The following is a 115,343-nucleotide window of genomic DNA, read 5'->3' on the forward strand; positions in this document are numbered from 1 at the left end:
GTCGGACGCGCTCAATGGCATTTCGGTGCGTGCAGGCCGACGCGGTTGCCTTCGGTGTCGATCAGGTAGCCGATGTAACCGTAGTTGTTCGGCAGCTCGACGACCGAACCCTGCACGACCCCGCCCGCGCGCTTGGCGCGCTCGAGCGCCGCGACGACCGAGTCGCCCGCATTCAGGTAGACGAGCACGCCGGTGGCGCTCGGCTTCATCTGCTGCGGATCGTAGACGATGCTGCCGCCGGTGCTTGCCTCCTCATGGCCGAACACCGCCATCGGCACGCCGCCGATCACCTCGCGCTGCAGCGTCGTCTGCAGCACGGTTTCGTAAAAGCGGATCGCCCGGTCGAAATCGAGGGACGGAATGTCGAACCATGCGATTGCGCGTTCCTGGGTTGCGGACGTCATGACGTGCTCCTTTTTTCATTCGATTCAGTGTGGAAACCAGCGTTGCATTGCGCCGGGATTGCAGTGTGAGCGGGGGCTGCTGACAGCGTGTTGTCAGTAGATTCGTCGGTGCTGACATCGCAACCGGGCCGTCGAGCGGCGGGGCGGTCGTAACGGAGCGCGTTCGGTGCGCTGGCGCGGCGCCGCGCGGGATGGGTCGTCGGGAAAGGGCGACAGAAGGCGCGCGGCCTTGCCGGTCGGGCGGGATGAGGCAGGCGGGAGGCTGGCCGTCGGTCATGACGGCCACGTGGGGATTCGATGGGGGAGCGCGCAATGCGCGCAGGCGGGCGGTGCCGGTGCGGCGCCGCCCGAAGCGGGGTGCGATCGCTTACGCGTCGCCGTCCGGCGCGGCCGGGCGCGCTTTCACGCTGCCCGCGATCAGGTCGAAGCGGAACAGCCGGCATTCGAGCGCGCCGTTGAAGAGCGGCGTCTTTGCGGATTCACGCAGCCGGAGCTGGCCGGGCAGCGCGCGGTCGGACGTCAGCAGGAACGCCTGCCAGCCCGTGAAGCGCTGCTTCAGCGCATCGCCGAGCGCATTGAAGAACTCGCTGTCCGGCGCGTCGGTGTGCGTGCGGCGGAACGCGTCGTCGTTGCCGCGGTTGCGGCCCGTTTCGCGCGCATCGCCGCGCGGGCCGCGGCCGCGCACTTCGATCCGCTCGCCATACGGCGGGTTCGCGACGATGATCCCCGGCGCGTCGCACGGCGGCGTCATCGCGCGCGCGTCGATCTGCTTGAGCCACACCGACGGCACACCCGCGCGTTCGAGGTTCGCGCGCGCCTTCTCGAGCATGTCGCCCGAAATGTCGCTGCCGTAGACCGCGAGATCGTCGCGCTTGCCGCGCGCCGCGCGCTTCGCGTCCAGCGCCGCGACCTTCAGGCCCTGCCACGCGGTGATGTCGTACTGCTTGAGCTTCTCGAAGCCGAAGCGGCGCTCGACGCCCGGCGCCACGCCGAGCGCGATCTGCGCGGCTTCCGCGAGGAACGTGCCGCTGCCGCACATCGGGTCGTACAGCGGCGTGCCGGGCGTCCAGCCGGTCAGGCGCAGGATGCCGGCCGCGAGGTTCTCGCGCAGCGGCGCCGCACCCTTGTCGAGGCGCCAGCCGCGCTTGAACAGCGGCTCGCCGGACGTGTCGAGGTACAGCGTGCAGTCGGACGCGGTCAGGAACGCGAACACGCGCACGTCGGGCGCGCCGGTGTCGATGCTCGGGCGCGCGCCGGTCTTGTCGCGCATCCGGTCGCAGATCGCATCCTTCACGCGCAGCGTCGCGAATTCGAGACTCTTCAGCGGCGACTTGATCGCGGTGATGTCGACGCGCAGCGTCTGCGTCGCCGCGAACCAGCGTTCCCACGGCTGCTCGAGCGCGAGCGCGTACACGTCCTGCTCGTTGCGGTACGGGCGGTGCGCGATCTTCAGCAGAATGCGGCTCGCGATCCGCGAATGCAGGTTCGCGGCCATGCCGGCGGCCCAGCCGCCCCGGAAATGGACGCCGCCCGGCACCTGCGCGCCCGCGGCGAACGGCGCGCCGTCCAGGTGGCGGCCGGCGATCTCGGCCAGCTCGGCGGCGAGCGCAGCCTCGAGGCCGCGCGGGCAGGGGGCGAAGAATTCGTACAGGGTGGGCGAGGACATAAGACGGGAGAGGGCGGACAAAAGTCCAGTATTGTACGCGGCGCGCGCGGTGGGGCCGGCGGCTTCGCGCGGACCCCGGGTGAGCGCAGCGTGTTTCGCGGCGCGCAGGCGGCCGGGGCGGCCTGCCGCGACCGCCCCTCGACGCGAGTCAGTGCGACCCGGACGGTCCCGCGCCGGCCGCGCGGTCGGCGGCCGGCCAGACGAGCACGAGCGGATTTGCGGCCACCGCGCGGCCGATCGCGGCGACGAGCGCGCGCACCTTGGTCGGCCGCAGGCTGCGCGAGCGCACGGCCATCGTGAACGCGAGCGCGAAGCTCACCAGCACGTTGAGGATCGCCATGCTGAGCACGCCCGCCGCGGCCCACCACAGCTCGGGCGCATGCAGCGTCTCCTTGCCGAGCACGCCGAGCGCGATGCCGATCGACCCTGCGGACAGCGTCACGTGCCGCACCTCGAACGAGAACAGGAACACGCTGACGATCGCAGGCACGAGGCCGAGCATCAGGCCGAGGCCGACGTTCGCGACCACGCCGGCGACGTTCGACCGGCAGAAGTGCGCGAGCTTCGCCGCGCCGGCCGCGCCGAGCGTGAGGCGGAGCCGCCGGTTGTACGTCAGCGCATCGCCGACGCGATGCAGCACGAACCAGTTGTCGGCCCAGCCGGCGATCAGGCTCGACGCCCACAGCAGCACGCCCGTCAGCGCTGCGTAGAACGGCGTCGGGCCGAGCAGCGAGAACGACTGCAGCGTCGCATGCGCCTTCTGCGGCGAGATCAGGTTCGCATGCAGCACGCCGCTTGCGAACAGCTGCACGAGCAGGCACACGGGCAGCACGACGAGCACGTTGCCGCAGATCGCCGCCGCCTGCGTGCGGATCAGCGCGATCACCGACGCGACGAACTGCTTCACGCCTTCGTCGTGCGTGGTGCCGTCGAGCTCGCGCGCGAGCGTCGGCGCGGTCATCGCGGGCTGCTTGGTCGCGAGCGTGAAGTGCAGGAAGTGCATCAGCATGAAGCTCGCCGCGTAGTTGATGCCGGCGAGCAGCCCTTCGAGCATCGACTGCAGGTGCGCGCCGGTGATCGCGAACTTCATGCACACCGTCACGACCGTGACGAGACCGCCGCCCGCGGCCATCCGCAGCATCTTCAGGTACTCGGCGCGGCCGCGCGAGATGTAGTGCTCGCCGGTGTCCGCGTTGGTCTCGACGAGCTTGCGCGCGAACAGCGAGAAGTTGCTGCGCACGAGGTGCGACACGCTCTGGCTGTTCTGGTTCGCGTCGACGAGCTCGCCGGTCAGGTGCGCGATCCCGCGCAGGTCGTCGCGCGTCATCCACGCGTTCAGCAGCGTTTCCGCGCGCTGGATGCGCATCCGCATCCGCTCGACCTGGAACACGATGTCGACCGACACGCCGTTGCGGTACAGGTGCGAGAACACGTCGTCGACCGAAATCCGGCATTCGTCGAGCAGCACGCGCAGGTAGTTGACCTCGTGCAGCAGCTTGCTCGGGTCGCCGCCGTCCTCGACGGCGGCATGCGCGGTCTCGACCGCGAGCATCGCGCGCGTCAGCCGGTAGAACGGCTGCGACTCGAGCGGCTGGCGCGCGTCGTCGTCGGACAGGCGGCTGCGCACCGTCTGCGACAGGCCGGTCGAGCTGATCTGGCAGGTCAGGTTGTGCAGCGCGGCCAGCAGGTCGCGCGAGAACGAGCCGGGCTCGTGGCGCTCCTCGTCGGTCACGTCGAACGAGAACAGCGCGGCGAGGCGTACGAGCAGGTCGTCGGGCAGCGCGTCGATCCATTTCGCGTCGTCCGGCGACGGGAACATCAGCGTGAACAGCGCGGACAGCTCGCGGCGGTTCGGCGCCGGCGGGATCAGCGACGAGTCGATCCGCTCGAACAGCGCGCCGAAGAAACCCGAGTGCACGGGCATGCCGGCGTCGCACAGCAGCGAGATGCCGTCGCATTCGCGCAGCGTGCTGCGCAGGATCCGCGCGGCGTGCGATTTCCACGCAGGATTGCGGTCGAGCACGTGGAACAGGTAGCGCAGCCGCGCGTGCGCGGGATACGCGCGGACGTCGTCGTCGCGGTCGGCCGCGGCGTCCTGCGCGGACTGCATCGCGCCGCTGCGGCGCAGCCAGTGCGCGAGCTCGATCAGCCATTCGCTGCGCTCGGCATACGACGCGTCGGCGTCCGCATGCGCGAGCAGCGCGTCGAGCTGGTGGCTGGCACTGCGCGATGCGCGCCACTTCTTGATCAGGGTCGTCAGGGAACGAAACATAAAGCGGAAATAGCGAAAGCCCTGGACGGGCGGGTTTCGGATGCGGCGACGGCGCCGGGAATGCCGGCGAGGCTGGCCGGGTCGCGCTGCCGTGCGCGGCGGCCCCGGTGTGGCCCGTTCGATGCGGCTCGCGCGGCGACACGGGCGCGGGCGGTTTGCGATGCGGCTGGCCGGCGGTACGGCACGGCGCGGGCGACGGGCGACGGGCGCGAGCAGCGGCCGGTGCAGGCCTGAACGTGCGTAGGATCGTCAATCGGCCGCAAAAACGCAAGCCGACCGGATTGCCTGTCGACGGTTCCGGCGGATTTTGACAAACAGTGCAAGATCGGTCGCCGGCGGTGTGCGCCGCGTGGGGCCGGCGCACGGCGAGGGGGCCGGCGCCGAATCCGCGTCACGCGTGCGCGTGGCAGCCAGGCGCGCTCGCGCAACGAACGCGAACCGCCGCAGCGCGTTACGTCCCCGCTTTGCCGGTTGCGCCGGCCGCCTCGCCGGCCGTCGCGTTCGCGGGGCACGGCACGAGCGGCAGCGCGTTCTTCCCGCCGGATGCCGCCGACGATGCAGCGGACGCCGCGCTGCGCCGCGCGGCCATCGCGCGCACGCCGGCGGCCGCTTGCGCCGCGATCGCGTCGAGTGCGCGGCGATGGCCGGCGACGAGCGCGTCGTAGCCGTCGCCGACGGGCTCGGCGACGCTCGTGCGGCAGGTCATCACCGCCTGCGTGCCGACCGCGCGCACGCTCCACACCGCATCGATCGCCGCGCGTTTGCCAGGCCACGACTCGAAGCGCTGCACATTGACGCTCACGCGATACACGGGCACGCCGGCCGGATACGCGGAGTTCGCGACGTCGATCGTGCCGAGCTGCGCGGCGAGATCGTCGGACAGCGCGCGGCGGATCTCGTCGGCGGGCGGCGACGCCCAGCGTTCCTGTTCGAGCACGTCGACCTGCGCGGCGTTCTTCTGCACGACGAGCTGGTTCTTTGCGACCTGCTCGGGCACGCCGACGGACGGCACCTCGATCAGGAACGGCGGGTTCGCGGGCGCGGCGCGCGTCGCGCGTGCTGCGTCGGCGGGGCTCAGCGTGTAGAACCGCGCGGGCGGCGAGCTGCACGCGGCGAGCGCCAGCGCGGCGGCCAGCGCCGCGCCGCAGGCGAGTGCGTTCACGCGTGTCGTCATGGTTGATCTCCTGGCTTGCCCTTGAGCAGCGATTCGGGGTGACGCTCGAGATAGTCGGCGAGCGCGTTCAGCGATTGCAGCGTGCGTGTGAGTTCCTTCAGCGCGCCGCGCACGTCGGACTGCAGCGGCGAATCCTGCTGCAGCGTCGCCTCGGCGGTCGAGAAGGTCTGCTTCGCGGCCGACAGCGTGTCGCGCGCCTCGGGCGCGACCTGCGTGTCGAGCTGCTTGAACAGCTTGTCGGCGTTCGACAGCGCACTGTTCAGGTTCGCGCCGATCTGGTCGAACGGCACCTTGTCGAGCTTCTTCGCGATGTCGGCGACCTGCAGCTGCAGCTCGTCGAGCGTGTTCGGCACCGTCGGCAGCTCGAGCGGCTCGCGCGCCGTGTCGAGCTTCGCGGTGGGCGCCTTCGGGAAGAAGTCGAGCGCGACGTACAGCTGGCTCGTCAGCAGGTTGCCGGTGCGCAGCTGCCCGCGCAGCCCGTGCTGGACGAGGCGCTCGACGATCTCGCGGCGGGCCGGTTCACCCTGGCTCGCGATCGATTCGCGGAAGCGGCGGCCGAGGCGTTCCGGATAGACGTTCATCGTGACCGGCATCGTGAAGTTCTTCGTCTTCGGATCGAAGTCGATGCCGATGCCCGTGACCTCGCCGAGCACGATCCCGCGGAAGTCGACCGGCGCACCGACCGACAGCCCGCGCAGCGACTGGTTGAAGTTCATCACGACCTGCAGCGGCTGGCCGTCCGGATCGCGCATCGCGTCGGCCTCGTCGGACCCGAGGCGGAACGTCGTGTTGTTCGGCGCGGTCGTGCCGCCGCCCTGGCCGGGCGGGGCCTGGAACGCGATGCCGCCGAGGATCACGGTCGCGAGCGACTGCGTGTTCAGCTTGAAGCCGCTCGAGTCGAGCCGCAGGTCGACGCCGCTTGCCTGCCACCAGCGCGAGTTGATGCCGACGTACTGGTCGTATGGTGCGTTGACGAACACGTTGAAGGTCACGCCCGTGCCGTCCTTGTCGAGCGAGAAGCCGACCACCTGGCCGACCTGCACGCGCCGGTAGTAGACCGGCGAGCCGATGTCGACGGAGCCGAGCGAATCGCCGCGCAGCACATACTGCGTGCCTTTCTGGTCGCCGGTCACGGCCGGCGGCGTCTCGAGGCCCGTGAAGTCCGTCTCGGATTCGGCCGAACGGCCGGCGTCGACGCCGATGTACGCGCCCGACAGCAGCGTGCCGAGCCCCGATATGCCGGTCGCGCCGACGCGCGGACGCACGATCCAGAAGCGCGAGCCCTTGACCGCGAAGTCTTCCGATTCCTTCTTGAGCTGCACGTCGACGAGCACGCGAGACAGGTCCTTCGACAGCGTGATCGTCTTGACCATGCCGATCTCGACGTCCTTGTACTTGACCTGGGTCTTGCCGGGCTCGAGGCCCTCGGCGCTGTGAAAGCTGATCGTGACTTCCGGGCCGCGCTCGCGCACGGACTTGATCACGAGGCCGATGCCGATCAGCGCGGCGATCAGCGGCACGAGCCAGACGAGCGACGGCAGCCAGCCGCTTTTCGACGAGATCACGGGATCCGGCGGGCGTGGCTGGTCTGGCTCCGGATGGCCGTCCCCCGCATTCGGGTCGTGCTGCGGGCCTTGCGGACTATTCATGGTGTTTCCCTGAGGTTTCGACGGGATCCCAGATCAGGCGAGGATCGAACTGCATCGACGCGAGCATCGTGAGAATCACGACCGAGCCGAACGCGAGCGCGCCGGGGCCGGCCGTGATGGTGGCGAGCGAACGGAAGTGGACGAGCGCGACGGTGAGCGTCACGACGAAGATGTCGAGCATCGACCAGCGGCCGATGCGCTCGACGATCCGGAACAGGCGCGTGCGCTGCATCGGCCGCCACGCGGAGCGGCGCTGCGCGCTGATCAGGAGGATCAGCAGCACGCCGAGCTTGAGCATCGGCACGAGGATGCTCGCGACGAACACGACGACGGCGAGCGGCCAGTCGCCCGATACCCAGAAATAGACGACGCCGCTCATGATCGTGTCTTCCTGCGCGCCGACGATCGACGCGGTGCGCATGATCGGCAGCAGGTTCGCCGGAATGTAGAGGATCGCGGCGGCGAGCAGCAGCGCCCAGGTGCGCATGATGCTGTCCGGCGTGCGGAAGTGCAGCGTCGCGCCGCAGCGCGCGCAATGCGCATGCGCGTGCCCGAGCGGCTGCACGAGGCCGCACGTGTGGCAGTTGGCGAGGCCCTCGCGGGCCGCAGTCGGCGCGGGCTTCGGCTCGGTCATCGGCTCAGTCATTGGCGGGGGCCTCCGGCAGCGGCGCGGCGGCCGGGCGGCGCTCGGGCGTGCGGCCGGCGCGCAGGTCGTCGGCGATGTCCCACAGCACGCGCGGATCGAACATCAGCACGACGGCGATCATCAGCGTCAGCGCGGCGAACGCGAACAGCGCGGCTTCCGGCACGACGCGCGCGAGACTGACCATCTTGACGATGGTCACGAGAATGCCGAGCATGAAGACCTCGATCATCCCCCACGGGCGCACGAGCTGGACCGCGCGCAGCACGAGGTTGAACCCGGGCGGCACGACGCCGCGCCGCATCGGGAACAGCAGGTACAGCAGCGCGGCCATCTCGACGAGCGGGAACAGCACGGTCGAGCAGAACACCATCACGGCGACGATCGCCATGTCCTGCTGCCACAGCGCCTCGATCGCGCCGATCAGCGACGTCTGCACGCGGATGCCGTTCACGTCCATCTCCAGGATCGGGAACGCCTGCGCGATCACGAACGTGATCAGCGCCGCGAGCGCGAGTGCGCAGATCCGGTCGAGCTGGGCCGAGCTGCTGCGGTAGAGCAACGCGTCGCAGCGCGGGCAGCGCGCGCTGTCGCGGCCGCCAAGGCGCGGTTTGTGCAACAGTGCGTCGCACTCGTGACAGGCAATCAGATCGTTTCGTTGCATGGAAAATGCGGTTGCGTGACTGCGGGAACGCGAGTCGACGGGGCCGGAACCCGCGCCAATCTTACCAAAACGCCTTTTCGGCGGTGTCAACATCCGGGTGCTGCGTGACCGGTCGGTAACGTGGCGCGAAGCTGGCGGCCGGCTGGCGCGCCCGTCCTGAGATTCCGCGCGCGTCAAAAGGTTGCGGTAGCATGGCGCCCTTGGCATGCGTCGGACGATTGAAAGGCCGCGCTGCGCATGATTGAACTGAGGACTCCATGGCATCGAATTCTCCGCCGGTCGGGCCGGCCGGCTATACGCGGACCGCGATCGCGCTGCACTGGCTGATCGCGCTGCTGATCGTCTGCGGCTTCGCGCTCGGCTGGGTGATGACCGACATCCCCGGCTTCACGCCGACGAAGCTCAAGTATTTCTCGTGGCACAAGTGGATCGGCGTGACGGCGTTCGCGCTCGCGGTGATCCGCGTGCTGTGGCGCGCGACCCACGTGCCGCCGCGGCTGCCGGACGGCATGCCGGCGTGGCAACGCGTCGGCTCGCACGGCGTGCACTGGCTGCTGTACGCGCTGATGCTCGTGATCCCGATTACCGGCTACCTGTACAGCTCGGCGTCGAACATCCCGGTCGTCTACCTCGGCATCGTGCCGCTGCCGCGCCTGATCGATCCCGATCCGGTGCTGAAGGAAACCTTCAAGACACTCCACGTGTCGCTGAATTACATTCTGCTTGCGCTTGTCGCGATGCACATGCTCGCGGTGGTCAAGCATCAGGTGCTGGACCGTGACGGGCTGCTGTCGCGGATGCTTCCCTTTGCCAAATGAAGGATCCCATGAAAGTGTCTTTCTCCCGCTCCATGCTGGCCGCGTTCGCCGCGGTATCGCTTGCCGCGTCGGGCGCGGCGCTTGCCGACGTCGATCTGGCGAAGAGCAAGGTGTCCGCCGTGTCGAAGCAGATGAACGTGCCGACCGAGGGCGTGTTCAAGAAGTTCGCCGCGCAGATCAAGTTCGATCCGGCGAAGGCCGCGCAGGGCACCGCGCAGGTGTCGATCGACATTGCGAGCTTTGACATCGGCGACAAGATGTACAACGACCAGGTCGCCGGCAAGGACTGGTTCGACGCGAAGGCCTATCCGCAGGCAACCTTCGTGTCGTCGGCGATCGCGCCCGCGGGCGGCAACAAGTACAACGTGACCGGCAAGCTGACGATCAAGGGCAAGGCCGAGACCGTCACGTTGCCGGTCACGATCACGCAGAACGGCGCGACGCAGACCTTCGACGGCGTGCTGCCGATCAAGCGCTCCGCGTTCAACGTCGGCACCGGCGAGTGGAAGGACACGTCGGTCGTCGCCGACGAAGTTCAGATCAAGTTTCACATCGTGTCCGCGAAGTAAGCGGGACGCTGTCGCACAACCCGGCGCCGCGCGTGCGTGTGGCGCATTCCAAGGAGATTGAATTGAACAAGCATCTGATGATTGCGGCGGGCGCGCTTGCCGCTTCGCTGTCGTTTTCCGCGTTCGCCAGCAGCGCGACGTACCAGTTCGACCCGAGCCACACGTACCCGAGCTTCGAGGCAGATCACTTCGGCGGCCTGTCGGTGTGGCGCGGCAAGTTCGACAAGTCGAGCGGCACGGTGACGCTCGATCGTGCGGCGAAGACGGGCACGGTCGACGTGACGACCGACATCGCGTCGATCAGCACGGGCAACGGGAAGCTCGACGAGCACCTGCAGTCGGCCGAATTCTTCGACGCCGCGAAGTATCCGCAGGCCAACTACAAGGGCACGATCAAGTTCGACGGCGACAAGCCGGTCGAGGTGGTCGGCAACCTGACGATGCACGGCGTCACGAAGCCGCTGACGCTGAAGATCGATTCGTTCAAGTGCATGCCGCACCCGATGCTCAAGCGTGAAGTGTGCGGCGTCGACGCGGCCGGCGAGTTCAACCGCGACGATTTCGGTCTCGACTACGGCAAGCAGTACGGCTTCAAGATGAAGACCACGCTGCAGATCTCGGCCGAAGCGGTCAAGCAGCAGTAAATCCGGTCGCACCGGGCGGGATGCAGGTCCTGCCCGCGCCAACCGCCGCGTTTCCCCTCCGGGCGCGGCGGTTTTTTATTGCCTGCCGGTTCGTGACGATCGAGCGCCTATAATCGCCCGAACGTCGACGGCGGCGCGTGCCGCGCGGCCGTGCGAACGCGAACGAACAACGACAAGGAGATCGCCGATGCATGCCGTCACGCCGTCCCGTTCCATCGTTTCGACGCCGCGCGTGTGGCGCGCGGTCGTGGCCGCATCGATCGGCAATGCGCTCGAGTGGTTCGACCTTGTCGTCTACGGCTTCTTCGCGGTGACGATCTCGAAGCTGTTCTTCCCGGCGGGCAACGACACCGTGTCGCTGCTGCTGACGCTCGGCACGTTCGGCGTGTCGTTCTTCATGCGGCCGCTCGGCGCAATCGTGCTCGGCGCGTATGCGGACCGGGCAGGGCGCAAGGCGGCGCTGACGCTGTCGATCCTGCTGATGATGGCGGGCACGCTGGTCATCGCGGTGCTGCCGACCTACGGTTCGATCGGCATCGCCGCGCCGCTGATCCTCGTCGCCGCGCGGCTGATGCAGGGCTTTTCGGCGGGCGGCGAGTTCGGCAGCGCGACCGCGTTCCTCGCCGAGCACGTGCCGGGCCGGCGCGGCTTCTTCGCGAGCTGGCAGGTCGCGAGCCAGGGGCTGACGACGCTGCTCGCCGCGATGTTCGGCACCGTGCTGAATGCGCAGCTCACGGCCGCGCAGATGGCCGCGTGGGGCTGGCGGATCCCGTTCTTCTTCGGCCTGCTGCTCGGGCCCGTCGCGTATTACATCCGCGCGAAGGTCGACGAGACGCCGGAGTTCCTCGCGGCCGAAGTCACCGCGAACCCGCTGCGCGATACGTTCGCGTCGCACAAGGCGCGCCTGCTCGCGGCGATGGGCGTGGTCGTGCTCGGCACCGTCGCGACCTATCTCGTGCTGTTCATGCCGACCTATGGGGTGAAGGAGCTCGGCCTCGCGCCGTCGACCGCGTTCGCGGCGATCCTCGTCGTCGGCGTGATCCAGATGGTGTTCGCACCGCTCGTCGGCCACTGGTCGGACCGTTACGGCCGCGTGCGCGTGATGGTCGCGCCGGCGCTCGCGATCCTCGTGCTGATCTATCCGGCGTTCGCGTACCTGGTCGCGCATCCGGACGTCGGCACGCTGATCGCGGTGCAGGTCGTGTTCGCGTTCCTGATGACCGGCTACTTCGCGGCGCTGCCGGGCCTGCTGTCCGAAGTGTTTCCGGTGCAGACGCGTACGACCGGGATGTCGCTCGCGTATAACGTCGCGGTGACGATTTTCGGCGGCTTCGGGCCGTTCATCATCGCGTGGCTGATCCGTGCGACCGGCACGAAGACCGCGCCGAGCTTCTACCTGATGTTCGCGGCGCTGTTGAGCCTCGCGGCGCTAGCGGCGTTGCGCAGGCGGTTCGGGTTCCGGTGAACGGGCGGCGCGGCACGGCGGTCGCGGCGAAACCGGCACGCGGCGCAAAAAAGAAAGGCCGGTTCTAGCGAACCGGCCTTTTCCGTTTGCCGAAGCAGTGGGGCGCTTACACCTGCGCGCCTGCGTTCGGATCGTCGGGATCGTGCGCGAGCTTCTTGTCCTTGATCAGGTCTTCGCGCTTGATGCCGAGCCACATCGCGAGCGAGCCGGCGACGAACACCGACGAGTAGATGCCGAACAGGATGCCGACCGTCAGCGCGAGCGCGAAGTAGTGCAGTGTCGGGCCGCCGAAGAAGAACATCGACAACACCATCATTTCGGTCGACGTGTGCGTGATGATCGTGCGCGACATCGTGGTCGTGATCGCGTGGTTGATCACTTCCTGCACGTTCATCTTGCGTTCGCGCCGGAATGTCTCGCGGATCCGGTCGAAGATCACGACCGACTCGTTGACCGAGTAGCCGAGCACCGCGAGGATCGCCGCGAGCACCGCCAGCGAGAACTCCCACTGGAAGAACGCGAAGAAGCCGAGAATGATCACGACGTCGTGCAGGTTCGCGATGATGCCGGCGACCGCGTACTTCCATTCGAAGCGGAACGACAGGTAGATCACGATGCCGATCACGACACACAGGAGCGCGAGCAGGCCGTCGGTCGCCAGCTCCCGGCCGACCTGCGGGCCGACGAACTCGACGCGCTGCAGCGACACGTCCGGGCTTTGCGCCTTCAGCGCGCTCATCACCTGGTCGCTCTGCTGCGCGGACGTGAGGCCTTCCTTGAGCTGCAGGCGAATCAGCACGTTGCGCGACGTGCCGAAGTTCTGCACCTGCGCGTCGGCATAGCCGAGCTTGCCGAGCGTCGCGCGCACGGGTTCGAGCTGCGCGGCCTGCTGGTACTGCACTTCGATCACCGTGCCGCCCGTGAACTCGACGGACAGGTGCAGCCCGCGATGGAACAGGAAGAACACGGCGGCGAGGAACGTTACCAGCGAGATCACGTTGAAGACCAACGCGTGCCGCATGAACGGGATGTCTTTACGGATGCGGAAAAATTCCATGGTCGTCTCCGGGGGCCTTATTGGGTCGAGCCCGGTTTCTTCGGCGCGACGCGCTGCTGCGCGCGGTTGCGCAGCTGCGGCTTGCCGGCGCGCGGCGCATTGTCCTTCGCGGGCGCAGCGAGCTTCGCGGCACGTGCGGTGTCGGTCGACTCGTCCGCGGCGGCGAACGATGCGGCAGCAGCCGCGCCTTCCGGCTTCCACACCTGGCCGATCGCGAGCGACTTCAGCTTCTTGCGGCCGCCGTACCAGAGGTTGACGAGCCCGCGCGAGAAGAACACGGCGGAGAACATCGACGTCAGGATGCCGATACAGTGCACGATCGCGAACGCGCGCACCGGGCCCGAGCCGAACGCGAGCAGCGCGAGGCCGGCGATCAGCGTCGTGACGTTCGAATCGAGAATCGTCGCCCATGCGTGCGCGTAGCCGGACTGGATCGCGAGCTGAGGCGGCTGGCCGGCACGCAGCTCTTCACGCACGCGCTCGTTGATCAGCACGTTCGAGTCGATCGCCATGCCGAGCGCGAGCGCGATAGCGGCGATACCCGGCAGCGTCAGCGTCGCCTGCATCAGCGACAGCACGGCGACGAGCAGCAGCAGGTTCACCGACAGGCCGATCACCGAGATCATGCCGAACAGCATGTAGTACGCGATCATGAACACGGCGATCGCGCAGAAGCCCCAGATCACCGAGTGGACGCCCATCTTGATGTTGTCGGCGCCGAGGCTCGGGCCGATCGTGCGTTCCTCGATGATGTCCATCGGCGCTGCGAGCGAACCGGCGCGCAGCAGCAGCGCGAGGTCGGCGGCGGCCTGCGGGGTCGGCTGGCCCGTGATCTGGAAGCGGTCGCCGAGTTCGGACTGGATCGTCGCGACCGTCAGCACTTCACCCTTGCCCTTCTCGAACAGCACCATCGCCATCGGCTTGCCGATGTTGTCGCGCGACACCGCGCGCACCGAGCGGCCGCCCGCCGAGTCGAGGCGGATGTTGACCGACGGACGCTGGTGTTCGTCGAAGCCCGCCGACGCATCGATGATGCGGTCGCCGGTGAAGATCACGTCCTTCTTCAGCAGCACAGGCGCCTGGTTGCCCTGCGTGAACAGTTCCTCGCCCGGCGGCACCGGATCGTTCGGGTTCGGGTGCGTGTTGAGCGGATCGGCGAGGCGCGCCTCGAGCGTCGCGGTACGGCCGATGATGTCCTTCGCCTTCGCGGTGTCCTGCACGCCCGGCAGTTCGACGACGATGCGGTCGCTGCCCTGCTGCTGCAGGATCGGCTCCGACACGCCGAGCTCGTTGACCCGGTTGTGGAGCGTCGTCAGGTTCTGCTTGAGCGCCGCGTCTTCGACGGCCTTCTGCACGGCCGGCGTGAACGTGCCGACGACCTGCACACCGCCGCCGCCGGGCTGGGTCGCCCATTGCAGCTCGGTGATCGACGATGCGAGCAGCTTGAGGGCGTCGTCGGCGGTTTGCGCATCGCTGAAGTTGACGACGACGGTCTGGTCGACGCGGCTCACGCCGCCGTCGCGGATGTTCTTGTCGCGCAGCAGCGTGCGCGCGTCGGATGCGTCGGAGTCGAGCTTCTTCGTCAGCGCGCCCGTCATGTCGACTTGCAGCAGGAAGTGGACGCCGCCGCGCAGGTCGAGGCCGAGATACATCGGCAGTGCGTGCAGCGCGGTCAGCCAGCGCGGCGATGCGCTTTGCAGGTTCAGCGCGACGACGTACTGCGGATCGTTCGGATCGGCGTTCAGCGTCTTCTGCAGCAGGTCCTTCACGCGCAACTGGGTGTCGGTGTCCTTCACGCGCACGCGGATGTTCGCGTTGGTCGCGGTGTTCTCGAACGTGACGTCGTCCGGCGTGATCTGGGCGGCGGCGAGCGCGGCGTCAACCTGGTTGAGCGTCGCCGAGTCGAGCTTGACCGTGGCCTTGCCGCTCGACACCTGCACCGCCGGCGCTTCGCCGAAGAAATTGGGCAATGTGTACAGAAAGCCGATGGCGAGCGCCACGACCATCACGACATATTTCCAGAGTGGGTAACGATTCATGAGGGGGCCGAACGGGGTAGTTGGCTTGAAAGCGTCGCGTCCGGCGCCGCGTGGGGGCCCGCTTCTCGGGCGGGCGCGGCGCGGGGAGCCGGACGCTCGGGGAAGGGCTTACAGCGACTTGATCGTGCCCTTCGGCAGAATGGTCGTGACGGCGGCCTTCTGCACGGTAATTTCGGTGCCTTCGGCGATCTCGATGCCGATGTAGGCTTCCGAGACCTTCGTCACCTTGCCGACGAGGCCACCGCTCGTGACGACTTCGTCGCCCTTGGCCATGGCGGACAGCATGTTGCGGTGCTCCTTCTGGCGCTTCATCTGCGGACGAATCATGATGAAGTAGAGCACGCCAAACATCAGGATGAGCGGCAGGAAGCTCATCAGGCTCGATTCGGCGCCACCCGCGGCACCTTGCGCGAAGGCATTGGAAATGAACGGCACGTTGGTCTCTCCGTAAGGGAAGATCGAAAATTAAGCCGGATATTCTACCACCGGCCCCACGCGCAAACGGAGCGGCAAATGCGCTTTGGGATCAAGCTCTTAAAGCGCGTACCGGCATCGCTGCGACTCGTTTGGAAAGTAAATTGTAATGTTTGGCGGTCCGGACCGACAGTTGAATCGGCTTATTTAGTACACGTCCGATGTGACGGGCCGCCGGTCCGTCAGTCGACGCCTCTCGCGCGATCCTCCGCGAAGCGCTGGCGGAACGCGTCGAACGTATGGGTCTCGATCGCGTCGCGGATCTCGCTCATCAGCTGCAGGTAGTAATGCAGGTTGTGGATCGTGTTCAGCTGCGCGCCGAGAATCTCGCCGACGCGGTGCAGGTGGTGCAGGTAGCCGCGCGAGAAGTTCTGGCACGTGTAGCACGAGCAGCTTTCGTCGAGCGGCTTCAGCGAGTTCTTGTGCGTCGCGTTGCGGATCTTCACGTCGCCGAAGCGGGTGAACAGCCACCCGTTGCGCGCGTTGCGGGTCGGCATCACGCAGTCGAACATGTCGATGCCGTTGGCGACGCCTTCGACGAGATCCTCCGGCGTGCCGACGCCCATCAGGTAGTGCGGCTTGTGCGCCGGCAGCTTCGGGCCGACGTGCTGCAGCACGCGCATCATGTCTTCCTTCGGCTCGCCGACCGACAGCCCGCCGATTGCGAGGCCGTGGAAGTCGAGCTCCGCGAGGCCCGCGAGCGATTCGTCGCGCAGGTCCTCGAACATCCCGCCCTGGACGATCCCGAACAGCGCGTTCGGGTTGCCGAGCCGGTTGAACTCGTCGAGCGAGCGCTTCGCCCAGCGCAGCGACATCCGCATCGAGTCGGCTGCTTCCTTGTGCGTCGTCGGCACGCCGTCGGTCGCATACGGCGTGCATTCGTCGAACTGCATCACGATGTCCGAGTTCAGCACCTTCTGGATCTGCATCGACACTTCCGGCGACAGGAACAGCTTGTCGCCGTTGATCGGCGACGCGAACGTGACGCCGTCCTCGGTGATCTTGCGCAGGTCGCCGAGCGAGAACACCTGGAAGCCGCCCGAATCGGTCAGGATCGGCTTGTTCCAGCCCATGAAGCCGTGCAGGCCGCCGTGCGCGTCGATCGTGTCGAGGCCCGGGCGCAGCCACAGGTGGAACGTGTTGCCGAGGATGATCTGGGCCTTGATCTCGTGCAGCTCGCGCGGCTGGATCGCCTTCACGGTGCCGTAGGTGCCGACCGGCATGAAGATCGGCGTCTCGACGACGCCGTGGTTGAGCGTCACGCGGCCGCGGCGCGCATGGCCGTCGGTCGTCAGCAAGTCGAATTTCAGGCCGTTGTGCGGGCGGACGTGATCGTGCCGATCGTGCGTATCGTGAGCGTGGGATGAACCTTCGGTCATCGCTTTATTCTCCTTGCCACCGGAAAACAGTCCGGCGCATGTTGAAAGCGCCGCCGGGATGCCGGCGGCGGTGAAAAATGTGGGTGTGCGACCGGCGCGAGCCGGCCGAAACAGCCGAACGTGCCGGAACGGCCGTGCGCCGCGCTTACGCGCCCGGCGTCCCCGCTGTCTCCGGCGGGTCGCGCCGCGTGAGCAGCATCGCGTCGCCGTAGCTGAAGAAGCGGTAGCGCGCGTCGATCGCGTGCCGGTACGCGGCGCGGATCGTCTCGACGCCCGCGAACGCGGACACCAGCATCAGCAGCGTCGACTTCGGCAGGTGGAAGTTCGTGACGAGCCGGTCGACCACCCGGAAACGGTAGCCGGGCGTGATGAAGATGTCGGTCTCGGCCTGCGTCGCCGCGAGCGGGCGGCCCGCGGCGTCGGCGTCGCGCGCCGCGGCCTCGAGCGCGCGCATCGACGTCGTGCCGACCGCGATCACGTTGCCGCCACGCGCGCGGGTCGCGGCGATCTTGTCGACGAGCGACTGCGGCAGTTCGTACCACTCGCTGTGCATCTTGTGCTCGGCGATGTTGTCGACCCGCACCGGCTGGAACGTGCCCGCGCCGACGTGCAGCGTCAGCGTCGCGCGCTCGACGCCCATCGCGTCGAGCTTCGCGAGCAGCGGCTCGTCGAAGTGAAGCCCGGCGGTCGGCGCCGCGACCGCGCCCGGGTTGCTCGCGTAGACGGTCTGGTAGCGGGTTTCGTCGGTCGCGTCCGGATCGTGCTCGATGTACGGCGGCAGCGGCAGGCGGCCGTACCGCTCGATCAGCGCCAGGCACGGCTCGGGGAAATGCAGCGTGAAGAACGGCTCGACGCGCTCGCCGACCGTCACGTCGAATGCGTCGGCGAGCGTCAGCGTCGTGCCGGGGCCCGGCGACTTGCTCGCGCGGATCTGCGCGAGCGCGGTGTGCGTGCCCGTCACGCGCTCGATCAGCACCTCGATCTTGCCGCCGCTCGCCTTGTGGCCGAAGAAGCGCGCCTTCAGCACCTTGGTGTCGTTGAACACGAGCAGGTCGCCGGCCGAAATGCACGAAGGCAGCTCGGTGAAATGGCGATCGGTGAGGCGCGGCGGCTCGACCGAATGGTCGACCTCGAGCAGGCGGCTCGCGGTGCGGTCGGGCAGCGCGGTTTGCGCGATCAGCTCGGGCGGCAGATTGAAATCGAAATCGGAAAGCGTGAACATGCGGGCTGGTTCGAAGCGGCCGGCGTGCGCCGCCGTTGGGCGGAATCGCGTAAATGGGGCGCGCGAGCCGCTATGATGGCGGGATGCGCGGCTGGGCCGGCGTCGCTTATTCGGACGACGTGAAAGCCGCTATTGTACTTGCGAAGCACCCTGACGATCCGATGCCAGTGTCACCACGCCGTTCTTCCGCCGCCATTGCCGATTCCGCCGACCCGTTCGACGCGGACGACGCCGCGCCACCCGCGCCCCGCGCAGGGCAGCGCCGCGCCGGGCCGCGCCGCGGCGCCGACGGGCGGCTCGCGCAGCCGGCGGCGGCCGCGTTCGATGCGGGTGCGTCCGGCGCCGAGCCGGGCGATCCGGCCGATTTGGCCGCGGCCGAAGCGGACGCGGCGAGCGCTGCCGCACCGAAACGCAAGAAGGCCGCGAGCAACAAGGCCGACAAGGCCGACAAGCCTGTCAGGACCGCCGACAAGCTCGCGAAGCTCGGCCTCACGCGCGCGATCGATCTCGTGCTGCATCTGCCGATGCGCTACGAGGACGAGACGACGCTCACGCCGATCGACGAACTGCTGCCGGGCGGCATCGCGCAGACGGAAGGCGTCGTGTTCGACAACGAGGTCGCCTACCGGCCGCGCCGCCAGCTCGTCGTGAAGATTCACGACGACGACGGGGCGCAGCTCGTGCTGCGCTTCCTGAACTTCTACGGATCGCAGGTCAAGCAGATGGCCGTCGGCCAGCGGCTGCGCGTGCGCGGCGACGTGCGCGGCGGTTTCTTCGGGATGGAGATGGTGCACCCGGCGGTGCGGGTCGTCGAAGCCGATGCGCCGCTGCCGCAAGTGCTCACGCCCGTCTACCCGAGCACGGCCGGCGTGTCGCAGGCCTATCTGCGCAAGGCGATCGAGAATGCGGTCGAGCGCACGCCGCTGCCGGAATTGCTGCCCCCGGAGATCGACCGCGCGTACCTGAGGCCGCTCGGCGTGCCGTCGCTCGCGGATGCCGTGCGGATCCTGCATCACCCGGGCGTCGATTCCGACGAGCCCGCGCTGATGGACGGCTCGCATCCCGCCTGGACGCGCATCAAGTTCGACGAGCTGCTCGCGCAGCAGCTGTCGCTGAAGCGCGCGCACGAGGAGCGCCGCACGCGCTCGGCGCCCGGGATGCCGCGCCGCGCGGCGAGCGACGCCGACGCACTGACGACGCGTCTCTACGCGGCGCTGCCGTTCACGCTGACAGGCGCACAGGCCCGCGTCGTCGACGAGATCGCGCACGACCTCACGTTGCCGCATCCGATGCAGCGCCTGCTGCAGGGCGATGTCGGCAGTGGCAAGACGGTGGTCGCGGCGCTCGCGGCCGCGCAGGCGATCGACGCCGGCTACCAGGCCGCGCTGATGGCGCCGACCGAAATCCTCGCCGAGCAGCATGCGCGCAAGTTGCGCGGCTGGCTCGAACCGCTCGGCGTGTCGGTTGCATGGCTCGCCGGCAGCCTGAAGGCGAAGGAGAAGCGCGCGGCGATCGAAGCGGCTGCGCTCGGCACCGCGCAGCTCGTGATCGGCACGCACGCGATCATCCAGGACGCGGTCGAGTTCGCGCGCCTCGGTCTCGTGATCGTCGACGAGCAGCACCGCTTCGGCGTCGAGCAGCGCCTCGCGCTGCGCGCGAAGGCGGCGAACGCCGCGGACGGCGCGCAGGGCTTCCAGCCGCACCAGCTGATGATGTCCGCGACGCCGATCCCGCGCACGCTCGCGATGACGTACTACGCGGATCTCGATGTGTCGACGATCGACGAGCTGCCGCCGGGGCGCACGCCGATCCTGACGCGCCTCGTCGGCGACGCACGGCGCGAAGAAGTGATCGCGCGCGTGCGCGAGGCCGCGCTGACGGGCCGCCAGGTGTACTGGGTCTGTCCGCTGATCGAGGAGAGCGAGACGCTGCAGCTGCAGACGGCCGTCGAGACCTACGAGACGCTCGTCGCCGCGCTGCCCGAGCTGAAGGTCGGACTCGTGCACGGGCGCCTGTCGACGGCCGACAAGGCGGCGGTGATGGACGCGTTCACGCGCAACGACGTGCAGCTGCTTGTCGCGACGACCGTGATCGAAGTCGGCGTCGACGTGCCGAACGCGTCGCTGATGGTGATCGAGCACGCGGAGCGCTTCGGCCTCGCGCAACTGCACCAGCTGCGCGGGCGGGTCGGGCGCGGCACCGCGGCGTCGGTGTGCGTGCTGCTGTACAGCGGGCCGCTGTCGCTGACCGGCCGCGCACGGCTGAAGACGATGCGCGAGACCACCGACGGCTTCGAGATCGCGCGGCGCGACCTCGAGATCCGCGGCCCCGGCGAATTCCTCGGCGCGCGCCAGTCGGGCGCGGCGATGCTGCGCTTCGCGAACCTCGAAACCGACGGCTGGCTGATCGAGCCGGCGCGCGAAGCCGCTGCGCGGCTGATCGCCGGCTACCCGGACGTCGTCACGCAGCATCTCGCGCGCTGGCTCGGCGCGCGCGAGCAGTACCTGAAAGCGTGATCGCAGATTGAGGGCCGGATTTAAAAGCGCAGAACCTCAGGTGATTTTGCGGAGAAACTTGGCGAACCGGCGTCACAGGGTGTATAAATTAAACCTATCGCCTGTATATATTTGATTGACCCACAATGACGCTGACTGAATTGAAATACATCGTCGCGGTCGCGCGCGAGCGGCATTTCGGCCGCGCGGCCGAAGCATGCTTCGTGAGCCAGCCGACGCTGTCGGTGGCGATCAAGAAGCTGGAAGACGAGCTCAACGTACAGATCTTCGAGCGCGGCGCGAGCGAAGTGAGCGTCACGCCGATCGGCGACCAGATCGTCACGCAGGCGCAGCGCGTGCTGGAGCAGACCTTCGCGATCAAGGAGATCGCGAAGCAGGGCAAGGATCCGCTCGTCGGCCCGTTCCGCCTCGGCGTGATCTACACGATCGGGCCGTACCTGCTGCCGACGCTCGTCAAGCAGATGATCCAGCGGGTGCCGCAGATGCCGCTGATGCTGCAGGAGAACTACACGCTGAAGCTGCTCGAACTGCTGAAACAGGGCGAGATCGACGCGGCGATCATGGCGCTGCCGTTCCCGGAGACGGGCCTGATGGTGCGGCCGCTGTACGACGAGCCATTCGTCGTCGCGCTGCCGGCCGGTCATCCGTGGGAGAAGCGCCACCAGATCGACGCCGAGGACCTGAAGCAGGAAACGATGCTGCTGCTCGGCAACGGCCACTGCTTCCGCGATCACGTGCTCGGCGTGTGCCCGGAACTGATGCGCTTCTCGCAGACTGCCGACGGGATCCAGAAGACGTTCGAGGGCTCGTCGCTCGAGACGATCCGCCACATGGTCGCGAGCGGTGTCGGCATCACCGTGCTGCCGCGGATGTCGGTCGCCGAGGTCGGGCCGCGCGCAAACGGCCCCGATGCCGAACTGTTGTCGTACGTGCCGTTCAACGACCCGGTGCCCGACCGCCGCGTCGTGCTCGTGTGGCGCAAGAGCTTCACGCGGATGCCCGCGATCGATGCGATCAGCGACGCGATCACCACGTGCGAATTGCCGGGCGTCGTGAAGCTCGACATGCCGGCGACGGTGAACTGACGCGGTGCGGCCCATGGCCGCAGCAGAGGGACGGGGTCTTGCGACCCCGTTTATTTTTGCCTATCGTATAGATGAAATTTATTAAATTCAAATAACCAATAGTTCTGTATAGACTCCTCTGCATGGATCGATGCACCGCCGGCACGGCGGTCTGCACGTTCAATGCAAGCGTCAAAGGAGGGTGTCATGATGCGTTCGGTATTGCAGCACGCGCAGCGGAACATCGCGCCGCACGGGAAGGTCGTAGATCGAGCCAGGGCAGCGATCCGCAGCCTGCGCCCGATCGCGTTCGCGTATCTGGCGGACCGTGCCTATGGCGGCTGAGCCGCCGGGTGCCGGCCGATCGTTGCCCGACACCACCTGATCCGACACGACGTAGCACGACGGGAGCCACGCTCCCGCTTTTACCCCGCAGTGACCATCCGCCGACGTGTCCGCGTTCCGGACCGGCCAAGTGGATGCCAACGAACTTAGGAGAAGACGCATGTCGACTGAAACGAAGTGCCCGTTCCATCACACCGCTGGCGGCGGCACGTCGAACCGGGACTGGTGGCCCAATCAGCTCAACCTGAACATCCTCCACCGGCATTCGTCCCTGTCCGATCCGATGGACAAGGAATTCAACTACGCGGAAGCATTCGAGAAGCTCGACCTGGCCGCGGTGAAAAACGACCTCCGCGCGCTGATGACCACTTCGCAGGATTGGTGGCCGGCCGACTTCGGCCATTACGGCGGCCTCTTCATCCGCATGGCGTGGCACAGCGCCGGCACGTACCGCACGGCTGACGGCCGCGGCGGCGCCGGCGGCGGCCAGCAGCGCTTCGCGCCGCTCAACAGCTGGCCCGACAACGGCAACCTCGACAAGGCGCGCCGCCTGATGTGGCCGATCAAGCAGAAGTACGGCCGCAACATCTCGTGGGCCGACCTGATGATCCTGGCCGGCAACGTCGCGCTCGAATCGATGGGCTTCAAGACGTTCGGCTTCGCCGGCGGCCGTCCGGACACCTGGGAACCGGACGACGTCTACTGGGGCGCGGAGAAGATCTGGCTGGAGCTGAGCGGTGGCGTGAACAGCCGCTACTCGGGCGACCGCAACCTGGAGAACCCGCTTGCCGCCGTGCAGATGGGCCTGATCTACGTGAACCCCGAAGGCCCGGACGGCAACCCCGACCCGGTCGCCGCCGCGCGCGACATCCGCGACACGTTCGGACGGATGGCGATGAACGACGAGGAAACCGTCGCGCTGATCGCGGGCGGCCACACGTTCGGCAAGACGCACGGCGCCGGTCCCGCATCGAACGTCGGTGCCGAGCCGGAAGCGGCGCCGCTCGAGGCTCAGGGCCTCGGCTGGAAGAGCACCTATGGCACGGGCAAGGGCGGCGATGCGATCACGAGCGGCCTCGAGGTCACGTGGACGACGACGCCGACGCAGTGGAGCAACAACTTCTTCGAGAACCTGTTCGGCTACGAGTGGGAACTGACGAAGAGCCCGGCCGGCGCGCACCAGTGGGTCGCGAAGGGCGCGCAGGCCGTGATTCCGGATGCGCACGATCCGTCGAAGAAGCATCTGCCGACGATGCTGACCACCGACCTGTCGCTGCGCTTCGATCCCGCGTACGAAAAGATCGCGCGCCGCTTCTACGAGAATCCGGACCAGTTCGCCGACGCGTTCGCGCGCGCATGGTTCAAGCTGACGCACCGCGACATGGGTCCGCGCGCACGCTATCTCGGCCCGGAAGTGCCGGCTGAGGAACTGCTGTGGCAGGACCCGGTTCCGGCCGTCGACCACGCGCTGATCGACGATGCGGATGCAGCCGCACTGAAGGCGAAGATCCTCGCGTCGGGCCTGTCGGTGTCGCAGCTCGTGTCGACCGCATGGGCGTCGGCGTCGACGTTCCGCGGCTCCGACAAGCGCGGCGGCGCGAACGGTGCGCGCATCCGGCTCGCGCCTCAGAAGGACTGGGACGTGAACCAGCCGGCGCAGCTCGCGAAGGTGCTGGAGACGCTCGAAGGCATCCGGAAGGCGTTCAATGACGCGCAGGCCGGCGGCAAGAAGGTGTCGCTCGCCGACCTGATCGTGCTGGCCGGTGCGGCAGGCGTCGAGCAGGCTGCAAAGAACGCGGGTCACCCGGTGACGGTGCCGTTTGCGCCGGGCCGCACGGACGCATCGCAGGAGCAGACCGATGTCGAAGCGATGGCCGTGCTCGAGCCGGTTGCGGACGGTTTCCGCAACTACCTGAAGGGCCAGTACACGGTGCCGGCCGAGGCGCTGCTGGTCGACAAGGCCCAGCTGCTGACGCTGACCGCGCCGGAGATGACGGCGCTCGTGGGCGGCCTGCGCGTGCTCGGCGCGAACGTCGGGCAGACGCAGCACGGCGTGTTCACCGACCGGCCGGAAGCGCTGACCAACGACTTCTTCGTGAACCTGCTCGACATGGGCACGGAGTGGAAGCCGGCGTCGGCCGCGAACGACGTGTTCGAAGGGCGCGATCGCGCGACGGGCAAGGTCAAGTGGACGGGCACGCGTGTCGATCTGGTGTTCGGCTCGCACGCGCAGCTGCGCGCGCTGGCCGAAGTCTACGGCAGCGAGGATGCGCAGGCGAAGTTCGTCCGCGACTTCGTCGCGGCCTGGAACAAGGTGATGAACCTCGACCGCTTCGACCTCGCGTGATGCCGGCAAGCTGCTGCTGAAGGTCCGGCAGCAGGAAACGCGGAAACGGCCGGTCGTGCGACCGGCCGTTTCCGTCTGGACGATCCGTATTGTTTGAAGGAGTGACGATCATGACGCAGATGATCCTGGGTATGCGCAGCACCCTCGCGGCGCCCGTGAAGCGCGCACCCGCCGCCGCGCTGCGGCGTTTCGTCGGCTTCGCGATCGCGGGCAGCGGCGCGGCCGTGCTGATCGCGCAGGCCGTGCACGGCCTGGCCGCTGCCGCCGGCGCTTGAGTAGAATCCGACCCCCGATTTTCTCGGCACATCGCGCCGCCGGTGCGCCGGGCGCAAGGCTGTCGACATGACGCGACCTGCCGCTGGGCTCTAAAATGCCGGGGTTATCTTCCCGGTGCTCCACCATGCTCGCCCGCTTTCCCCTGTATCTGCGGCTCGTCCGGATGGACAAGCCGATCGGCAGCCTGTTGCTGCTCTGGCCGACGCTCAACGCGCTGTGGATCGCATCGAACGGCCATCCGCGCTGGCAACTGCTCGTGATCTTCGCGCTCGGTACGCTGCTGATGCGCTCGGCGGGCTGCGCGATCAACGACTACGCGGACCGCGATTTCGACCGCCATGTGAAGCGCACGGCCGACCGTCCGCTGACGTCCGGCAAGATCCAGGCATGGGAAGCGGTCGCGATCGCGGTCGGGCTGTCGCTCGTCGCGTTCCTGCTGATCCTGCCGCTCAATGCGCTGACGAAAGAGCTGTCGGTCGTCGCGGTGATCGTCGCGGGCACCTATCCGTTCATGAAGCGCTTCTTCGCGATTCCGCAGGCGTATCTGGGTATCGCGTTCGGCTTCGGCATTCCGATGGCGTTCGCGGCCGTGCAGGACACGGTGCCGATGCTCGCGTGGATCATGCTGATCGCGAACGTGTTCTGGTCGGTCGCGTACGACACCGAATACGCGATGGTCGACCGCGACGACGACATCAAGATCGGCATCCGCACGTCGGCGCTGACGTTCGGCCGCTTCGACGTCGCGGCGGTGATGGCGTGCTACGCGGTCACGCTCGGCATCTACGTGTGGATCGGGCTGACGCTCGGCTTCGGCATCGTGTACTGGGCAGGGTGGGCGGCCGCGGCCGGCTGCGCGCTGTATCACTACACGCTGATCAAGGATCGCGAGCGGATGCCGTGCTTCGCTGCATTCCGGCACAACAACTGGCTCGGTGGCGTGCTGTTCGTCGGGATCGCCGCGCATTACGCGGTGGCCGGGCTCTGAGCGGGGTTCGTCGCGACTGACGTCGCGTGCCGGCGGAAGCGGGCGCGCGGTCAAGCGCCCGATCAGCGCAAGCCGATCAGGCTGACCCTCTCGTCAAGCGGCCCGCGGGTCGCTTTTTCATTGCGCCGGGCCGCCGCTCATCTGGCGCTCGTTTGTCAGGTGCTCACGCGCGGCCGAGCTCGTCGCCCATTTCCTTCGCGCGCGCCTCGGCCGCGAGCGTGCCGCGCACGATCGCTTCCTTCACGCCCTGCGCGTCGAACGACGCGAGCGCCGCCGCCGTCGTGCCGCCCTTCGACGTCACGCGTTCGCGCAGCACGCTGGCCGGCTCGCCGGACTGCGCGGCGAGCTGCGCGGCGCCCGTGAACGTCGCGACCGCGAGTGCGCGGCCCTGCTCGTCGTTCATCCCGAGGCGGCGCGCCGCTTCCTGCAGCGCTTCGATGAAATAGAACACGTACGCGGGGCCGCTGCCCGAGATCGCGGTGACTGCGTCGAGCTGCGACTCGTCGTCGAACCATACGATCTCGCCGACCGCGCCGAGCACGCCCGACGCGAGTTCGCGGCCCGCCGCATCGACGCCCGGCAGCGCGGCGAGGCCCGTCACGCCCATGCCGACGAGCGCCGGCGTGTTTGGCATCGTGCGCACGATGCGCGCGTAATCGCCGAGCCAGCGCGCGAGGTCCGTACCGCGGATGCCCGCCGCGATGCTGATCACGAGTTGCGACTTCAGGTGCGGCGCGAGCGCCTGCGCGACGTCCTTCAGCACTTGCGGCTTCACCGCGAGCACGATCGCGTCGTAGTCCGCGAGCGCGGCGTCGACGGCCGCGCCGGTGCGGATGCCGAACTGCTGCTCGGCGCGCTTGCGGACGTCTTCGTTGACGTCGATCGCGTACAGGCCGTCCGCGGCGACGCCGCGCTTGACGAGGCCGCCGATCAATGCCGCGGCCATGTTGCCGCCGCCGATGAATGCGATTTTCATGATGTCGTGTTCGGAAAGTGGATCAATGGGAATAGTCGCGCGCGCCGAAGATCGCGGTGCCGACCCGCACGATCGTCGCGCCTTCGAGCACGGCCGCCTCGAGGTCGGCGGACATGCCCATCGACAGCGTGTCGAGCGGCAGGCCTTCCGCGCGCAGCGCATCGAACAGCGCGCGCAGCGCACGGTGCGGCGCACGCTGCGCGTCGGGGTCGCCCGCGGGCTCCGGAATCGCCATCAGGCCGCGCAGCCGCAGCGACGGCAGCGCGGCGATCGCGCGCGCGATGTCGGCGACGTCGTCCGGCGCGACGCCGCTCTTCGATGCCTCGCCGCTGATGTTCACCTGCACGCATACGTTGAGCGGCGGCAGGTTCGCGGGCCGCTGCTCGGCGAGCCGCTGCGCGATCTTCAGCCGGTCGACCGAGTGCACCCAGTCGAAGCGCTCGGCGACGGGCCGCGTCTTGTTCGATTGCAGCGGGCCGATGAAATGCCATTCGAGGCCGGCGCGCAGATCGGCAAGCGCGTCGATCTTGTCGATCGACTCCTGCACGTAGTTTTCGCCGAACGCGCGCTGACCGGCCGCATGCGCGGCGCGCACGGCATCGGCGGGGAAAGTTTTCGATACGGCAAGCAGCGTGACGGTGGCGGGATCGCGGCCAGCCGCGCGTGCGGCGTCGGCGATGCGGTGATGAACGGATTCCAGCTGAACGGCAAGATCGGACATGACGGGCACGGATATGGGCACGAGCGTGGGCACGAGCGCAGGCGCGAATGCGGGCGCGCCGCTGACGCGCGGCGCATCGATTCGCATTATACGGACGCGCTCAGCCGTACAGCAGGTGCTCGACGAGCTGGATCCAGTGCGTGACGGGGATCTGCGTGCCGCTTTGCAGGTGCGCGATGCAGCCGATGTTCGCGGAGACGATCATTTGCGGCTCGAGCGCCTGCAGCTTCGCGAGCTTCTGCTTGCGCAGCTTGTACGACAGCGACGGCTGCGTCAGCGAATAGGTGCCGGCCGAGCCGCAGCACAGGTGGCTGTCGGCGGGCAGGCGCACGTCGATGCCGAGCGTTTCGAGCAGCCGTTCGACCTTGCCGCGCGATTGCTGGCCGTGCTGCAGCGTGCACGGCGGGTGATACGCGACGGTATGGATCGCGCGGCGCCGCGCGAGCGACGCGAGCTCGGCCTCGAACGCGAGCAGCACGTCCGAGATGTCGCGCGTCAGCGCGACGATGCGCTGCGCCTTCTCCGCATAGGCCGGGTCGTCGCGCAGCAGGTGCGCGTATTCGAGCACCGTCGCGCCGCAGCCGGACGCGTTCATCACGATCGCCTCGGCGCCTTGCTCGACGTACGGCCACCATGCGTCGATATTGCGGCGCGCGTCGTCGAGCGCTTCGTCGTGGTAGTTCAGGTGCAGCCGGATCGCGCCGCAGCAGCCGGCCTCCGGCGCGACGACGGTCTCGACGCCGAGCGCATCGAGCACGCGCGCGGTCGCGATGTTGATGTTCGGCAGCATCGACGGCTGCACGCAGCCGGCGAGCATCAGCATCTTGCGCGGATGGGTGCGGTGCGGCCATTCGAGCAGGCGCGTGCGCGGCGGCACCTTGTCGCGCAGCCGCTTCGGCAGCAGCGGCCGCACGTGCTGGCCGAGCCGCATCACCGGCGAAAACAGCGCGCTGTTCGGCACGAAGCTCGCGAGCGCGCGGCGCACGAGCCGCTGCGACAGCGGGCGCCGCACCTGTTCCTCGACATGCTTGCGGCCGATTTCGACGAGGCGGCCGTACTGGACGCCCGACGGGCAGGTCGTCTCGCAACTGCGGCACGTGAGGCAGCGATCGAGATGCTGCTGCGTGCTGCGCGTGACGGGCGCGCCTTCGACCATCTGCTTGATCAGGTAGATGCGGCCGCGCGGGCCGTCGAGTTCGTCGCCGAGCAGCTGGTAGGTCGGGCAGGTCGCGGTGCAGAACCCGCAATGCACGCACTTGCGCAGGATCGCGTCGGCTTCGTCGCCGTCGGGCGTATTGCGGATGAAATCGGCGAGGTTCGTTTGCATCGAGCCCTCAGAGATCGGGGTAGAGCCGGCCGCGGTTGAAGATGCGCGCCGGATCGAAGGCGGACTTCAACCCGCGGTGGATTTTCATCAGCGGCGCGGGCAGCGGCGTGAACACGCCGGCGCTGCGATCGTACGATTCGCCCGCGCGGAACAGCGTCGCGTGGCCGCCCGCCTGTTTCGCGCTCATGCGCACGGTCTGCGCGTCGGCGTCGGTGATCCACCAGCGCTGCGCGCCGCCCCATTCCATCAGCTGGGTGCCCGGCAGGTGCATCGGCTCGGTGATGCTCGGCAGCGACAGGCGCCACAGCGCGAAGCCCGGCGGAACGCCGTTGAAGAACGGATCAGTCTGCTCGCGCAGGCCGGCCCAGAAGCGCTCGGCCTCGACCGCGTCGACGACCTCGCCGCCGAGCTGCGTCTTTGCGGCCTTCACCGCGGCCTCGGCGCCGGACAGGCGCAGCACGAGGGTGCCGTTGCGCCAAGCGCTCGCGCTGACGGGCAGCGGGTGGCCGCCCCATTCGTTGAGCTTGCGCACCGCGTCGGTCGCGCTCATCTCGAACTTCAGCGTGACTTCGGCGACGGGCACCGGCAGCACCTTGATCGACAGCTCGAGCATCAGTCCGAGCGTGCCGAGCGAGCCGGCCATCAGCCGCGACACGTCATAGCCGGCGACGTTCTTCACGACCTGCCCGCCGAACCGCAGCACTTCGCCGCGGCCGTTCATCAGCGCGACGCCGAGCACGAAATCGCGCGGCGCGCCGCAGGTCGCGCGCCGCGGGCCCGCGAGCCCCGCCGCGATGCAGCCGCCGACGGTGGCCGGGCGGCCGAAATGCGGCGGCTCGAACGGCAGCATCTGGCCGCGCTCGCCGAGGACGGTTTCGAGCTGCACGAGCGGCGTGCCCGCGCGGACCGTCACGACGAGTTCGGCCGGGTCGTACGACACGATGCCGTGAAATGCGCGCGTGTCGAGTATCTCGCCCTCGAGCGACTGGCCGTACCAGTCCTTGGTGCCGCCGCCGCGGATCCGCAGCGGCCGGCCATCGGCACTGGCGGCACGGGTGCGCTCCGCCCATTCGGCGACGATGTCGTCCTCTTCCATGATCGGTTGCTGCCTCGTCTTGTTGTCCGGTCGATTGTACCGGGGTGACGCGAATGCACATCGCGACTATCCCTAAGCCCGGTTCACGGGTGGAACGCGGCGGCCGCGCGCGAACAGCCGGGCAGGCCGGGCGGCCCGTCGTCTGCCCCCGTCCGCCCGGCCGGCGACGCGCATCCGCGCGCCGGGCTGGTCTCAGAAGCGCGGCAGGTCGGGATGCGGCAGGAGCCCGCCGCGCACGTGCTGGCGGCCGTATTCGGCGCAGCGTGCACGCGTGGGAATGCCCTTGTCGGGATTGAGCAGGCTGGGCGGATCGAACGCGCGCTTGACCGCGAAGAACGCGTCGCGCTCCTGCGGCGAGAACTGTACGCACATCGAATTGAGCTTCTCGATGCCGACGCCGTGCTCGCCCGTCACCGTGCCGCCGAACTCGACGCAGCACTCGAGGATCTCCGAGCCGAACAGCTCGGCGCGATGCAGTTCGTCGGGATCGTTCGCGTTGTAGAGGATCAGCGGATGCATGTTGCCGTCGCCCGCATGGAACACGTTGATGCAGCGCAGCCCGTAGCGCGTCTCCATCTGCTCGATGCGTGCGAGCAGCGGCCCGACCGCGCGGCGCGGCACGGTGCCGTCCATGCAGTAATAGTCGGGGGAAATCCGTCCGGCGGCCGGAAACGCGTTCTTGCGGCCCGACCAGAAGCGCAGCCGCTCGCTCTCGTTGCGCGACACCTGGATGCGCGTCGCGCCGTGCTCGCGCAGCACCGCCGTCATCCGCACGATCTCCTCGGCGACTTCTTCCGGCGTGCCGTCCGATTCGCACAGCAGGATCGCCTTCGCGTCGACGTCGTAGCCCGCGTGCGTGAACGCTTCGACGGCCCGCGTCGCCGGCTTGTCCATCATCTCGAGCCCGGCGGGGATGATGCCGGACGCGATGATCGCCGCGACGGCCTCGCCGCCCTTGACGACGTCGTCGAAGCTCGCCATCACGAGCTGCGCGGTCTGCGGTTTCGGGATCAGCTTCACCGTGACTTCGGTGACGATCGCGAACATGCCTTCGCTGCCGATCGTCACCGCGAGCAGGTCGAGGCCCGGCGCGTCGAGCGCGAGCGAGCCGAATTCGACGATCTCGCCTTCGATCGTCACCGCGCGCACGCGCATCACGTTATGCACGGTCAGGCCGTACTTGAGGCAGTGCACGCCGCCGGAATTCTCCGCGACGTTGCCGCCGATCGTGCAGGCGATCTGCGACGACGGATCCGGCGCGTAGTACAGGCCGTACGGTGCAGCGGCCTCGGAGATCGCGAGGTTGCGCACGCCGGGCTGCACGGTCGCCGTGCGCGCGTACGGGTCGACCTCGACGATGCGCGTGAAGCGCGCGAGCGACAGCACGACGCCGAGCGAGATCGGCAGCGCGCCGCCCGACAGGCTCGTGCCCGCGCCGCGCGGCACGATCGGCACCTCCATGCGCCGGCAGATCTGCACGATGCGCTGCACCTGCGATTCCGTCTCGGGCAGCGCGACCGCGAGCGGCAGGCGCCGGTACGCGGACAGGCCGTCGCATTCGTACGGCGCGGTGTCTTCGTCGCGGTACAGCAGGCAATGCGTCGGCAGCACGGCCATCAGCGCCTGCACGACTTCGCGCTGGCGCTGCGCGCGCATCTCGGCCGACAGTTCGGGAGCGTTCATCGGGTCTCCTGCATGGGCGCGGGGTCTTGGCTCCGGGTCAGCACGTGAAAATCTTGCCGGGGTTCATCAGGTTGCGCGGATCGAGCGCGAGCTTGATCGCGCGCATCGTGTCGATCGCGTTGTCGCCGTGCTCCTTCGGCAGGAAGCGCATCTTGTGCAGGCCGACGCCGTGCTCGCCCGTGCAGGTGCCGCTCATCCGCAGCGCACGCTCGACGATCCGGTCGTTGATGCGTTCCGCTTCTTCGAGCTCCTCCGGCTTGTCGGGATCGATCAGGATCGCGACGTGGAAGTTGCCGTCGCCGACGTGGCCGACGATCGGGCAGGGCAGCGTCGACGCGCGCAGGTCGACCTCGGTTTCCTCGACGCAGGCGGCGAGCTGCGAGATCGGCACGCAGACGTCGGTCGTCACCGCGCGGCAGCCCGGCTTCAGCTGCAGCATCGCGAAATACGCGTTGTGGCGCGCGGCCCAGAGCCGGCTGCGGTCTTCCGGCCGGGTCGCCCATTCGAAGCCCTGGCCGTGGTTCTGGCCGGCGAGCGATTCGACCAGTTCCGCCTGCTCCTTCACGCCGGCCTCGGTGCCGTGGAATTCGAAGAACAGCGTCGGCGCTTCGGTGAGCGTCAGGTTCGAGTGGCGGTTGATCGAGCGGATCGCGAGCGAATCGACGAATTCGACACGCGCGATCGGTACGCCGATCTGGATCGTCTCGATCACGGTGCGTACCGCGTCGCCCATCGTCGGGAACGTGCAGATCGCAGCCGACACGGCTTCCGGCAGCGGATGCAGCCGCAGCGTGATCTCGGTGATCACGCCGAGCGTGCCCTCGGAGCCGACGAACAGGCGGGTGAGATCGTAGCCGGCCGACGACTTGCGGGCGCGCGAGCCCGTCTTCACGACGCGGCCGTCGGCGAGCACCGCGGTCAGGCCGAGCACGTTCTCGCGCATCGTTCCGTAGCGCACGGCGTTGGTGCCGGACGCGCGGGTCGCGGTCATGCCGCCGATGCTCGCGTCGGCGCCGGGATCGATCGGGAAGAACAGGCCCGTGTCGCGCAGCGCTTCGTTGAGCGCCTTGCGGGTGATGCCGGGCTCGACCGTCACGGTGAGGTCTTCCGCGTTGATCGACAGCACGCGGTTCATTTCGGACAGGTCGAGCGACACGCCGCCGCGCACCGCGAGCAGATGGCCTTCGAGCGACGAGCCCGCGCCGTACGGGATCAGCGGTACACCGTAGAGCGCGCACTGCGACACGACTTGCCGGACGTCGTCGGCGCTGCGGGCAAACACGACCGCGTCGGGCAGTTGCGGGTCGAACGGCGATTCGTCGCGGCCGTGATGCGCACGCACGGCGTCGGCCGTCGACACGCGCTCGCCGAAGGCGGCGCGCAGCGCATCGAGCAAGGCGGGGGGCAGGGGGCGACGCGATGCGACCGGTGGGGCCGGCGGGGCGGGGTGATTCACGCAAGTCTCCTGTCGATCGGCGTGGGCGCTGCGGCGTGGGTATCGACCTGCGCCGGCGCCATCACCCGGGCGCGGGTGGCCCGGCATCGCACGCGGATCTCGTGCATGGTTCGGCAACTCGTCTGGCAGATCCCGCCGCGTGGCGGTTTTGACCCATTCTACGCTGGAACACCTGCTGCGAGCCGCGCGGCGGGCTGCGATAATCGGTATTCAACGCAACCGGGGCCGCGCTGCGGCCGCGCAACCGAGGAATTCGCATGGGCAACCGTTTGAGCAAGATCGCGACCCGCACGGGCGACGACGGCACCACCGGTCTGGGCGACGGCAGGCGCATCGGCAAGGACGACGTGCGGATCGCCGCGATCGGCGACGTCGACGAACTGAACTCGAATCTCGGCGTGCTGCTCGCCGAGCCGCTGCCCGATGACGTGCGCGCGGCGCTCGTGACGATCCAGCACGACCTGTTCGACCTCGGCGGCGAGCTGTGCATCCCCGGCCATACGGTGCTCGACGACACGCATCTCGCGCGTCTCGACCGGTGGCTCGCCGACTACAACGCAACGCTGTCGCCGCTGAAGGAATTCATCCTGCCGGCCGGCTCGCGCGCGGCGGCGCTCGCGCACGTGTGCCGCACGGTGTGCCGGCGCGCCGAGCGCGCGATCGTCGCACTCGGCCGCAACGAGCCGCTGCACGAGACGCCGCGCCGTTACGTGAACCGGCTGTCGGATCTGCTGTTCGTGCTGGCGCGGGTGCTGAATCGCGCGGACGGCGGATCGGACGTGCTGTGGGAACGCGGTCGCGCGCGCTGATGCGCGGGCGGCCGGACGTCCCGACCCCGTTTCCCTCACTGCGACAATTTGCCCGGGGGGCGTCGAATTTTAAAGATGTATTGTATGTGCATGTTTAACGGAGAACGAGCATGACCCACATTACCGCCGACCAGATGGCCCGTGTGAAGGCCACCGCCCCCGTCCTCGCCGTTCACGGCGCGACGATCACGAAGCACTTCTATCAGCGCATGTTCGCGCGGCATCCGGAACTGAAGAACCTGTTCAACCAGACGCACCAGAAGACCGGCAGCCAGCCCGAGACGCTCGCGAAGGCCGTCTACGCGTATGCGGCGAACATCGACAACCTCGGTGCGCTGGGCGGCGCGGTGTCGCGGATCTCGCACAAGCATGCGAGCCTGAACATCCGTCCCGAGCACTACCCGATCGTCGGCGACAACCTGCTCGCGGCGATCGTCGAAGTGCTCGGCGACGCGGTCGATGCGGACACGCTCGAAGCGTGGCGCGTTGCGTACGGCCAGCTCGCGCAGATCCTGATCGGCGCCGAGGCGGACCTGTACGCAGGCGCGGCATGGAGCGGCTTCCGTCCGTTCAAGGTCGCACGCAAGGTGCGCGAGAGCGACGAGATCACGTCGTTCTACCTGACGCCGGCTGACGGCGGCGAAGCGCCGACGTTCGCGCCGGGCCAGTACGTGACGGTGAAGCGCTTCGTCGGCGACCTGGGTGTCGACCAGCCGCGCCAGTACAGCCTGTCGGACGCGCCGCACGGCAAGTGGCTGCGCATCTCGGTGAAGCGCGAGGCCGGCAAGGCGGAAGCGATTCCGGCCGGCAAGGTGTCGACGCTGATGCACGACGGCGTCGAGGAGGGCGCGATCGTCGAGGTGACCGCGCCGATGGGCGATTTCTCGCTGAAGCGCGATGCGGATACGCCGGTCGTGCTGATCTCGGGCGGCGTCGGCCTGACGCCAATGATGTCGATGGCGTCGACGCTGATCGCGGAAGGCAGCAAGCGCGACGTGCGTTTCATCCACGCGTGCCGTTCGGGTGCGGTGCATGCATTCCGCGACTGGCTGAACGATACGGTGCGCGAGCACGTGAACGTCAAGCGCACGGTGCTGTACGAGCAGGTCGGTCCGAACGACCGCGCAGGCGTCGATCATGACCTCGAAGGGCGCCTCACGCCGGAGCGCGTGAAGCACTATGCGCTGGTGCCGGACGCCGACTACTACATCTGCGGCCCGATCGCGTTCATGAAGGCGCAACGCGATGCGCTCGTCGCGCTGGGCGTCGCGCCGGAGCGTGTGAACACCGAGATCTTCGGTTCGGGCGCGCTCGAGTGACGCGCTGACGCTCGATCCGCGAGAAATGCAAAAGCCCGGCGCAAGCCGGGCTTTTTGTATCGCGGACGCGGGGCGGGCGGCGCGCGCCGCCCGCGTTGCATCCAATCAGTTGCCGCTGCCGCGCGCGACGCGACGCGCCTTCACCGATTCCGCGAGTCCCTCGAGCACCTTCACGCTGTCTTCCCAGTTGATGCACGCATCGGTGATGCTCTGGCCGTAGGTCAGCGGGCAGCCTTCCTTCAGGTCCTGGCGGCCTTCGACGAGGTGCGACTCGACCATCACGCCGACGATGCGCTCGTCGCCGGCCGCGAGCTGGCGGCCGATGTCCGCGCACACGGGGATCTGGTTCTCGTGCTTCTTCGAGCTGTTCGCGTGGCTCGCGTCGATCATCAGGCGCGCGGCGAGGCCGGCCTTGCCGATGTCCGTGCACGCGGCGTTCACGCTTTCGGCGTCGTAGTTCGGCGTCTTGCCGCCGCGCAGGATCACGTGGCAATCCTCGTTGCCGGCCGTCGACACGATCGCCGAGTGGCCGCCCTTCGTCACCGACAGGAAATGGTGCGGCTGCGACGCGGCCTTGATCGCGTCGACCGCGATCTTCACGTTGCCGTCGGTGCCGTTCTTGAAGCCGACCGGGCACGACAGCCCCGACGCGAGCTCGCGGTGCACCTGCGACTCGGTCGTGCGCGCGCCGATCGCGCCCCACGAGATCAGGTCCGCGATGTACTGCGGGCTGATCATGTCGAGGTACTCGGTCGCGGCCGGCAGGCCCATCTCGTTGATGTGCAGCAGCAGCTCGCGCGCGGTGCGCAGCCCTTCGTTGATCTTGAAGCTGTTGTCGAGGTGCGGATCGTTGATGAGCCCCTTCCAGCCGACCGTCGTGCGCGGCTTCTCGAAGTACACGCGCATCACGATTTCGAGTTCGCTCTTGAAGCGCTCGCGCTCCTTGACGAGCCGCCCCGCGTATTCGAGCGCCGCCTTCGTGTCATGAATCGAGCACGGCCCGATCACGACGATCAGCCGGTCGTCCATCCCGTGCAGGATCCGGTGCATCGACTCCCGTGCGTTGTAGATCAGCTCGGACGCGGCTTCGGAGCACGCGAATTCGCGGATCAGGTGGGCGGGCGGCGTCAGCTCCTTGAGCTCGCGAATGCGGACGTCATCGGTATTGTGCGGGGGCATGCTGTTTCTCCTAATTCGGGCTGCCGTCAGCTCAACGCGCGTGCGGCAAATTCATCAATTCAAGCGATTCAGTCGGTCCGGCCGGCGCTGCGGACCTGCTGCAGCGATGACCGGCTGGCGAAGGGCGAAAAAAAACCGCCGGGTTCGCCGGCGGTTTTTTCGGGAATTTCGGTTGCGCTTTGCGCGCCATCAACCCTCTCGATCCGCCAGCGGTCTGAGATACCAAAAAAAGTAAAAGTAAAACTTGGCGGACATGACGGAGATTCGGTTCGTCAAAAAGTTGATTCGGAATTTATACCCCGTCCCTGGTCGGCTGGCAACCGGGGGGCGTCAAAAATGCGGACAATCCGCGTGGTTTCTGCGAAATGCGCGGATTGTCTGCGTGGCGATGCGGTTATGCCGTACCGCCGACTGTCATCTTGTCGATCCGCAGGGTCGGCTGGCCGACGCCGACCGGCACGCTCTGGCCTTCCTTGCCGCACACGCCGACACCCGTGTCGAGCGACATGTCGTTGCCGATCATGCTCACGTACTTCAGCGATTCAGGGCCGCTGCCGATCAGCGTCGCGCCCTTGACCGGGTAGGTGACCTTGCCGTTCTCGATCATGTATGCCTCGGACGCCGAGAACACGAACTTGCCGTTCGTGATGTCGACCTGGCCGCCGCCGAAATTGACCGCGTACAGGCCGTTCTTCACCGACGCGATGATTTCCTGCGGGTCCTTGTCGCCGTTCAGCATGTACGTGTTGGTCATGCGCGGCATCGGCAGCGCCGCGTACGACTCGCGCCGCGCGTTGCCGGTGACGGGCATCTTCATCAGGCGCGCGTTCAGCGTGTCCTGGATGTAGCCTTTCAGGATGCCGTCCTCGATCAGCGTCGTGCACTGCGTCGGGTTGCCTTCGTCGTCGATGTTCAGCGACCCGCGGCGGTTCGGCAGCGTGCCGTCGTCGACCACCGTCACGCCCTTCGCCGCGACCTGTTCGCCGATGCGGCCCGCGAACGCCGACGAGCCCTTGCGGTTGAAGTCGCCCTCGAGACCGTGGCCGATCGCCTCGTGCAGCAGCACGCCCGGCCAGCCCGGCCCGAGCACGACCGTCATCGCGCCGGCCGGCGCCGGACGCGCGTCGAGGTTGACGAGCGCTGCGTGCACCGCATCGTCGACGTAGCGCGACAGCACGTCGTCGGTGAAGTAGCCGTAGTCGAAGCGGCCGCCGCCGCCGCCGGAGCCGATCTCGCGGCGGCCGTTCTGCTCGGCGATCACCGTGACCGACACGCGCACGAGCGGGCGGATGTCCGCCGCGAGCGCGCCGTCGCTGCGCGCGATCAGCACGACGTCGTATTCGCCGGCGAGGCCCGCCATCACCTGCGTGATGCGCGGATCGCGGCCGCGCGCCATCTGCTCGATGCGCTCGAGCAGCTTGACCTTGGCCGTCGCGTCGAGCGACGCGAGCGGATCGGACGGCAGGTAGAGGTCGCGGCCCGAGATACCCTTCAGCGACGTGGCCGCCTTCACCTTCTGGCGCCCGCCGCCTGCTGCGGCGATCGCCTTGGTGGCCGCGGCCGCCTGCGCGATCGCGTCGGGTGACAGGTCGTCGGAATACGCGAACGCGGTGCGGTCGCCCGCGACCGCGCGCACGCCGACGCCCTGGTCGATGCTGAAGCTGCCCGATTTGACGATGCCTTCCTCGAGGCTCCACGCTTCGCTGCGGGTCGCCTGGAAGTACAGGTCCGCGTAGTCGACGCGATGCGTGAAGATGTCGGCGATCGTGCGCGTCAGCAGGCTCTCGTCGAGGCCGTAAGGCGTGAGCAGGATGTCCTTCGCCAGCGCCAGGTTGCGGATGCCGGGTTCGATGATGTTCATGCGGGTTTCGGGGTTTCTCAAAAAGTTGTCGGGTGCAGTATCGGGTGCGTATGGGGCAGATGGTTCGCGCGGGCCGGGGTTTCAAGGGGGCAGGGTGGCCGGCCGTTCAGCCGAGCACGCGGTGCCGCCACGCGGGCAGGCTCTGGCGCACGTCGGCGATGCGTTGCGGGTCGAGCGAGCCGAGCACGACGCTCGCACCCTCGGCGCGCTCCGCGACGATCTCGCCCCACGGATCGACCAGCATGCTGTGGCCCCAGGTGCGCCGGCCGTTTTCGTGCTTGCCGCCCTGCGCGGCGGCGAGCACGTAGCACTGGTTCTCGACCGCCCGCGCACGCAGCAGCGTCTCCCAGTGCGCGCGGCCGGTCGTATACGTAAACGCGGACGGCACGACGACGAGCGTGCAGTCGCCCAGCTTGCGGTACAGCTCCGGAAAGCGCAGATCGTAGCAGACCGACAGTCCGACCCGGCCGAACGGCGCGTCGAACGCGACGACCGTGTCGCCCGGACAGATCGTGCGCGCCTCGTCGAACGACTCGTCGCCTTTCTCGAAGTTGAACAGGTGGATCTTGTCGTAGCGGGCTGCCTCGCGGCCGGAAGGATCGAACACGAGCGTCGTGTTCAGCACGCGGTTCGCTTCGGGCGCCTTCAGCGGCAGCGTGCCGCCGATCACCCAGATGCCGTGGCGGCGCGCCGTGTCGGCGAGGAACTGCTGGATCGGGCCGTCCTGATAGGACTCGGCGAGCGCGAGCTTGTCGGTGTCCTTGTGGCCCATGAAGCAGAAATACTCGGGCAGCAGCACGAGCTGCGCGCCTTCGCCGGCCGCTTCCGCGATCAGGCGGCGGGCCTCGGCGAGATTGCGCGCGACGTCCGGCGTGCTCACCATCTGCAGCGCGGCAACCCGGACGGGTTTCGCGGAAGGGGTGTGTTCGGTCATCGCCAAATCGGTAGCGTCATAAATGGGGTGCGGCCCGTGCGGCTCAGCGACTTGTCGCGCCGGCCGCGTCGTGGTTCATCTTACCCTGATCGCCCCGCACCCGCTCGATGTGCGGGTGCGCCCACGAGCCGTTGATCGTGTAGTCGATCGCGAATGCATGCGACAGCGTCTCCGACAGCGCGTAGTTCGCGGCCAGCACGCCGACGCCGAGCAGCGGGTTGATGATCGCGGCCGCGATCGCCGCCGTGCCGGCGCCGACCTTCGGCGCAACGTGCGCGTGCAGGTCCTGCGTTTCCGCGCCGAGGTCGACCGAGCCCTTCAGCGTGACCTTCGCGGGCGGCGTCGTCATCTCGAAATCGTCGGTGCGCGCGATGCCGTTGGTGATCCGGCCGGTGCCGGTGATCTTCTCGAACGGCAGCCCCTTGCCGACGACGTCGCGGAAATTGAGCGTCAGGAAGCGCGCGAGGCTCTGCAGGCTCAGCACGCCGAGCAGCTTCGCCGCACCCGGGTCGACCTTCAGGATCTGGCCGTGCTCGAGGTCGAGCGCAAGCTGGCCGTTGAGCGACGGATAGTCGAGCGCGGTCGGGCCGCCGCGCCAGCCGATCTTGCCGGTCAGCGTGCCGTGGCCGTCCGCGATCGTGCGCGGCAGGCCGACGCGGTCGAGCAGCGCGCCGGCGTTGTCGATGTCGAGCTTGAAGTCGAATACGCTGCGGCGCGGCGCATCGGCTTCGTCGACGCCGCGCGCGAGCGCGTGACGCGACGTGCGCCAGTTGCCGGTCGCCGTCAGCCTGGCGGCCGGGTTCGACAGCTCCAGCTTGTCGAGTTGCCAGACCGGCGTGCCGCCTTCTTCGATATTGCGCGCGTTGACGACGAGGCGGCCGATGTCGTGGCCGCGCGCGACGACCTCGTCGACGACCAGGTCGATCGAGGGCATCGGGCGGTCGGTCGGCGTCGGCAGGTTCATCGCGCGCCCGACGAGATCGTGCTCGGCGCTTTGCGGAATCACGAATTTCGCGAGCCGCGCGTTCAGCACGCCCGCGCCGTTGTGGCCGCCGCCCGGCTCCCACGACAGGTAGCCGGACACCTGGTTCGACGCGATGTTCGCCTGCCACAGCTCGTCGACGTGCGACGCGCCGACGATCACGTTTTCCCAGTTGCGCTTGAGCAGCTTCAGCGTGCCGAAATGGAACGCGAAGCGCTTCGGCACGAAGCTCGCGAGGTCGACGCGCTCGGCGCCCGGCTGCGGCTCCGGCGCGCGTTGCGCGGGGTGCAGCGTCCGCGCGAGCGCGATCCACGCGTCGGCGTCCAGCTCGTCGACGTCGACCGCCGCGCTCACGCCGTCCTGCGGCACGTCGGGCATCCGGTGGATGCCCATCGCGCCGCGCACCGCGCGCAGCGGCTGGCCGCGCGTCGCGTCGAGCAGGTAGGTCGCGGTGACGGGGCCGAGCGTCAGGTCCGCATGTTCGAGGCGCCGGCCGTCCGCCTGCGCCGCCGGCTGCAGCGTGAAGCTGAACGGCATCGGGGTGCCCGCGGGCTTCGCGAACGGCGCCGGGAAGTTCAGCGCGACGCCGGTCAGGTCGGAGCTGGCCGTGATGTTGGGCAGGCTGCCCGGCGCGCCGCGCACGGCGATCCGGTACGGCGCGTCGCCGACCACGTGCTCGAGCAGCGCCGCGGCCGGACCATGCAGCTTCAGCCCGCGCGCGGCGTCGAGCGCGAGCTTGCCGTCGACGTCGACCGCATACGGGCCGTGCGACTTGAGCTCGCCGCTCGCGCGCACGGGGCCGCCGAGGAATTGTCCGGACAGGCGGTCCAGCGACGCGCCGCCTTCCGTGAAGCGGACGCTGCCGCGCAGCGCGGACAGCGGCGGCACGCCGCCGGTCGACAGCGTGTTGCCGCCGAACGCGAGCGCGCCTTCGACGTGGGTATGCGGATGCGGCACGTGCTGCGGGATCGTCAGCTTGAGCGCGAGCGACGCCGGCCCCTGCGCGTCGATCTTCTGGCCGATGTGCCCGCTGAGGATGCCGAGCGAGCTGTTGTCCGCATAGTCGATCAGGTCGGCGAGCGGGCCCTGCGCGTGCCCTTCGATGACGAACGGCGATGCGGCCGGGTGGCCGAGATCGGCGATCCGGCCGCTTACCTTGGTCACCGCCACGCGCTTGTAGTGCGCACGGTCGATATCGAAGCGCAGCTTGTTCTGCTCGAGCTCGAACACACCGTCGATGCCCGCGAGCGCCGGCCACACGCTCGGCGTGCCGTTCGCGAGCTTGTGCGGCGGGAACGGGGTCGGCTCGAACTGCCCGCCCGTGAACGGCGCGACGATGTGGAACACGCCGGCGCTCGGGTCGTGCGAGTACGGGAAGCCTTCGAGCGGGCCGCGCGCGACGATCGACGCGCCTTTCGTGACCTGGCCGGCCTGCAGCGCATGGCCGAGATACTGGCGCAGGTGCTCGGACATGCCGGTCGGCAGGTAGCGCGGGATGCGGGCGACCGCGGCGCGCGCGAAGTCGGCGCGCAGGTCGAGCGAACCGCGGCCGTGGCCGGGATTCGAATAGCTGCCCGACACCGCGATCTCGGCGTCGGGATTCGCGACCAGGAGGTCGGGCAGCGTCACGTCGACGCGTGCGTGCCTGTCGCCCGGCTCGGGCGTGATCGCCCATTTCGCGTTCCCTTTCAGCCGGTCGAACGTGAGGCGCGGCACGTCGAACACGCCGGGCACCGTGACCGCGGCGTTGACCGTGTCGAAATGCGCGGTGCCGCCCGTCTCGTTCGCATCGACGTGGCCCCACAGGTTTTCGATGCCCGGCCAGCCGGCGCGCGGGTGACCGTGCGCCGAGAGTCCGGGCGGCGGTTCCTGCGCGGCGAAGCTGATGCCCTGCAGGTCGCCGAGGAACCGGTAGCGGACGATCGGCGCGGTGCCGGTGCGCTTTTCTTCGTCGGCGAGCTCGGCGCGCGCGGGTTTCGCGCGTTCGACCTCGATCTGGTAGTTCGCGACCATCCCGCGCGGATCGACCCGCACGAGCTCGTTGCGCAGGTGCGCGGGCAGCGGCAGACCGCGGATGAATTCGCTGAGGATGCCGAGATCGGCGCGGTCGCCGGCCACGCTGATCAGCTGGCCCTGGCTGGCGGTCGGCACGCGGTAGCGCGCGGTGAGCGTCGCGAGGCCGAGCGCGCGGCCGAGCGGCGTGCCGTCCGGCAGCGGAGGCTGGCCCAGTTCGGCGTGAAAGTGCGACAGGTGCAGCGTGTAGTCGTGGCCGGTATCCATCGTCATGTCCCAGCCGAAGCGCGCGATCGGCACGTCGAGCTTCGGCTGCGTCGGCCGCACGCGCAGCGCGACGTCCGCGCCCCGCAGGTCGCCGCCCGCGGCGCGCAGCCGGCCGTCCCGGAAGGTCGCCCAGATCGCGTTGTCGATCTGGCCCGCATGGATCGTGAACGGCATGTTCACGTAGCGGGCGAGCGTCGGCAGGTCGACGGGGCCGGTCGACAGGTACGCGTCGCCGGTCCAGTTCGCCGGCTTGCCGATCGGCGCGAGCGCCTTGTGCGTGAAGCGCGCGCGGAAATCGAGCGGGCCGCGCAGCAGCGTGCCGTTCGCGGGCGCCTGCAGCGCCGCCTTGTGGACGCGGCCGTCGTTGAGCACCGCAAGCCGGATCCCGGACAGCGCGAGTTCCGGCGCGTCGTGCTTCGCGTCGCGCCAGCGCAGCGTGCCGCCGCGCAGCACGATCGCCTCCTGCTTGAGGAGCCAGGTGCTGAATGTGTCGTTGCCGCCGTGGGTGGTCGGCACGCCGACGCCGGCGATGAACAGCGCGCCGTCCGCGCTGCGCTCGACGATCAGGTCCGGCTGGTCGACGATCAGGCTGGACAGCGCGGGCGACAGGCGCAGCAGCGACATCCACGACAGCGCGGCCGTCGCGTGCGGGACCGACAGCGCGACCTGGCCGTCGCGGCCGCGGATCGTCAGCTGGGTGACTTCGACGCCCGGCTGCATGCCGGACCAGTGCGGGGAAAGCTTGCCGATTGAAAGCTGCGCATGCAGCTTCGCGGACACGAACTGCTCGATCCTCGGCCGGAAGTCGTCGATGCGGGGCAAGAACACATAGCGCAGACCGAGGAACGCGCCCGACGCGACGAAGTAAGTGCCGAGGCCGACCGCCAGCGTCACCTTGAACACGCGGCGCAGCACCGGATGATCGTGCTTCGGAGGTCCCGCTTTGGGCAGTGCTACGGCGGATTCCTGACGGTCGGACATGCTGCGGAAGGGCGGCGATATGGTAGTTTTGCGAACTGACGTTGAAATGTATCACACGGGTTCGTGCCGGCGGCCGTTGCGGCGGTGCGGCACGGGCTTCCCGGCGCGCGGCGGCGCCGCGGTCGCGCATCGCCGCGGCCCGCGAAGCCGCGCCAGGTTTCTTGCGCAAGGCCCGCTTCTCGATGACCGACGCTTCAACCCTGATCAGCACGTCCTATTCCCGCTACGTCGCTCGCGCGGTCGCCGCGCGCCCCGCGCTCGCCGAACGGATCGCCGCGTGGGCGGCCGCGCCGCTCACCCGCGCGCAGCTCGACGCGCGGCTCACCGAGCTGCTCGCGCCGCCCGCGGGTGGCGCGGCGCCCACTGAAGACCAGCTCAAGAAGGCGCTGCGGCAACTGCGCGCCGAGGCGATCGGCGCGGTCGCCGAGCGCGACCTGCGCGGCATCGCCGACGTCGCCGAGGTCACGGGCGCGATGACCGATCTCGCCGAGGTCGCGGTGCAGCGCTCGCTCGCGCTGCTGTCGGCCGAGCTCGACGCGCTGTACGGCGAGCCGCGCGGGGTGGACGGCGAACGCGTCGTGCTCGGCGTGGTCGGGATGGGCAAGCTCGGCGGCCGCGAGCTGAACGTGTCGTCCGACATCGACCTGATCTTCGTCTACGAGGACGACGGCGAGACGGCGGGCGGCGCCCGCGCGGCGCTGTCGACGCAGGAATACTTCACGCGGCTCGGCCGGCGCCTGATCGGCGTGCTGTCCGAGGTGACGGCCGACGGCTACGTGTTTCGCGTCGACATGCGGCTGCGCCCGAACGGCGATTCCGGGCCGCTCGTCTGCAGCCTCGGGATGCTCGAGGAGTATTTCTACGTGCAGGGGCGCGAGTGGGAGCGCTACGCGTGGATCAAGGGCCGGCTCGTGTCCGAAGGGCACAGCGCCGCTGCGCAGCGGCTCGCGACGCAGCTCAACGCGATCGTCAAGCCGTTCGTCTACCGGCGGTATCTCGATTTCGGCGTGATCGGCGCGATCCGTTCGCTGCATCAGCAGATCCGCCAGGAGGCCGCGCGCCGCGCATCGATGCGGCCGGACAAGGCCGACGACATCAAGCTCGGGCGTGGCGGGATCCGCGAGATCGAGTTCAGCGCGCAGGTGTTCCAGCTGATCCGCGGCGGCCAGGACGCCGGCTTCCGCGTGCGGCCGACGCTCGCGGTGCTGCGCCATGCGCAGGCGCGCGGGCTGATCGGCGACGACGTGGAGGCGCGGCTGACCGACGCTTACAACTTCCTGCGCACGCTCGAGCACCGGCTGCAATACCGCAACGACGCACAGACGCACGCGATGCCCGTCGATGCCGACGAGCGCGCGGCGCTCGCGGCATCGCTCGGCTTTGCCGACTATGCGGCGCTGATGACGGTGCTCGACGGCCATCGCACGTTCGTCGAGGCGCAGTTCGACCAGATCTTCGCCGACAAGGTCAACGGCGGGCAGGGGTGCGGCGCGGCCGAAGACAGCGCGGCGGCATGGATCTGGAGCGGCGCACTCGGCGACGACGGCGCGGACGATGCGCTGACCGCGCGCCTCGAGAGCCTCGGCTTCGGCGATCCGCAGGCAGTGCTCGCGCGGCTGCGCGCGGTCTGGCAGTCGTCGCGCTACACAGGCCTGCCGGAAAAGAGCCGGCAGCGCTTCGACAGCGTCGCGCAGCGCGCGCTCGAGGCGGCGCCCCGGATCGACGCCGCGCACCGCGACGACACGATCGTGCGGCTCTTCGACCTGCTCGAGACGGTCAGCCGGCGCGGCGTCTACCTCGCGCTGCTGACCGAATATCCGGCGGCGCTCGACCGCGTGCTGTCGGTGCTCGGCGCGACGCGCTGGGGCGGCGGCTACCTGATCCGGCACCCGCAGCTGCTCGACGAACTGCTCGACGACGAGGCGATCGCGAGCCCGTTCGACTGGCAGGCGTTCAAGCACGCACTGCGTGCGCGCCTCGCCGCGGCCGACGGCCCGGAGCAGCAGATGGACCTGCTGCGCCACGCGCAGCACGCGGAGGTGTTCCGCATCCTGCTGATCGACCTCGCGGGGCAACTGTCGGTCGAGCATGTCAGCGACCGGCTGTCCGAACTCGCCGACGCGGTGCTCGACGTGACGATCGAGGTCGTTTGGTCGCAACTCGCGAAACGCCACCGCGACGTGCCGAAGTTCGCGGTGATCGCCTACGGCAAGCTGGGCGGCAAGGAGCTCGGCTACGCGTCGGATCTCGACCTGATCTTCCTGTACGACGACCCTGACGAGCGGGCGGCGGACGTCTACACGACCTTCACCCGCCGGCTGATCACGTGGCTGACGACGGCCACCGGCGCCGGCGCGCTGTTCGACATCGACCTGCGGCTGCGGCCGAACGGCGAGGCCGGGCTGCTCGTCACCGATCTCGACGCATTCCGCCGCTACCAGCTGCGCGAGGGCGACGCGGCCAATACCGCGTGGGTCTGGGAGCACCAGGCGCTGACGCGGGCGCGCTACAGCGCGGGCGACGCGCAGATCGGCGCGGCGTTCGAGGCGATCCGCCAGCAGGTGCTGACGATCCCGCGTGACGGGGCCGTGCTGGCGACCGAAATCGTCGGCATGCGCGACAAGGTGTTTGCCGGCCATCCGAACCATGGCGAACTGTTCGACCTGAAGCACGACCGAGGCGGGATGGTGGACATCGAGTTCATCGTCCAGTACTGGGTGCTGCTGCATGCATCGAGCGATCCGGAACTGATCCGCAATACGGGCAACATCGCGCTGCTGCGCGAGGTCGCGCGCTTCGGGCTGATGAGCGAGGCGGAAGCCGAGCGTGTCGGCGCCGCGTATCGCACGTACCGGAAGCTGCAGCACAAGCTGCGGCTCGACGGAATGGAGAAGGCGCGGGTCGATCCGGCGATCGTCGCCGACGAGCGGGCGGCGGTGACGGCGCTTTGGGAGCGGGTGTTCGGGGCGGTTGAAACAAGCGGTTGAAACGAGTGCTTGAATCGGGCGTTTGAAATCGGAACGGCCGAGGCCGGCTGCGGTCGTTGAAACGAGTGTTCGGGGCGACTGAAACGGACGACCGACACGGGTGGTTGAAACGGATGTTTGAATACGGTCGGGGGACGGTGGCCCTCGGCCCGAAGCCCCGACCGCCCCCGTCGCGGCGGCCCGTCAGGCCGCCAGCATTTCCTTCGCGTGCTTGCGCGTCGTCGCGGTGATTTCGAGTCCGCCGAGCATCCGCGCGACTTCCTCGATCCGGCTCGTCCTGTCGAGCGGGACGACCGTCGACACGGTGCCGCCGTTGTCGTCCGCGCCCTTTGCGACCTGGAAGTGCTGGTCGCCACGCGCCGCAACCTGCGGCAGGTGGGTCACGCACAGCACCTGCCGGTCGCGCCCGAGCTGGTGCAGCAGGCGGCCGACCACCTCGGCGACGCCGCCGCCGATGCCCGTATCGACTTCGTCGAAGATCAGCGTCGGCGTCGGGCTCGCGGCGCTCGCGATGACCGCGAGCGCAAGGCTGATCCGCGCGAGTTCGCCGCCGGACGCGACCTTCGCGAGCGGCCGCAGCGGCACGCCCGCGTGTCCGGCGACGCGAAATTCGACCTGCTCGAGCCCGTGCGGGCCGCCGTCGGCAAGCGGTACGAGCGTGACGTCGAAGCTGCCGCCTGCCATCGACAGTTCCTGCATGCCGGTGGTGACGGCCGTGCCGAGCGCCTTCGCGGCCTGCGCGCGCGCCTTCGACAGCCGCTTCGCATCCGCGAGGTAGGCCTCCCACGCCTTGGCCTGCGCGGCTTCCAGCGCGCCGAGGTCGGCGGCCGCGTCGAGCGCGGCGAGCTGCGCGCGCCGCGCCGCGTGCTCTTCGTGCAGCGTATCGGGCGGCAGGCGGAACTTGCGCGCGGTCGAATGCAGCGCGTCGACGCGCGTTTCGACCTGCGCGAGGCGATCCGGGTCGAGGTCGAGGCGCTGTGCGTAATGCGACAGCGAGTAGACGGCTTCCTGCAGCTGGATTTCGGCCGGCTCGAGCGACGCGAGCGCATCGCCGAGCGCCGGATCGTAGTCGGCGAGGCTGCGCAGCTTCGACACGATCGCGCCGAGCTGTGCGAGCATCGCATCGTCGGCCTCGGACAGCGCGTTGAGCGCGCCCTGCACGCCGTCGATCAGGTTCGCCGAATGCGACAGGCGCTTGTGTTCCGCGTTGATCTCTTCCCATTCGCCCGGCTGCGGCGCGAGCTTGTCGAGTTCGGCGAGCTGCCACGCGAGCTTTTCGCGTTCGAGCTGCAGCTCGCGCTCGTGCGCTTTCGCCGCATCGATCGCCTGGGTCGCATCGCGCCACACGCGCCACGCGCGCGCGACGTTCGCGGCGTCGGCGACGAGCCCCGCGTGCGTGTCGAACAGCTCGCGCTGCGCGTCGGGCCGCATCAGCAGCTGGTGCGCATGCTGGCCGTGGATGTCGACGAGCATCTCGCCGACCTCGCGCAGCTGCGCGAGTGTCGCGCTCGTGCCGTTGACGAACGCGCGCGAACGGCCGTTCGCGTCGATCACGCGGCGCAGCATCACGGTGTCCTCGGCGTCGAACGCGTGTTCGTCGAGCCAGCGGGCGACGCGGTCGTGCGGCGTGAATTCCGCGGTGATGTCGGCGCGGCTGCAGCCGGTGCGCACGACGCTCGCGTCGGCGCGCTCGCCGAGCGCGAGCGCAAGCGCGTCGATCAGGATCGATTTGCCGGCGCCGGTTTCGCCGGAGAAGACGGTAAAGCCGCTGTCGAATTCGAGATCGAGCGCGGCGACGATGACGAAGTCGCGGATCGAGAGGTGGCGGAGCATGGTGGTCGGGCGGTAGGGCGTCAGGACGCCGTGTCGTCGTCTTCGTTCGATGCGTGTTCGTTCCAGTGCAGCTTCTTGCGCAGCGTCGCGTAATAGCTGTAGCCGATCGGGTGCAGGAACGGCACCGTGTGCCGCGAGCGTCGCACCTCGATCGTGTCGTTCAGTTCGAGCGCCGTGAACGACTGCATGTCGAAATTCACGTTGACGTCGCGTCCGCCGACGATCTGGATCGCAATCTTCGAGTCGTCCGGCAGCACGATCGGCCGGTTCGACAGTGCGTGCGGCGCGATCGGCACGAGCACGATGCCCTGCAGCTGCGGGTGCAGGATCGGCCCCGCCGACGACAGCGCGTACGCGGTCGAGCCGGTCGGCGTGGCGACGATCAGGCCGTCCGACCGCTGGTTGTACATGAACCGGCCGTCGACCGACGCACGCAGCTCGACCATCCCGGAAAAGCCGCTGCGGTTCACGACGACGTCGTTGAACGCGAGCGCGTGGTAGATCGGCTCGCCGTCGCGCATGATCCGCGCCTCGAGCAGCGACCGTTCCTCGCGCTCGAACTTGCCGGACAGCATCACCGGGACGCGCGCCTGCATGTCGGCCGCCGCGATGTCCGTGACGAAGCCGAGCCGCCCGTGGTTGATCCCGATCAGCGGCGTCTTGTACGGCGCGAGCTGCCGGCCGATGCCGAGCATCGTGCCGTCGCCGCCGAGCACGACCGCCACGTCGGCACGCGCCCCGATTTCGGCCGGGGTGAGCGCCGGGTAGCCGGCGATGCCGAACTCGCGCGCCGTGTCGGCTTCGAAGACCACCTCGAAACCCTGCTTCGCGAGGCAGTCTGCCAGCGTGGCGAGCGGCTCGGCGATGCCGGGCGTGTTGCTCCGGCCGACGAGCGCGACAGTATGGAACTGATTACCGGTTTTCATGGCGGCATTACACCATAGCTCGTTGACGAAAAGAACCGTCCGCGGCGCCGGGCGCTGCGGAAGGCCCGTTCGGGCACTGTCCGCGGCCACTCGCCGCAGTCGCGCGGTTGCGCTAAAATTTTCCACCATGCTAGATCCTCGCGCACGAACCCTCCTGAAAACCCTGATCGAACGGTATATCGCCGACGGTCAGCCGGTCGGATCGCGCACGTTGTCCCGTTATTCCGGGCTCGAGCTGAGCCCGGCGACGATCCGCAACGTGATGTCCGACCTGGAGGAGCTCGGCCTCGTCTCGAGCCCGCACACGTCGGCCGGCCGCGTGCCGACCCCGCGCGGCTATCGGCTGTTCGTCGACACGATGCTGACGGTCGATGCGCCGATCGACGCCGATGCGGTCACCCGCCAGGTGCAGACCACGCTGCAGGCCGGCGAGCCGCAGCAGAAGGTGGTCGCGGCCGCGGCGAGCGTGCTGTCGAACCTGTCGCAGTTCGCCGGCGTCGTGCTGACGCCGCGCCGCAGCCACGTGTTCAAGCAGATCGAGTTCATGCGCCTGTCCGACAAGCGCATCCTGCTGATCATCGTCACCCCCGAGGGCGACGTGCAGAACCGGATGCTCGCGACCCCGCGCGACTACTCGCCGTCGCAGCTGACCGAGGCGTCCAACTACATCAACGCGCATTTCGCCGGCCTGTCGTTCGACGAGGTGCGGCGCCGCCTGCGCGACGAGATCGACCAGCTGCGCGGCGACATGACCGCGCTGATGCATGCGGCCGTGACCGCGAGCACCGAGGTGCCGGATACGGAAGACACGGTGCTCATTTCCGGCGAACGCAACCTGCTCGAGGTGGCGGACCTGTCGTCCGACATGGCGCGGCTGCGCAAGCTGTTCGACGTGTTCGACCACAAGACGGGCCTCCTGCAATTGCTCGACGTGTCGAGCCACGCCCAGGGCGTGCAGATCTTCATCGGCGGCGAATCGACGCTCGTGCCGATCGAGGAAATGAGCGTCGTCACCGCGCCTTACGAGGTCAACGGCAAGATCGTCGGCACGCTCGGCGTGATCGGACCGACCCGCATGGCGTACAACCGGGTGATCCCGATCGTCGACATCACCGCGCGGCTGCTGTCGCTGACGCTCAGCCAGCAATAACCGGTCCAGCCATCTTGACGCGGCGCGGTGCGCGCCGCAATCGGCCGAACGGCCAGCTACCCCGGCCGGGACGGCCCGCTATAATTGAAAGCCGTCCGGTTCCGTGCCCCGAGCACGTTCTCTTTATGCGCTTCGATCTTGAGCCGCCATCGAGCGTCGCCGCCGCCCATCGCATCGCGGTGCTGCTGATCAATCTCGGCACGCCCGACGCGCCGACGCCGCGCGCGGTCCGGCGCTACCTCGCCGAATTCCTGTCCGATCCCCGCGTCGTCGAAATCCCGCAGGCGGTCTGGCAGATCCTGCTGCGCACGGTCATCCTGCCGCTGCACGGCCGCGCGTCCGCGAAGAAGTACGCGGCCGTCTGGATGCCCGAAGGCTCGCCGCTGCGCGTGCACACCGAGCGCCAGGTCGAAGGCGTGCGGCACCTGCTCGCGTCGAACGGCTACCACGTGCTCGTCGATTACGCGATGCGCTACGGCAGCCCGAGCATTCCGCAGGTGCTCGCGCAACTGAAGCGCGCGGGCGTCGAGCGGGTGCTGCTGATGCCGATGTATCCGCAATACTCGGCGTCGACGACCGCGACGGCGTTCGACGCCGCGTTCGCCGCGCTCGCGCGCGTCCGCAACCAGCCGGAAGTCCGCACCGTGCGCCAATACGCCGACCATCCGGCGTATATCCACGCGCTCGCCGAGCAGGTGCGCCAGTACTGGGCGCAGCATGGCCGGCCCGATTTCGCGGCCGGCGACAAGCTCGTGCTGAGCTTCCACGGCGTGCCGAAGCGCACGCTCGACCTCGGCGATCCATATCACGACCAGTGCCAGCAGACGGCCGCGCTGCTGATGACGGCGCTCGGGCTGTCGACGATCGAATGCCGCGTGACGTTCCAGTCCCGTTTCGGCAAGGCCGAGTGGCTGCAGCCGTACACCGCGCCAACGCTGCGCGAACTCGGCGAGGCGGGCGTGCGGCGCACGGACGTGTTCTGTCCGGGCTTTACGGCCGACTGCCTGGAGACGATCGAGGAAATCGGGATGGAGGTGCGCGACGAATTCATCGCCGGCGGCGGCAAGGCGTTCCATCGGATTCCGTGCCTGAACGGCGCGCACGCATGGATCGGCGCGCTGGGCGAGATCGTCGCGGAAAATCTGCAGGGCTGGCCGGTCAAGGCGGCGCAGCCGGAAACGGTAGGCTGAAATGAAACGACCCCCACGCTTGCTCCGTTCGCTGTCCCCCGAGGGGGCGGTCAGCCCCCTCGGGGCGGCCCGGCGGAGGCTGACATGAACTACAAGATTTCCATGGAACCGGGTGCGAAGCTGCGCATCGACAAGTGGCTGTGGGCCGCACGGTTCTTCAAGACGCGCTCGCTCGCGGCCGACGCGGTCGACAAGGGCCGGGTGCGGATCGGCGGCGCGCCGGTCAAGCCGGCCAAGGAAGTGCGCGTCGGCGACATGGTCGAGATTGCGATCGACGGCATCGTCTGGCACATTGCCGTGCTGGGCGTGTGCGACGTGCGCGGGCCGGCGAGCGTTGCGCAGACCCTTTATGCGGAGACGGAATCCGGGCGGGCCACGCGGCTCGCCGAACAGGAGCGGCGTCGAGCGTACCGCGAGCCGGCGGCCGAACTGCACGGCCGGCCAACGAAACGCGACCGCCGCATCATCGACAGATTTTCTGGTGGGAGCTGAACATCTGGTCGAACGTCGCCTGTACGCTCCCGTACTCGGTCGTGCGGTCGGTGACCGCCCCGGAAAGGCAGATGGTGGTAGTGCCGGCAATGAGTACCAGCGCGACCACCGATATGGCAAAGGTCAGTTTCACGGTACTCCCCTCGAGAAGACGGGTGAAAACAGCGCCAGGTGGATGTCGGGCGGCGGTCAGGTCAGGGTAAACGAGCTTCTCCGACGCCTGTGTTGCAGTGTAGTTCAGCCCCCGGAGGCGAGCTAGTACTTGCCAGGTAAGCGTTGTTACAGGCCGTTTCGCCCGGCCGGCGGGGCGTGCGGGCGTTGCACCGGCAGGCGGCGCGGTTGTTTCGCGGCGCTGGCGAATGCGCGCGAATAACCCTCTTGAAATTGTAGTTTTCAACCTTATCTGCACCAGCAATGTGCGGTGCCGCCGGGCTTTCATCCGACGGTTGCCGATTTGGCTTCAACCTCTAATCGACTTTCAGCGACATGGAAAACACGCAAGAGAACCCGGCTACCCAATCGGCCGAAGACATCGGCAGCGAGACGCAGGCAGCGCAAGGCGCAGCGCCGGCCGCCGTTGCCGCCGAAGCGGCGCTCGCCGAGGCTCAAGCCAAGGTCGCCGAGCTGCAGGAAAGCTTCCTGCGGGCGAAGGCCGAAACCGAGAACGTGCGCCGCCGTGCGCAGGACGACGTCGCGAAGGCGCACAAGTTCGCGATCGAAAGCTTTGCCGAGCATCTGCTGCCGGTGCTGGACAGCCTCGAGGCGGCGGTCGGCGACACGTCCGGCGACCTCGCGAAGGTGCGCGAAGGCGTCGAGCTGACGCTGCGCCAGCTGACGAACGCGCTCGAGAAGGGCCGCGTCGTCGCGATCAACCCGGTCGGCGAGAAGTTCGACCCGCACCAGCACCAGGCGATCTCGATGGTGCCGGCCGAGCAGGAGCCGAACACCGTCGTCGCCGTGCTGCAAAAGGGCTACACGATTGCCGACCGCGTGCTGCGCCCGGCGCTCGTGACGGTCGCGCAACCGAAGTAAGGCCGCCGTCATGTCCGCCGCCGGCGTCGATCCGGCCGCATTCGACGTGTTCGGCATGCAGGCCTTGTCTGCCGACACGTTCGACGCCGGTCTCGCGGGCGCCGGCGACGCGCTCGCGGTCGTGTTCTTCTGGGGCGTCGACTGCTTCAACTGCGAGATCGCGAAGAAGGCGATGCTGGCTCAGCCGGGCGCGATCCGTGCGCTGGATCTCAAGTGGTTCCATAGCAACGTGTACGAACACCCGGCGCTCGGGCGCCGCTTCGGGCTGCACGGCGTGCCGACGTGGTTCTTCTTTCACCGCGGCAGGCGGCTCGGCCGCGCGACCGGCTGGCACGGGCTCGCGCAGTTCGAGGCGGCCGTGGCCGCCGCGCGGCGGAAGATCGGTGCGCCCGCCCATCCGGGGCCGGCGGCCGATTGAAAAAATTTAATAGCCGCATCGCTTGTCGGGTCTTGAAAACGGCGCGGTCGGACTTATTTCGGGAACAGAGTTGAATTCGGCGCGCGAAACGGCCGCAAAATGGCCGGTTTCGCGCAGCAATCAAGGATTTCTGGAGATTAGGAAAAAATGGGAAAGATCATCGGTATTGACCTCGGCACCACGAACTCGTGCGTCGCGATCATGGAAGGCAACCAGGTCAAGGTTATCGAGAACTCGGAAGGCGCACGCACCACGCCGTCGATCATCGCCTACATGGACGACAACGAAGTGCTCGTCGGCGCGCCGGCCAAGCGTCAATCGGTGACGAACCCGAGAAACACGCTCTTCGCGGTCAAGCGCCTGATCGGCCGCCGCTTCGAAGAGAAGGAAGTGCAGAAGGACATCGGCCTGATGCCGTACTCGATCGTCAAGGCGGACAACGGCGACGCGTGGGTCGAGGCGCATGGCGAGAAGCTCGCGCCGCCGCAAGTGTCGGCGGAAGTGCTGCGCAAGATGAAGAAGACGGCCGAAGACTACCTCGGCGAGCCGGTCACGGAAGCCGTGATCACGGTGCCGGCGTACTTCAACGACAGCCAGCGCCAGGCGACGAAGGACGCGGGCCGCATCGCGGGGCTCGAAGTCAAGCGGATCATCAACGAGCCGACCGCGGCCGCACTTGCGTTCGGCCTCGACAAGGTCGAGAAGGGCGACCGCAAGATCGCCGTCTATGACCTCGGCGGCGGCACGTTCGACATTTCGATCATCGAGATCGCGGACGTCGACGGCGAGATGCAGTTCGAAGTGCTGTCGACCAACGGCGACACGTTCCTCGGCGGCGAGGACTTCGACCAGCGCATCATCGACTACATCATCGGCGAGTTCAAGAAGGAGCAGGGCGTCGACCTGTCGAAGGACGTGCTCGCGCTGCAGCGCCTGAAGGAAGCCGCTGAAAAGGCGAAGATCGAGCTGTCGTCGAGCCAGCAGACCGAAATCAACCTGCCGTACATCACGGCCGACGCTTCGGGCCCGAAGCACTTGAACCTGAAGATCACCCGCGCAAAGCTGGAAGCGCTGGTCGAGGACCTGGTCGAGCGCACGATCGAGCCGTGCCGCATCGCGATCAAGGATGCGGGCGTCAAGGTGTCGGACATCGACGACGTGATCCTGGTCGGCGGCCAGACCCGCATGCCGAAGGTCATGGAGAAGGTGAAGGAATTCTTCGGCAAGGATCCGCGCCGTGACGTGAACCCGGACGAAGCCGTTGCCGTCGGCGCGGCGATCCAGGGCCAGGTGCTGTCGGGCGACCGCAAGGACGTGCTGCTGCTCGACGTGACCCCGCTGTCGCTCGGCATCGAGACGCTCGGTGGCGTGATGACGAAGATGATCAACAAGAACACGACGATCCCGACGAAGCACGCCCAGGTGTACTCGACGGCGGACGACAACCAGGGCGCCGTGACGATCAAGGTGTTCCAGGGCGAGCGCGAGATGGCAGCCGGCAACAAGCTGCTCGGCGAGTTCAACCTGGAAGGCATCCCGCCCGCACCGCGCGGCGTGCCGCAGATCGAAGTGACCTTCGACATCGACGCGAACGGCATCCTGCACGTCGCCGCGAAGGACAAGGCGACCGGCAAGGAAAACAAGATCACGATCAAGGCGAACTCGGGCCTGTCCGAAGCCGAGATCGACCAGATGATCAAGGACGCGGAAGCGAACGCGGCGGAAGATCACAAGCTGCGCGAGCTGGCCGATGCGCGCAACCAGGGCGACGCGCTCGTCCACAGCACGAAGAAGGCGCTGACCGAGTACGGCGACAAGCTGGACGCGGGCGAGAAGGAGAAGATCGAGGCTGCGCTGAAGGAACTCGAGGACGTGCTGAAGAGCACCTCGAGCGACAAGGCCACGATCGATGCGAAGGTCGAAGCCGTGGCGACGGCCTCGCAGAAGCTCGGTGAGAAGATGTACGCCGACATGCAGGCCCAGGCTGGTGCGGCCGGCGCGGCGGGCGCAGAGGAAGGCGCGGCCCACGCGGGCGGCGCACAGCAGGCTGCCGACGACGTCGTCGACGCCGAGTTCAAGGAAGTGAAGAAGGACTGAGCCGGGTTGCAACAGCACCGCACGCCGCGCGCGAATGCCGCGCGCGGCGCGGCTGACAAGCGGTCTGTCTTTCCTTCCGGATGGCCGGATCGACTCTACGCCTGGCGGGCTTCGCGGCCCTCCGGGCACATTTGTTTTTTGGCGGGCGCTGCGTGTGCCGTCCCTGGACGGGCGCCGCAACGCCAGACGAGTCGCGAGACTTTACTGCGAGCGAAAGGAGCCGCCGCGTGCATCAGGCGCGGACGGCAGTGAATCGATATGGCGAAACGGGATTACTACGAGGTTCTGGGCGTCGCGAAGAATGCGAGCGACGACGAAATCAAGAAGGCATATCGCAAGCTTGCGATGAAGTATCACCCTGACCGCAATCCGGACAACAAGGATGCGGAAGAGCATTTCAAGGAGGTGAAGGAAGCCTATGAAATGCTGTCGGATGGCCAGAAGCGGGCCGCGTACGACCAGTACGGCCACGCGGGTGTCGATCCGAACATGGGCGGTGCGGGCGCACAGGGCTTCGGCGGCTTTGCCGACGCGTTCGGCGACATCTTCGGCGACATCTTCGGCCAGGCGGCGGCGGGCGGCCGCGGCGGCCGGGGCGGCCCGCAGGTGTATCGCGGCGCGGACCTGCGCTACAGCATGGAAATCACGCTCGAGCAGGCCGCGCACGGCTACGACACGCAGATCCGCGTGCCGAGCTGGGTGTCGTGCGAGGTCTGTCACGGTTCGGGCGCGAAGCCGGGCACCAAGCCCGAGACCTGCCCGACCTGTCACGGCCAGGGCACGGTGCGCATGTCGCAGGGCTTCTTCAGCATCCAGCAGACCTGCCCGAAGTGTCATGGCAGCGGCACCTACATTCCGGATCCGTGCGCGCACTGCCACGGTTCGGGCAAGGTGAAGGAAACCAAGACGCTCGAAGTGAAGATCCCGGCCGGGATCGACGACGGCATGCGGATCCGCTCGGCCGGCAACGGCGAGCCGGGCATCAACGGCGGGCCGCCGGGCGACCTGTACGTCGAGATCCACATCAAGCCGCACTCGGTGTTCGAGCGCGACGGCGACGACCTGCATTGCCAGATGCCGATCCCGTTCACGACCGCCGCGCTCGGCGGCGAGATCGAGGTGCCGACGCTGGCCGGCCGCGCGACGTTCCCGGTGCCGGAAGGCACGCAGTCAGGCAAGACGTTCCGCCTGCGCGGCAAGGGCATCAAGGGGCTGCGTTCGAGCATCGCGGGCGATCTGTACGTGCACGTGCAGGTCGAGACGCCCGTGAAGCTGACCGACCATCAGCGCGACCTGCTCAAGCAGTTCGAGAAGTCGCTGGCCGAAGGCGGTGCGCGCCACAGCCCGCAGAGCAAGAGCTGGTTCGACCGCGTGAAGAGCTTCTTCGAGTGACGGCATGATTGAAGGCAGCGAGAGCGCGCCGTTCGCGCTCTTGGACGATTGCGACTCGACCGCGTCCGCGCGGTCGAGTCGCTTGTACACGGGCTTCGTGCATGAACGGGTGTGCACCGACCCCGCCCGGCTCGACGACGTCGACGCGGCACTGGCGCAGGATCTGCGGGACGGGCTGCACGCGGTCGTCGTCGGCGACTACGAATTCGGGCGCAATCTGCAATGGGCGCAGCCGGGCAAGGCCCCGCTGCGCTTTTTGCTGTTCGCGCGCTGCGAGCACCTGTCGCGCGACGAAGTCGACGCGTGGCTCGCGGAACGCGACGGCGGCGCGGCTGCGCCGTCGATCGCGGGCGTCGCGCATGTGACGAAGAGCGTGACGCGCGATGCATTCGATACGGCGATCTCGGCCGTGCACGATGCGTTGTGCGCGGGCGATTCGTATCAGGTCAATTACACGTACCGGCTCCATTTCGACGTGTTCGGCACGCCGCTCGCGCTGTACCGGCGCCTGCGCGCGCGCCAGCCGGTGCGTTATGGCGCGCTGATCGCGCTGCCGGACGGCGCGTGGGTCGTGTCGTGTTCGCCCGAGCTGTTCGTCGAAAAGCACGGCGACGTGCTGCGCGCGCGGCCGATGAAGGGCACCGCGCCGCGTTCGGACGACCCGCAGCGCGATGCCGAAGCGGCCGCGTTCCTCGCGAGCGACCCGAAGAATCGCGCCGAGAACGTGATGATCGTCGATCTGCTGCGCAACGACGTGTCGCGGATCGCGCGCACGGGCACGGTCAAGGTGCCCGCGCTGTTCTCGGTCGAGCCGTATGCGTCGGTGTGGCAGATGACGTCCACCGTCGAGGCCGGCTGGCGCGGCGGCACGACGTTCGCCGACATGCTGCGCGCGCTGTTTCCGTGCGGCTCGATCACCGGCGCGCCGAAGCACAAGACGATGCAGTTGATCGATGCGATCGAATCGACGCCGCGCGGGCTCTATACGGGAGCAATCGGCTGGCTCGACGCGCCGCGCGCGCCTGCGGCTGGCTGCGGCGATTTTTGCCTGTCGGTCGCGATCCGCACGTTGACGGTCGGGGCGGCCGGCTTAGGTGCGGCCGGCGATGAGGCGGCCAGCATAAGCGCAACCGCCGCGGGCGCACGGCATACCGGCACGATGGGCGTCGGTGCGGGTATCGTCCTCGACAGCGTCGCGGCCGACGAATATGCGGAGTGCGAATTGAAGGCGCAATTCCTGACCGATGCCGATCCCGGCTTCCAGTTGTTCGAAACGACCTGCGCGACGCGCGCGGACGGCATTCGCCATCTCGAGCGCCACCTCGCGCGGCTGCAACGCAGCGCGGATGCGTTCGGGTTCCGCTTCGATGCGGCGGCGCTGCGCCGCGAGATCGATACGCGCTGCGCGGCGCTCGACGGCGACGGCCCGTACCGGATGAAGCTCGCGCTGGCGAAGAACGGCACGGTCGAGATCACGGCCGCACCGCTCAAGCCGCTGCCCGCGGGCCCGGTGGGCGTGCTGCTTGCCGCCGACCACGGGTTCGCACCGACGCATGCCGACGACGCGCTGCTGCTGCACAAGACGACCCGCCGCGCCGACTTCGATCGCGCGTGGCAGGGCGCGGAGGCGCTCGGCTGCTTCGACATGCTGTTCGTCAACGCGCGCGGCGAAGTGACGGAAGGCGGACGCTCGAACCTGTTCGTGAAGCTCGACGGCCAATGGGTGACGCCACCATTGTCGTGCGGCGTGCTGCCGGGCGTGATGCGTGGCGTGCTGCTCGACGATCCGTCGTTCGGTGCGGTGGAGCGTGTCGTGACGCGCGCCGACCTGGCGCGCGCGCAAGCGCTGCTGCTGACCAACGCGCTGCGCGGCGCGCTCGACGCGGTGCTGAAGTGACCGGCCGGCGCGGGCATCGCGCCGCAACGACCGCATGAAAATAGCGCGGCGCCCCGCAAAGGGCGCCGCGCTTTTTCATGTCCGCGAGCCGGCGGCGAACCGCCGGTCTCCTGTCAGAACGAATGCTCCGGCCCGGGGAACGTGCCGTCCTTCACCGCGCGCACATAGGCTTCGACGGCCGCATGGATGTTCGGCTGGCCCTGCATGAAATCCTTCACGAACCGCGGCCGCTTGCCGGGGAAGATGCCGAGCATGTCGTGCAGCACGAGCACCTGCCCGGAGCAGTCGGCGCCCGCGCCGATGCCGATCGTCGGGATCTTCAGCATGTGTGTGACTTCCGACGCGACGAGCGTCGGCACGGCTTCGAGCACCACGAGCTGCGCACCCGCGTCCTCGATCGCGCGCGCGTCGCGCAGCAGCTGCGCGGCGCCGGCCTCGGTCTTGCCCTGCACCTTGAAGCCGCCGAACGCATGCACCGACTGCGGCGTGAGGCCGACGTGCGCACACACGGGCACCGAGCGCTCGACGAGGAAGCGCACGGTGTCGGCGAGCCATACGCCGCCTTCGAGCTTGACCATCTGCGCGCCCGCGCGCATCAGCTTGACCGAGCTCGCGAACGCGTCGGCCGGCGTGCCGTACGTGCCGAACGGCAGATCCGCGACGACGAGCGCGCGCGGCTGCGTGCGCGCGACGCATGCGGTGTGGTACGCGATGTCGTCGAGCGTGACGGGCAGCGTGGTCGTGTGGCCCTGCAGCACGTTGCCGAGCGAATCGCCGATCAGCAGCACGTCGGTGCCCGCACTGTCGAGCAGCGCGGCGAAGCTCGCGTCGTAGCAGGTCAGCATCGCGATCTTCTCGCCGGCGTCGCGCATTGCCTGCAGCTTGGGCACCGTCACGGCAGGCCGACTCGATTCCTGGAGATAGGTCATGGGAAATCCCGTTCGATGGGTGAAGAAGCGGCGGGACGCGTCAGCGCGTCGTCTCGCCCTTGACGAAGAATTCCTTGCGGCCGCGCATCGTTTCGATGCGCTCGATCAGCAACGCGAGGTCTTCGGGGGATTCCAGCGGGTTCAGATGTTCCGCGGCGACCGTCAGCACCGGCGTGCGGTCGTAGTGATAGAAGAATTCGTTGTATGCGTCGACGAGCGCGCGCAGGTACGCGTCGCTGATCTGCAGCTCCATCGGCAGCCCGCGCTTCTGGATCCGCGCGAACAGCACTTCGGGGCTCGCCTGCAGGTACACGACGAGATCGGGCGTGGGCGCCTGCGGCAATTCCACGTGCGCCGACAGCGCGCGGTACAGCTGCCACTCGTCGTCAGGCAGGTTCAGCCGCGCGAAGATCTCGTTCTTCTGCGGCATGAAGTCGGTCACGACCGGCCGGCCCGTTTCCAGTGCGCCGATCAGTTCGCGTGCCTGCTGCGCGCGCTGCAGCGCGAACGACAGTTGCGTCGGCAGCGCGTAGCGCGCGGTGTCGCGATAGAAGCGTTCGAGAAACGGGTTGTCCTGCGGGCGCTCGAGCAGTGTCTGCATCGACCAGCGCTCCGCGAGCAGGCCCGCGAGCGTCGTCTTGCCGACGCCGATCGGGCCTTCGATCACGAGATAGCGGTGCGGTGCGCGCAGATCGGGCGCGGTGACGGTCAGCGGTGTCGGGTTCATCGGCAGCGGCCCTTGTCGGCACCGGCGGCGCTGTCCGCGCTGGCGGCCAGCGCCTTCTGCAGCAGGCACTGGCAGGTCTGGACCTTCTCGATGCGCTGGCTCGCGACCGCGGCGAGGAACGCCTCGGCACGGCCGCGCGCCGGAATGTCGAGCGCCGGGTCGATCTCGACGAGCGGCACGAGCGCGAACGCGCGATCGGTCAGCCGCGGGTGCGGCACGATCAGGTCGGGTTCGTCGATCGAGTCGGTGCCGAACAGCAGGATGTCGACGTCGAGCGTGCGCGGCGCGTTGCGGTACGGGCGCTCGCGCCCGAAGTGATTCTCGATCTTCTGGCAGAGGGCGAGCAGCTCGCGCGCGGCGAGCGTGGTGTCGATCTTGACGACGCAGTTGTAGTAGTCGTCGCCGCCCGCGTCGATCGGGGCGGTGCGATACAGGCTCGACTTGTCGAGAATCATGATGGTGCGCTGCTGGGCGAGACACACCACCGCGTCCTTCAGCGTCTGGCGTGCATCGCCGAGATTCGCCCCCAGGCCGAGATATGCAACCGTCATGGCATCACTTCCTACGTCGTTCGCCGGCGAGCGCGTCAGTCTTCCGAACCGCCCGGGGCACCCGGCGCCTGCTCGACGCCTTCGTCCGGCTTGCGATTCCTCGCACCGCCGCGGCGGCGCCGCTTGCGGGGCGATTTTTCCTTGCTTCCGCCCTGCGTGAGCAATGCCTCGCGGGCGGCCGCGTCGCCTTCGATGAAATCCGTCCACCACTGCGCGACGACCGGGTCCAGCTCGCCGGATTCGCAGCGTAACAGGAGGAAATCATACCCCGCTCTAAATCTTTGGTGTTCCAGCAGGCGCAGCGCGCCGCGGCCCGAGCGTTTCTCGAGGCGCAGCTGCAGCCCCCAGATCTCGCGCATGTCGGCCGAGAAGCGCTTGTGGATCGCGAGCTTCTCGGTCTGCATGTCGAGCACGTCGTCCATCGCGCGATGCAGCGCGGGCACCGGGAATTCGCCTTCGGCCGTGTACTGCTCGAAGCGCTGGCGCATGTCGTGCCACAGCAGCGTCGCGAACAGGAAGCCCGGCGACACGGGCTTGCCGGCGCGCACGCGCGCGTCGGTGTTGTTCAGCGCGAGCGTGATGAACTTCTCGCCCTGCGGCTGCTCGAGCACGACGTCGAGCAGCGGCAGCAGCCCGTGATGCAGGCCTTCGTTGCGCAACTGCTTCAGGCACGCGAGCGCGTGGCCGGACAGCAGCAGCTTCAGCATCTCGTCGAACAGGCGTGCGGCGGGCACGTTGTTGATCAGGTCGGCGAGCGCCTTGATCGGCTCGCGCGTATGCGGCTCGATGTCGAAGCCGAGCTTCGCCGCGAAGCGCACCACGCGCAGCATCCGCACCGGATCCTCGCGGTAGCGCGTGGCCGGGTCGCCGATCATCCGCAGCAGGCGGGCGCGCATGTCGGCCATCCCGTCGTGGTAGTCGAGCACCGTCTGCGTCGACGGATCGTAGTACATCGCGTTGATCGTGAAGTCGCGGCGCGCGGCGTCTTCGTGCTGTTCGCCCCACACGTTGTCGCGCAGCACGCGGCCGCTCGCGTCGACCGCGTGCGTGCGGCGGTCGAGTTCGTCGCGCTTCAGGCGCTTCGGCGGTTCGGCGTGCGCTGCAGGTTCCTGCGGCGCATCGACGAGCGCGCGGAACGTCGACACTTCGATCAGCTCCTGGCCGAACTGCACGTGGACGATCTGGAAGCGGCGGCCGATCAGGCGCGCGCGGCGGAACAGGCGCTGCACCTCGGTCGGCGTCGCGTCGGTCGCGACGTCGAAGTCCTTCGGCGCGATGCCGAGCAGCAGGTCGCGGACCGCGCCGCCGACGATGAACGCGCGGAAGCCCGCCTGTTGCAGCGTGTCGGTCACGCGCACCGCGTTCTTCGAGATCAGCGCGGGATCGATGCCGTGCACGTTCGCGGGCACGATGGTCGGTTCGTGATTGCGCGGCTTCTTCGCGGCGGCGCGTGCGCCTTTCGCGGCACGCGGGGCGGCCGGTGCGTTCGGGACGGCCGCGGTGTCGGTTTCGGCTTCGGGCTGCGCGGCGTCGTCCTGGCCGAGCAGCTTGCGGATGAGTTTCTTGATCACGACGTTCAGAAGAGATCCAGGATGCGCCAGCCGCGGTCGCTTGCATGCGCGCGCAGCGTGTCGTCAGGGTTGGTCGCGATCGGGTCGCTGACTTTTTCGAGCAGCGGGATGTCGTTGTGCGAATCGCTGTAGAAGTAGCTGCGCTCGAAGTCGTCCCAGTGCTTGCCGAGCGACGCGAGCCACGCTTCGGTGCGGACGATCTTGCCCTCGCGGTAGCTCGGCGTGCCGGTCGGCCGGCCCGTGTACGGCGAATCGGGGTGACCGTCCGTCGTCTCGACCTCGCACGCGATCAGCGTGTCGACGCCGAACGCGGTCGCGATCGGCCGCGTGATGAATTCGTTGGTCGCGGTGACGATGCAGCACAGGTCGCCCGCATCGAGGTGCTCGCGCACGAGTTCGAGCGCGGCGGGCAGCATCGCGGGGCGGATCACCTCGTGCATGTACTGCTCGTGCCATTCGGCCAGCTGCGTGCGCGAATACTTCGCGAGCGGCGTGAGCATCGCGGTCAGGTACGCGTGGATGTCGAGCTTGCCCGCCTTGTAGTCGGCGAAGAACTGGTCGTTCTGACGCGAGAAGCTGTCTGCGTCGACGATGCCGAGCTTCACCATGAAGCGGCCCCATTCGTGGTCGCTATCGGTCGGGATCAGCGTGTGATCGAGGTCAAAGAGTGCCAGATTAGTCATGGAAGCGCATTTTACTCGAAGCGGTTCGGACCCGTGCCCGGCGGCGCGATGTCGTCACCGGGGCGGGCCAGCATCCGGCGCAACAGCGGCAGCGTGACGGCGCGCTTCTGCTCGAGCGAGAAACGGTCGAGCGCGTCGAGCAGCGCCATCAGGCTCGGCATGTCACGGCGGAAATGGGTGAGCAGGTAAGCCGCGATGTCGTCGGTGAGCGCGATCCCGCGCTCCTTCGCCGCGAGCTTCAGTACGGCGATCTTGCCGGCGTCGGACGGCGGCGACAGGTGGAACACGAGCCCCCAGCCGAGGCGCGTGCGCAGGTCCTCGCGGACGTCGAGCGCGAGCGGCGCCGCGGGGCCCGCCGCGACGAACGCGCTCGACGGATGCGCGCGGACCTCGTTGAACAGGTTGAACAGCGCGACCTGCTGCGTGTCGCTCATCCGGTCGCAGTCGTCGATCGCGTAGATGCCGATGCGCGGGTCGAACGTGAACGCGCCGAGCGGGCTCTGCGGCGTGAGATAGCGCGCGTAGCCGTACGATGCGTCGCTCACGAGCGCCTGCAGCAGGTGGCTGCGGCCGCTGCCGGGCTCGCCCCAGATGTAGAACGACCGGTCCGGCACGGGGCCTGCCGCGAGCGCGAGGTCGAGCTTCTGCAGCCGAGTGACGAGCTCGCCGTTCTCCTCGCCCGTGATGAAGTTGTCGAACGTGGCGGGTGGCGGCGTGCCGAGATCGAGCGTCAGTTGACGGGAAGCAGTCACGATGCGGAGCGGTTGGGGTCGAGCGTACCGAAGGCCGGGCTCGCGCCGGGGAAGGCTTGCGCGCCGTCCGCGCGCACGACGGCGCCGCGGCTGCGGTGCGGTTCGCGTGGCGAAGAAAACGGGGACGTGTTGGCCAAGATGCAATCCCTGACGATTCGATGCGGGGAATTCCGGCCGCGCGGCCGGCTTCGGGTAAAATCGCATTTTACCGACCTTCTTGCATTCCCCCATGAATCCTCCGAAATCCGCTCCTGACGCTCAAGGTCTGTCCTATCGCGACGCAGGCGTCGACATCGACGCGGGCGACGCGCTCGTCGACAAGATCAAGCCCTTTGCGAAGAAAACCCTGCGCGACGGCGTGCTCGGCGGCATCGGCGGGTTCGGCGCGCTGTTCGAAGTGCCGAAGAAGTATCGCGAGCCGGTGCTCGTGTCGGGCACCGACGGCGTCGGCACGAAGCTCAAGCTTGCCTTTCATCTGAACAAACACGATACGGTCGGCCAGGATCTCGTCGCGATGAGCGTGAACGACATCCTCGTGCAGGGTGCCGAGCCGCTGTTCTTTCTCGACTACTTCGCGTGCGGCAAGCTCGACGTCGACACGGCGGCAACCGTCGTCAAGGGCATCGCGCAGGGCTGCGAGCTGTCGGGCTGCGCGCTGATCGGCGGCGAGACCGCCGAGATGCCGGGCATGTACCCGGACGGCGAATACGACCTGGCCGGCTTTGCGGTCGGCGCGGTCGAGAAGAGCAAGATCATCGACGGCAGCACGATCGCCGAGGGCGACGTGGTGCTGGGCCTCGCATCGAGCGGCATTCACTCGAACGGCTTCTCGCTCGTGCGCAAGATCATCGAGCGCGCGAACCCGGACCTGTCGGCCGATTTCCACGGCCGCTCGCTCGCGGACACGCTGATGGCGCCGACCCGCATCTACGTGAAGCCGCTCCTCGCGCTGATGGAAAAGATCGCGGTGAAGGGCATGGCGCACATCACGGGCGGCGGCCTCGTCGAGAACATTCCGCGCGTGCTGCGCGAAGGCCTGACCGCCGAGCTCGACCAGAAGGCCTGGCCGCTGCCGCCGCTGTTCCAGTGGCTGCAGGAGCACGGCGGCGTCGCCGACGCGGAAATGCACCGCGTGTTCAACTGCGGGATCGGCATGGCCGTGATCGTGTCGGCGGCGGACGCCGACGAGGCAGTCCGCCAGCTGACGGCAGCCGGCGAGCAGGTGTGGAAGATCGGCACCGTGCGCGCGACCCGCGAAGGCGAGGCGCAGACGGTCGTGGTCTGACGCGCCGTTAGCAGGACGATGTCATCGAAAGCCGCCCGGAGTCGATCCGGGCGGTTTTTTTTCTGCCGCGCCGCGCGCGCGACACGGGCGAAGGAGGGACGACGATGAGCGGGGACGAACGCGCGATCCGCGACCTGGTGGAAACCTGGCTCGTCGCGAACCGGCGCGTGGATCAGTCCGTCATGTGGCCGTCGAGCACGCGTTCGAGCGCATCTACCGCCTGCGCCGTCGAGCCGGGCGCGACGCAGTCGACGACAATCCGCTCCGGCATCGCGCGCAGCCACGTGAGCTGGCGCTTGCACAGCTGGCGCGTCGCGAAGATGCCCTTGTCGCGCATCGTCCGATAGTCGGTCGCGCCGTCGAGGAACTCCCACGCCTGCCGGTAGCCGACGCAGCGCATCGACGGCAGGCCCAGATGGAGGTCGTCGCGGCGGCGCAGCCGCTCGACTTCGTCGATGAAGCCCGCATCGAGCATCGCGTCGAAGCGCTGCGCGATCCGCGCGTGCAGCACCGCGCGGTCGGACGGCTCGAGCGCGACCGGCACGAAGCGGTAGCGGGCCGCTTCGTCGTCCGCGCGCGGCGGCGCGGCGAGCAGTGCCGACATCGGCTGTCCGCTCAGCAGGAAGATTTCGAGCGCGCGCTGGATGCGCTGCGAATCGTTTGGCGCGAGGCGCGCGGCCGTTTGCGGGTCAACCTGTGCGAGCCGTGCATGGAGCGCCGGCCAGCCGTCGCGCGCGGCGTCCGCATCGAGTTCGGCGCGCACCGCTGCGTCGGCGCCCGGCAGGTCGTTCAGCCCCTGCGTCAACGCCTTGTAGTACATCATCGTGCCGCCCGCGAGCAGCGGTGTGTGGCCGCGCGCGGCGATCTCGCCGATCAGGCGCAGCGTGTCCGCACGGAATTCGGCCGCCGAGTAGGCGTCCGCCGGGTCGATGATGTCGATCAGGTGGTGCGGCACGCGCGCGCGTTCGTCGCGGGTCGGCTTCGCGGTGCCGATATCCATGTCGCGATAGACCAGCGCCGAATCGACGCTGACGATCTCGATCGGCCGGCGCGCAGCGAGCGCCAGCGCCGCGGCCGTCTTGCCGGACGCGGTGGGGCCGAGCAGGCACGCGATCGTCGTCGGGAGGGAAGGCTGCGACACGCTCATTGGCCACGCATGAACAGGCGGTCGAGATCGGCGAGCGTGAGCTGATACCACGTCGGCCGGCCGTGATTGCACTGGTCCGCGCGTTCGGTCGCCTCCATCTGGCGCAGCAGCGCGTTCATCTCGTCGAGCGTGAGGCGCCGGTTCGCGCGCACCGCGTGATGGCACGCGAGCGTGCCGAGCAGTTCGTGCTGCCGTTCGGTGAGCACGCGCGAGCCGCCGAACGCATGCAGGTCGGCGAGCACCGCGCGCGCGAGCGCCTGCAGGTCTGCATCCTTCAGGAGCGCCGGCACCGCGCGGATCGCGAGCGTCGTCGGCGACAGCACCGCGAGGTCGAAGCCGAGCGATTCGAGCGTCTCGCGCTCCTCTTCGACGGTGCCGATCTCGACCGGCGTCGCATTCATCGACACCGGCAGCAGCAGCGCCTGCACGGCGACCGAGCGGTCGGCGAGCGCGTTCTTGAACTGTTCGTACAGGATCCGCTCGTGCGCCGCATGCATGTCGACGATCACGAGCCCGTGCGCGTTCTGCGCGAGCACGTAGATGCCGTGGATCTGGCCGAGCGCGAAACCGAGCGGCTGGTCGTCGTGCGCCGTGTGCGCGAGCGTCGGCGCGGCGAAACCCGGCGGCGGCGCGACGGACGCGTCGGCTGCATCGTGCGCGACCGTCGTCGCGCCGGCCGGCGTGCCCGCGCCGCTGTCCTTGCGGCCGAACAGCGCGTCGTAGAGCGCGAGCGGCTGCGCGACGGGCAGCGTGCCTTGCGTCATGCGTGCCTGGCGCAGCCAGGTGTTGCCTTGCGCCGGCGATGACGACGCAGACGCCGCGTGCGGAAGACCGCCGCCGATGCTGCCGCCGGCCTGGCCGAGCGGCGTGCTCTGGAACGATGCGGGGCCCGGCGTGGCTTCGATGTGCGCGGCATGGCCGCCCGCGGTGGTTTCGGGCGACGCGCCCGCGTGGCGCGCGAGCGCACGCTGCACTGCATGGAATACGTACTGGTGGATCGAGCGCGAATCGCGGAACCGGACTTCGATCTTCGACGGGTGCACGTTCACGTCGACCGCCTCGGGCGGCAGGTCGAGGAACAGCACATAGGACGGGTAGCGGTCGCCGTGCAGCACGTCCTCGTAGGCGGCACGCACCGCGTGCGTCAGCAGCTTGTCGCGTACGAAGCGCCCGTTCACGAAGAAATACTGCTGATCGGCGCGGCCGCGACTCGCGGTCGGCAGGCCCGCGCAGCCGTAGACGGCCAGTGGTCCGGCGCGTTCGTCGAGCGGCAGGTGCGCGGTCGCGAAACCGTCGCCGAGAATCTTCGCGACGCGCTGCGCGGGCTCGGTCGCGTTCCAGTGCTCGACAGCCTTGCCGTTGTGCAGCACCGAGATCGCGACGTCGGGCCGGGCCAGCGCCGCGCGGCGGATCATTTCCAGGCAGTGGCCGAATTCCGTCTGCTCGCTCTTCAGGAACTTGCGGCGCGCGGGCGTGTTGAAGTACAGCTCGCGCACCTCGATCGTCGTGCCGACCGCGCCGGCAGCCGGCGCGAGCACGCCAGTCTGCGCGTCGATCCGCGTCGCGTGCGACGCGTCGGCGGTGCGGCTCGTGATGAACATCTCGGCGACCGACGCGATCGACGCGAGCGCTTCGCCGCGGAACCCGAGCGTCGCGACCGCTTCGAGCTCCGCGAGCGAGCGGATCTTGCTCGTCGCGTGGCGCATCAGCGCGAGCGGCAGCTCGCCGGGCGGGATCCCGCAGCCGTCGTCGGTGATCGAGATGCGCTTGACGCCGCCTTCGTCGAGCACGATTCGCAGCGTGTTCGCGCCGGCGTCGAGCGCGTTCTCGAGCAGTTCCTTGACGACCGACGCCGGGCGTTCGACGACCTCGCCCGCGGCGATCTGGCTGATCAGCTGGTCGGGCAGGGGCTGGATCGCGCGCAGCGGGCGCGGGGCAGGGGCGGGCGTGGCGCCCGCGGCCGTTTCGGTGAATTCGGACATGGCCGAATTATAGCGAGGCGGCCGACTTGCGCCGGGCTGTCGATCCGTTACGTTTTTTCACGGAGCCTTAAGGTAGTTTCGGTATGATGACTGCGTCTCACGCGCCACCCTGGCCGGGCGGGCGCGTCAGCCCTGTTTCCGCCCTTTTGGCCGTGACTGGCCTGCTTGCCCTGAAGGAACCGCATTTGGATACGCTGCTTCACTTCGTCAATCTCGTCCTGCATATCGACGCATTCCTGGGCGATTTCATCCGGCAGTACGGCGCCTGGGTGTATCTGGTGCTGTTCCTGATCGTGTTCTGCGAGACGGGTCTTGTCGTGTTTCCGTTCCTGCCGGGCGATTCGCTGCTGTTCATCGGCGGCGCGTTTGCAGCGACCGGTGAAATGAACGTCGGCGCGCTGATCGTGCTGCTCCTCGTCGCGGCGATCGGCGGCAACACGGTCAATTACCTGATCGGCCGGTGGATCGGCCCGAAGGTGTTCAACACGCATATCCCGGTGCTCGAGCGCTTCCTCGACCGCGCGGCGCTGCAGAAGACCCACTCGTTCTACGACAAGCACGGCGGCAAGACGATCGTGCTCGCGCGCTTCATCCCCGTCGTGCGGACTTTCGCGCCGTTCGTCGCGGGCGCGTCGTCGATGAGCGTTGCGCGCTTCCAGTTGTTCAACGTGCTCGGTGCGCTGTTCTGGGTGCTGCTGCTCGTGCTGCTCGGCTATTTCTTCGGCAACATCCCGTTCATCCGCCAGTACCTGAACGTGATCGTGCTGGCCGGGATCGGCGCGGCGATCGTGCCGGTTGCGTTCGGTGCGGTGTGGAAGATCGTGCGCGGCCGCCGGTCGAACGATGTGCAGAAGACGGGCGGGCGTTGATATCGGCCGGTCGTTGAAGCAAAAAAAGCGTGGCTGCGATGCCACGTTTTTTTTTCGCCTGTGGTGTGCGTCGCGCCGTCAGGCGGTGCGATGCGAGATCGGCGTTTCGGGCGTCGGGTATTGCGCGTCGCGGAACGTGTCGAGGATCGCGCGGTTGGTGTCGCAGTACACCTGCCAGTAGTTCGCCGGCTGCGTGGACGGGCGCACGAACAGGAGCGGGCCTTCCGGCGTGAACTGCAGCACGCCGACGTCCGGCGCCGGATTGGCCAGCACATTCGGGATCTTCTGCACCGATTCCTTCAGGCGGTTGATCGCGTCGACCGCGTCGACGCCGTTCGCGATTTTCGCGGTCAGGTCGACGCGGCGGTATGACGTCGCGCTGTAGTTCGCGATGTTGTCCGAGAAGATCTTGTTGTTGCCGACGATCGTCACGATGTTGTCCGGCGTGATGATCGTCGTGCCGAACAGGCCCAGTTCCTTCACCGTGCCGGTGACGCCGCCCGCATTGATCACGTCGCCGATCTTGAACGGGCGCAGCACCTGCATGAACACGCCGGCTGCGAAATGCGCGAGCAGGCCGCCCCAGGCCGTGCCGATCGCGAGGCCGAGGCCGGCAAGCAGCGCGGCGAACGACGTGGTCTGCACGCCGAAGATCTGCAGGATCGCGAGGATCAGCAGGATCGTCAGCAGCACGCTGACGACGGAGGTCAGGTAGTCGGCGAGCGTGGGGTCGACCTTGCCGCTGCGCTGCACGATCTTGCCGAGCAGGCGGGTGCCGATGCGGATCGCCCAGCGGCCGACGAACCACAGGGCGATGGCTGCGACGAGGTTGAGGCCGAAGTCGAGGCCGCGTGTCATCAGGAATTGCTGGGCGGTAGCGATATCGAACATACGTTCTCCGGAAGGAAGAAGTAAGAGAGTCGCGCGCGAGACGATGCGCCGCGTTTCTTATACCGCGACAAGTGAGGGTGGGGCAACCGGGAGACAGCGGTGACTTCGAGATGGAGATTCATGCTATCGACGTTCAGTGCCGGAACGGCCCGACGTATCTCGTGACATTCGATCGCATCGCGATGCTCGGCGGAGGAGATGCGTACGTTGCGCAAAGCGACATGCTCAAGCTGTTCGGTCGTACGGATTTGAAGCTTGAGAAGCGGAATGAAGCGGCCAAGCCTGATGCTGATGAGCGAGGCGGCCGCGGTGCGCTCGAAGTGGCCGTCATCGGAGGCGACGGGCGCACGGCGATGCTTCGATTCGGAAGGGGCGGGGCGCGCGAAGATTAGCTTAACGATTCCCAGTTAAGCACCGCTTCCTGGCGAGACGTCCACGTCCACGGCACCTCGTAGCCAAGGGTGTCAAAGAAACGACGATGCCGCTTATAGATAGCGCTCGCCTCTCTTGCTGGAATGAGATGGCGCCATAATCCTGGTCGCCCTTGCCATCCATGTCGATTCGGCAACGAACGGAAATACGTCAAGCTGAAGCGTTCCAGCGCTTCGTCGACCCTGGACCCAACCGCCTCACCGGAAAGAGCGTAAATCAGCTTGTCGAAATTTTTATTCGGCGAATCGACCAGATCTTCGTATTTGACTCGGATGGACTTCTCGTCGTGCCACCATTGATAAGTTACAGACAACAGATTCTCGGCACCCCAACTCAACGCGTAATCCATGAACGCGTCCGAAGTCGGCGACTGACCGGGCAACTCGGGCGGAATCTCTGCATTTCCCATTAGCCACTGACTGGGTGTGGGATCGTGGCGAATGAATTGCAGGGCCGACAGCAAGATGTCCAACGGGTGCCGAGCAATCACCAGCGTCTTGAATTGGTTCTCGATGAGATATCGCTGAAAATTGGGCTCCCGATACCAGTGAAGCTGAAATGCGCATCGTGGCGGCAGGTCCTGCGGTGCGTCTAGATAGTTGTGTACTGCAATCTCTAGCAGATCGAGGCTGCTTGCGAGAACTGACCTTACCCAACTATTTCCACTTCTGGGAGAACTTATAACACCAATGCGCATTTGCTCCTCAACTCTTTCTCACAGTGACAGCGTTGTCCTCGAGAACACCGCCACGCAGCCGCCGAAAGAAGGGCCGTCAACGTATGCCGTCGGCCCTTTCGCTCCCGGGTAGGGACTGCGGTACCGGTTATCTTGCCGCTGGGGCTCGACCGTACGTGTCCTCGAACCGTACGATATCATCCTCTCCGAGATATGCACCCGACTGCACCTCGATCAACTCGAGCGGAATCTTGCCGGGGTTGCTCAGGCGGTGCGTCGCGCCGAGCGGGATGTAGGTCGACTGATTTTCCGTCAGCAGGATTTCGTTGTCGCCGTTCGTGACAAGCGCCGTACCCTTCACGACGATCCAGTGCTCCGCTCGGTGGTGATGCATCTGCAGGCTGAGCTTTTCGCCTGGGCTCACGATGATGCGCTTCACTTGGAATCGATCGCCTTGGTCGATGCCCTCGTACGAGCCCCACGGACGAACGACGCGCCGGTGCGTGACCGACTCGTGACGGCCCGATGCGTTCAGCCACTCGACGACCTTCTTCACGTCCTGCGCCTTCTCGCGATGCGCGACGAGCACGGCGTCGGCCGTTTCGACGATCACCACGTTCTCTAGGCCGATCGCGGCGACCATCCTGTGCTCTGCACGGATGTAGGAACTGCCGACCGAATCCACGAACACATCGCCGATAAGCGCATTGCCGTGCGCGTCCGGGCTCGCAATATCGGCCAGCGCCGTCCATGAGCCGATGTCGTTCCAACCCAGGTCGGCCGCGGCGACGACGGCCGCGCGGTCCGTCTTCTCCATTACCGCGTAATCGATCGAGATGTTCGGGCAAGCGGAGAAGGAGTCGTTGTTCAGTCGGACGAAGTCGCTGTCGCGCGTCGCCCCCGACAGCGCAGCCTCGGCTTGGTGCGCGATGTCGGGTGCGTGATGCTGCAGCTCGTCAAGGTATGTGGACGCCTTGAGCATGAACACGCCGCTGTTCCAGTAGTAGTCGCCGTCCGCGAGAAACCGCTCAGCTGTCGGAGCGTCCGGCTTTTCGACAAATGCGTCGACCGAATAGACCTGCTTGCCGTCCGCGATCGGCGTGCCGCGCCGGATGTAGCCGTAGCCCGTGTGCGCTTCGGTCGGCGGGATTCCGAAAGTCACAAGACGTTGGTCGCCAGCGATCGCTGCCGCATCCAGCGCCGCTGCCACAAAGGCCTTTTCGTTCAGAATTACGTGATCGGACGGCAGGACAAGCAGCAGCGCTTCGGGCGACTCGCGCAGCGCGAGCAGCGCCGCGACCGCAATGGCAGGCGCCGTATTGCGGCCGACAGGTTCGAGCACAATCGACGACGGCTTGATGCCTACCTGTCGCAGTTGCTCGGCGACGAGGAAGCGTTGCTCGTTGTTCGTGACGACGATGGGTGCCGTGGCGCCGGGAATGTGCTGAAGGCGGACGGCCGTCTGCTGGACGAGCGTCTGATCGCCCGTTAGCTTCAGGTATTGCTTCGGATAGCCGCCGCGCGACATCGGCCAAAGGCGGGTGCCGCTACCGCCACACAGAACTACCGGATAAATGTTCATGGTTGTAATCCCCGGGTCAAGATATCAGTTTTGTGACAGGCTCACGACGCTTCGCGAGCCCCTTTCTTCATGGTTTGTTGCCAACGCCAAGACAGGTGATGCGTTGCATTGCGGCTCCAGCGCGCGACCTTCAAGAAGGACCGCGCACGGTCGGCGCTTACCCGCGCGAGCGGGCGCGCCGCGAGCGGTGCGAGCTGGTGAATCACCGATTCCGGCGTCGTGAAAAGCTGTAGGCGCCAGTCCCAGTAAATCGGGTAGCGCAGCAGCACTCCAGCCGTGAGCATGTCGAGCGACAGACTGCGCTTTCTCCACGGGATGGGCGCGACCGCGTCGTGCGTGAGGCCCCAGCCTGCGTAAAACGGCAATCCGTACGTGAATACCGTCTTGCCGCGCAGCAGCGCGTCGAAGCCGGCGAGCGACGACAGCGTGTGCACTTCATCTGCAGCGTCGATCAGCGAAATCAGATCCGAGTCGATGTCGACAACGTCGGCGAGCCGCTCGGCATCGACGAGACCGCTCCGGTTGCCGGAAAGGACGTCCGGGTGCGGCTTGTAGACGATGTAAGCGTCAGGGCGGCGTGCGCGCACTTCGCGCAGCAGCGCGTCGGCTGTGGAAATCGCACGCGTGCCGAGGCGAATGGAAGCGTCGTCGGCCACCTGGCCCGGAACCAGTGCGACTCGTTTTCCGGGCGGCGCTTGCCATGTCGGTTTGCGCCGGCCCAGGTTGTATTTGGTCAAGCCGAACCGGACGATCTGTGCGCGTAACGTGGCGGCGCGAGCCAGCTCTTCTTCGCTGAATGCCGTTTCATTCAACAGGACCGTCAGGTCGCTCGGACGGCTCGCGTCGAAATACAGGCCGCGCGTGTCAACCACCTGGCTGCGTGGAGCGATCATGTCCGAGCCGAGCCCGGTCGAGTGGAGAAAGCCGTCCTCTATCCTCACGTGACGTACGCCTTCGGGCAGACCGTCCGCGCTGCGTGCGCCCCAAAGTGCCGCGCATTCACCGGGGCGCAGTGAGCCGGGCTCGCGCGTCCAGCGCAGTGCACCGCCGCCGGCCGTGAGAAACGGCGTGGCGAACGGGCGCTTCCACCACTGAAAACGTACACCGGCCACCTCGCGTAGATCGGCGAACCGATCTGCGATTGCGCGCTGCAATTCGATGCTGTCGAGCGACGCATCAAGGTTGCCCGGCGCATACGTTGACGGGTCGAGATAACGCGCGAGGCGCAAGAAGACAATATCGAAAAGTGCGGCCAGAGTGGGGCGCATGGTGCGGCCACGCATCACACCATGGTCGCTCGTGAGTCCCCAACCCGCGTAATATGGCGCACCGAATGTATGGACCGGAACGCCCGCCAGCAATGCGTACATGCCTTCTAGCGCCGTTACCGTATAAACATGATCGACGCGGCGCAGCGCGGCGCACAGCGAATACTCCTCGCCGACGCACTGCGTGTCGGGCGGCAACGTATGCACCAGCGACGAGAGCCAGTGGCCGGTGCCGGACTCGCCAGTGCGTGCGATCCAGAACTGGGCGCCAGGATGCGCGGCGCGCGCGGTCTCGATCATCCTTTCGAACGACTTTCGTCGCTGGCGCACCGATGCGCCAGCGCGCACCGATCGCATGCGTTCGTCGATCAGCAGCACCCGCTCGGCGCGATGCGGTTCCAGCAGAGCCGGCAGGCAACGCGGCGTGCGGTGTCCCGGATCTAGCGCGTGGGTGTCGAGCACGCGCTTCATTAGCTTCGCGATGTGGGGCGATGTGCCTGCTGCGCGGTCGGCCTCAAGTGCCTTGTTGATTGCATCGGAAAGCGTCCATGGCCCGGCTTCAGCGCAAGGCACGACGAACCATGACGGCAGCGGCATACGTCGGCCGCGGCGCGCCAACAGCGGTCCCGGCGAAGCTGCATGGGCGCGCAACCCTGCAGCTCGCGCGAGGCGCAGCATGAGCCGCCCCGTGCACTTGTCGGTCCAGAGGTAATTCGACCGGCGCATCAGCCAGCTGAAAAGGCGCGATCCGCGCGTGATGCCGCGCAGATCGAATGCCGAGTCACGCAGACCCGGGTACTGGCGCGCCGGATCGCTCATTTAGTGCAGTGTTTCCAGGAAACGATCGACGTGGTCGAAGTGTTCGGCCCACGTGGGCTCGCGAAAGCCCTCGATGCGTGCGAGCTGTGCGTCGCGCTCATTGCAATCTGCCCGGCTGTAGGCCTCGATACGAGCGAGCCAGCCGGGGCCGTCGAGTGGATCGAGATAGTCGGGGAAATCCGTGGCGATTTCGTGAAATACGCCGAGGTCGCTGGCGAGCACCGGTACGCGCAAGGCGAGCGCTTCCACGAGCGGCATGCCGTAGCCTTCGACAAACGATGGGAAAAGCAGTGCGCGCGCATGCTGCAGCCAAACGTGGAGCCGATCGTCGGAGCAGTCCGCTTCCTCGATCACCACGCCGCGCAGGCTCGAGCAACGGTCGAGCATGTCGATCACGTTCTCGCATTCCCACCCGCGCCGCCCGATGACGACGAGCTTCGGTGCCGCCGCACCGTGCAGTTCGACGAGCCTGCGCCACACATGCAGCATGAACCAGTGATTCTTGCGTGGCTCGATGGTGCCGAGCATGACGAAGTAGGGATGATTGAGCGGGCTCGGCGCACTGCTGCGTGAGCCGATTCCCGGCGCCAGACGGGCGACGACCGTAGGTGGCAACGACAGGTCTGCGCGATGCGCTTCTTCGGTTAGCGCATCGAGTGTGTCCTGTGAGTTCATGATGAGGCCGTCGGCATGGCGTAGTGCGGTATGGATGCGCGCACGATGGGCTACGCCAACACCAGGGCGGCAGTATTCGGCATGGGTGATCGGTATCAAGTCATGGATCATGAAGACTGACCGAATGCCGCGACGTCTCATGGCTTGGTAGTAGCGCGGCCGTTCCATACCGTTGTGGCTAGTATGCAAGAGAACGGTTTTGTCGAAGGTGCCGCCCGCGGGTGTCAATAGGCCGCAAACCGATTGCGCGCGTATCCGTGCCTTGGAGGGCGCGGGTGATTCGAGCAGCAGGCTGAATATCCGGCGCGAGTTCCGCTCAGACAGAATCTTTGGAAATCCGAAATCGCTGAGTACCGCACGCGCGTCGGCGTGGTAGCGCTCCGCGTAGGCGAGCCCGACGCGATCCACGCCCGTTGGTAATTGTCCTTTGGCCAGACGAGACAGGAGCCGGGATACATCCAAGAATACGTTTAACACGGGTAAAATAATTTTTCGTGACAGGATGTGGCGTATGCGAGTGGCGATGGATGGATCGAGGAATTCTGTCAATCACGCGCAAATATATTCTACATCGTGCGACAATCCAAGCCGACTCTAGATGATGACCGGAACGCATCAAAAAATGGCAAGTTTCTATCGTGGTACCTATGTGGCTTGGGCTGTATGCTGCGCCGTCGGCTTGAGCGCGTGCTCAACCATTCCTACTTCCGGTCCCAGCCGGTCGCAAGTCAATAGCGTAGCTTCCGAAAACAATCCGGCGGGAATCCAAGTCGTTGATCTGACGGACGAAGTGGCGCGCAAGCTTTTCGCTGAGCGTAAACTTGCAGGTTTCGCCGATGTACTGGGAGACGGGGCACAATTCAGTCAGCAACTTGGGGTTGGCGATAGTCTTTCGGTGTTGATCTGGGAGGCGCCACCCGCGACGTTGTTTTCGGCCGGTGAAACGGAGGTCAAATCGGGCACGACGAGCGGGGCGCGCATGACGACGCTGCCGACCCAGACCATTGACGGCGAGGGGAATATTCGCATCCCGTTCATTGGCGCGGTAAAAGCGGCCGGGCGTACCCCGACGCAGCTTGAGCAATACATCACGATTCGGCTCAAGGGCATGGCCCATGATCCTCAGGTACTGGTGAAACTCGATCGCAATGAGACGTCGTATGTCACGATCGTGGGCGATGTCGCGAGCAGCAACCGGATGCAGCTCAGCGCGCGTGGCGAGCGCGTACTCGACGCACTGGCCTCTGCAGGGGGGGTCAAGCAACCGATCGACAAGATCACGATCCAGGTGACGCGTGGCAACGCGGTGGCGTCGCTTCCGCTCGCAACCGTGATTCGCGACCCGCGTCAAAACGTACCGCTGCGCGCGGGAGATGTGGTTACCGCATTGTTCCAGCCTTACAGCTTTACTTCGTTGGGAGCCACGGGCAAGAATCAGGAAATTAATTTCGAAGCGCAGGGCATCACTTTGGCACAGGCGCTTGCGCGATCCGGCGGACTGGAAGATTCGCGTGCGGATGCTCGAGGCGTGTTCATCTTCCGTTTCGAGGATGCCAGTGCACTCGATTGGCAGTCCAAGCCGGTGCGCACCACGGCGGATAATAAGGTCCCGGTGATTTATAGAGTGAACTTGCGTGACCCCAATTCATTCTTCGTTGCACAGAATTTTATGATGGATAACAAGGACCTTGTTTACGTGTCAAATGCACCTGTGACGGAACTTCAAAAAATGCTGAATCTGGTATTTACCGTTGCATATCCGGTGGTCACTGGGGTACAGTCGTTCAAATAATTGAAGAGTGAGTGGATTATTTCGGTCGCTCGCTGCGAGTCATAATAATTTTATCATCCATTGGCAGATGGTAAATATGTGGTGTCGTAATCGCGGAATGTATTTTTGATTCACGGCGGTCGGAATTATTTTTTAAAAAATAGAGATAAATATGAAGACGGCAATCATTACTGGTATCACTGGGCAGGACGGGGCATATCTGGCACAATTGCTGCTGGAAAAAAATTATTTGGTTTATGGCACCTATCGCCGGACGAGCTCGGTGAATTTCTGGCGGATCGAAGAACTCGGTATCGACTCACACCCCAATCTGAAGCTGGTCGAATATGATCTGACGGATTTGGGTGCGAGTATCAACCTGCTAAAGACGACGGGCGCAACGGAGGTTTACAACCTCGCTGCGCAAAGCTTCGTCGGAGTGTCCTTCGATCAACCGTCCACTACGGCCGCGATTACCGGGCTCGGTCCGTTGAACCTGCTCGAAGCGATCCGCATTGTCAACACCGATATTCGTTTCTACCAGGCCAGCACCTCTGAGATGTTCGGCAAAGTGCAGGCGATTCCGCAGGTTGAGTCGACGCCGTTCTATCCGCGCAGTCCGTACGGTGTCGCAAAGCTTTACGCGCATTGGATTACGGTGAATTATCGCGAGAGCTACGACATCTTCGGATGTAGCGGGATCCTCTTCAATCACGAATCTCCGCTCCGGGGACGTGAGTTCGTAACGCGCAAGATTACCGACAGCATTGCGAAGATCCATCTCGGCAAGCTTGATGTGCTCGAACTCGGCAACCTCGATGCGAAACGCGACTGGGGGTATGCGAAGGAATACGTTGAGGGCATGTGGCGCATGCTTCAGGCGGACAATCCTGACACCTATGTTCTGGCCACGAACCGGACGGAAACCGTGCGCGATTTCGTGACGATGGCCGCCAAGGCAACTGACATCAATATCGTGTGGAGTGGTAGCGGCCCCGACGAAATCGGTAAGTGCGCGAAGACCGGCCATGTGATTGTCAAGATCAATCCGAAGTTCTATCGCCCCGCCGAGGTCGATCTGTTGATCGGCAACCCCGAGAAGGCGCAAGTCGAACTCGGATGGAAGCCGCAAACTTCGCTCGAAGCGCTCTGCCAGATGATGGTTGAAGCCGATATTCGTCGCAACAAAGCCGGCTTCTCATTCTGAGTATCATGGCGAAAGTCCTGATCACCGGAGTAGGCGGCTTTACCGGCTGCTACCTGTCAGATTATCTCGTCGCGGCAGGCCATGAGGTATGTGGCTTAAGTCATCGACAGGAAACTGAATCGCGTGTGTCGACTCGTGCCGTCGATCTGCTGAATCGCTCCGAACTCGTGCAAGTCCTTGCGGAAATGAGGCCCGATGTCGTGGTGCATCTGGCCGCCATCGCGTTCGTGGCACATGGGGATGTGCGTGCGATTTACGACACTAACGTGGTCGGCACTCGTAATCTGCTGGACGCCATGTGTGCGTCCGGATGCAATCCACGATCGGTGTTGTTGGCGAGCAGCGCGAACGTTTACGGCAACTCGAATCGAGAGATCTTGAACGAAGAGACGCCCGTCAGTCCCGCCAACGATTATGCCGTCAGCAAAATCGCGATGGAGTATATGGCCCGACTATGGATGGACAAATTGCCCATTACCATCGTTCGGCCGTTCAACTACACGGGTGTTGGGCAGTCGACCAAGTTTCTGTTGCCGAAAATCGTCGAGCACTTCCTCGAGAGGCGGCCGGTAATCGAACTCGGCAATGTCGATGTGATCCGAGATTTTTCCGATGTCCGGTCGGTGGTGGCAGCGTATGCGAAGTTGATTGACGGTGGTTTTGCAGGGCAAACGTTCAATGTCTGTTCCGGACGCGGCTACGCGCTGCGCGAGGTATTGACCACGGCGGAGCAGATTACAGGGCACCATCTCGAGGTTCATGTCAATCCTCAGTTTGTTCGCGCCAACGAGGTGCGCAAGTTGATTGGCTCGAACGAGAAATTGCGCGTGGCCACGGATTGGGAGCCGGATGCCAACCTGGGTGAAACGCTCGAATGGATGCTCGCAGGAACGCATGTCAAGCAATGAGCCGAGGGTTGTCCACCCTACCTCGCAAACCATCGGCGCGTCCGATGGCTTGCGAGTGGGGTTGGGCGACCGTAGCGGTTTTTATCTCTGTATCCGATACGTGCCGGCATGGTTTTTCAATGAGCGCGACAAGGTAGAGATAGGTTATACGGAATGAAACACGATACACCACTAAGGCGATCCATCGAAATTCAGATCAGGGTGATCGGCGCGCTCCTGATGCGGGAAATCATCACACGCTATGGAAGGCACAACGTCGGATTCGTTTGGCTGTTTGGCGAGCCCATGATGTTTACGTTAGGTGTCATCGGTTTGTGGACGGCCACCAAAGCGGTACATGGCTCCGGTCTTCCGATCGCCGCTTTCGCGTTGTCGGGCTATTCATCAGTGTTATTGTGGCGAAATTGCGTCAATCGCTGCTGTCTCGCCATTCTCCCGAATCACAGCCTGCTGTTTCACCGCAACGTGCGAGTGATCGATTTGTTCATCTCTCGGGCGATACTGGAGATTGCTGGTGCGACAATTTCGATATTCACGTTGACGATATTATTCGTGTCACTGGGCATCATGTCGATGCCCAGTGACATCACTCTGATTCTAATGGGCTGGTTCCTGCTGGCATTTTTCGCAATCGGGTTGGGGTTCACAGTTGGGGCACTGAGCGAGCGGAGCGAAATGTCGGAACGGATCTGGCATACGGTTTCCTATCTGCTGTTCGCGTTATCAGGCGCACTCTTCATGGTTGACTGGTTGCCGAAGAAAATGCAGCAGTACGTATTGCTTTTACCCATGGTGCATGGTGTGGAAATGATGCGGGCGGGTTATTTTGGAGATCTCGTCAAACCGCATTACAGCGTGTCGTACGTCGTGATATTCGATGCTATTCTGATGCTCGTCGGTCTGTTCTTGGTGGCCGAAACGAGCAAGCGAGTTGAACCTGAATGATTGCACTGGAAAACATCACCAAGGTCTATCAAACCCGCCAGGGTTCACGCGCTGTTCTCGACCGAATCAGCCTGAAGGTTGAGCGCGGAGAGAAAATCGGTATCCTCGGGCGCAATGGCGCCGGCAAGTCGACGATGATTCGTCTGGTTAGTGGCGCGGAGTTACCGACCAGCGGGATCGTACGACGTGGCATGAGCGTATCGTGGCCGCTGGCATTCTCAGGCGCATTTCAGGGCAGCTTGACCGGACTCGATAATCTGCGTTTCATTTGTCGGGTTTATGGCGCGGATTCGAAGGCCGCCGAGCCCTTCGTTCAGGAATTTTCTGAGCTCGGTTATTACCTGCGAGAACCCGTCAAGACATACTCGGCGGGTATGCGCGCCCGCTTGGCGTTCGCGCTGTCAATGGCTATCGAGTTCGACTGTTTTCTGATTGATGAAATTATTGCTGTCGGTGATAGCAGATTTCACGCGAAATGCCACAATGAGCTTTTTGAAAAGAGGCGTGATCGGGCATTGATCATCGTAAGTCATGATGCAGGGTATATCCGGGAGCATTGCGATCACGCGGCGGTGCTCGTCCAGGGAAAATTGCATCAATTCGATCATGTCGACGAAGCCTACGAGTTTTACCAGAATGGTGCCAATTAGTAGCGTATTAAACTTTTGAAGTTGGCCATTTCGTGAAACCAAAAACAATGGGGGCGCATCTTCTCCAGCTGCTTGCAGTGCACGGTCACGAGGCCTGGGTGAAATATGCCCGTCGAGGTGTTGCGTCGTTGCGCGGCACCCGGGATTCCGGACATGCACGGCAGCACGTGGCAAGATGGCTGCTCGTGGATGTCTCGATTTTGGCCACGCACGACGCTGGGACGGGTATTCAGCGCGTTGTCCGATCCATCGTAATCCAATTGTTGCGAGCACCGCCTGACAACTTCGAAGTCAAGCTGGTCAGGGCCACGCGCAGATCCGGCTATCGTCATGTCGAGCTTCAGTGTCCGGCCGGGGACGATGGCCGCCTGCAACTACGGACTCTCGACCTTCCGGTGTACGCCCAATGTGGCGATATATTCCTGGGTCTGGATTTCAGTAGTCGAATCATACCGGCGAGGTTGCGTGATTTTTTATCCTGGCGGCAGACCGGAGTGAAATGCGTATTTATCGTCTACGATCTGATCCCGGCCGTGCATCCGCAGTGGTTCACAAAAAAAGGAAAAAGGCATTACCAAAGGTGGTTGAGGGCAATCTCGATTCATGCCGACATGCTTTGCTGCATTTCGAATGCGGTAGCCGTCGAGGCTCGCCAGTGGATTTCATCGAGATTCGGCATTACCAGTGATGACGTTCAGTTTCGATGGTTTCATCTTGGTGCGACGTTTGACGATGCGGCCATCGAGCCAGTACCGTCTCTGGCTGTGCGCGCCGACAGAGACGGATTGGTGCTTGAGCAGACACTGTTGATGGTCGGAACGGTTGAGCCGAGGAAGGGACACGACCAAGTGCTGCGCGCCGTGGAAGAGCTATGGCGGCGAGGGTGCGATGTCGCATTGGTTGTGGCGGGAGGGCAGGGCTGGAATGTCGAATCGTTTGCCACACGTTTACGCACGCATCCGGAGAACGGCAAGCGGATCGTCTGGCTGGAAAATGTTAGCGACCCTCAATTGGGATGGCTTTACAAGAATCTCGGCGGGCTCGTGATGGCGTCCATGGCCGAGGGTTTCGGTCTGCCCCTCGTCGAAGCAATGCATTACGGAATGCCCGTTTTGGCGCGAGATTTGCCCGTTTTCAGGGAAATTGCAGACGAGTCCGCATCGTATTTTTGCGACGATAACCCGATCCAACTCGCGGATCGGATATTCGAATGGCTGAACGATAAAAAATCCGAAAAGACGATCGTGAATGGCCACGCGAATCCGCTTGATTGGTCGGGGAGCGCAAGCTGGCTGATCAGCCAGCTGAAAGAGTTGAGCTAACGGACGCTACTTGAGGCTAGATTACGAACCGAATCGGTTGCTGTGGTTAACCGGGACAGTCTGAGACCGGGACGTTGAACCAGGTAGCGTGTTACGTCTCCCGTGTTCGTAAGCCGGCGGGTATGTCCGATCGTCGTTCCGACGACGCGTTACGAGGTTCCCGGTGGACAAACCACGTCGAAAGCAGGCGGTCCGAGTCTAGGCGATTGCGATGACGAACGGCAGCAGGGGCGGTGCGGGATTGGTTGGGCAGTGCGAAGGTGCCGGAGTCTCGGGCGCCACGTCACGGCACGGCAATCGCTGCGACTTCAACAATCTTTCGCCGAAATTTCACGATTTTGGTCGCATTGGCGCTCAGACACAAAGGTCGCGAGATTTTGCTGATATTCTTCGTCTATCGAGACGCAAAACCATTGATGTTGCTTGATTCGCTCGTCCCAGCGTGGGCGTGTGTTTAGTGAGTTGATGGCTTGGGAACTGCTCCATCATGGCTTCCTCGCGAGCCAGCCCAGCAGGAAAACGTTCGTCTTCTCCCGGAGTTGTCCGTAGTGGACGAGCCTTTCGTTCGACTTGCGGCGATGTCGTTGCCGTCCGAGCATGTCAAGTGGTTCGTTTCTCGTGCCACGCCAGGAGTTTTCGGTGCCGCGCCGGTCACCGTGGGCAACGGCAATCGGCCGGATCATCGGTATATTGCATGCGTAGCGCTTCGGTGCACCGAGATCCAGGCGTCAGCGGTTCACTTCGAGGGTGAGCCTGACGGAGTCAGAGATTTGCAGTATCAGCCAAAACATGTGAAGGGGAAACATGAAGAATCCTTATTCCGATAAACCGGACCACGCTTTCTGGAAAAGATCGGTGTCAAGTCTGGACATGAGCGAAGTGGATCCGGTGGTGTCGGCACCGTTCCCGATCAATCTCGGAGACAAGATCGCGACGGCGGGAAGCTGTTTTGCCCAGCACATATCGCGGACGCTGACTACGGAAGGCTACGACTATTTGGTTACGGAGAGTGCACCGCGCTGCGCAGCCGCAGTCGACGACGGATATGGCGTCTTCCCGGCTCGCTTCGGCAATATCTATACCGTGCGCCAGCTTCTGCAGTTGTTCCTCCGAGCCTACGGGCTGTTCCATCCAGTCGATACCGTATGGTGGAGGACGGATGGCCGCGCGGTCGATCCGTTCCGTCCGCGGGTGCAGGAGTCGGGGTTCGCCAACCGTGAAGAAGTCGAGTCGGATCGTGTTGAACATTTCAAGGCCGTGCGCGAAATGTTCGAGCGCGCAAATGTCTTTGTATTTACGTTGGGGCTGACGGAGGGCTGGGTTTCCGATATCGACGGTGCGGTCTTTCCGATCGCTCCTGGCGTGGTCGCCAATCCGCATATCGGGGATTCGATTTCATTTCAGAATTTTACTGTCCGGGAAATGGAACAGGATCTGGCTAGATTTATCTCGCTGCTGCGAGACGTCAATCCAACCATCAAGATCATTCTGACTGTCTCGCCGGTTGCCCTAGTCGCAACCTATGAACCTCGCCACGTACTGGTTTCGACGTGCTACAGCAAGTCGGCGTTGCGTGTCGTTGCCGAGGATGCATCGCGGGACCATTCGAACGTGGCCTATTTCCCTTCATACGAGATCATTACTGGAGCGTATGCACGTTCCTTATATTTCGAGGACGATCTGCGGGAAGTGCGACCCGAGGGTGTGGCACATGTGATGCGACTGTTCAAGCGGCACTATCTTGCCGGCAACGGCGCAACTGGTTCCGGCACCGCGACGTCTTCCGCGAAGCCGGCAGTTCCTCGTCCGGGCCATGCGGCAAGGAAAGTGGAAGGACTGATGTCGACGGCGGAACACATGAAGCAACTCCAGAAAATTATTTGCGACGAAGAAGTTCTGGATCAGGACTTCGGCAGCTAATTCCCGAAAAGACAGGCGAATCATGAAAATCTCTCTCGTAGGCATCTGCCAAGTCGTGGGAATGGCCGCGTATTTGCGAAAGCAGTTTCCCGACGCGGAAGTATTCAGTTATCACATGCAGCCGACGTCGGATAGAGGCGAGGTCATCAACCATTTGGCAGGCTCGGACCTCATTATCTCGCAAATTCTTCCAGATCACGGAATGGAAGAATTCTCGAAAGAGGCGCTGCACGGAATAGCGAAACATGTCGTGATCATTCCGCCGTTGGTATTCAGCGGCTTTCATCCCGATATGATCATCATCCCGCATCGCGGAGCGCCGCTGAACTCCCCGATCGAGGTGTACCACTCGAGAATCATCGCGGCTGCCTATACTCTTGGCCTGCCTGATACACAAGCGGCGAACATTGCCAATTCGTTGGTATTTGATCGCCTCGGTTATTTCCACCACTTCAATGCGGCCAAGGATGTATTTTTTGAGCTGCTGCGCCCCTACCAGCTCGAGGAATTCGCACGCTCGCGCTGGGACGATTGGGTTGCGCGAGGCGTATTCATGCATACGCCGAACCATCCGAACATTTCCATTCTCGGCGAGTTTGCGCTCCACGCCGTTAAAACGGTAGGCGTCGAGCCTGACGCGTCGATCGAAGGAAAGGTCGACGATATCTTCGATGATCAGCATGGTTGCCCGGTATATCCGGAAATTGCGCGTCATCTGGGCGTGAAGGGCGAACTCAATTTCCGAACCTACAAGCGAGCGAGCAATAGCGAGGCGGAGAGATACATGGATATCCATCGCTTTGCAAAGAATGCTTACCAGATCTACCATTCTTTGGAGCGCGACGAATTTCTCGTCGATCCATCGATTCGTTTTGCGCGGAGTGTCATACGCGACTTGATCTCCGATTCCCGCTCCTCATCCTTGCCGGCTGCGTCGCATTGGCGATCGCGTGATCAGTCGAAGCGGATGACGGATCACGCGAACACCATAGCGCCAGCAGTCTAAGGTCGTGGCCTGATCCGAGGGATATCCTTTCGGCAAGTCGGACGTGAAGAATCGCGCGATCGCCTCGCACGGCGGTGATCTGTCGATGCGGTCGTGCCTGGTCTTCACCTGCTAACCGATCCCGGATGCCGACGGGAAGCAGGTAGGCGACCGGATTCCGATTGGTTGCGACCGCTTCCGCGGACAAACAATCCGGCGAACGATGCACTCCACCGTTGGTCTATGGTTGTGTTCGGTGAACACAATGTGGCGGCCGCATGGGGCACGTGGCCGGGCCCATAACTGCGCGTTGCCGACACTTGCTGGATTCCTCGGAGATGCCGGCCGGACTACCTATGAAACATGCTGAATCTGTTGTCGTTGTGATGATTGTTCTTTGTGCTTTTCTGACAAAGAATGCCGCGGGGCAGATAGCTGACGCATTCAGTCTCGCAGCGACCGTGGCGACAAGTACGGATCGAATGCGTGACCAGCACGAAAATGTCGTCTGTGATCCGACCGGAAAAAGGGATTCAACTGCATGCCTCGAAGCGAAGATGCGCGGCCTCGACGGTGGAGGTAGCGTCAAGATAGCGGGGAAATATTTGATCGAGCGAAAGCTCGTTGTCCCGCCCGGCGTTTCGCTCGAGGGGGATTGCGCTACTCCCGGAACGAACGGCAGCAATTCGAGTGCTGAATACGGAAACTCGAGTTGCGGGGTCCTGAATGTAAATCCCGCCGCGACTATCGTCTTGTCCTCGGGGGCGAGTATCCGGGCGATGCAACTCTTCCGGGCGGGAATGACGTTCCCCGCGCCTGACAGTAAGTCGTACGCAGGGACAGCAATCACGATCGGCGGGGATGATGCCGCGGTGGATCGCGTCATGATTCTCGGATTCGATCGGGCCGTATACGACGCCGGCTATCAACGGCCGCTGATCAATGCCTTGTATGGCGACAATAACAATGGCATCGAGCTTACTCGTGTTTACGATGTCGCCCGGATTACCAATTGCCATATGTGGCCCTTCGCAACGATCGCATCGTTGGGCGGCCCGTCGCGGAATCAGAGAACGGGCATCGCCTATAACTTGCATGACACGGTAGATGGGCCTGTTCTTACCAATAATTTTGCGTACGGTTACAAAACGTCGTTTCGCTTTGCGAATGTTAGCACGGTGGGGGCGATCAACAACGTTGCAGATAATACTGGACAGTATGTCGATTCGGAGGGGTGGCGATTCGACGGAAATCTCAATGGGTTTTCAGGAGTAGGCAACGCTGCTTGGAGTCAGGCCGTCGGAGTGTTGGTTGATTTGAACCCCAGCCAGATTGTCGACTTGTCCGAAATGCACTTCAATCACAATTCGACTCATGTTCGTGTCGAAAGCGGCAATGTGAAGGCATATGGCTCAGAATTTTTCAACGCAAAGAATCTGTTGTTGATACGACGTAAAGAATCGATTGTGTCATTCGACAGAAATACGCTGGCGAATAACGAAGTTGGTATTTCTTCAGTTGTTTTGACATCCAATGTCTACATTGGAGCAAATAATCTCAATCTGACGGAAAAGCAGGGAGAATCGTTGTTCTCCGGCGAGCTTAAGCTTCCGGAGTTGTTATCGTACCAATTTATGGCCTTGCCTTCAAACGGTGAGGTATTTTCGGTGAAGGGCAACGCTGGGTTGCGGTTTCTCCGCGGTGGATGGGCGGGAAGGAAGGTCACGTTGATTTTTCACGATGCCTTGACGGTCTATTCGGGCATCGGTCGCGATTCGCTGTTTGTTAATGGTGGAGGCAATTTTCAGGCGGATCGCGACGTTGTTCTCGTACTCGTTTACGACGGGGCACGGTGGATTCAGGTGGCTGGAACTGACAGGCGACCCGCGGCGTTGCCGCCGGCAACCTTCGCGACGCTGCCCGTGTGCAGCAAGCCATCGGTTGGATCAACTTACATGGTGACTGACGCGAGTTCCCCGCAATACGCCAAGCCGTTGGTCGGCGGCGGAACGACGACGGTGCCGGCGGTATGTGACGGGTCGAAGTGGATCGCGCATTGATGTAACGCCGTTACGGCAACCTGGCTGGATATCACGCCATCTTCGCCGTGCAGGCGACGACAGATCTAGGCCCGGGGAGCCTGTCGGTAGAGTTCGATAGTCCGTTCCGCACAACGCTTCCAAGTGAATTGGCTGGCGACGGCCAAACCTGAGGACATTGCGCCACGCCGCCAGTCGTCGTCGAGGACGATCTTCAAGATGCCTTGCCGTAGTGCTTCCGTATCGTCGGGGTCCACAAGCCAAGCGGCGCCACCGGACACCTCGGGAAGCGAGGAGCGGTTTGATGTCAAGGTCGGGATGCCGCTGGCGAGTGCTTCGAGGACAGGGAGTCCGAATCCTTCATAAATCGACGGATACAGGAAAGCGCGCGCGCCAGAGTAAAGGAGCGGGAGCGCTAGTTCGGGAACAAATCCGAGGTAATGAAGCCATCCGTCGCGCTGATAAGCTTCGATGCGGGAAAGCAGCGTACCGCTCAGCCAGCCCTTGCTGCCCGCCAACACCAGTGGGTAGCTCCGCCTGACGTCGTCGGGGAGACTGGAATACGCGTCGAGCAAGCGATCGATCCGTTTGCGTGGCTCCAGCGTGGATACGCACAGCGAGTATGATCCGGATTCCAGTCCGATCGAGCCCAGATAGGGCTGCAAATCGTCCCGGGCGCGGGGTCGGAAATCGGCCGCCACGCCGAGCGGGATCGACGTGACACGATGTTCCGGCCAGCCGAAGTATTCAATGACTTCCTGCCGAGTGGCTTCGGAGTCGGTAATCAGATGACGTGCCCTGGCGAGCGTCGACTCAAACCTGCTTTCGAAATCGATGAGCCGCTCGCGCGGATGCGTCTCCGGATACTTGAATACCGACAAATCGTGAATGGTCGAGATTCCGGAGTCGACCAGATCCGGGAGGAAGTAATTGGGTGAGTGGAACTGGAACTGTCTGGCCTGATGGTGCAGTTGCCAGCGCCGGAATATGCGGGGCGCGCGAAGATACAGGGCCTTTCGGCGTTTAGCTGCGGCGGGACTACTCGATGGTGCCGCGGGATTGCTCAACAATGCGTTGGGATTTTCGATCCAGCGATTTTGGAGAAAGAATTTCAACTCCGCGAAATCCGATGCATTGGCCAGGTAATGATTGGCAAGTTCGTACGCGTAACGACCGATGCCCGTTAGGGGAGGGGTGATGGCATCGATACAAAGGGCAATTTTCATGAATTCGCAATACTGAGAGGTACGATCTTTCACGGAGCGCACCCTGTCCATCGGTCGCGTCGAGCCCTACAACAGATGACTGGGAAGCCAATTCCCGAGCGTATTCACTCAACAGGGGCGCACGCGATGTTCAGCCGACCGATTCGGTATTCGAGGCATGTCGATTAGCGTGATCTCGCGAAAATTCGATAATGCATGCCAGTGCCTCCGCTGCATCCTCGTAAGCAAACCAGACTGGCAGGCCGTGTTCAGCGGGCAGGTTCCTGAGTTTTGCCTTCGGCAGGATTACTGGTACTTCGGCGTCGAAATTCTGGCGCATGAGGCCGCTCAGATCACCGTTGTCCTCGGTGATCCAGATCAGGGAGAACTCCCGGAATTGCGCCGGGGTGATCCATTCTTGGTGTGTAAAAGTGGGGCGAATTTCCTCAGAAAGACATTCGCGTGTGACCTCGACGATCGTGGCAAACGACTGGTCGAATCTGTCTCCGATACACAGGATTCTCGCCGCTGGGCCGATTTCCCGGGCATGATCAATCGAAAGTCTGTAAATGTGGACGAGGCGCGAAACTTGCATCTCGAAGGCATTGAGACGCATGGCTTCCCGAGCATTGACGCCGAGCCGGGTGCGCAGTTCCGGAGATCGCGCCATTTTTTCCATACAATGCGCGAGGTCGGTGGCGTTGCCGGGTTCAAAGGTCAATCCCGTGACACCGTGCTTGACTAGTTCCGGCATCCCGCCGATTTGCGAGGCGATGACCGGTATTTCTGAGCACATAGCTTCCGTGATCGAGACCGGCTGATTTTCGGGCCAGATCGACGGCAGGATCAGTACATCGGTATTTTCATAGACGGACGACATCTGCTCGTTCGGGATCTTGCCCCAGAACGTGACGAAATCCTTGCAGCCATTGCTTGCAATAATGCGCTCGTATTCCGCATGCTGGTCGCCTTCGCCAACCAAATTGACGTGAACGTTGACATGGTTCTTGACGATCGCGAGCGCGTCCAGCAAGGTTGCGGCGCCTTTGTGCTTTCCGAAGTAACCAACAAAGGTAAAGCGCACGGCAGGCGCTGCGCGCCTGTCGATATTGGAAAAGCGTTGGAAATCGACACCATTCCAAATGACGTGCATCTTTTCCGCCGGAAAACCAGCCTTCACGTAGGATTTCGCCAAATGTACCGACGGTGATACAAACGCATCGACGCTGTCGAACAGAATCCGGAAATGATCTTGGCGAAGTCGGATCGGTATGTTTCTGCCACGTCCGTCGTCCAACGGGCCGTGGCACCGTGTGCAGGCCGTGAAATCATCGCAGAGTTGCCCGCCCTCAAGCATCGCCGTATTCTTGAGACAGTATCCCCAATGGTCGTGGAGTGTGACGACACAGAACGCGCCGGCATCTTTGGCGATCTGAAGAATTCGCGTCGACAGCCCGATCAGATTGTGCCCGTGTACAACATCCGGCTTGAACTGTTCGATGATCGCGCGAAAATTGTCGTCGATTTGAGGATGGTTAAAACTAAGCAGGCCGAGCTGGAAATCTTCGCCGGTCAACCGGTTTCTGTGGATTGTGAGCCCGTCCTGTTCGTCTGTCCGCAAGCTATGTCGAGGATAGCCTTCACGAATGTCACCGCAGAACACCTCGACCTCGTGTCCAGCGCGTTTCAACATGATCGCCTGCTGATGCGCGATCAGTTCGGCACCGCCGATAAATTTCGGCGGATAGACGTTTGAGCAAATAAGTATCTTCATCGCAGTTCAGTAAGCGGCGTGCAGGGTATCGACGATCGAGAAAACGACGCGTTTTCTCGAATCGCTGTCGCCGAATGTCTCGACATTGACATTCGGCTCCGACTTCCGAAGGTCGCTGGTGGCGACGGATACGCGATCGTCTCGCAGGAGGCTGTGCAGCTGCAACTTGTCCACATCTGGGAGGCTCGTCTCGAGATAAACGGCGAGCGGCTGTTTCGGCGAGTACGTCTGAGCGATGTCGAGAGCTTGTGTGACAAGCTGCTCGTCGTCGGACAGGACCAGCAACGAATCCGGATACGGTCCCCGGACATCGAGTTCTTCGAGCACGAGCGGAAGTGAAACATCGATTGGCCCGCTGATACGGATGACGTTATCGTCGCCATAGCGGATATCATGCGATTCGTCGTCGGGGCTGAACGCGAACACCGCGCGACCAGCGGGTACCTCGATCAGCGTGCCGACCTGGTTGTCCGCGACGATGAGCGTGCTGCCAAGCGCGACTCGTTTGAACAGGGCATTCAGGAAGATGCGCGACGCTGTGCTAATGCCGTAGTTGCGGATGAGCGACAGTGATTCATCGACGGCCGCGTGCACGTCATTGCCCGTGATGCTATTGGGGGCTTCGTGCTCGGTGCACATCGATTCATCGAGTATCTCGAGAAAATCGGACGTGTATTCTTGCCAGGTTTTGATAGTGCGCTTGCCCGCCTGTTCGGTCAATCGCCGCAGCAGCGCCGGGTCATTACCCAACTTGAAAATGGCATCCGCGATACAGTCGGGCATCGTCATATCCGCCGTCAGGCAGCCGCCCTCGTCGGCGAGTTCACGCATTACGCCGTCCGCGTGGCAGACGCAGGGTTTGCCGTGCCACAGGCTTTCCATGATCGGCATGCCGAAGCCTTCGATTTCCGATGCGTATATCGTGAACGTCGAATCGGAATAGGCCTTGCGCAGTGTGTCGTCATCGACGATACCGAGCCATTTCGCGCGGGGCTCGGATTTGCAAAATGCCGTCATCTCGTCGGCAATGTCTTGGGCTCCCGCGTATCGATTGCCGATGAAAGTAACCTCCCAGTCGAAATCCGAATGGTTTTTCGCCAACGTTCGCAATGCCGCGAGTATCTTCCGATGCCCCTTTCTAGGTTCCAGCGTCGATACGCAGAGAATGCGTGTCGGACCGTCGATCGTCGAGTCGACGGAGTCGGTAACCCGGGGTGTACCACCGAACTCGCCGGGCAGGATGTTGACCCGAACCGGCGGCCCGGCGAGACTGTTCGCCTTCCAGAATGTGTCGAGGCAGTCGCCCGAGAATCGGGAAATCGGAATGACCGCGTCACAATGCGAGATACCCCGCATGTAATCGGCGTGGTTCTCCCGAATCGCAGAGTCCTTGACGTAATCGGGGCGAAGCACGGGGATGGCATCGTAGAAAATTGCAGCCGTCCGAATGCCCGCCTCTTTGCAGAATTTTCGAATATTGACGCCGTTCTTCTCGAATATGGTTTCGGTCAGAAGGAGCCAGGCGTTATGGCTGCGATACAGATCCGGATGATCGCTCAGCAACTCGCGTCGTCCCGCGGGAGAGCGCGGCAAAGCTCCTCCGGCGATTGGGCCATTATATTGCGATAGTTGCTTGTATTCATGCTCGGTCGGGAACACGTACTGTTTGACGCTCGGATCCCACATGACGAAGATGGGATCTACGAAGCGCTGCAGTTCGCGACAGAGCCGTCGCGTGACGCGAATCACACCGGAATTGGCCGGATCGATAGCTGCGTTGCTAACGTCGATCAAGATATTCTTGTGAGATTGACCGATATCGCGGATGAGATCTACGTATTGCCCGATGACGCGCTGCCAGCGGAAATCTCGATGAAACCGCGTTCGTTCGGGCCAGTGATTGGCGGCAACGATGTCGGCGGAGTGGCACAGATATTCGAGTTTTTCCACCATCTCTGCGATGTTCGTACACAGGTACCAAGGGTGAACAACGACCTCGGGATGTGCTGCGACATTGAAAACCAGCGTGGGTTTGTTCAGCCATTGCATTTCGGCGAGCGGCAGATTGAATCCTTCCCAGGTCGAGACGGAAATGCCGACGTCGCAGGCGCGCATCAGATCCTGCAATTGAAGATCGCTCGGGAAGCCGACCGGATGTACATGATCTCGTGCCGACGTGGGGCATTCGAACTGCTTCGGATCGGCCAGCACGAAGATGTTGTGGTCGATGTTCCGGCGCGAGAGCGCGGCCGAGATGTCGAACACGCATTCGGAATTCTTGTAGCAGCCCGGTTCCCAGCGGCCCAGGTTGATGATGTTCAGTTTCTTTCCTGACGACGCGTCGAGGAACGGCGACGCGAGCGATCCGGAATCTTCGGCCGCATCGTCCCAAATCGCATCCGCCATATGGTCTGCGCCGAGCAGGATTGTTTCGGATGACACTGAGGGCGCATCGATCGCGGATTGCGACGTCGCGATGAATTGACTGATCGGCGAAATCTTGCTCAAGCTGGGCAAGTGTTTCTTGCGCAATTCCTTCAGGTAAAGCTGGATTTCGCGCGCGTGGCCCTCGAATCCATCGAGCGGAACGGAGCCGCAGTCGATGAACAATGTACGGCAGTTGTGCTTTTCGAGAATCGGAATCGTGGAAAAAAATGGCCAGCCACCGATAATCGCGACGTCGGGTTTCGATTTCCAGAACAACTCATCCCACGCCCTGTCGATCCACTTCGATGTAAAGGTGTCGAGTTGGATGTAGGCTTCGGCACCGTCGGGAATTCGATAAATCTGATCGGCGGCGTTTTTCACAACTGATTCATTGAAATTGTTCGCAATCACGGTGACGTGATGCCCCTGCTTGCGAAAATTCTCTGCGAGAATCAAGAGTAGTCGATCGACGCCGAAGCGAAACAGCAGCCGTTCGTTGCAAATCAAAATGTTCATGATCGTTTCTGCCTGTTATTTGGCTTTCTTTCCGATGACTGCATAGTCCTGCGGGCCTGCGAGCAGATTCGCAAGTTGATTCGAAACGGGAGACAACTGCGCGTGCAACTCCGTATCGGGGTGGAGCTTGATGCTCTGGACATCGACGAAACCGCTTTCCTCAACCAGGAATTGAAGCAATTGTGGCGGAATGGGGCGTTTATGCGTCGGATCGAGATAAAAATTACAGGCGCCGACGATCATGTTTTCCGGGTTTGGTGTTTCCAGAATCAGCATGCCGCCTGGCTCGAGGACGCGCATTGCCGCCTTGAGCAATTCAAGTTGCGACGCGAGCGAAATGTGCTCGATCATGTGAAACGAAGTGATCACCGAATAAGACGCACTCGCACAATTGTTCAGGTAGGCGATCGCATCGGACTGGACGATTTTCAGCTCAGGGATGTTCGAATTGGGTGATACATCGACACCGACGGCATCATGATTTTCGGCGCGCAACAGAGAGAGCCACTCGCCGCGACCACAGCCGAGGTCGAGGATGCGTTTAGTTTGCGTGTCGGCGATGGATGTCTCGATCCATGGGAGATACAGCTTTTGTCGCGAACTGATCAGCGAGCGCGATCCCCGGAACTTCGTCTCGAAATCGTGGTACAGCGATTCGAAATAGCCATTCCCGATGGAGTTGAGGCGAGCCAGCTGGTCGCTGTCGAGACTTCCTGACAGGGAAGTCCTTGCTTCGTCGAACAGGATCGTCATTTGATTCCGCGTCTGACGAAGCTCATCGTTCAGCTCGGCAGCCATCTGGTGTTCGGTTGTCAGATCTCGCTGGATCGTTGAGAGGTTTTCTTGAAATATTGAGTTTCTATTTTCGGCAAATTGGCGAAAATCCTGCAGTGAAGACAGTGATTTTTCGATTTTTTCGCGCACATCGTTTGACGTATCGCGAGGGGGCTTGCGAGTCGCTCCCTCGCCCGGGCGGCCGCTTGGTGTTTTCGTCGGGCCCGATACACTTCCCGAGTCGACCGTCGAGGCAATTTTCGTCAGCGCGTCGTCTAGCGACCGCTTGAACGAATCCAGTTGCCTCGTGATGTCGAGCAATTGGTCGGACGCGGTGGATCCGTTCGATCCATTGGCGTTGTTCGTTCGGCGTATGCGCTGCTCGATGCGTTTGATCTGTTCGTCGAGCGCGCGGAGGCGCTCGTCGTACACGATCCATTGAGGCTGTTCCGCAGAGCGCTTGCGTTCCTTGACGATGTGGTCGACGTTCGATCGAAGCATGTCGACGGACTGTCGCAGCATCTGGATCTCGGAATCCCGAACCCCGTTGTTCTCCGAGATGAAATTCAACAAGGCCGCAAGTGTCCCGTCCGGCATCGCGGAGGCACTACAGCTGTTGACGCCAGGCAGGTTGTGCTTGTCCGGGCGCGCGAATTCTCCGAGCGACTTTGTGCCGGACGTGTGGTATGCGGTTGGCGTTGATTCATTGGGCTCCACAGGAACGAATTGGGCGATGTCGAACAAATCCTGGCGAAGACGTTCGATTTCGCCTTTCAGTTCGAGAGCGAACGCCTGGTTCGTCTTTCTGTCGTCCTCGATAGCGACGAAGACAACGCGATGGATGTCGTCGGAGCGGGTTGCAACGTCCTCCAGTTTGGCGAGCAACGCGTGATGATCGGTATCGGGGCGTGTTTTCCCCTCGAGCTTGCGGATACGTTCATCGTACGCGATCCACGGCGAACGCTTGGCCGATTCGGCGATCATCCTGGAGGTGCTGTCAATATTTTCCTGCAGGGCAATGATCGCATCTCGTGTAGAACAAGCTTGGAGATTGGCGGCTCGATCGCGTTCCCCGATAGCGAGCAGGGTCCGCTGAAAGGCGGAGTCGGCTGCGGCGGCGCGCGCATTGGCGTTGGCGATGAGCGTGCCATTGGCCAGTTTGGTCAATTTCCCGATGTGATGTGTACGATAATGAACGATAAACGGGAGCGCGATCCACCGGATCAGAGGGATGGCTTCGAGCTTTTCTATGAGATTCGGGTAGGCGATATCGTGGAGGACTGTCGCGGCTTCCCGTCCTTCACGACTGACGCGCAGGTCCTGAATGACCTTGACCTTTGAGCCACCGGACCGGAGCTGGTTCAGATAGTATCGAAGACCATGTGTGTCCGGCTCACGCTTCAAAATAACGCGATAGACGGAGCGGACGAACCCCTCGTCTTCATATTGCTGGAGCGTCGTCGCGGAAAAATGGATCTGCTTATTGCCTGAGATCGATTGCTTGAGCTTGCTCTTGATCCGGGGGCCGATTACCGGGAGATTTGAGAGAAACAGGAGCCGCTTGGCACGTCGTATTCCCGCGAGCTGCGTGCCGAGTTGCTTCCGTTCGCTCGATGCCCATATGTGAAGAAGGATCTCGAGTTGGGAGGCGCCCGATTGGAGTTGTTCGAGCAGGTGGTCGCGGCCGGCATCATCGAGTTCCCGATGCATAAGATGGGCGAACAGCTTGCGAAGAAAATGCTCGTCGTTTTCGTTGAAGAAGTCGACGAAGCTCGGGTAGGTCGGTAGTGCTGGGTAGGCCAGATCGAACCGGGCAGGAATCGATACGCTGGGCAGCGGTGACAACGGGTGTTGTTCGAGCGTGGCATGATGGCGCGTGCCATTCGATGCATGAACGGCGCCGCGCAGCTCGATGGCGATCTGTTTGATGCGTTCGAAATCGGGCGTGATCGAAGCCGGGCCACGGGCGTGAGCACGTGCTGGGTCAAACGCCGTCTCGAGTTTGGACTGCAGGATTCGGTCGGCTTGACGTGCAACTACCTCGCGGAGTCGGTTCTTGAAGTGAGCGATTTCAGTGGGCTGCATGTTTTTGAACCTTCTTGAAGGTAATTGCCGAAATTAAAATCGTGAACTTCCTGCCTGCCGCTGCTCGCTCACCATAATGGCGAGGCGGCGCCCGGAGCGAAACAGACGGCTCGCTCCGGCGTCGTTGGATTTCGGAGTGAAATATTGTGTGACGCTTGGATGTCGCTCCCGACACGCTTTGTCGACAGTAGGAATCAAGCCGCAAGGAAACTCGCCGCCCGACGAGGGAGCGATTTCAAATAAGAGATGCGGAAAGATTGACCGTCAGAAAGACGCGATCAACCATTCTACAAGTAGAATTTTCGCATCGCAACTTACGTAAGCAAAAGAATTGCCTCTCTGTTGGTTTTTCGGGGGGGGGCAAGCTTGTAGATTGTCCGTGGTATCACGCTAAAAAACTCGCTGGGTTAGCGTTCTCCCGGGCTCTAATGTTGCGACGGATTAGTCATGGTGTTCGCGTATGCCTGCAAGCAACAGGCTCAAAATTCCCCACGCAACTATCCCGAGTGCGAATACCTCGAATACCGATTTGAGACGCTTGGGCTCGGTTGCGACGTCGGGGGTATTCGCCTGAATCAAGCGATCTAGGTAAAGCTGCTTGCGTTCTGCCTCGCCGCGGGCGATTTCCAGCGCGGCAATGGTCGATGCAAGCTGCTTATTGGCGATTTCCGAGTCCAGCTGCAGCTTCGTATAGGCGACATTTTTTGCCGACAGCGAGCTCCTGTTGCCGCTGACGTCGCCAGTGGAGTCGTGAATCTGCTTCTGCAGCGTTGCGATATTCTGCGTCAGGACCGGAATCTGCGGATTCTTCGGCGCGATAGACTGCAGCTGCACGAGCTGGGTCTGTGCGTTGAGCAGCTCCGTTTGTAGCTTAGTGATTTGCTGGAGTTGCAGAGTGGACTGTTTTTCAGGGTCGAAAACCGCGTTGCCGTTTCGGTAGGCGGCCAGATTGGCCGCCGCCGTCTTGGCTTTTTCCGTAGCCTCGTCGACCTGGCGTTGAGCAAATCGCACAGTATCATCCGCGGCACGCTTGTTCATCTGGTTGATCAGGCGCTCGCTCATCTCCAGCAGCTTCTCGTTGATACCGGCGGCCTCATTCGCGGTATAGGCGCGTACCACCAGGGTTGTGATTCCGGACGCGGAATCCAGGCTCGCCGTTACAATATGCTTGCCATAGTATCTCCACAGTGACTCGAAGCTGCCGTCCAGACTTGCGTGAAATCTGCTGAAGATGTCGCCCTGCGTGGAGTAGGCGGACGCAATGCTGTCGTTGGCATTGAGTTCGCGAAGGGCGTCTCGCGACTGAATATAGTCGATAACGGAGTAGGCGTCGTCCGGCGTACGAGAAAAGGCGGCACTTTGCAACAGTGCGCCCATAACGCCACTAGAGCTTTGGTGGGATGCGCTTCTGACGACAAAGCGCGACTCCGAAACATACACATCGGAGGCGATTAGCCCGTAGTAGCCGATCGCAATGATGGTCGGGGCGATGACGGTGATTGCAAACAGCCGATTCACGCGCTTAAATCTATCGATCAGGCTGCGTCTGGTTTGTGTCGGCTGATTGTTCGTTGCAATTTTGTTAGAGATCTGTTCCAACTCTTTTCCGCGTGAATGTGCCCTTGCTTCATTGCCAGTATCGCCTTGTCTGGCGGAGGGGCGAATCAGAAAGCCGGGATGCCGTTCAGGCTGAACGCAGGTGACCTGGTTTGCATCTCGGGACGTGCAATCTCGTGCCGCTCTTGGCTCCTCGTGCTGCAGGCTGGTGACGAGTTGCAACCTTGCCTGGTGCCGCGCTGGATTCGGGGGGGGGGGCAGCCGCGCGCGAAATTATAGCTGTGGCAAGTGCACGATATCACCCGTAGCTGACATTTTTATGATTCATTGTGTGCCGGCCGAGTGAGATTGCGGCCCTCTCGGTGGAGATTCGCGTGGTTCGCCTGCATCTCGACCCGGCAGCGGTGGGAGTCGGGCGGGAGATTCGTCGCTGTTTGCATTGGGACTCGATTGGCAATTGACGCCGCGCGTAACGTCCTGATCAATTGTCAGATGTCAGATCTGACAAAATACACGGCAAATAAGAGCACATTGAACAAGGTTCGCCGTGGATGGCCTCGCGCTATCGTCTGGACTGGGGCGCCTGTGTGTGGGATATCCCGGTACGGAACGGGCATCGGGAAGGATGTCTGGCGCGGAGTCGTTCGTGGAGGGCGCGTGCGCGACGTTGTGCGGCATGGTAGACGGCGGCGCGGTCTGGTATGTCACGACACACCACAAATTTCGGATGCTGCCTTGTGGACGCTCAGTTTGGAATGTTATATTCGGCGACCTTGCGAATCGCGAGCAATCCCGGCGCGATGAATTCTAATTCTAGTGACCACTTCGATGGGTGAGGGCTATCCCATCCGGGATGTCTTGCCGGTTGATACTTTCCATGCCTCGCTCCTTTCTTGTGCTGCAAGGCACGGCTTCGCTGTTTTTCAGTCGGTTGTGCGAGGCTCTCTCAGGCCGTGGTCACGCGGTATGTCGTGTCAATTTCTGCGGCGGTGATTGGTTGTACGGTCGGGGGGGAGATGTCATCGATTTTTGTGGCAAATCTTCCGACCTCCCGCGCTGGTACGCGGATCTGGTGCGTCAAAAGGGCATTACGGATGTCCTGATGTTCGGCGACTGCCGCGAGATCCACCGGCACGTGCACCCGATATCGGAGCAGCATGGCGTTCGCGTGCACGTCTTCGAAGAGGGTTATATCCGTCCGCATTGGATCACGCTTGAGCGGCATGGTGTCAACGGGCGATCGCTGATGCCGACCAATCCGGCGGATATCCTTCAGGTACACGGACGAATTCCGCCGGCGCAGCCCGGGGTGGCGACAGGATACAACCTTTTTGAACGCGTCTTTCACGACGTCGCGTACCGTATCGCGAACGCGCTGCTGGCGTGGCGCTTCCCTCGCTATCGCAGTCATCGTCCGCGCAACGGGCTGTTCGAATACGCGGGGTTGGCGGTACGCGCGTTGTTGCAGGGGCGGCATCACCGCCAGGCCGAGGCGGTTACGCGGGAACTGCTCGACCGCGGTCAGCCGTACTATTTGTTCCCGCTGCAACTGAATTCTGATGCGCAGATCGTTGTGCATTCGCCGTTCGAAGGGATACGCGATGCAATCGACTACGTGATCCGGTCTTTCTCGCGGCACGCGCCGCAGGACGCGACACTGCTGATCAAGAACCACCCGCTGGATACGGGAATGATCGAATATCGGCACTTCGCGCTGTCGCGCGCGAAGGAGGCGGGGATTGGCGTGCGCGTGCGTTTCATCGATTCGGGTCACCTGCCGACTCTGCTCGAACATGCGTGCGGCGTGGTCGTGGTGAATAGCACGGTTGGCCTGTCGGCGCTTCATCATGAGCGCCCGCTAGTGGCGCTCGGCACCGCAATTTATAATATGCCCGGCTTAACTTGGCAGGGAAAACTCGACGATTTTTGGCGCAATGGCAAGCGGCCCGACATGCACCTCTACCATGCCTTCCTGGACTACGTGATGCATCACACGCAAATCAACGGCGATTTCTACACCCGAACCGGCATCGAGATGGCGGTCGCGGGTGCGGTCGAACGCCTGGATCGCGCGGATGCCTGATCGACTGCCGCGGTGCATCGTCATCACCGGTGCAAGTGCCGGCCTCGGCCGCGCGCTAGCGCTCGCTTATGCGCGACCGGGTGTGATTCTCGGCATTGTCGGCCGCAACGCGGCTAAGGTTGATGTGACCGCAACGGCCTGCGGCGCGCTCGGCGCTACCGTCGAGACGTGCGCGATCGACGTGCGCGATGCCGCGTCGATCGCCGCGTGGCTGGCCGATTTCGACACCCGCCACCCGATCGACCTGCTGATCGCGAACGCCGGCGTGGCTAGCACGATCGCAAACGCGAACGACTGGGAAGGCCTCGAACGCACGGCTCGCGTCATCGACACGAATCTATACGGTGCATTGCATACGGTCTTACCGATCGTCGACCGGATGCGCGAACGCAGGCGCGGCCGTATCGCGATGGTCAGTTCGATCGCCGCGCTACGTGGCATGGCGATCTCGCCCGCCTATTGCGCGAGCAAGGCCGCGATCAAGGCCTATGGCGATTCCGTGCGCCCGCTGCTGGCGCGTTATGGTGTGGGCGTCACGGTCATCCTGCCAGGCTTCGTGAAGACCGCGATGAGCGACGTGTTCCCGGGCGACAAGCTGTTCCTCTGGAGCGCCGAGCGCGCGGCCGCGTACATCCGGCGGCGGCTCGACGCGGGCCGCAGCGAGATCGCGTTCCCGGGCTTGCTCGCGTTCGGTATGCGCCTCCTGACGCTCTTGCCCACCGCGCTAGCCGACGCGATCCTCGACCGTTTGTCCTATTTGCCGTCGAAGGACCGGGCCAATTGAGCGCGTGTCTTGCCTTGACGCCGGCGGCCACCGTTGCGCTGTCGTTCGCGTTCGATGCGATCGCCATCCCGCGCGCGCCGCTGCGGCGGCCACTGCTGTCGTCAGCGCTTCACATTCTTTCTGTACTCTTTCTCTTCGACCTGATGATCACCGTCACGTCGCGACCGGCATTCTCGGTATTCGCGGCGCTTGCGCTCATCGGTCTCGTCGCGGCTGTCAGCAATGCGAAATACGAGTCGTTGCGCGAGCCGTTCGTTTTCACGGACCTCAGCTTGTTCAGTCAGTTGTTTGCTCACCCGCGGCTGTATCTGCCGTTCCTGAGCGTCGGCAAGGTCGTCGCAATCTGTGCGGGCATCGTGCTTGTGATCGCGGGCTTCGTCGCCGAGCAACCCGTGCCTCCAAGTTCCTCTGGGTTGGGCTGGCTTTCGATGGTGCTGCCGTTCGCGCTCGCCGTGCACGTCGCCACTCGCCTTCCGCTCACGCTCGATCCGTACGTCGACCAGCGCCGCCACGGCTTTTTCGCAGTGTTCGTCGCCTATCTGCTCAACGGCCTGCGCCCCGCGACGTTCCGGCGGTTCCGCGAGGTCGTGGCGGCCGGGCCGTTCGCGACTGGCGAGCCGACGCGGCGCCCCGACGTGATCGTGATCCAGAGCGAATCGTTCTTCGACGCGCGCCGGCTCGGCGAGGCGGTCGCGTCGGGCCTCTTCGCGCGCTTCGACGAGGCGCGCCGCGAGGCCGTCTGGCATGGCGAGATGAGCGTGCCCGCTTGGGGAGCGAACACCATGCGCACCGAATTCGCGGTGCTAACCGGCACGGAATCGTTTTCGCTCGGGTATGCGCGTTTCTATCCTTACGCTTTCGTCAGGCGGCAGGTCGCCTCGCTCGCGTCCTGGTTCGGCCGTGGCGGCTACGAGACAGTCGCGATTCATCCCTATTACGCGGATTTTTTCGGGCGAAGCCGGGTGTTTCCATTGCTCGGCTTCGCGCGTTTCCACGATATCGGCCACTTTGTCTCGGCATCGCGAGCCGGTCCTTACGTGGCGGATGCCGCCGTCGCCGAAGCAATCATCGCAGAACTCGAGGCGACGGGCCACGATCGCCCGCGCTTCGTGTTCGCGATGACGATGGAGAACCACGGCCCACTGCATCTGGAGCAGGTTTTGCCCGGAGAATCGACTTCAAGGCATACTCTCGGCGAAGACGCCTCCTGGCGCGACCTGACGGCGTACCTGCGACATATTGAAAATGCTGATGCAATGATCGGGCGCTTGCTCGATCATTTGCGCGCCAGCAATCGTGAAACTGTGGTGTGTTTCTACGGTGACCATGTTCCAGCCATACCTCATGTTTTCGATAAGCTGGACGTTAATCCGCAACACAGCGACTATTTCATCTGGCGGAATTTCAACGCGGTTGCTGCTGAGCGTCAGGACTTGCAGGCCGAGAAGTTGGGTGCGTTGCTGTTGCGCGTGACACAAGAGGGCGGAACTCGCGCGAAAGAGTCGTACACATCCGAGAAAGCGACATAAAAATGAACGGAAAGATTGCAATTATTGGGATAGCGTGTCGCTTCCCCGGGGAAGTGGCGAGTCCGGACGAGTTCTGGCAACTGCTGCGCGACGAACGCGACGCCGTCACCCAAATCCCCGCCGACCGCTTCGGCACCGACTTCTACCAGCACCCGTCCAAACGCGAGCCGGGCAAGAGCTACACGTTCTCGGCGGGCGTCCTCGACGACGTCGCCGCGTTCGACGCCGCCTTCTTCGGCATTTCTCCCCGCGAAGCCGCCCAGATGGACCCTCAGCAGCGCCTGCTGCTCGAACTCGCATGGGAAGCCTTCGAGGACGCCGGCGTGCGTCCCGCCGACATGCGCGGCAGCAACTGCGGCGTCTTTGTCGGTGCCGCGAGCATGGACTACGGCAACCGCAACATGGACGATCTGAACGTGATCGATCCGTATTCGGCCACCGGCAACACGCTCAGCATCGCGTCGAACCGCGTGTCCTACCTGTTCGACCTGCGCGGCCCGAGCATGTCGGTCGACACCGCGTGCTCGTCGTCGCTCGTCGCGCTCCACCAGGCCGTCAAGGCGCTGCAGTCGGGCGAGACCGAGATGGCGCTTGCGGGCGGCGTGAACCTGCTGCTGCATCCGTTCGGCTTCGTCAGTTTCTCGAAGGCGTCGATGCTGTCGCCGCGCGGCCGCTGCCGTGCGTTCGATGCAACGGGCGACGGCTACGTGCGCTCGGAAGGTGGCGCATTCGTGCTGCTCAAGCCGCTCGAGCGCGCGCTCGCTGACGGCGACACGATCCACGCGGTGATCGCCGGCTCCGGCGTGAACTCCGTCGGCCATTCGCCGGGCGGCATCAGCGTGCCGGGCGCGGCCGCGCAAACGGCGCTGCTGCGCAGCGTGTATGCGCGCGCGGGCATCGATCCGCAGTCGCTCGCGTATCTCGAAGCGCATGGCACCGGCACGGCGGTCGGCGATCCGATCGAAGCGCGCGCGCTGATCGACGCGGTCGCGGGCGGCCGGCCCGCGGACGATCCGTTGCTGATCGGCTCGGTCAAGACCAATATCGGGCACCTCGAAACCGCATCGGGGATGGCCGGCCTTTTGAAGGCCGTGCTGTGCATCCGGCACCGTGCGGTGCCGAAGTCGCTGCATTTCGACACGCCGAATCCCGGCATCGACTTCGACGGCGGCCGGCTGCGCGTGGTCGATCGCTACACGACGCTCGACACGCACGGCGCGCCGCTGACGGTCGGCGTCAATTCGTTCGGTTTCGGCGGCACCAATGCGCACGTCGTGCTGACGGAAGCGCCGTCCACGCCGGCTGCACAACCCATGTCCGCCGACGTACTTGACGCGCCTGCCGCACCGTCTCCGCTCGTGCTGACGGCGCGTAGCGCAAAGGCGCTCGCCGCGCTCGCCGGCCGCTATCTGTCGACCCTCGACGACGGCGGCGACTGGCAGGCGCTGGCCGCGGCGGCCGTGCGTCGTCGTCAATGGCTCGAGCATCGCGCGATCGTCGCGCCGGCCGATATCGCGGAAGGGCGCGCAGCCCTGGCCGCGCTGGCGGAGCCGTCGCCGGCCGCGTTGCCCGCCTGCGTGGCGATCGGCGATGCGCCAGCCGATGCCGCACGCACCGCGCTCGTGTTCTCCGGCAACGGTTGCCAGTGGCCCGGGATGGGCAAGCAGCTGTATGAAGAGGATCCCGTGTTCCGCGCGGCGCTCGACGAAGTCGACGCGCTGTGGTGCATGGACGGCAGCCCGTCGCTCGTCGACGCGATGCGCGACGGCGCGAGCGCCGAGTGGCTCGCGTCGACCGAGAACGCGCAGCCGCTGCTGTTCGCGATCCAGGTCGGCATGACGCGCGTGATCGATGCATGCGGGATGCGCTACGACGCCGCAATCGGACACAGCGTCGGCGAGATTGCCGCGGCGTGGGTGACGGGCGCGCTGTCACTCGCCGACGCGGTGCGCGTGATCAAGGTTCGCAGCCGTGCACAGGCGATGACGCGCGGCAGTGGCAGGATGGCGGCCGCGGGCCTCGGCGAGGCGGCGGCGCGCGAACTGATCGCGAGTCACGGGCTTGCGCAGCTCGTCGAGGTCGCGGGCATGAACAGCCCGGATTCGGTGACGCTCGCAGGCTCGCTGCAAGGGCTGCATGCGCTCGAAGCGTCGCTGCGCGGCAGCGGGACGTTCTTCCAGATGCTGGACCTCGACTACGCGTTCCACAGCAGCCACATGAATGGGATCGAGCCTGTCGTGCTCGCCGAGCTGGCAGGCATCCGGCCGGGGCCGGGAAATGGCGGCTTCGTGTCCACCGTGACCGGCGGCGCGTTGTCCGGCAGTGAGCTGGACGCCCGTTACTGGTGGCGCAACATCCGGGAGCCGGTACGTTTCGGTGCCGGCATCGCGCATCTGATCGCGGATGGCGTGCGCATGTTCGTCGAGGTGTCGCCGCATTCGATCCTGCGGACCTACGTGAGGCAGACGCTCGCGTCGACCAGAACGGACGGCGTGTCGCTGCCGACGCTCAAGCGTGACCACGGCAGCGCGGCGATGCTGCAGCACGCGATTCTCGCGGCGATCGCCCATGGCGCCGCCGTCGATCCCGATCGCTTCGCGCCGGGTGCGTCTCGTGCCGCGTTGCCGAGCTATCCGTGGCAGCGCGAGCGCTACTGGCTGACGCCGACCGTGGACGGCTACGGTCTCGTGAACCGCCGCCGTGAACATCCGCTCCTCGGCTACCGCCTGCACGAGCACGCGTTTGCGTGGGAGAACCAGCTCGATCCGGCGAAGCTGCCGCTGCTGGCCGACCACGTCGTCGACGGCGGTGTCGCGTTCCCGGGCGCGGGCTACGTGGAAATGGCGCTGGCTGCCGCCCACGTGTATTTCGATACGCCAGACGTCGCGCTCGAGAACCTCGAGATCCGCGCGCCGGTCGTGTTCCAGGCCCAGCAGTCGAAGCAGTTCCGGCTCGTGATCGAGTCTCGCACCGCGACCTTCGCGATCGAGACGCGCGACCGGATGTCCGACGGCGCGTGGACGCTCAACGTGACGGGCCGGTTGCTGGCGAGCGGCAACACGCTGGACGCGGCCAGCACGGTGCCGCCGGCGACGCTCGACGCGTTGCTCGCGCTGCCCGCGATGAGTGGCGACGTGCTTTACGCGAGCACGGCGTCGATCGGGCTCAGTTACGGGCCGGCGTTCCGCTGGGTCAGCGCGGTGCGGGTTGCCGACGATGCGGCACTGGCCGAGATCGTCGCACCGGCCGCGTGCGGCGACGCGCAGGCGCTGGCCGCCTACCTGCTGCATCCGGCGCTGATGGACAGCGGCTTCCATCCGCTGTTCGCATTGCTCGCCGCGCACGCGCGCGACAACGAGCATCCGGCCTACGTGCCGGTGCAGATCGGCCGCGTCGACTATCTGCGCGGCGACACGGTCGCCCGCGTGCTGGCTCGGATCGACCGGCGCAGCCCGCACTCGATCGTTGCGACCTTCGACTTCCTCGATGCGCATGGCGCGATCGTCGCGCGGCTCGGCGCCTGCCGGTTCCGGCGCGTGGATCTCGTCGGCCGCCGCCAGAATCCGCCGGCGCGCTTCGTCTATACGCTCGAGGAAACCCCGCTGTCGGGCGATATCGATGCGGCGAGCCTGCCGGCGCCCGGCGCGCTGCTGGAGCAGGCGACGGCCCGGCTCGCCACGGTCGAGAACGGCAGCCTGCGCGCGCGGCATCTCACGGAAATCGTGCCGCTCGTCGACGTGCTGGCGAGCCTCCATGCGCTGCGCGCATTCGATACGCTCGGCGCGTTCGGCGGCATCTGGCAGCCTGCACCCGCGCATGTGGCGCTCGTCGAGCGCCTCGCGAACATGCTGGTCGAAGATGGTCTCGCGCACCGCGACGGCGGCCGTCTCGTGCGCGACGATGAAGCATGCGCGGCGCTGCCGCCGCTCGACGAGCTGTGGCGCGGCCTGCTTGCCGAGTCGCCCGGGCATGTCGCGGAGCTGACGCTGCTCGCGCATTGCGGCGCGATGCTGCCCGGCGTGCTGAACGGGACGAAGAATCCCGCGCACGTGCTATCGCCGACGGGGCACAGTCTCGTCGAACATTTCTTTGCCGCATCGCCGACCTGGGATCACGCGCATGCGCTGCTGAAGGCGAGCGTCGAGCAGGCGCTCGACGCGTGGCGTCCCACGCGCCGGCTGCGCGTGCTCGAGCTGAGCGCGACTGACGGCGACGTGCTGCAGACGCTCGACATCCATCTGCCGGCCGCGCGCTGCGATTACGCGATCGCCGCGACGGCCGGTCAGCTCGCGGGGTTCGAGGCCGATGCGGACGCCGGCGTGCGCACCGTGACGCTGCAGCCGGGCGAGCGCCTTGCACTGGCGAGCGACGATGCGGGGCCGTACGACGTGATCGTCGTCAATCGCGGGTTGAGCGCTCGCAAGGATCCGCTCGATGCGCTGGGTGCGATCCGGTCGTGGCTTGCGCCGGGCGGGCTGCTGCTGCTCGCCGAGTCGCGCCGCGGCCGCTTTGCCGACATCGTGTTCGGCCTGCAGGCGACGGCCGATGCCGCTGCGCCGGCGCCGCTGATGCCCGCCGATCTCGGGGCGGCGCTGGCCGGCGCCGGATACGCCGATGTCGTGCGGCACACGGAGCAATCGCTCGATCTGGAGGGCGCACCGACCTTCGTGATCGCGCGCAAGCCGGTGAAGTCTGCCGCCGACGCCGTCGTGGATCACGCGGACAGCCTCGACGGGCTCGCGCGCGCCGAACAATGGCTCGTGCTGCATGCGCCGGAATCCGGCGCGTTTGGCGCGCAGCTCGCAGGCGCGCTGGTGCGCGCGGGCTACCCGGCCGAGGCGCTCGAAATGGCGCGCGCGGCCGATGTAATCGCCACGCTGCCGGGGGCGCAGCCGTATCACGTCGTGTTCTGCGCGCCGGAGACGGCGCTCGGCGCCGCCGCGACAGGAGAGCAGCTGCTGGCGGCGCAACAGTCCGGAGCGATCGCCCTTGCGGCGCTCGTACGCGCATTCGACGCACAGGCGAGTGCTGCCGCGCGGCTGACCGTCGTCACGCGCGGCGGCGCGCCGTTCGCCGGTACGGCGAACGCGCATCCGGAACACGCGACGCTGTGGGGCCTCGGCCGCGTGCTCGCGAACGAACATCCGGAACTGGCCTGCCGACTGATCGACGTCGACCTGCACGACGGTGTGGCGCTCGATGCGCTGGTGCGCGAATTGACGGGCACGGCGCTCGAGGAGGAAGTCGTGCTGTCCGCGCGCGGCCGGCTGGTGCCGCGCATGCTGACGGCCGCAAGTGCCGCAGTGCGCGAAGCGCGCTTGGCCACGCAGCCGGGGGTGCTCGCATTCGACGCGCCGGGGTCGCTGCGCAACCTCGAGTGGTTCGCGCTGCCGGAGCGCGCGCTTGCGGCCGACGAGATCGAAATCGAACCCGCGGCGACCGGCCTGAACTTCCGCGACATCATGTACGCGATGGGCCTGCTGTCCGACGAGGCCGTCGAAACCGGCTTCGCGGGTGCGACGATCGGCATGGAGCTGTCCGGCCGTGTCGTGCGCGTCGGCGCCGACGTGACTGGCTTCGCGCCTGGCGACGCCGTGCTCGGGTTCGCGCCGGCATCGTTCGCGACGCGCGTGACGACCCGCGCGGCGGCGATTGCGCACAAGCCGGAACGGCTGTCATTCGAGGAAGCCGCGACGGTGCCGACCACGTTCTTCACCGTCTACTACGCGCTCGTCGAGCTTGCACGGCTTCGCCGCGGCGAGCGGGTGCTCGTGCACGGCGGCGCGGGCGGCGTCGGGATCGCGGCGATCCAGCTCGCGCGCCATCTCGGCGCCGAGGTGTTCGCGACGGCCGGCAGCGACGAGAAGCGCGAGTTCGTGCGCCTGCTCGGCGCCGAACATGTGCTGGATTCGCGCAGCCTGGCGTTCGCGGACGAGATCCGCGTGATGACGGGCGGCGCGGGCATCGACGTCGTGCTCAATTCGCTCGCGGGCGAGGCGATGGTGCGCAGCATCGACACGCTGCGGCCGTTCGGCCGCTTCCTCGAACTCGGCAAGCGCGATTTCTACGAGAACAGCCCGATCGGTCTGCGGCCGTTCCGCAACAACATCAGCTATTTCGGCATCGATGCCGACCAGCTGATGGGTGCGCTGCCGGAGCTGACCGCACGCCTGTTCGGCGAGGTGATGGAGCTGTTCGCGACCGGCGTGCTGCATCCGCTGCCGTACCGCGCGTTCCCGGCCGAGCGGGCGGAGGACGCGTTCCGCTACATGCAGCAGGCGCGCCAGATCGGCAAGGTGCTCGTCACCTATCCGTCCGGCACGCCGGCGCCGAAGCGCGGCGTCGCCGCGCCGGGACCGCTGGCGCTCGATCCGCGCGGCACCTATCTGGTGGTCGGCGGCACAGGCGGGCTCGGTTTCGCGAGCGCGCGCCGGATGGTCGAGCGCGGCGCGCGTCACCTGACGCTCGCGAGCCGTTCCGGCACGCTTGCTGCAGCGGCCCTCGACGAGGTCACACGCTGGCGCGACACGCTCGGCGTGACGGTCAACGTGGTTGCATGCGACGTGACGGATGCGGCCGCGGTCGACGCGATGATCGCGGCGATCGCCGCGCGTGGCATGCCGGTGAAGGGCGTGCTGCACTCGGCGATGTCGATCGACGACGGTCTCGTGCGCAATCTCGACGATGCCCGCTTCGCGGCGGTGCTCGCGCCGAAGGTGGCCGGCGCGTGGAACCTGCATCGCGCGACGCGCACGCTGCCACTCGACTGGTTCGTCGTCTATTCGTCGGCGACGACCTATCTCGGCAACCCGGGCCAGTCGAACTACGTCGCGGCCAACAGTTTCCTCGAGGCGCTCGTCGAACACCGGCGCGCGGCGGGCCTGCCCGGCACGTTCATGGCATGGGGGCCGCTCGAGGACGTCGGTTTCCTCGCGCGCAACGCGGAGACGCGCGAAGCGTTGCAGGCGCGCATCGGCGGCGCATCGATCACGTCCGACGAGGCGATGGATGCACTCGAGCGCGCGCTAGTGTCAGGTGCGGCGGGCGAAGCGGTGGTGCGCCTCGAGTGGCATGCGGTCGCGCGCGGGATGCCCGCCGCGAAGGCGCGGCGCTATGCGCTGCTGCAATCGCATGCAGGCGGCGGCGACACGCGCGACGGCGGCGGCCAGCTTCGCGAGGAAGTGCTCGCACTCGCGCGCGTCGACGCGGTCGCGCTCGTCGCGGAGACGCTGCAAGGACAGATCGCCCGCATCCTGCACATGACGCCGGATCGCATCGCGCTCGACAAGTCGGTGCTCGACATGGGAATGGATTCGCTGATGGGGATGGAGCTCGGCCTCGCGGTCGAGGAGGCGTTCGACGTGAAGCTGTCGGTGATGGCGATTGCCGAAGGGGCGACCGTCACGACGCTGGCCGGCCGGATCGTCGATTCGATCTCGGCGTCGGTCGATGGCGGCGAGCCGTCGGAGAACGCGGCGGCCGAAGCAGCCGAAGTGGTCAAGGCGCTCGCCGGCAAGCATGCGCTCGACGGCGACGCGCACGCGTTGCTCGACGTTGCGCACATGTCGGCACCGGCATTGGCATCGGCACCGGCACCGGCATTGGCATCGGCAGCGGGCTTGGCATCGGCACCAGCATCGGCAGCGGCAGCGGCACCGTCGGCGGCCGGCGCAACGCCGACCGCGCCGGAGACCGTCCAGTGACCGCACCGGCCGGCTGGACCGGCAGCCAGGGCACGCTCGCACGTGAGCTGACGATCGCCGGGCACGGGCTGCACACCGGCCGACGGGTCGGCGTGCGGATCCTGCCGGCGCGTCCCGAGGATGGCGTGACGGGGGTCGTCTTCCGCCGCGTCGCGAACGGCCACACGCTCGCGACGCTCGCCGTCGATCCCGCTTTGCGCCGCGCGCAGCCGCTCTGCACGATGCTGCGCAATGCCGACGGCGTCGGCGTGCGGACCGTCGAGCACCTGCTTGCATCGCTGCTCGCGTGCGAGATCGATCACGCGATCGTCGAGCTCGACGCGGAAGAGGTGCCGATTCTCGACGGCAGCGCCGCGCCATGGGTCGATGCGATCCGCGCGTGCGGGCGCGTCGCACTGGCCGCGCCGAAGCGCTTCATCCGCGTGCTGCGGCCTGTCGTCGTCGCGGACGGCGCCGGCGGCGAACGGCGCGAGATGCGGATCGAGCCCGCGCCGCGCTACGAGCTGAGCGTGCGCAACGACCTGCGCGGCTTCGGCGACATGCATTGGGACGGCGCGCTGACGCCGGCTGCATTCGCGGCCGAAATCGCACCGTCGCGTTCATACGGGCGCGTGAAGTGGGCGGTGCCCGCGATCGTCGCCGGTTACTTGCGCGGCGTGCCGATCCTGCGCGGCGCGCGACCGTCGTGTACCGCGTCGATCGTCGGCAGCCGCGTGCTGGGCGGGATGCGGCTGCCCGACGAGTTCGTCCGGCACCGCGTCCTCGATCTCGTCGGCGACCTCGCGCTCGCCGGCGCGCCGCTGCTCGCGCGGGTCACCGCATGGCGGCCGAGCCACGAGATGAACTTCCGGCTGATCGACGCACTGCTGGCCGACACCGGTGCCTGGGAGTGGGCCGAGTTCCCGACGTCGTAGTCTGACGGCGGGGAGCAGGCCGGATTCGCGGCATAACATGGCTGATATTTGAGATAGGGGCGTAACAAGCGATGGGATTGGGAGAGCATCTTCGGCAGCAACTGGCCGCGAAGGCCCTGAAGCGGCAGCTGGACCGCGTGGTCGACGGCGCCGCTGCGGCACCGGCCGTCGCGCCGGAACGGATGTCCGCGCGCAGCCGGTTCGAGGCGATGCCGCTCTATCAGCAGGTCAGGATCATGCGCGAGATGGGCGAGAAACTGCGCGTGGATTCGCCGTTCTTTCGCGTGCATGACGGCATTGCCGGCGCGACGACCCGCATCGCCGGACGCGAATACGTGAACTTCGCGAACTACAACTATCTCGGCCTCGCCGGCGATCCGGTCGTGTCGGCGCGCGCGAAGGACGCGATCGACCGCTACGGCACGTCCGCATCGGCGAGCCGGATGGTCGCCGGCGAGCGGCCCGTGCAGCGCGCGCTCGAGCGCGCGCTCGCGTCGTTCTACGAGACCGATGACTGCGTCGCGTTCGTGAGCGGCCATGCGACCAACGTGACTGTGATCGGCGCGCTGTTCGGGCAGGGCGACGTGATCATCCACGACGCGCTCGCGCACAACAGCATCGTGCAGGGTGCACAGCTGAGCGGAGCGAAGCGCCTGAGCTTCGCGCACAACGACTGGCAGGCGCTCGACGACCTGCTGACGCGGGTGCGCCGCGACTACCGGAACGTGCTGATCGCGATCGAAGGCCTGTACAGCATGGACGGCGATTTTCCGGACCTGCAGCGCTTCGTCGACGTGAAGGAGCGTCACGGCGCGTTCCTGATGGTCGACGAAGCGCACTCGGTCGGTGTGCTCGGCGCGACCGGCAAGGGCATTCGCGAACACGCGGGCGTCGCGTCCGGCGACGTCGACCTGTGGATGGGCACGATGAGCAAGACGCTCGCCGGATGCGGCGGGTTCATCGCCGGTTGCCAGCCGCTCGTCGACATGCTGCGCCACCTGGCACCCGGCTTCCTGTACAGCGTCGGACTCGCGCCGACGCTCGCCGAGGCGTCGCTCGCGGCGCTCGAGTGCCTGCTCGCCGAGCCCGAGCGGGTCGCGCAGTTGCAGGCGCGGGGCCGGCAGTTCCTGACGGAAGCGCGCGCGGCCGGGTTGAATACGGGCACGAGCGCGGGCTATGCAGTGGTGCCGGTCATCACCGGCAGTTCGCTGAAGGCGGCGCAGTGGGCGAACGCGCTGTTCGACGAGGGTATCAACGTGCAGCCGATTTTCTATCCGGCCGTCGAGGAAAAGGCGGCGCGCCTGCGCTTCTTCATCTGCTCGACGCATGAACCCGAACAGATCAGCCGCACGATTGCCGCGCTGTCGCGGCTCGCGCGCCAGGCGATGAGACCGTGACTGCCTTGACAGCCGCACACGCGCTCGCGCGTCACGCGGGTTCGCCGCACGGCGAGCCGCGCGTGCGGTTCCGCGCGGCCGGGCCGGATGACGCGGCCGCGTGTGCGCCGCTCGTATTCGCATCCGGCGTCGGCGAGTTCGGTTACTTTCTCGGCGAGCCCGAGACGCGCTGCATCGCATTCCTGACCGATGCGTTCCGGTCGCGCCATGGCCGCTTCTCGTGGCGGCGCCATCGCGTCGGCGTCGCCGAAGACGGTACCGTGCTCGCCGTGATGGCGGTACAGGACGGCAGCCGGACGATGCTCGACGACGTACACGTGGTGTGGGCGCTGCTGCGCTACTTCGGCGTGCGCGGCACGCTTGGCAGGCTGCTGCGCGGTCTCGTTCTCGAAACCGAGCTGCCCGCGCCGAAACGCGCGCAGATCCTGGTCGCGCATTGTGCGACCGCCGGCGGGCATCGCGGCCGCGGGATCTTCAGCGCGCTGCTCGACGATGCGATGCGTGTCGGGCTGCTGCCGTCAGACGGCAGCCGGGACGTCGTGCTCGACGTACTGGTGAGCAATGGTCGCGCGAAGGCGCTGTACGAACGGCTCGGTTTCGTCGCACTTGTGCGTTCACGCAATCCGTCGCGCCGCTTGCCGGCCGGGCTCGAGTCGATCCGGATGCGGCTCGAGCGCCGCGCGTGACATCCCGGCGGCGCCGGTCGTTCGCCGCGTTGCGCAGGTTGCGAGCACGTGCGCCGTTCGCGTCGTCATGCGCGTCGCGCGTGACCGCGCTCGTGGCCGCGCATGCGCGTTCCGTCATCCGTTCCTAGCTGTGCCGCACCGGCGCAAACGGTACCTGCTTGAGATCCGCGCCGTGCGCGATGATCGCCGTGCTTTCCGGCACTTCTTCCCACGCGTCGCGCAGGTTGACGAGCGGCTCGGACAGCACCATGAATGCGTCGTCGCCTGCTTCCGCGATGCGCGGATTGTGCGGATACAGCTCGTGAAGGTGCTTGAACGACGTGCTGTGGAACAGCGTGCGTGATTTCCGTTCGCTCGAGTAGCGCACCGCGATGATCCGTTCGCCGTCGGTCGCGCACACGGTCATGTTGAGCGGCGTCGCGACACGATGGTGCGCGGCGATGTCCTCGACGACGCCGGCCATCCGCTCGAGCGCCGGCAGCGGCGACTGCTCGAGGCCGAACGTCAGCGCAAGGCGGAACATCAGCTCCGAATCCGTCGACCCCTCGATCGTCGGGAACAGCGCGGGATCGACCTTCATCGTCAGGTCGCGGCGCAGCTTGTGGAAGTCGCGGATCAGCCCGTTGTGCGCGAACAGCCAGCGGCCATGACGGAACGGGTGGCAGTTGGTTTCCTGCACTGGGGTGTCGGTGGCCGCGCGAATATGCGCGATGAACATCCGCGAACGGATCGCGCGCGCGGCTTCGCGCAGGTTGCGATCGTTCCATGCGGGGTGCACCGACAGGTAGCGGAACGGGAGCTCGTCGGGGGGGCCGTACCAGCCGATGCCGAAGCCGTCGCCGTTGGTGGTCGTCGCGCCCAGTTCCGAATGCAGGCTCTGGTCGATCAGCGAATGCTTCGCGCGGAACAGGACGGTCTCGAGATGGATCGGGTTGCCGGTATAGGCGAGCCAGCGGCACATGGGACGCTCCTTCGCGATGGGACGTTCGCGCATGGTAGCCGACTTCGGCCGGCACGCGTGCGGGGAGCGCGGGGGGATGTACTTTGGTTCGGTCTGATGAAAGCGGTGCGGGTGCCGGGAAGGCTCGAGGCCCTGAGCCCGGAGCCCGGGGCCCGGAGCCTGAAGCCCGGAGCCTGAAGCCTGAAGCCTGAAGCCTGAAGCCCGAAGCCCGAAGCCCGAAGCCCGAAGCCCGAAGCCCGAAGCCCGAAGCCCGAAGCCCGAAGCCCGAAGCCCGAAGCCCGAAGCCCGAAGCCAGAAGCCAGAAGCCAGAAGCCAGAAGCCAGAAGCCGGGCACCCCAGACGGGCCGGGGCGCCAAGGGCGGCAGTCGCGTGCGCTCAGTCGCCCATCGCGTCCATCACGCGCGCCGAATAGACGAGCGCCGCGCCCGCGTTCAGCGCGACCGCCACGCCGAGCGCTTCCGCCACTTCCTCCTTCGTCGCGCCGTGCTTTGCAGCCTCGGCCGTGTGCACGGCGATACAGCCGTCGCAACGTGTCGTGACGGCCACCGCAAGCGCGATCAGCTCGCGCGTCTTCGCGTCGAGATGGCCGGTCTTGGCGCCGGCACCCGACAGCGCCTTGTAGCCGGCCAGCGTGTCGGGCGACAGCTTCGCGATTTCGCCGATGCGCGTCGAGAGTTCCGTGCGATATTCGTTCCAGTTCAGCATGGCTCGTCCTTTCCAGGGTTGGGTGACGGCGGCGGGTGCCGCGGTCTCGGTTGATGCACGGTTATTCTGAACGCCGGCGCTGATGGTTTCGATACACTGGTGCGTCAATTTTTAGCGCAATCGTCTCATGGATGCACTGAGCCAACTGCTTCTGCTGGGCCATAGCCAAGTCAAACTGGACGTGCGCTGCCTGCTCGACGGCCCGTTCGCGATCGCGCACGACGCGCTGCCGCACGGCGAAGCGGCATTTCACCTGTTGCTGGCCGGGCAATGCCGGTTGCGCACCGCGAGCGGGCGGACGCTGCATCTGTCGGAGGGCGATTTCGTGCTGCTGCCGACAGGCGACGCGCATGAAACCGGCGATGCGGCGGGCACATCGGGTGCGTCGGCCGTACCGATGCGCGAACGGCCCGCGACAGCCGGCGCGGTGCTGCCGATCAAGAGCAATACTGACACGCCCGACCGCGCGAGCGTGGACCTGCTCTGCGGACGCTTCGTGTACGGGCGTGGCTCTGGCGAGCTGCTGATGCGCGCGCTGCCGGGCGTGCTGCACGTCGGGCTGCGCGAGTCGTCGGGGCTGGCACCGCTGCAGATGCTGACGGACGTGTTGCGCGCGGAGGCATCGAACGTGCAGCCGGGCGCCGGCGCGATCGTGAACGCGCTCGGGCAGGCGCTGCTCGCATATGCGCTGCGCGCGTATGGCCGCGACGCCCAGGTGCCGCCCGGCTGGCTCGCGCTGGCCGCCGACGCGCGGCTCGGGCCTTCGGTCCAGGCGGTCCTGCAGGCGCCCGCGCAGCCGTGGACGGTTGCGTCGCTCGGCGACGTGGCAGCGATGTCGCGCGCGACCTATGCGCGGCATTTCCGCGAGAAGGCAGGGATGAGCGTTGGCGCGTTCGTCACGCAGATCCGGATGATGCATGCCTGCACGCTGCTGAAGGACACGCGACGCGGGCAGGCCGACATC

The 115,343-nt window shown here is 65.5% G+C and carries 86 protein-coding genes (1 of these 86 cut by a window edge); 41 read left to right on the forward strand and 45 right to left on the reverse strand.

The genetic code is table 11. The annotated features are described in order from the left end of the window. Window positions 1-11: 11 nt before the first annotated feature. The 7 genes from ACV229_RS12435 to ACV229_RS12465 form a co-directional block, all read right to left on the reverse strand. The gene (locus tag ACV229_RS12435; protein WP_448079276.1) at window positions 12-404 is read right to left on the reverse strand and encodes a VOC family protein; all 393 of its coding nucleotides are present in this window, start codon (window positions 402-404) and stop codon (window positions 12-14) included. Between the two features lie 367 nt (window positions 405-771). Further along, entirely contained in the window at window positions 772-2,070 is a 1,299-nt protein-coding gene (locus ACV229_RS12440) for a THUMP domain-containing class I SAM-dependent RNA methyltransferase (RefSeq protein WP_448083425.1), read from the reverse strand. 148 nt (window positions 2,071-2,218) lie between these two features. Continuing rightward, a complete protein-coding gene (locus tag ACV229_RS12445; protein ID WP_448083426.1) occupies window positions 2,219-4,342 on the reverse strand; it encodes a site-specific recombinase in 2,124 nt (707 codons plus the stop codon). A 451-nt stretch (window positions 4,343-4,793) separates the two neighbouring features. Next, complete coding sequence (locus tag ACV229_RS12450; RefSeq protein WP_448083427.1) at window positions 4,794-5,516, reverse strand: PqiC family protein; 723 nt, start codon at window positions 5,514-5,516, stop codon at window positions 4,794-4,796. Continuing rightward, entirely contained in the window at window positions 5,513-7,165 is a 1,653-nt protein-coding gene (locus tag ACV229_RS12455) for a PqiB family protein (RefSeq protein ID WP_448083428.1), read from the reverse strand. The genes ACV229_RS12450 and ACV229_RS12455 overlap by 4 nt, the downstream gene beginning before the upstream one ends. After that, the gene (locus ACV229_RS12460) at window positions 7,158-7,811 is read right to left on the reverse strand and encodes a paraquat-inducible protein A (RefSeq protein WP_448083429.1); all 654 of its coding nucleotides are present in this window, start codon (window positions 7,809-7,811) and stop codon (window positions 7,158-7,160) included. Before ACV229_RS12460 ends, ACV229_RS12455 begins: the two co-directional genes overlap by 8 nt. Further along, window positions 7,804-8,472: a paraquat-inducible protein A gene (locus ACV229_RS12465; RefSeq protein ID WP_448083430.1), complete on the reverse strand. Its 669-nt coding sequence runs from the start codon at window positions 8,470-8,472 to the stop codon at window positions 7,804-7,806. The genes ACV229_RS12460 and ACV229_RS12465 overlap by 8 nt, the downstream gene beginning before the upstream one ends. 257 nt (window positions 8,473-8,729) lie before the next feature. On the opposite strand from ACV229_RS12465, the gene ACV229_RS12470 reads away from it, so the two are divergent. The 4 genes from ACV229_RS12470 (at window position 8,730) to ACV229_RS12485 (ending at window position 11,968) form a co-directional block, all read left to right on the forward strand. Next, a complete protein-coding gene (locus ACV229_RS12470) occupies window positions 8,730-9,290 on the forward strand; it encodes a cytochrome b (RefSeq protein WP_448083431.1) in 561 nt (186 codons plus the stop codon). 8 nt (window positions 9,291-9,298) lie between these two features. Further along, complete coding sequence (locus ACV229_RS12475; RefSeq protein WP_448083432.1) at window positions 9,299-9,859, forward strand: YceI family protein; 561 nt, start codon at window positions 9,299-9,301, stop codon at window positions 9,857-9,859. 62 nt (window positions 9,860-9,921) lie between these two features. Continuing rightward, the gene (locus tag ACV229_RS12480; RefSeq protein WP_448083433.1) at window positions 9,922-10,503 is read left to right on the forward strand and encodes a YceI family protein; all 582 of its coding nucleotides are present in this window, start codon (window positions 9,922-9,924) and stop codon (window positions 10,501-10,503) included. A 187-nt stretch (window positions 10,504-10,690) separates the two neighbouring features. Then, entirely contained in the window at window positions 10,691-11,968 is a 1,278-nt protein-coding gene (locus ACV229_RS12485; protein ID WP_448083434.1) for an MFS transporter, read from the forward strand. A gap of 106 nt (window positions 11,969-12,074) precedes the next feature. On the opposite strand, the gene secF is transcribed toward ACV229_RS12485, so the two are convergent. The 5 genes from secF to queA form a co-directional block, all read right to left on the reverse strand. Then, window positions 12,075-13,025 carry a protein translocase subunit SecF gene (gene secF, locus ACV229_RS12490; RefSeq protein WP_448083435.1) on the reverse strand — a complete coding sequence of 317 codons (951 nt, stop codon included), beginning with the start codon at window positions 13,023-13,025 and terminating at the stop codon, window positions 12,075-12,077. Between the two features lie 17 nt (window positions 13,026-13,042). Beyond that, window positions 13,043-15,064, reverse strand: coding sequence for a protein translocase subunit SecD (secD, locus tag ACV229_RS12495; RefSeq protein ID WP_448083436.1), 2,022 nt, complete (start codon window positions 15,062-15,064; stop codon window positions 13,043-13,045). 108 nt (window positions 15,065-15,172) lie between these two features. Further along, on the reverse strand, window positions 15,173-15,499 hold the full coding sequence (yajC, locus tag ACV229_RS12500) for a preprotein translocase subunit YajC (protein WP_448077951.1): 327 nt from the start codon (window positions 15,497-15,499) through the stop codon (window positions 15,173-15,175). Between the two features lie 221 nt (window positions 15,500-15,720). Then, entirely contained in the window at window positions 15,721-16,917 is a 1,197-nt protein-coding gene (gene tgt / locus ACV229_RS12505; RefSeq protein WP_448083437.1) for a tRNA guanosine(34) transglycosylase Tgt, read from the reverse strand. 145 nt (window positions 16,918-17,062) lie between these two features. After that, the gene (gene queA, locus ACV229_RS12510; RefSeq protein WP_448083438.1) at window positions 17,063-18,139 is read right to left on the reverse strand and encodes a tRNA preQ1(34) S-adenosylmethionine ribosyltransferase-isomerase QueA; all 1,077 of its coding nucleotides are present in this window, start codon (window positions 18,137-18,139) and stop codon (window positions 17,063-17,065) included. Window positions 18,140-18,300: 161 nt separating this feature from the next. Here queA and recG point away from each other — a divergent pair, with 161 nt between their 5' ends. The 6 genes from recG to ubiA all read left to right on the forward strand — a co-directional run bounded on the left by recG (window position 18,301) and on the right by ubiA (window position 25,675). Continuing rightward, window positions 18,301-20,655, forward strand: coding sequence for an ATP-dependent DNA helicase RecG (gene recG, locus ACV229_RS12515; RefSeq protein ID WP_448083439.1), 2,355 nt, complete (start codon window positions 18,301-18,303; stop codon window positions 20,653-20,655). A gap of 125 nt (window positions 20,656-20,780) precedes the next feature. Further along, on the forward strand, window positions 20,781-21,740 hold the full coding sequence (locus tag ACV229_RS12520) for a LysR substrate-binding domain-containing protein (protein WP_448083440.1): 960 nt from the start codon (window positions 20,781-20,783) through the stop codon (window positions 21,738-21,740). 186 nt (window positions 21,741-21,926) lie between these two features. Beyond that, on the forward strand, window positions 21,927-22,064 hold the full coding sequence (locus tag ACV229_RS12525; RefSeq protein ID WP_448083441.1) for a hypothetical protein: 138 nt from the start codon (window positions 21,927-21,929) through the stop codon (window positions 22,062-22,064). A 160-nt stretch (window positions 22,065-22,224) separates the two neighbouring features. Continuing rightward, on the forward strand, window positions 22,225-24,411 hold the full coding sequence (gene katG, locus ACV229_RS12530) for a catalase/peroxidase HPI (protein ID WP_448083442.1): 2,187 nt from the start codon (window positions 22,225-22,227) through the stop codon (window positions 24,409-24,411). A gap of 110 nt (window positions 24,412-24,521) precedes the next feature. Continuing rightward, window positions 24,522-24,686, forward strand: a complete 165-nt coding sequence (locus ACV229_RS12535) for a hypothetical protein (protein WP_448083443.1) — start codon at window positions 24,522-24,524, stop codon at window positions 24,684-24,686. Between the two features lie 125 nt (window positions 24,687-24,811). Continuing rightward, a complete protein-coding gene (gene ubiA / locus ACV229_RS12540) occupies window positions 24,812-25,675 on the forward strand; it encodes a 4-hydroxybenzoate octaprenyltransferase (RefSeq protein ID WP_448083444.1) in 864 nt (287 codons plus the stop codon). Window positions 25,676-25,838: 163 nt separating this feature from the next. Here the strand turns inward: ubiA and proC are convergent, their stop codons facing one another. The 6 genes from proC to ACV229_RS12570 form a co-directional block, all read right to left on the reverse strand. Beyond that, window positions 25,839-26,651, reverse strand: coding sequence for a pyrroline-5-carboxylate reductase (gene proC, locus ACV229_RS12545; RefSeq protein ID WP_448083445.1), 813 nt, complete (start codon window positions 26,649-26,651; stop codon window positions 25,839-25,841). A 22-nt stretch (window positions 26,652-26,673) separates the two neighbouring features. Beyond that, on the reverse strand, window positions 26,674-27,372 hold the full coding sequence (locus ACV229_RS12550; RefSeq protein WP_448083446.1) for a YggS family pyridoxal phosphate-dependent enzyme: 699 nt from the start codon (window positions 27,370-27,372) through the stop codon (window positions 26,674-26,676). A 100-nt stretch (window positions 27,373-27,472) separates the two neighbouring features. Beyond that, a complete protein-coding gene (gene glcF, locus ACV229_RS12555) occupies window positions 27,473-28,699 on the reverse strand; it encodes a glycolate oxidase subunit GlcF (protein WP_448083447.1) in 1,227 nt (408 codons plus the stop codon). Between the two features lie 7 nt (window positions 28,700-28,706). Beyond that, window positions 28,707-29,795, reverse strand: a complete 1,089-nt coding sequence (gene glcE / locus ACV229_RS12560) for a glycolate oxidase subunit GlcE (RefSeq protein WP_448083448.1) — start codon at window positions 29,793-29,795, stop codon at window positions 28,707-28,709. Between the two features lie 192 nt (window positions 29,796-29,987). Next, window positions 29,988-31,478 (reverse strand): FAD-linked oxidase C-terminal domain-containing protein, encoded by a 1,491-nt coding sequence (locus ACV229_RS12565; protein ID WP_448083449.1) that lies wholly within the window; start codon window positions 31,476-31,478, stop codon window positions 29,988-29,990. 37 nt (window positions 31,479-31,515) lie between these two features. Then, the gene (locus tag ACV229_RS12570; RefSeq protein WP_448083450.1) at window positions 31,516-32,934 is read right to left on the reverse strand and encodes an FAD-binding oxidoreductase; all 1,419 of its coding nucleotides are present in this window, start codon (window positions 32,932-32,934) and stop codon (window positions 31,516-31,518) included. 257 nt (window positions 32,935-33,191) lie between these two features. Here ACV229_RS12570 and ACV229_RS12575 point away from each other — a divergent pair, with 257 nt between their 5' ends. Together ACV229_RS12575 and hmpA are read left to right on the forward strand one after the other, a co-directional pair. Beyond that, the gene (locus ACV229_RS12575) at window positions 33,192-33,743 is read left to right on the forward strand and encodes a cob(I)yrinic acid a,c-diamide adenosyltransferase (RefSeq protein WP_448083451.1); all 552 of its coding nucleotides are present in this window, start codon (window positions 33,192-33,194) and stop codon (window positions 33,741-33,743) included. Window positions 33,744-33,853: 110 nt separating this feature from the next. Then, complete coding sequence (gene hmpA, locus ACV229_RS12580) at window positions 33,854-35,062, forward strand: NO-inducible flavohemoprotein (protein WP_448083452.1); 1,209 nt, start codon at window positions 33,854-33,856, stop codon at window positions 35,060-35,062. A gap of 105 nt (window positions 35,063-35,167) precedes the next feature. On the opposite strand, the gene aroG is transcribed toward hmpA, so the two are convergent. From aroG to ACV229_RS12600, 4 genes are all read right to left on the reverse strand, one after another. Continuing rightward, a complete protein-coding gene (gene aroG / locus ACV229_RS12585) occupies window positions 35,168-36,241 on the reverse strand; it encodes a 3-deoxy-7-phosphoheptulonate synthase AroG (RefSeq protein WP_448083453.1) in 1,074 nt (357 codons plus the stop codon). Window positions 36,242-36,635: 394 nt separating this feature from the next. Beyond that, complete coding sequence (tldD, locus tag ACV229_RS12590) at window positions 36,636-38,102, reverse strand: metalloprotease TldD (RefSeq protein ID WP_448083454.1); 1,467 nt, start codon at window positions 38,100-38,102, stop codon at window positions 36,636-36,638. A gap of 106 nt (window positions 38,103-38,208) precedes the next feature. Continuing rightward, window positions 38,209-39,036, reverse strand: a complete 828-nt coding sequence (locus ACV229_RS12595; RefSeq protein ID WP_448083455.1) for a carbon-nitrogen hydrolase family protein — start codon at window positions 39,034-39,036, stop codon at window positions 38,209-38,211. 43 nt (window positions 39,037-39,079) lie between these two features. Next, window positions 39,080-43,279, reverse strand: coding sequence for a YhdP family phospholipid transporter (locus ACV229_RS12600; protein WP_448083456.1), 4,200 nt, complete (start codon window positions 43,277-43,279; stop codon window positions 39,080-39,082). A gap of 182 nt (window positions 43,280-43,461) precedes the next feature. Here ACV229_RS12600 and glnE point away from each other — a divergent pair, with 182 nt between their 5' ends. Further along, the gene (glnE, locus tag ACV229_RS12605; RefSeq protein ID WP_448083457.1) at window positions 43,462-46,266 is read left to right on the forward strand and encodes a bifunctional [glutamate--ammonia ligase]-adenylyl-L-tyrosine phosphorylase/[glutamate--ammonia-ligase] adenylyltransferase; all 2,805 of its coding nucleotides are present in this window, start codon (window positions 43,462-43,464) and stop codon (window positions 46,264-46,266) included. Between the two features lie 183 nt (window positions 46,267-46,449). Here glnE and recN read toward each other — a convergent pair whose 3' ends face one another. Together recN and ACV229_RS12615 are read right to left on the reverse strand one after the other, a co-directional pair. Continuing rightward, window positions 46,450-48,099: a DNA repair protein RecN gene (gene recN / locus ACV229_RS12610; RefSeq protein ID WP_448083458.1), complete on the reverse strand. Its 1,650-nt coding sequence runs from the start codon at window positions 48,097-48,099 to the stop codon at window positions 46,450-46,452. 20 nt (window positions 48,100-48,119) lie between these two features. Next, entirely contained in the window at window positions 48,120-49,025 is a 906-nt protein-coding gene (locus ACV229_RS12615) for an NAD kinase (RefSeq protein ID WP_448083459.1), read from the reverse strand. A gap of 127 nt (window positions 49,026-49,152) precedes the next feature. Between ACV229_RS12615 and hrcA the strand changes: the two genes are divergently transcribed. From hrcA to ACV229_RS12630, 3 genes are all read left to right on the forward strand, one after another. Beyond that, the gene (gene hrcA, locus ACV229_RS12620; protein ID WP_448083460.1) at window positions 49,153-50,175 is read left to right on the forward strand and encodes a heat-inducible transcriptional repressor HrcA; all 1,023 of its coding nucleotides are present in this window, start codon (window positions 49,153-49,155) and stop codon (window positions 50,173-50,175) included. A gap of 125 nt (window positions 50,176-50,300) precedes the next feature. Beyond that, complete coding sequence (gene hemH, locus ACV229_RS12625) at window positions 50,301-51,365, forward strand: ferrochelatase (RefSeq protein ID WP_448083461.1); 1,065 nt, start codon at window positions 50,301-50,303, stop codon at window positions 51,363-51,365. An 84-nt stretch (window positions 51,366-51,449) separates the two neighbouring features. Beyond that, complete coding sequence (locus ACV229_RS12630) at window positions 51,450-51,857, forward strand: RNA-binding S4 domain-containing protein (RefSeq protein WP_448083462.1); 408 nt, start codon at window positions 51,450-51,452, stop codon at window positions 51,855-51,857. Here the strand turns inward: ACV229_RS12630 and ACV229_RS12635 are convergent. Continuing rightward, window positions 51,829-51,990 (reverse strand): hypothetical protein, encoded by a 162-nt coding sequence (locus ACV229_RS12635; protein ID WP_448077981.1) that lies wholly within the window; start codon window positions 51,988-51,990, stop codon window positions 51,829-51,831. The two genes, ACV229_RS12630 and ACV229_RS12635, sit on opposite strands and share 29 nt — an antisense overlap. Window positions 51,991-52,343: 353 nt before the next feature. Between ACV229_RS12635 and grpE the strand changes: the two genes are divergently transcribed. From grpE to ACV229_RS12660, 5 genes are all read left to right on the forward strand, one after another. Further along, window positions 52,344-52,889 (forward strand): nucleotide exchange factor GrpE, encoded by a 546-nt coding sequence (gene grpE, locus ACV229_RS12640; RefSeq protein ID WP_448083463.1) that lies wholly within the window; start codon window positions 52,344-52,346, stop codon window positions 52,887-52,889. Between the two features lie 10 nt (window positions 52,890-52,899). After that, window positions 52,900-53,307 carry a thioredoxin family protein gene (locus tag ACV229_RS12645; protein WP_448083464.1) on the forward strand — a complete coding sequence of 136 codons (408 nt, stop codon included), beginning with the start codon at window positions 52,900-52,902 and terminating at the stop codon, window positions 53,305-53,307. 147 nt (window positions 53,308-53,454) lie between these two features. Then, a complete protein-coding gene (dnaK, locus tag ACV229_RS12650; RefSeq protein ID WP_448083465.1) occupies window positions 53,455-55,404 on the forward strand; it encodes a molecular chaperone DnaK in 1,950 nt (649 codons plus the stop codon). Window positions 55,405-55,662: 258 nt separating this feature from the next. Further along, window positions 55,663-56,796 carry a molecular chaperone DnaJ gene (dnaJ, locus tag ACV229_RS12655; protein ID WP_448083466.1) on the forward strand — a complete coding sequence of 378 codons (1,134 nt, stop codon included), beginning with the start codon at window positions 55,663-55,665 and terminating at the stop codon, window positions 56,794-56,796. A gap of 4 nt (window positions 56,797-56,800) precedes the next feature. After that, window positions 56,801-58,693 carry a chorismate-binding protein gene (locus ACV229_RS12660; protein ID WP_448083467.1) on the forward strand — a complete coding sequence of 631 codons (1,893 nt, stop codon included), beginning with the start codon at window positions 56,801-56,803 and terminating at the stop codon, window positions 58,691-58,693. A gap of 113 nt (window positions 58,694-58,806) precedes the next feature. Here the strand turns inward: ACV229_RS12660 and panB are convergent, their stop codons facing one another. Genes panB through hda form a run of 6 tightly spaced genes read right to left on the reverse strand, consistent with a single transcriptional unit; the run spans window position 58,807 to window position 63,906 of the window. Next, window positions 58,807-59,622: a 3-methyl-2-oxobutanoate hydroxymethyltransferase gene (gene panB / locus ACV229_RS12665; protein ID WP_448083468.1), complete on the reverse strand. Its 816-nt coding sequence runs from the start codon at window positions 59,620-59,622 to the stop codon at window positions 58,807-58,809. A gap of 40 nt (window positions 59,623-59,662) precedes the next feature. Beyond that, on the reverse strand, window positions 59,663-60,349 hold the full coding sequence (locus ACV229_RS12670) for a deoxynucleoside kinase (protein ID WP_448083469.1): 687 nt from the start codon (window positions 60,347-60,349) through the stop codon (window positions 59,663-59,665). Beyond that, window positions 60,346-60,900 carry a 2-amino-4-hydroxy-6-hydroxymethyldihydropteridine diphosphokinase gene (gene folK, locus ACV229_RS12675; RefSeq protein WP_448083470.1) on the reverse strand — a complete coding sequence of 185 codons (555 nt, stop codon included), beginning with the start codon at window positions 60,898-60,900 and terminating at the stop codon, window positions 60,346-60,348. Before folK ends, ACV229_RS12670 begins: the two co-directional genes overlap by 4 nt. 35 nt (window positions 60,901-60,935) lie before the next feature. Next, window positions 60,936-62,471, reverse strand: a complete 1,536-nt coding sequence (pcnB, locus tag ACV229_RS12680) for a polynucleotide adenylyltransferase PcnB (RefSeq protein ID WP_448083471.1) — start codon at window positions 62,469-62,471, stop codon at window positions 60,936-60,938. Between the two features lie 5 nt (window positions 62,472-62,476). Beyond that, complete coding sequence (locus ACV229_RS12685; protein WP_448083472.1) at window positions 62,477-63,154, reverse strand: histidinol-phosphatase; 678 nt, start codon at window positions 63,152-63,154, stop codon at window positions 62,477-62,479. A gap of 11 nt (window positions 63,155-63,165) precedes the next feature. Beyond that, window positions 63,166-63,906: a DnaA regulatory inactivator Hda gene (hda, locus tag ACV229_RS12690; protein ID WP_448083473.1), complete on the reverse strand. Its 741-nt coding sequence runs from the start codon at window positions 63,904-63,906 to the stop codon at window positions 63,166-63,168. A 229-nt stretch (window positions 63,907-64,135) separates the two neighbouring features. Here hda and purM point away from each other — a divergent pair, with 229 nt between their 5' ends. Further along, complete coding sequence (gene purM / locus ACV229_RS12695; RefSeq protein ID WP_448083474.1) at window positions 64,136-65,191, forward strand: phosphoribosylformylglycinamidine cyclo-ligase; 1,056 nt, start codon at window positions 64,136-64,138, stop codon at window positions 65,189-65,191. A 172-nt stretch (window positions 65,192-65,363) separates the two neighbouring features. Here the strand turns inward: purM and miaA are convergent, their stop codons facing one another. Next, window positions 65,364-66,338 (reverse strand): tRNA (adenosine(37)-N6)-dimethylallyltransferase MiaA, encoded by a 975-nt coding sequence (gene miaA, locus ACV229_RS12700; RefSeq protein WP_448083475.1) that lies wholly within the window; start codon window positions 66,336-66,338, stop codon window positions 65,364-65,366. Next, on the reverse strand, window positions 66,335-68,320 hold the full coding sequence (gene mutL, locus ACV229_RS12705; protein ID WP_448083476.1) for a DNA mismatch repair endonuclease MutL: 1,986 nt from the start codon (window positions 68,318-68,320) through the stop codon (window positions 66,335-66,337). Before mutL ends, miaA begins: the two co-directional genes overlap by 4 nt. 185 nt (window positions 68,321-68,505) lie before the next feature. Between mutL and ACV229_RS12710 the strand changes: the two genes are divergently transcribed. Continuing rightward, window positions 68,506-69,189, forward strand: a complete 684-nt coding sequence (locus tag ACV229_RS12710; protein ID WP_448083477.1) for a DedA family protein — start codon at window positions 68,506-68,508, stop codon at window positions 69,187-69,189. 78 nt (window positions 69,190-69,267) lie between these two features. Here the strand turns inward: ACV229_RS12710 and ACV229_RS12715 are convergent, their stop codons facing one another. Further along, window positions 69,268-70,080 carry a mechanosensitive ion channel family protein gene (locus ACV229_RS12715; RefSeq protein WP_448083478.1) on the reverse strand — a complete coding sequence of 271 codons (813 nt, stop codon included), beginning with the start codon at window positions 70,078-70,080 and terminating at the stop codon, window positions 69,268-69,270. 110 nt (window positions 70,081-70,190) lie between these two features. Between ACV229_RS12715 and ACV229_RS12720 the strand changes: the two genes are divergently transcribed. Further along, window positions 70,191-70,472 (forward strand): hypothetical protein, encoded by a 282-nt coding sequence (locus ACV229_RS12720; protein ID WP_448083479.1) that lies wholly within the window; start codon window positions 70,191-70,193, stop codon window positions 70,470-70,472. Here the strand turns inward: ACV229_RS12720 and ACV229_RS12725 are convergent. The 4 genes from ACV229_RS12725 to ACV229_RS12740 all read right to left on the reverse strand — a co-directional run bounded on the left by ACV229_RS12725 (window position 70,469) and on the right by ACV229_RS12740 (window position 76,009). After that, a complete protein-coding gene (locus ACV229_RS12725; protein ID WP_448083480.1) occupies window positions 70,469-71,209 on the reverse strand; it encodes a sulfotransferase domain-containing protein in 741 nt (246 codons plus the stop codon). The genes ACV229_RS12720 and ACV229_RS12725 overlap by 4 nt on opposite strands. A gap of 127 nt (window positions 71,210-71,336) precedes the next feature. Next, on the reverse strand, window positions 71,337-72,770 hold the full coding sequence (locus ACV229_RS12730; protein WP_448083481.1) for a mannose-1-phosphate guanylyltransferase/mannose-6-phosphate isomerase: 1,434 nt from the start codon (window positions 72,768-72,770) through the stop codon (window positions 71,337-71,339). A 41-nt stretch (window positions 72,771-72,811) separates the two neighbouring features. Next, the gene (locus ACV229_RS12735; protein ID WP_448083482.1) at window positions 72,812-74,857 is read right to left on the reverse strand and encodes a capsular polysaccharide biosynthesis protein; all 2,046 of its coding nucleotides are present in this window, start codon (window positions 74,855-74,857) and stop codon (window positions 72,812-72,814) included. Continuing rightward, complete coding sequence (locus tag ACV229_RS12740) at window positions 74,858-76,009, reverse strand: glycosyltransferase family 4 protein (protein ID WP_448083514.1); 1,152 nt, start codon at window positions 76,007-76,009, stop codon at window positions 74,858-74,860. 145 nt (window positions 76,010-76,154) lie between these two features. Here ACV229_RS12740 and ACV229_RS12745 point away from each other — a divergent pair, with 145 nt between their 5' ends. From ACV229_RS12745 to ACV229_RS12785, 9 genes are all read left to right on the forward strand, one after another. Next, window positions 76,155-77,324: a polysaccharide biosynthesis/export family protein gene (locus ACV229_RS12745; RefSeq protein WP_448083515.1), complete on the forward strand. Its 1,170-nt coding sequence runs from the start codon at window positions 76,155-76,157 to the stop codon at window positions 77,322-77,324. A 151-nt stretch (window positions 77,325-77,475) separates the two neighbouring features. Beyond that, complete coding sequence (gmd, locus tag ACV229_RS12750) at window positions 77,476-78,510, forward strand: GDP-mannose 4,6-dehydratase (RefSeq protein ID WP_448083483.1); 1,035 nt, start codon at window positions 77,476-77,478, stop codon at window positions 78,508-78,510. A 5-nt stretch (window positions 78,511-78,515) separates the two neighbouring features. Further along, window positions 78,516-79,418: a GDP-mannose 4,6-dehydratase gene (locus ACV229_RS12755; RefSeq protein WP_448083484.1), complete on the forward strand. Its 903-nt coding sequence runs from the start codon at window positions 78,516-78,518 to the stop codon at window positions 79,416-79,418. A 153-nt stretch (window positions 79,419-79,571) separates the two neighbouring features. After that, window positions 79,572-80,363: an ABC transporter permease gene (locus tag ACV229_RS12760; RefSeq protein ID WP_448083485.1), complete on the forward strand. Its 792-nt coding sequence runs from the start codon at window positions 79,572-79,574 to the stop codon at window positions 80,361-80,363. Continuing rightward, window positions 80,360-81,013 (forward strand): ABC transporter ATP-binding protein, encoded by a 654-nt coding sequence (locus tag ACV229_RS12765; protein ID WP_448083486.1) that lies wholly within the window; start codon window positions 80,360-80,362, stop codon window positions 81,011-81,013. Before ACV229_RS12760 ends, ACV229_RS12765 begins: the two co-directional genes overlap by 4 nt. 32 nt (window positions 81,014-81,045) lie before the next feature. Beyond that, the gene (locus ACV229_RS12770) at window positions 81,046-82,335 is read left to right on the forward strand and encodes a glycosyltransferase family 4 protein (RefSeq protein WP_448083487.1); all 1,290 of its coding nucleotides are present in this window, start codon (window positions 81,046-81,048) and stop codon (window positions 82,333-82,335) included. 804 nt (window positions 82,336-83,139) lie between these two features. Further along, window positions 83,140-84,255 (forward strand): GSCFA domain-containing protein, encoded by a 1,116-nt coding sequence (locus ACV229_RS12775; protein WP_448083488.1) that lies wholly within the window; start codon window positions 83,140-83,142, stop codon window positions 84,253-84,255. A 22-nt stretch (window positions 84,256-84,277) separates the two neighbouring features. After that, window positions 84,278-85,261, forward strand: coding sequence for a WcbI family polysaccharide biosynthesis putative acetyltransferase (locus ACV229_RS12780; RefSeq protein WP_448083489.1), 984 nt, complete (start codon window positions 84,278-84,280; stop codon window positions 85,259-85,261). A gap of 335 nt (window positions 85,262-85,596) precedes the next feature. Continuing rightward, window positions 85,597-87,300, forward strand: coding sequence for a hypothetical protein (locus tag ACV229_RS12785; RefSeq protein WP_448083490.1), 1,704 nt, complete (start codon window positions 85,597-85,599; stop codon window positions 87,298-87,300). A gap of 65 nt (window positions 87,301-87,365) precedes the next feature. Here ACV229_RS12785 and ACV229_RS12790 read toward each other — a convergent pair whose 3' ends face one another. The 5 genes from ACV229_RS12790 to ACV229_RS12810 form a co-directional block, all read right to left on the reverse strand. Further along, entirely contained in the window at window positions 87,366-88,505 is a 1,140-nt protein-coding gene (locus tag ACV229_RS12790) for a glycosyltransferase family 4 protein (RefSeq protein ID WP_448083491.1), read from the reverse strand. A gap of 130 nt (window positions 88,506-88,635) precedes the next feature. Continuing rightward, window positions 88,636-90,258, reverse strand: a complete 1,623-nt coding sequence (locus ACV229_RS12795) for a glycosyltransferase family 4 protein (protein ID WP_448083492.1) — start codon at window positions 90,256-90,258, stop codon at window positions 88,636-88,638. Between the two features lie 6 nt (window positions 90,259-90,264). Continuing rightward, window positions 90,265-93,201: a glycosyltransferase family 4 protein gene (locus ACV229_RS12800; protein ID WP_448083493.1), complete on the reverse strand. Its 2,937-nt coding sequence runs from the start codon at window positions 93,199-93,201 to the stop codon at window positions 90,265-90,267. A gap of 15 nt (window positions 93,202-93,216) precedes the next feature. After that, complete coding sequence (locus ACV229_RS12805; RefSeq protein ID WP_448083494.1) at window positions 93,217-96,060, reverse strand: DUF4214 domain-containing protein; 2,844 nt, start codon at window positions 96,058-96,060, stop codon at window positions 93,217-93,219. A 441-nt stretch (window positions 96,061-96,501) separates the two neighbouring features. Beyond that, entirely contained in the window at window positions 96,502-97,650 is a 1,149-nt protein-coding gene (locus tag ACV229_RS12810) for a hypothetical protein (protein ID WP_448083516.1), read from the reverse strand. A gap of 844 nt (window positions 97,651-98,494) precedes the next feature. Between ACV229_RS12810 and ACV229_RS12815 the strand changes: the two genes are divergently transcribed. The 7 genes from ACV229_RS12815 to ACV229_RS12845 all read left to right on the forward strand — a co-directional run bounded on the left by ACV229_RS12815 (window position 98,495) and on the right by ACV229_RS12845 (window position 112,713). Beyond that, window positions 98,495-99,700: a capsule biosynthesis protein gene (locus ACV229_RS12815; RefSeq protein WP_448083495.1), complete on the forward strand. Its 1,206-nt coding sequence runs from the start codon at window positions 98,495-98,497 to the stop codon at window positions 99,698-99,700. Continuing rightward, window positions 99,693-100,484 (forward strand): SDR family NAD(P)-dependent oxidoreductase, encoded by a 792-nt coding sequence (locus ACV229_RS12820; RefSeq protein WP_448083496.1) that lies wholly within the window; start codon window positions 99,693-99,695, stop codon window positions 100,482-100,484. Before ACV229_RS12815 ends, ACV229_RS12820 begins: the two co-directional genes overlap by 8 nt. Then, entirely contained in the window at window positions 100,481-102,013 is a 1,533-nt protein-coding gene (locus ACV229_RS12825) for an LTA synthase family protein (protein ID WP_448083497.1), read from the forward strand. The genes ACV229_RS12820 and ACV229_RS12825 overlap by 4 nt, the downstream gene beginning before the upstream one ends. Window positions 102,014-102,015: 2 nt before the next feature. Beyond that, window positions 102,016-109,716 (forward strand): SDR family NAD(P)-dependent oxidoreductase, encoded by a 7,701-nt coding sequence (locus ACV229_RS12830; protein WP_448083498.1) that lies wholly within the window; start codon window positions 102,016-102,018, stop codon window positions 109,714-109,716. Continuing rightward, window positions 109,713-110,630: a UDP-3-O-acyl N-acetylglycosamine deacetylase gene (locus ACV229_RS12835; RefSeq protein WP_448083499.1), complete on the forward strand. Its 918-nt coding sequence runs from the start codon at window positions 109,713-109,715 to the stop codon at window positions 110,628-110,630. The genes ACV229_RS12830 and ACV229_RS12835 overlap by 4 nt, the downstream gene beginning before the upstream one ends. A 71-nt stretch (window positions 110,631-110,701) precedes the next feature. After that, window positions 110,702-112,027 (forward strand): aminotransferase class I/II-fold pyridoxal phosphate-dependent enzyme, encoded by a 1,326-nt coding sequence (locus ACV229_RS12840; protein ID WP_448083500.1) that lies wholly within the window; start codon window positions 110,702-110,704, stop codon window positions 112,025-112,027. A gap of 5 nt (window positions 112,028-112,032) precedes the next feature. Further along, on the forward strand, window positions 112,033-112,713 hold the full coding sequence (locus tag ACV229_RS12845) for a GNAT family N-acetyltransferase (protein WP_448083517.1): 681 nt from the start codon (window positions 112,033-112,035) through the stop codon (window positions 112,711-112,713). A 124-nt stretch (window positions 112,714-112,837) separates the two neighbouring features. On the opposite strand, the gene ACV229_RS12850 is transcribed toward ACV229_RS12845, so the two are convergent. After that, window positions 112,838-113,674 (reverse strand): class II glutamine amidotransferase, encoded by an 837-nt coding sequence (locus ACV229_RS12850; protein ID WP_448083518.1) that lies wholly within the window; start codon window positions 113,672-113,674, stop codon window positions 112,838-112,840. 375 nt (window positions 113,675-114,049) lie between these two features. Next, a complete protein-coding gene (locus ACV229_RS12855) occupies window positions 114,050-114,379 on the reverse strand; it encodes a carboxymuconolactone decarboxylase family protein (RefSeq protein WP_448083501.1) in 330 nt (109 codons plus the stop codon). A gap of 127 nt (window positions 114,380-114,506) precedes the next feature. Between ACV229_RS12855 and ACV229_RS12860 the strand changes: the two genes are divergently transcribed. Beyond that, window positions 114,507-115,343, forward strand: the 5' portion of a protein-coding gene (locus tag ACV229_RS12860) for a cupin domain-containing protein (protein WP_448083502.1). 105 nt of this gene lie beyond the right edge of the window; only the first 837 of its 942 coding nucleotides appear in the window; the start codon lies at window positions 114,507-114,509; its stop codon lies off the right edge, out of view.

The sequence above is a fragment of the Burkholderia sp. MR1-5-21 genome (assembly GCF_053427715.1).

What these genes read in the sequence shown, in the direction of transcription:
- ACV229_RS12440 (WP_448083425.1), bottom strand. Translation starts at nt 2,070, where the DNA reads ATGTCCTCGCCCACCCTGTACGAATTCTTCGCCCCCTGCCCGCGCGGC.
- tgt (WP_448083437.1), bottom strand. Translation starts at nt 16,917, where the DNA reads ATGACCGAAGGTTCATCCCACGCTCACGATACGCACGATCGGCACGAT.
- ACV229_RS12785 (WP_448083490.1), top strand. Translation starts at nt 85,597, where the DNA reads ATGAAACATGCTGAATCTGTTGTCGTTGTGATGATTGTTCTTTGTGCT.
- panB (WP_448083468.1), bottom strand. Translation starts at nt 59,622, where the DNA reads ATGACCTATCTCCAGGAATCGAGTCGGCCTGCCGTGACGGTGCCCAAG.
- ACV229_RS12520 (WP_448083440.1), top strand. Translation starts at nt 20,781, where the DNA reads ATGACGCTGACTGAATTGAAATACATCGTCGCGGTCGCGCGCGAGCGG.
- ACV229_RS12465 (WP_448083430.1), bottom strand. Translation starts at nt 8,472, where the DNA reads ATGCAACGAAACGATCTGATTGCCTGTCACGAGTGCGACGCACTGTTG.
- ACV229_RS12565 (WP_448083449.1), bottom strand. Translation starts at nt 31,478, where the DNA reads ATGAACGCTCCCGAACTGTCGGCCGAGATGCGCGCGCAGCGCCAGCGC.
- secD (WP_448083436.1), bottom strand. Translation starts at nt 15,064, where the DNA reads ATGAATCGTTACCCACTCTGGAAATATGTCGTGATGGTCGTGGCGCTC.
- ACV229_RS12755 (WP_448083484.1), top strand. Translation starts at nt 78,516, where the DNA reads ATGGCGAAAGTCCTGATCACCGGAGTAGGCGGCTTTACCGGCTGCTAC.
- ACV229_RS12720 (WP_448083479.1), top strand. Translation starts at nt 70,191, where the DNA reads ATGGAGATTCATGCTATCGACGTTCAGTGCCGGAACGGCCCGACGTAT.
- ACV229_RS12735 (WP_448083482.1), bottom strand. Translation starts at nt 74,857, where the DNA reads ATGAGCGATCCGGCGCGCCAGTACCCGGGTCTGCGTGACTCGGCATTC.
- tldD (WP_448083454.1), bottom strand. Translation starts at nt 38,102, where the DNA reads ATGAACATCATCGAACCCGGCATCCGCAACCTGGCGCTGGCGAAGGAC.
- miaA (WP_448083475.1), bottom strand. Translation starts at nt 66,338, where the DNA reads ATGAGCGTGTCGCAGCCTTCCCTCCCGACGACGATCGCGTGCCTGCTC.
- ACV229_RS12455 (WP_448083428.1), bottom strand. Translation starts at nt 7,165, where the DNA reads ATGAATAGTCCGCAAGGCCCGCAGCACGACCCGAATGCGGGGGACGGC.
- ACV229_RS12730 (WP_448083481.1), bottom strand. Translation starts at nt 72,770, where the DNA reads ATGAACATTTATCCGGTAGTTCTGTGTGGCGGTAGCGGCACCCGCCTT.
- purM (WP_448083474.1), top strand. Translation starts at nt 64,136, where the DNA reads ATGAATCCTCCGAAATCCGCTCCTGACGCTCAAGGTCTGTCCTATCGC.
- ACV229_RS12475 (WP_448083432.1), top strand. Translation starts at nt 9,299, where the DNA reads ATGAAAGTGTCTTTCTCCCGCTCCATGCTGGCCGCGTTCGCCGCGGTA.
- ACV229_RS12780 (WP_448083489.1), top strand. Translation starts at nt 84,278, where the DNA reads ATGAAAATCTCTCTCGTAGGCATCTGCCAAGTCGTGGGAATGGCCGCG.
- proC (WP_448083445.1), bottom strand. Translation starts at nt 26,651, where the DNA reads ATGAAAATCGCATTCATCGGCGGCGGCAACATGGCCGCGGCATTGATC.
- ACV229_RS12525 (WP_448083441.1), top strand. Translation starts at nt 21,927, where the DNA reads ATGATGCGTTCGGTATTGCAGCACGCGCAGCGGAACATCGCGCCGCAC.
- hmpA (WP_448083452.1), top strand. Translation starts at nt 33,854, where the DNA reads ATGACCCACATTACCGCCGACCAGATGGCCCGTGTGAAGGCCACCGCC.
- ACV229_RS12760 (WP_448083485.1), top strand. Translation starts at nt 79,572, where the DNA reads ATGAAACACGATACACCACTAAGGCGATCCATCGAAATTCAGATCAGG.
- ACV229_RS12715 (WP_448083478.1), bottom strand. Translation starts at nt 70,080, where the DNA reads ATGTTCGATATCGCTACCGCCCAGCAATTCCTGATGACACGCGGCCTC.
- ACV229_RS12805 (WP_448083494.1), bottom strand. Translation starts at nt 96,060, where the DNA reads ATGCAGCCCACTGAAATCGCTCACTTCAAGAACCGACTCCGCGAGGTA.
- hrcA (WP_448083460.1), top strand. Translation starts at nt 49,153, where the DNA reads ATGCTAGATCCTCGCGCACGAACCCTCCTGAAAACCCTGATCGAACGG.
- ACV229_RS12745 (WP_448083515.1), top strand. Translation starts at nt 76,155, where the DNA reads ATGGCAAGTTTCTATCGTGGTACCTATGTGGCTTGGGCTGTATGCTGC.
- ACV229_RS12485 (WP_448083434.1), top strand. Translation starts at nt 10,691, where the DNA reads ATGCATGCCGTCACGCCGTCCCGTTCCATCGTTTCGACGCCGCGCGTG.
- ACV229_RS12575 (WP_448083451.1), top strand. Translation starts at nt 33,192, where the DNA reads ATGGGCAACCGTTTGAGCAAGATCGCGACCCGCACGGGCGACGACGGC.
- ACV229_RS12775 (WP_448083488.1), top strand. Translation starts at nt 83,140, where the DNA reads ATGAAGAATCCTTATTCCGATAAACCGGACCACGCTTTCTGGAAAAGA.
- dnaJ (WP_448083466.1), top strand. Translation starts at nt 55,663, where the DNA reads ATGGCGAAACGGGATTACTACGAGGTTCTGGGCGTCGCGAAGAATGCG.
- ACV229_RS12615 (WP_448083459.1), bottom strand. Translation starts at nt 49,025, where the DNA reads ATGAAAACCGGTAATCAGTTCCATACTGTCGCGCTCGTCGGCCGGAGC.
- mutL (WP_448083476.1), bottom strand. Translation starts at nt 68,320, where the DNA reads ATGTCCGAATTCACCGAAACGGCCGCGGGCGCCACGCCCGCCCCTGCC.
- ACV229_RS12815 (WP_448083495.1), top strand. Translation starts at nt 98,495, where the DNA reads ATGCCTCGCTCCTTTCTTGTGCTGCAAGGCACGGCTTCGCTGTTTTTC.
- ACV229_RS12830 (WP_448083498.1), top strand. Translation starts at nt 102,016, where the DNA reads ATGAACGGAAAGATTGCAATTATTGGGATAGCGTGTCGCTTCCCCGGG.
- ACV229_RS12670 (WP_448083469.1), bottom strand. Translation starts at nt 60,349, where the DNA reads ATGAACCCGACACCGCTGACCGTCACCGCGCCCGATCTGCGCGCACCG.
- secF (WP_448083435.1), bottom strand. Translation starts at nt 13,025, where the DNA reads ATGGAATTTTTCCGCATCCGTAAAGACATCCCGTTCATGCGGCACGCG.
- katG (WP_448083442.1), top strand. Translation starts at nt 22,225, where the DNA reads ATGTCGACTGAAACGAAGTGCCCGTTCCATCACACCGCTGGCGGCGGC.
- folK (WP_448083470.1), bottom strand. Translation starts at nt 60,900, where the DNA reads ATGACGGTTGCATATCTCGGCCTGGGGGCGAATCTCGGCGATGCACGC.
- ACV229_RS12685 (WP_448083472.1), bottom strand. Translation starts at nt 63,154, where the DNA reads ATGACTAATCTGGCACTCTTTGACCTCGATCACACGCTGATCCCGACC.
- ACV229_RS12630 (WP_448083462.1), top strand. Translation starts at nt 51,450, where the DNA reads ATGAACTACAAGATTTCCATGGAACCGGGTGCGAAGCTGCGCATCGAC.
- ACV229_RS12820 (WP_448083496.1), top strand. Translation starts at nt 99,693, where the DNA reads ATGCCTGATCGACTGCCGCGGTGCATCGTCATCACCGGTGCAAGTGCC.
- ACV229_RS12645 (WP_448083464.1), top strand. Translation starts at nt 52,900, where the DNA reads ATGTCCGCCGCCGGCGTCGATCCGGCCGCATTCGACGTGTTCGGCATG.
- ACV229_RS12460 (WP_448083429.1), bottom strand. Translation starts at nt 7,811, where the DNA reads ATGACTGAGCCGATGACCGAGCCGAAGCCCGCGCCGACTGCGGCCCGC.
- aroG (WP_448083453.1), bottom strand. Translation starts at nt 36,241, where the DNA reads ATGCCCCCGCACAATACCGATGACGTCCGCATTCGCGAGCTCAAGGAG.
- ACV229_RS12450 (WP_448083427.1), bottom strand. Translation starts at nt 5,516, where the DNA reads ATGACGACACGCGTGAACGCACTCGCCTGCGGCGCGGCGCTGGCCGCC.
- glcE (WP_448083448.1), bottom strand. Translation starts at nt 29,795, where the DNA reads ATGGAAGAGGACGACATCGTCGCCGAATGGGCGGAGCGCACCCGTGCC.
- ACV229_RS12840 (WP_448083500.1), top strand. Translation starts at nt 110,702, where the DNA reads ATGGGATTGGGAGAGCATCTTCGGCAGCAACTGGCCGCGAAGGCCCTG.
- grpE (WP_448083463.1), top strand. Translation starts at nt 52,344, where the DNA reads ATGGAAAACACGCAAGAGAACCCGGCTACCCAATCGGCCGAAGACATC.
- ACV229_RS12850 (WP_448083518.1), bottom strand. Translation starts at nt 113,674, where the DNA reads ATGTGCCGCTGGCTCGCCTATACCGGCAACCCGATCCATCTCGAGACC.
- glcF (WP_448083447.1), bottom strand. Translation starts at nt 28,699, where the DNA reads ATGCAAACGAACCTCGCCGATTTCATCCGCAATACGCCCGACGGCGAC.
- ACV229_RS12435 (WP_448079276.1), bottom strand. Translation starts at nt 404, where the DNA reads ATGACGTCCGCAACCCAGGAACGCGCAATCGCATGGTTCGACATTCCG.
- ACV229_RS12470 (WP_448083431.1), top strand. Translation starts at nt 8,730, where the DNA reads ATGGCATCGAATTCTCCGCCGGTCGGGCCGGCCGGCTATACGCGGACC.
- ACV229_RS12535 (WP_448083443.1), top strand. Translation starts at nt 24,522, where the DNA reads ATGACGCAGATGATCCTGGGTATGCGCAGCACCCTCGCGGCGCCCGTG.
- glnE (WP_448083457.1), top strand. Translation starts at nt 43,462, where the DNA reads ATGACCGACGCTTCAACCCTGATCAGCACGTCCTATTCCCGCTACGTC.
- ubiA (WP_448083444.1), top strand. Translation starts at nt 24,812, where the DNA reads ATGCTCGCCCGCTTTCCCCTGTATCTGCGGCTCGTCCGGATGGACAAG.
- recN (WP_448083458.1), bottom strand. Translation starts at nt 48,099, where the DNA reads ATGCTCCGCCACCTCTCGATCCGCGACTTCGTCATCGTCGCCGCGCTC.
- ACV229_RS12445 (WP_448083426.1), bottom strand. Translation starts at nt 4,342, where the DNA reads ATGTTTCGTTCCCTGACGACCCTGATCAAGAAGTGGCGCGCATCGCGC.
- gmd (WP_448083483.1), top strand. Translation starts at nt 77,476, where the DNA reads ATGAAGACGGCAATCATTACTGGTATCACTGGGCAGGACGGGGCATAT.
- ACV229_RS12765 (WP_448083486.1), top strand. Translation starts at nt 80,360, where the DNA reads ATGATTGCACTGGAAAACATCACCAAGGTCTATCAAACCCGCCAGGGT.
- ACV229_RS12855 (WP_448083501.1), bottom strand. Translation starts at nt 114,379, where the DNA reads ATGCTGAACTGGAACGAATATCGCACGGAACTCTCGACGCGCATCGGC.
- recG (WP_448083439.1), top strand. Translation starts at nt 18,301, where the DNA reads ATGCCAGTGTCACCACGCCGTTCTTCCGCCGCCATTGCCGATTCCGCC.
- ACV229_RS12595 (WP_448083455.1), bottom strand. Translation starts at nt 39,036, where the DNA reads ATGACCGAACACACCCCTTCCGCGAAACCCGTCCGGGTTGCCGCGCTG.
- ACV229_RS12725 (WP_448083480.1), bottom strand. Translation starts at nt 71,209, where the DNA reads ATGCGCATTGGTGTTATAAGTTCTCCCAGAAGTGGAAATAGTTGGGTA.
- ACV229_RS12600 (WP_448083456.1), bottom strand. Translation starts at nt 43,279, where the DNA reads ATGTCCGACCGTCAGGAATCCGCCGTAGCACTGCCCAAAGCGGGACCT.
- ACV229_RS12550 (WP_448083446.1), bottom strand. Translation starts at nt 27,372, where the DNA reads ATGTCCGATCTTGCCGTTCAGCTGGAATCCGTTCATCACCGCATCGCC.
- ACV229_RS12660 (WP_448083467.1), top strand. Translation starts at nt 56,801, where the DNA reads ATGATTGAAGGCAGCGAGAGCGCGCCGTTCGCGCTCTTGGACGATTGC.
- dnaK (WP_448083465.1), top strand. Translation starts at nt 53,455, where the DNA reads ATGGGAAAGATCATCGGTATTGACCTCGGCACCACGAACTCGTGCGTC.
- queA (WP_448083438.1), bottom strand. Translation starts at nt 18,139, where the DNA reads ATGTTCACGCTTTCCGATTTCGATTTCAATCTGCCGCCCGAGCTGATC.
- ACV229_RS12790 (WP_448083491.1), bottom strand. Translation starts at nt 88,505, where the DNA reads ATGAAAATTGCCCTTTGTATCGATGCCATCACCCCTCCCCTAACGGGC.
- ACV229_RS12800 (WP_448083493.1), bottom strand. Translation starts at nt 93,201, where the DNA reads ATGAACATTTTGATTTGCAACGAACGGCTGCTGTTTCGCTTCGGCGTC.
- ACV229_RS12795 (WP_448083492.1), bottom strand. Translation starts at nt 90,258, where the DNA reads ATGAAGATACTTATTTGCTCAAACGTCTATCCGCCGAAATTTATCGGC.
- hemH (WP_448083461.1), top strand. Translation starts at nt 50,301, where the DNA reads ATGCGCTTCGATCTTGAGCCGCCATCGAGCGTCGCCGCCGCCCATCGC.